Below are 111606 nucleotides of genomic sequence, written 5' to 3'. Positions count from 1 at the left end.
GCCACGGTGCTCGGTTCCGGCATGGCCATGCTCGACGGCACGGTGGTCAACGTCGCCCTGCCGTTCCTGGGTGAGGAGCTCGGCGGCGGCATGGCCGGGCTGCAGTGGACGATCAACTCCTACACGCTCACGCTCGCCGGGCTGATCCTGCTGGGCGGCTCACTCGGCGACCGCTACGGCAGGCGCAGGGTGTTCGTCATCGGCACGGTCTGGTTCGCGCTGGCCTCCGCGCTGTGCGCGCTGTCGCCGAACATCGAGTTCCTCATCGCCGCCCGCGCGTTGCAGGGGATCGGCGGCGCGCTGCTGACGCCGGGCTCGCTGGCGATCATCCAGGCGTCGTTCGTCCGGGGTGACCGGCCGCGGGCGGTCGGCGTCTGGTCCGGGCTGGGCGGGGTGGCCAGCGCCGTGGGCCCGCTGCTCGGCGGCTGGCTGGTGCAGACGGCGGGCTGGCGCTGGGCGTTCCTGATCAACCTGCCGTTCGCGCTGCTCGTGGTGCTGGTCACGGTGCGGCACGTGCCGGAGAGCCGCGACGAGCAGGCCGTCGGCCGTTTCGACGTGCTCGGGTCGGTGCTGGCCGCGCTGGCGCTGGCGGGGATCACCTACGGGCTGATCGAGGGGGGCGCGCCGGTGCCCCTGGTCGCCGGCGTGCTCCTGGGGGCGGCGTTCGTGGCGGTCGAGAGACGGCGGTCGCCCGACGCGCTGGTGCCCGTCGGGATCTTCCGCGACCGGGTCTTCACGGCCGTGAACATCGTCACGCTGATCATGTACGCCGCGATGGGTGTGGTGTTCTTCCTGCTGGTGGTGCAGCTGCAGGTGGTGTCGGGGTTCTCGCCGGTCGCGGCCGGGGCGGCGCTGCTGCCGGCGACCGTGCTGATGCTGCTGCTGTCGCCTCGGGCCGGCGAGGTGGCCAAGCGGCACGGGCCGCGCTGGCCGATGACGGCCGGCATCCTGACGGCGGGGGTCGGCTTCCTGTGGATGAGCACGATCGGCCCCGGCGCGTCCTACCTGCTTCTGGTCATGCCCGCGGTGACCGTGTTCGGCCTGGGCCTGGCGGCGGCGGTGGCGCCGCTGACCGCCACCGTCCTGGCCAGCGCCGACGAGCGCTACGCGGGCACGGCGAGCGGCGTCAACAACGCGGTGGCGCGCACCGGCAGCCTGCTCGCGGTGGCCGCCGTGCCGCCACTGGTCGGCCTGGTGGGTGACGCGTTCAGGCAGCCGCAGGTGTTCGACGCGGGGTTCAAGGCCGCGATGCTGATCAGCGCGGCCATGATGCTCGTCTCCGCGGCGATCACGTTCTTCACGATCCGGGCCAACGTCCTCGCCCCCCAGGACCTGCCTGACCGGCCGCGCGTCGCCGACACGTAGGAGTCAGGTCGCGTGGCGAACAGGTCACGCGTGGCCTTCAGGTCGCGGACGCGTCGTGGTCAGGTCGTGGTCAGAAGGTGAACGCCTGGCTGCGGACGCTGTTGTCGAAGTTGGACAGCAGCAGCTCGGGCTCACCGACCGAGCGGATGCCGGGCAGCCGGGTGAGCAGCTCACGGAACATCGTGCGCATCTCCTGCCTGGCCAGGTTGGCGCCGAGGCAGAAGTGGGGGCCGGGGCCGCCGAAGCCGACGTGGGGCTTGGTGTCGCGGGTGATGTCGAAGCTGTCGGCGTCGGGGAAGACGCTCTCGTCGCGGTTGGCCGAGCCGTAGAAGAGCACCACCTTGTCGCCCTTCTTCAGCTCCAGGCCGCGCAGGGAGTGGTCCTGCGTCACCGTACGGCGAAACTGCATGATGGGCGAGACGTAGCGGACCATCTCCTCGATGGTGTTGTTGATGTGCGCGTCGAAGTCGCTCGTCAGCAGCTCGCGCTGCGCGGGGTTGTCGGTGAGCAGCTTGATGCCGTGGGCCATCGTGTTGCGCGCGGTCTCGTTGCCCGCCACCAGCAGCAGCGCGAAGAACGAGCCGAGCTCCTTGTCGGTGAGCTTCTCGCCATCGGGGTTGGCGGTGACCAGGAGCGAGATCAGGTCGCCCTGGGGGTCGGTGACGCGTTCGTGGCCGAGCTTGATGACCATGCGCTGGAGGGCGAGCAGGGCCAGCATGTTCTGGCCGGCCATCTGGACGCTGCGGGCGAGGCTCGGCCGCACGCCGGTGTAGGCGGTGGAGATGTCGACGTGCTGGTGGACCTTGGCGCGCAGCTCGTCGGGGATGGCCAGCATGTCGCAGATGACGTGGATCGGGAGCCTGGCCGCGACCTGGTCCACGAAGTCGCGCGGCCCGTCGTTCACGACGTCGTCGACGATCTGGGCGCACGCGGTCTCGATGTCGCTCTGCAGACCGGCCAGCATGCGGGGGCTGAACGAGCGGGTGACGATGCGGCGCAGCCTGGCGTGGCGCGGGTCGTCCATGTTGACCATCGACTCGCCGAACACCTGCTTGATCCAGCCCGGAGGTTCGGGGTTGGTCACGGCCGGCTCGCTGGAGAACACCTTGGCGTTGCGGCTGGCCTCGACCACGTCGGCATGGCGTACCAGGGCGTAGAAGCCCTTGCCCGAGCGCAGGAGCGGCACCTTCTTCTCCGGGAAGAACACCGGATGTTCCAGCTGTCTGAGCCGGGCGAACGCCTCGTGTCGCTCTTTAAGTGGTTTGCGCCAGAAATCCAGATCAGCGAGGTCGATGTCCACCCGCCTATCCTGGCACGTTCCCATGGGGTTCAGCCCAGGTTCGAGTAGGCGGTCGAGGTGCGCTCCGGGCCGGACGGGCGCACCGTCCGGATCGGGAGTGTCCGGGGCGGCGGCGGCGTGTGGGTGAGGGCGTTGGTCACCAGGTCGCCCAGCATCTCCCCGAGCCGACGCCCACCCGTTCGACGAGGTAGCCGCAAGGCCCGGCGGACCACGTCACGGGACGGTGGGCCGCCGCGCCTGGTTGCTCAGACGGGCAGTGCCTCGCGCAGGGCCGCCGCCGAGGTGTAGTGGACGCCGGTCATGCCCGCCAGCCGGGCGCCCTCGATGTTCTCGGGGCGGTCGTCGATGAACACGACGTCGGCGGGATCGGTGTCGAGCTCGCGGGCCACCTCGTCGAAGATCTCCCGGTCCGGTTTCACCAGGCCCATCCGGCCGCTGTAGAAGCGCCGCTCGATGGCGGCGATCCACGGCAGCTCGTCCAGGCCGTCGGCGAGGCAGACGGGCGCGTTGGACAGCAGCGCCACGTCGCCTCCTCCGGCCAGCAGCTCGCCGAGCAGGGCGACGCTGCCCTCGTCGGGGTAGGCCCAGCTGGCCACGTCCATCGCGACCAGGCGGGCCAGCTCGCCGTGGGAGACGGGCCTGCCGAGCACCGCCGACCAGTAGCCGGCGGGTGTCAGCGAGCCACGGTCGAACTCCAGCCGGTGCTCCCAGTAGCCGCGGCTGAACGCCGCGGGGTCGACGTCGACGGCCCGGGCCATCGCCTCGGCGTCACGGTCGGACTGGGGCAGGGAAAGGACGCTGCCGTAGTCGAAGATGAACCATGTCATGCCAGGTAGGGTCGCAGATGCGGCGGGATCGCGGGGCAGGCCAGATACTTCTCCACGGTGTGGAAGTCGATCCAGTCCAGGTTGACCAGCTCGGTGAGGTCGACGCCGGTGAAGCTGTCGCACAGATCGGGCGGGATGGCCGCGATGTCGTCCTTGTCGGCGATGTTCACCCAGCGCCTGACCCCGGCGGGGCGTCCGCCGCGGCCGTTGATCGGGGCGGGCAGCAGCCGCTCGAAGACGACGTTGCGCATGCCCAGCGGGCTGCCGAGAGTGAGCAGCAGGTCGATCCGCAGGTCGGGGTTGGCCCAGAGCGCCTCGTAGGTCACGACGCTGCCGAGGGAATGGGCGACCACCACCTTAGGCTGATTTTTCCGGATGACCGCCGCGACGGTCTGGCGCGATCTCTCGCGCTTCACCGGGTCGGTGAGGTAGGCCGCCACCTCCGGCGCGAACAGCGTGGCGAACGCCGCCGACCGGCTGTCGAGCCTGGTCAGCAGCCATCCCGCGAACGTCTTGAGCGCCCCGGTGACGTGCTCGCCCATCCCGAGCTGCCCGGCCCACTCGACGAGGACCTTGTGGGCGGGGGCGTCCATGGCGGCGAGCGCCCGCGGTCCCTCGGCCGGCTTGCGGTCGTGCAGGTGGTGGGCGAAGTAGGCGACCTCGCTGAAGCGGGGGCGGGGCTCTCCCCCGAGCGCCACCCCCAGGTAGCGGTCCCACTTGAGGCGCATGGCCTCCGCCGCCCCGGTCACCGAACCGCCGGCGTCGAGGTAGTACTTGTACTTGCCGATCCCGTGCACGCCGACGATGCCCGCCACAGCGCCTCCCCACTCACCCCGGATTGTCCAGGCGATATTGGCATACGCCGCCCGCGTTCGGCCGTCAACCATTCGAGCCACCTTTAGGCTTGCCTAAAGGTTTAGGTAGAGCTAAAGTAGAGGCATCTGAGCAACCGAGGCTGAGAGCGAGCCGAGATGGCCTTCCGCCGGAGCACGCGGGACGAGGGGGCGGGTCCGGGCGGCCTCGCCCAGGACGTCGTCGACGAGATCACCTGGTATATGCGCGAGCACAAGATAACCCGCGCCGACCTGGCCATGTCGATGGGCGTCTCGCCCGGCCGCGTGAGCCAGATCCTGTCCGGCGACGAGAACCTCACGCTCCGCACGCTCGGCGCCGTGGTCGCCGCGCTCGGCGCCCGGCTCGACCTCACCCTGAGCGACGCCGAGGACTCCGCCGACCTCGGCTCCGGTGCGCGGCTCACGGGTGCGGACTGACCGGCTCGATGACCGTACGCGACCGTGACGGCGGCACGTACCTGGGCAGCGACCGATGGCCGGCCCGGTAGGCCGAGGCGAGCAACCGCAGCAGGTCGTTCTCGGCGTCGTGCCGCAGGATCCCGTGCAACCGGGTCAGATCGTGGAGATAGCGCTCGTACCTGGCCAGCTTCGTGTGCCGCGACCCGCCGAGGGCGGTGACCACCTTGGAACGCGAGGCGCCGTCCTCGATCAGCGCCGCCACGTCCAGCCTGCGCTCGATCGCCTCCAGCCGGGCGTGCACCCGTTCCCTGCGACGCTGCTCAGGCGCGAGCCGGTCGCAGATGCGCTCGTGGTAGCGGATGGCGGCCAGGCTCAGCTCGTAGACGCTCCACGAGTCGTCCACCCGTCTCTCGCACCAGACCCGCTGGTCCTCGGCCATCGCCTGGTCCAGCCGGGCGAGCAGCGACACCAGCCAGAACGTCGCCATCTCCTTGCCCACCGTACGGCGCTCGGGCTCGCCGGCCCGGACCTGGCTGAACCACAGGCCGCTCGGCGCCACCGCGCCCAGCAAGGTGGACAGATACTGGTCGAGCACGATGCCGCCCACCAGCGCGACCGAAGCGGACACCAGCCCTGTCAGCATGACGATCGCCACCGCCAGCCGCCGGCCGGCGGGCCCGAACGGCCGCCCCTTGCCCTGGCAGCGCAGCAGCAGGAATCCGATGGCGGAGACCATGGCCAGCCCGACCGTGAGCCCCACCTGCCCGGGGGTGACCTCCTGCATGGAATCCGCCCTCCGTGCGGGATGTTGGATTCCATAGTCGCAGCGATGATGGGCAATGGAAATGCTGTTGCCTGTCACATATGTCCGCCAGATACGGTGAAACTCACACCACGCGCCTTCCACGACAGGAGCACGCCACCATGCCGGGGCCGCTGATCGTCAACGACTCGGTCGTCGTTCCCGACGCCGAGCTCGTCTGGCGTTTCTCGCGTTCGTCCGGTCCGGGCGGGCAGGGCGTCAACACCACCGACAGCCGGGTGGAGCTCACCTTCGACGTGGCGGCCAGCACCGCCCTGTCTCCGGCCCTGAAGGCCCGCGCGATCGAGCGCCTGGGCGCGCCGGTCATCACGATCGCCGCCTCGGAGCACCGCTCCCAGCTACGCAACCGGGAGGCCGCCGAGCAGCGGCTGGCCCAGCGTCTGCGCGAGGCGATCGCCCCGCCGCCGAAGCGCCGCCGCCCCACCAAGCCGAGCCGGGGCGCCGTCGAGCGCCGCATCGTCGCCAAGAAGCACCGCGCCGACCTGAAGCGCCTGCGCCGCGACCCCTGATCCACACCGTGGGCGCCTCAGGCGAGTGGGGCCGCGCAGGTCACGTCCAGAGGCGCTCCGGGTCACCGGCGTTCAGGAGCTCGGTGACGTCGTCCAGCGGCGGGTAGATGCGTTCTTCCACGATGGTGCGTTTGAGGTCCTTGGCGCGGTCACCGGTGAGCTTGACCGAGCGTTCCCATCCGGTGGTGAGGATGGCGCCGGCCGCCCCCAGGTCGAGACAGGTCACGTAGGGCTGGGGCGCGAACGCCAGGGAGGGACGCCCGAGCAGGTCGGCCGCGGCGTTGTGGCCGGCGTACCTGCCGAGCGGAATCGCGTACTGGCAGCTCTGCAGGGTCGGATGGTCGGGGTCCGCCATCGCGGCCGCGGTGTCTCCGGCGGCGAAAACCTCCGGTGACTCCGGCACCCGCAGGTGCCGATCGACGCGCAACCTGCCCAGGCCGTCATGGCTGCCCTGGATGTGCCGGGTGAGAGCGCTCGCCGCCATGCCGGCCGTCCACACGGCGGTGTGCGCGGAGAGCTCCGTCCCGTCGGTGAGGTGGACGTGGGTGGCGTCGAGCGACGCGACGCTCGAGTCGAGACGGACCTCGATGCCGAGTTCCTCCACCGCGGCGCTGATGACGGGACGCGGCCCCGGGCCGAGCTCCGGCCCGAGCATGGCCGCTCGCTCCACCAGCACGACACGGACCTCGTGGGCGGCCGATCCGGCGAGCGCGCGGAGCCGCCCCACCAGCTCGGTCGCCACCTCCAGGCCGGTGAAGCCGGCCCCGACGACCACGGCGGTGAACCGGCCGGATCCCTCGGGCCGGGCCGGCAGCGCGCGCAGATGGCTGTCGAGGGCGACCGCGCGGGCAAGGGTGTCGACGTCGAACAGATGCTCGCCGCCGGGCAGGTCCGGCCGGCGCAGGGCGCTGCCGCTGGCCAGGATGAGGCGGCGGTAGCCCAGCCGCTCCGTGTGCCCGTCGCCGTGCGTGACGGCGACCGAGCGGTGTTCGCCGTCGATGGCCGTGACGATCCCGGGCAGCCGGTTGACCCCGACAGGGTGCAGAATCCGTTCCAGCGGCACCCGCAGCGCCGCCGGGTCGGCTTCGTACAGGCGGGGGCGGATGACGAGATCGTCGCCCGGGGTGACCATGGTGATCGTCAGGTCGGCACCGTGCTCATCGCGTAACCGGGCGGCGGCCAGAGCGCTCCACACCCCAGCGAATCCGCCACCAATGATCAAAATATCTGACATCTCGCCTTACCTCCGTATACGCAGGATGGAAACGCATGTGGCCCAGGACGGGGGCGTCGAACGGCCCGCCGTGGTCGTCTCCACGTCGCTGACCAGCGCGACAAGGGATGGGTCATTCCGGGGAGTCCTGGCCGAAGGTCTCGGTCACGCCGTGGCGGCGCAGCTCCTCGGTCACGGCGTGACGGGCGTTGCGCCCGGCGGGCTCGGACATGGGCGCCGGCTCGCCGTCGCCGGAGGTGGCCGGTCGCATCCAGATCCAGGCGCCGAACGGTCATCGTGGCCGGGACCTCCTCCGGGCGGAGCGCCTGCGCCCCTCGTTCACCATGTGCTCCGGGTACTTCGTCGGTGGTCCACGAGCGCTGTCCAGCGTGCGGGATGCCACTGTGCCGCCGTGATGGGCGCGCAGCAGGGGCGGCAAGGCCGGACCCATTCCTGATAGACCTCGGTAATCGTATAATGGGATCCTATTCATCCCCTGAGAGGCCAGTCAAGCGGCTGTTTCGACGTTATTGGATACAACTCTGCCGTCCCCCGCGGAGGCGACTGTTCGTCCATCGCCGCACCGCCGTTGACTCTGGCGCCCTTCGTTACGGGAGAGGTCGCCGACGGCGGTCGAGCCAGCCCTTGGTGAGCGAATGTAGGATCCAATTATCCAGAAGTGACCGGGCTGCGGAGAGAACGGAGAGCGATGGCATCCGACGCGCAGGAGTGGCGGACACGGCGTCAGGCAGGCGAGTCGCTGAGCCACTTCGTCACGCGGGCGATCCGGGAGGCGATCGTCAGCGGACTGCTCGCTCCCGGCGAACGCATCCCGCAGGAGCAGATCGCCGGCGTGCTCGACGTGAGCCGCATCCCCGTACGCGAGGCGCTCCGGCAGCTGGAGAGCGAGGGCCTGGTCCACCTGACGCCCAACAGCTTCGCCCGGGTCGCGAAACTCGACATCACCGAGGTCAGCGAGATCTACCTCATGCGCGAACGCCTCGAACCGCTCGCGATCGAGCTCAGCGCGCCCCGACTCGACGAGGCACAGCTCCGGCGGCTCCGCGACCTGCACACCGACATCGAGGCCGGCTGGGACAACCCCGAGACGGTCCTCCAGCTCGACCGCGAGTTCCACCTCGCCTGCTACCAGGGGGCCCCGCCCCGGCTGCGGCGGATCGTCAGCGACTTCTGGAACGCCACACAGCATGTACGCCGGGCGTACGCCGACACGGTCCGACCCGGCGACGACGAGCACGAGGTGATGCGCGCCGAGCACTACCTCATCTACATGGCGCTGAAAGAGGGCGACGGCGACCAGGCCGGGGCGCTGCTGCGCGGCCACATCGCACGCACCCGGACGCGGCTCGAACGTGAGCCGTCCGGCGAGGCCCCTGCCTGAGTCAGGCCGAGAAGGCCGGCTCTCTGCGAGCGGAGTCCCCGAACACCGGCTGGCCGACGGACACCGGGCAGAGCTGGCGGATCACATCGAGCACCTGGTCACGCAGGTAGCACGCGACCAGCCGGCCCTTCTCGTCGAAGTGCGGGCAGACGGGCGAGAGCACCAGCTCACCGCCCATCACCACGGCTCCCGCGGCGGACAGCTCCTTGTACAGCTCGGCCTGCGCCCACATGGCGCCGCAGGCCCGCGCGCTGGCGCTCATCACGGCGGCGTGCTTGCCCGCGAGCGCCCCGAAGGCCGACAGCCAGCCCAGCGTGTGGGTCAGCTCGGCGGGCAGCAGGCTGTGTTCGGGCGCGGTCAGCACCAGCCCGTCGGCCTCGTCCAGCGACCGGAGCAGCCCCGCCACCGGCTCGGGCGGCGGCCCGGGAACGTAGGGCGGCACCTCGGCCAGGTGCCGCCAGCAGCCGAACCGCACCCCGGGCGGCAGCTCGCGGCCCACCGCCGTGAGCAGCCGGTTGACGAAGGACCCTGCGTGGAGGCTGGCGGCAATTCCAATGATTCGCACCCTCTACTCCCGCAGGGTCTCGATGTGTGCCCGATGTCGGAAACCTGCCCGATGTCGGGGATGACCAAGACCAGCCGCTGGTCAAGAGGCGACCGGGTTCATCAGGGCGCCGGCGACGACGCCCTCCGGTCAGCGCAGGGCGGCGCGTGCCTTTCGCTCCTCCCTGCGCGCGACGAACCTGGCGGCCGTGGTCTCGGTCTTGGCCAGGAACGCGGCCAGCTCCTCGCGGGCCCGCTCACCCTCGGCGTCGAGGCCGGTCTTGTCGAAGACGGCCCACTGCCGCAGCACGGGCATCAGCACGTCGTCGAGGTGGAGGCGCAGGTCGTAGATGCCCTCATGGGCGATGATCATGGCCTTGCGGGTGAAGCCCTCGATGCTGGAGCCCGGCATCTGGAAGGTGGTGACGACATCGGTCACGGCCCGCATGGTCTGGTTGGGGTCGAGCTCGAAGGCCGCCTTGAGCAGGTTGCGGTAGAAGAGCATGTGCAGGTTCTCGTCGGCGGCGATGCGGGCCAGCAGCCGCTCGCAGCCCTCGTCGCCCGAGGCCCTGCCGGTGTTGCGGTGCGCGATGCGGGTGGCCAGCTCCTGGAAGGAGACGTAGGCCAACTGCTGGAGCATGGTCCCGTAGTCGGTGATGTAGCCGGCTTCCATGTGGGTCATGCGGGCCCGCTCCAGCGCGACGGGGTCGACCGCGCGCGTCACGGTCAGGTAGTCGCGGATCGCCGTGCCGTGCCGGTCCTCCTCGGCGGTCCAGCGGTGCACCCACGTGCCCCACGCGCCGTCGCGGCCGAACGTCGTGGCGATCTCATGGTGGTAGCTGGGCAGATTGTCCTCGGTCAGGAGATTGACGATGAGCGAGACACGAGCGGCCTCGGGAATCTTGGAGTCGCTCTCCTGCCAGGCCTCGCCCTGGTAGAAGCCGTCGAAGTCACGGCCTTCGCTCCACGGGACGTACTCGTGCGGGAACCACTCCTTGGACATCTTGTGATGACGGTCGATCTCCACCGCCACCACGGGCTCCAGCTCGTGCAGCAGCTCCGTCTGAGACATCGCCATAGAAGATCCTCTCCTTCAGGTTACGGCACCGTAGGTTAGGCTACCCGAGGACGGCCGCCGTCCAATAAAGTGCCCCTATGCGACCGAGTGTCCGCGGTGTCCTGCTCGATCACGACGAGCGTCTGATGATCTTCCGGCGCACCGTGCCCGGCCGCCAGGTCTACTGGTCGGTGCCGGGCGGTCACGTCGAGCCGGAGGACGCCACGCTCGAGGACACCCTGCACAGGGAGCTCCTCGAGGAGCTGGGCGCCACCGTCTCCGGTGTCACCCCGCTGACCACGGTGAGTTACCCCTGGCGGGGCGGGATCAAAACCCAGCACGTGTACGGCTGCCGCCTGGTCGCCCTGGATCCGGCGCTGCGCCACGGCCCGGAGCTGGAGGACCCGGCGCGCGGGCACTACGAGGTGGTCCGGCTGCCGCTGCGCCGCTCGGAGATCACCTCCCGGCACGTCGTGCCGGAGCCGGTCGCCGACTACCTGTCGGCCACCATCACGGCCCTGCCCGGCCTCATCCCTCCCGGCGGTCCTCAATCTCCCACAGGTGGTCGATGACGTGCCAGGCGAGCCTGCGCACGGCGTAGCGGGGCGGCCAGGCGGTGACCGCGGGCGGCTCCCAGGGGCGTGACAGCACCTCGGCGAGCTCGTCGCGCATCGCGTCACGGTCCTGGCGCGAGGTGTACGGCTTGTGCCGCACACCCACCTTGCGGGCGTAGGAGCGCTCGGCGTCGACGACGTGGTGATAGATCTTCGTCAGGTCGCGCCCGCCCCCGCGTGGCCCCTTGCGCAGCTCTTCCGGCGAGACCGCCACGACCTCGTCGAACAGCTCCCACGCGGCCCGCAGCACCGCCACGTCACGCCCGGCCCGCTCGGCGTCGAGCGGCTCGTGGTCTGCCTCGGGCCTGGCCTCCGGCGCGCCGAAGTCGGTGCTCGTTCCGCCCGGCACCCGTTCGACGATCTCCGGCGGGCCCGGCTCGAACGTCAGCCCGGCCCGCTCGGCGATCACGCGGTAGCGCGGCAGGTAGTCCGTGAGCAGGTCGACGGCCGGCTGCTCGCCCTTGGCCACCCGGCACCAGCCGGGCCAGTCCAGCGAGCAGGCGAAAACCTTCTTGGGGCCGAACTCCAGGTAGACGCGATTCATGGGGGCCAGCCTGCCACCCATACCCGTCAGCCGCCGTCAGGTATGGCGGCCAGGCTCAGACCAGGTCGATGAGATCGGCGACCGAGTCGACCACCAGCGAGGGCCGGAAGGGGAAGCGGTCGATCTGGTGCCGCCGCGTGACGCCGGTGAGCACGAGGATGGTGTAGAGCCCGGCCTCCATGCCGCAGACGATGTCGGTGTCCATGCGGTCGCCGATCATGGCGGTGGTCTCGCTGTGACCCTCGATCTTGTTGAGGGCGCCGCGCATCATCCGGGGATTGGGCTTGCCGACGAAGTAGGGTTCGACGCCGGTCGCCTTGGTGATCAGCGCGGCGACGGCGCCGCAGGCGGGAAGGGAGCCCTCGGTGGACGGCCCCACCGGATCCGGATTCGTCGCGATGAATCGCGAGCCGCCCTCGATGAGGCGGATCGCCCGGGTGATCTGGGTGAAGCTGTAGGTCCGGGTCTCGCCCAGCACCACGTAGTCGGGGTCGAGGTCGGTCAGCACGTAGCCGGCGTCGTGCAGGGCCGTGGTCAGCCCGGCCTCACCGATCACATAGGCGGAGCCGCCGGGCCGCTGGTCGTCCAGGAACTCGGCGGTGGCCAGCGCGGAGGTCCAGATCGACGAGGGCGGCACGTGGAGGCCCGCGGCGGCCAGGCGTACCGAAAGGTCGCGCTGGGTGTAGATCGAGTTGTTGGTCAGCACCCTGAACGGCTTGCCCGAGTCGCTCAACCGCTTGATGAACTCGTCGGCGCCCGGGACCGGCCTGCCCTCGTGCACCAGAACGCCGTCCATGTCGGACAACCAGTAGTCGATCTGTTTACGCTCAGTCACCGCACCATCGTAGCGATCGGGGGTTGCCTGATCCGTACCCGGTATATGAACAATGTTCCCATGTCGTTCACCGAATCCGCCCATGACATGCGGGACGAGCTCGTCCGGCTGCGCCACTCGCTGCACACGACGCCCGAGGTCGGCCTCACCCTGCCGCGCACGCAGGAGAAGGTCCTCCAGGCACTCGACGGCCTCCCCCTGGAGATCACCACGGGGACGACGCTCAGCTCGGTCACGGCCGTGCTGCGCGGGGGCGCGGGCGGCGACGGGGAGGCGCCCTCGGTCCTGCTGCGCGGCGACATGGACGCACTGCCCGTCGCCGAGCGCAACGACCTGCCGTTCATCTCGCGGATCGACGGTCAGATGCACGCCTGCGGCCACGACCTGCACACCGCGATGCTGGCGGGCGCGGCGCACCTGCTGAGCGCGCAACGCGAGCGGCTCGCCGGCGACGTGATCTTCATGTTCCAGCCGGGAGAGGAAGGGCACGAGGGCGCCAAGCACATGATCGGCGAGGGCGTGCTCGACGCGGCGGGCGCCCGGCCCGTCGCCGCGTACGGCATGCACGTCGTCTCGGCGATGCTGCCGCCCGGCCTGTTCGCCTCACGGCCGGGGCCGATCATGGCGGCGGCCGACGTGTTCGCCGTGACGGTCAAGGGGCGCGGCGGGCACGGGTCCTCCCCGCACCGCGCGCTCGACCCGATCCAGGCCGGCTGCGAGATGGTGTCGGCGCTGCAGGCGATGGTCACCAGGACGTTCGACGTGTTCGATCCGGTGGTGGTGACCGTGGGCCAGTTCCACGCGGGCACTGTGGACAACGTGATCCCCGACGAGGCGTACTTCGAGGCGACGGTGCGCACGTTCAGCCCCGGCAACCGCAAGCTGGTGAAGCGGCGGCTGGTCGAGGTGGTCGAGGGCATCGCGGCGGCACACGGGCTGGACGTCGAGGCGTCGTTCGGCAGAGGCTACCCGGTGACGGTCAACGACGCGGACGAGGCCGGTTTCGCCGGGCGGACCGCCGACGAGCTGTTCGGTCCCAGCCGCTACTTCGTCTCCCCGCAGCCGGTGATGGGCTCGGAGGACTTCTCGTACGTGCTGGAGCAGGTGCCGGGCGCGTTCGTCTTCCTGGGCGCCTGCCCGCCGGACCTCGACCCGGCCTCCGCCCCCTACAACCACTCGCCGGAGGCGCGGTTCGACGACTCCGTCCTGCCGGACGGCGCGGCGCTGTACGCGTCGCTGGCGATGTCGCGGCTGGCCGTTCCGTAGGCTGGGCTGGTGATCGATCGCGTCGCCGTCGACGGCCGCCCGGGAGACGCCGCCGACCTGGGGCTGGCCATGGCCGCGCGCTACGGCCACTTCACCGCGATGCAGGTGCGGCGGGGCCGGGTGCGCGGCCTCGACCTGCATCTCGACCGCCTGGAGGAAGCCAACGCCGAGCTGTTCGGCGTGCCCCTCGACCGCGAGCTGGTCCTGGCCTCGGTCCGGGCGGCGCTCGGCGGCGAGCCCGACGCGAGCGTGCGGGTCATCGTGGCCGAGCGGGGCGGCGTCCGCGTGATCGCCACGGCGACGCCCCCGGCCGAGGTGGCCAGCACGCCGCGCGCCGTCGTCTCGGCCGCCTACCGGCGGTTCCTGCCGCACCTCAAGCACCTCGGCGGCTTCCCCCAGCTCCACCTGGGCGAGCGGGCCCGGGCGGCGGGCTACGACGAGGCGCTGCTCGTCGGTCCCGACGGCCGCATCTCCGAGGGTGCGATCACCAACCTGGGCTGCTTCGACGGCGAGCGGATCGTCTGGCCGGACGCGCCCATGCTGCGCGGCGTCACGATGCGGCTGCTGGAGCGCGGGCTGCCGAGCGTGCGCCGGCCGCTCACGGTCGCCGAGCTGCCGGCGCACCGGGCGGTGTTCCTGGCCAACTCGATCGGGGTCGTGCCGGTGGGCCGCGTCGACGACCTCGCGCTGAAGGTGGACGAGGACATCATGGCGCGGCTGATCGGAAAGTATGAGGAGACGCCGTGGGATCCGATCTGATGCGGGCGTGGGCAGTGGCCGAGCCGGGGCCGATGGCCACCGGGCCCCTGGTGATGGAGGAGCGGTCGATCCCCGAGCCCGGCCTGGGCGAGGTGCTGGTCAAGGTGGAGGCGTGCGGCGTGTGCCGTACCGACCTGCACCTGGCGGAGGGCGACCTGCCGCCGCGCCGGCCGCGCACCACGCCCGGCCACGAGGTCGTGGGGCGGGTGGTCGGCGGCGAGGGCCTGCCGCTGGGGTCGCGGGCCGGAGTCGCCTGGCTGAGGTCGACGTGCGGCGCGTGCCGCTACTGCCTGCGCGGGTCGGAGAACCTGTGCCCCTTCTCGGCCTACACCGGCTGGGACGCGGACGGCGGCTACGCCGAATACCTCACGGTCCCGGCCGCCTACGCCTACCCGCTGCCCGAGGACGTTCCGGCGGAGCGGCTGGCGCCGTTGCTCTGCGCCGGGATCATCGGCTACCGGGCGCTGCTCCGCTGCGAGCTGCCCGAGGGGGGACGGCTCGGCATCTACGGGTTCGGGGCCTCGGCGCACCTGACCGCCCAGGCCGCCATCGCCCAGGGCGCGACCGTGCACGTGGTGACCCGGGCCCCGGCCGCGCGGGAGCTCGCGCTGGAGCTCGGAGCCGCCTCCGCCGGCGCCACAGAGCCGCCCGAGCCGCTGGACGCGGCGATCCTGTTCGCGCCGGTGGGGACCCTCGTACCAGCTGCGCTCGAAGCACTCGAACGCGGGGGTACTCTGGCAGTCGCGGGGATCCATCTCACCGACATCCCTCAACTGAATTACCAGCGGCATCTGTTCCAAGAGCGGACCCTGCGGAGCGTGACCGCCAACACCCGTGACGACGGCCGGGCCTACCTCGACGTGGCGCTCACCCGTCCCCCACACGTGACGATCACGCCCTACCCGTTCGAATCCGCCGACCGGGCGCTGACCGACCTCGCCGACGACCGGGTCAGCGGTGCCGCCGTCCTGTTCTTTACCTGACCTCCCAGCACCGTGAAGCCGAGCGCCATTGTGCGAGGAGATGAAGGAAAGTTACATTAACCTCACAACGTCTGGAGATTATTGACGCACCCCTGGCGCGACCGTAGGGTCCGGTCAATCCCACAGATCTTTAACAGGTCCGACATCCCCCGGAGCGGCATTATGAAGCGACTAGCAGCGGCAGTGGCGTTGCTGGGCCTCGCCACCGTCACCGCGTGCAGCGGCGGCGGCACCACCAACAAGTCCTCTTCGGGCGGTGGCGGCGGGCTCTTCACCACGATCGACGTGAACAGGCCCGGCCTTGAGCAGTCGGCCCCGGCCAACCCGTACGCGCCCAAGGGCAACTCGTTCGTCGGCTACAACGCGATGAACATCGCCTGGGTCAAGAACCATCTGACGGATCCCAACCAGGCTCTCCCCGGCATCGCGGCGAGCTGGGAGATCGCCCCCGACAACTCCGCCATCACCCTCAAGCTCCAGCCGAACGCCAAGTGGTCCGACGGCAAGCCCGTCACCGCCGAGGACGTCAAGTTCTCCATCGGCGTCGCCTACACGCAGGGCAGCACGGCGTTCTCGATCACCCCCGGCGCGGCGGGAGCCGCCGCCGAGGTCACCGTCGTGGACGACGCGACCCTGAAGATCACGCAGGACATGGCCAACCCCAGCCCCAAGTTCGCCCGGGGCGTGTTCGACACCATCGTGCTGCCCGCGCACGTGTGGTCCAGCGTGCTGCCCGCCGACTTCTGGGACAAGCTCAAGGCCTCCCGAGGCGACGGCGCCGACGCCGAGAAGGCGCGCGAGGAGATCCTGGCCCTCGGCGAGAAGGTGCTCGCCTTCGCGCCGCCCAAGGACGTCTCGGCCGGCCCGTTCGTGCTGGAGCGGGTCAACCCGGGCGAGGCGCTGCTGGTCAAGAACAAGAACTTCTTCAACGCCGCCAACGTCGCCCCCGACCAGGTGAAGTTCCTCAACTACACCGGCAACGAGCAGATCTGGAACTACCTGACCGCCGGCAAGCTCGACCACTCGGCGTTCGTCGCCGCCCCGACCGACGTGATGAACCGGATCAAGGCCGCGCCGGGCAGCGACGTCATCAAGGGCTACTCGCCGGTGGCCGTGGGCCTGGCGTTCAACCAGTCCAAGAAGCCGTACGACAACGTGCACGTGCGCAGGGGCCTGGCCCACCTGATCAACCGCGAGGAGGTCACCAAGGTCGCCTCTCCCGAGGGCGGCACGGCGGCCGTCACGACCACCGGCATCCACCAGAAGGCCGCGCAGGCCTGGATCCCCGACACGCTGGGCGCGCTCGAGCCGTACAAGACCGACGTCGCGAAGGCCGAGAAGGAGTTCGAGGCGGCCGGCCTGACGAAGAAGGACGGCAAGTGGACCCTGGCCGACGGCAAGCCGTGGAAGGTGTCCATGCACGCGCCGGCGGGCTTCTCCGACTGGCTGTCGGCCCAGGAGAACATCAAGAGCCAGCTGATCAAGGTCGGCATCGACGCGGAGGTCGTGACCACCGCCGACTTCCCGCTCTACCTTGAGGAGCTGGACGCGGGCAAGTACGACGCCGGCTTCTGGCTGATGGCGCTCGGCCCCGCGCCGTACGACATCTACCAGCGTCTGTACGGCCGCTCCAACGGCTGGAACAACATCGCGGGCAAGGTCTCGCACTCCCCCGCCGGCAAGAACGGCAACTGGATGGGCGGCCCCGAGGAGATCGAGGTCGACGGCACCAAGGTCAACCCCGGTGAGCTGACCGCCAAGCTCAACTCCTCCACCGAGGAGGAGGCCAAGCCGATCATGGCGCAGCTGGCCAAGGCGGCCAACCAGGACCTGCCGGTCATCCAGCTCTGGGACTACGTCAACAACCAGTTCGTCAACAACAGCCGCTTCACCGGCTGGCCCACGGACGACGAGATCCTCCGCTCCGGCGCCAAGGTGCTCCTGTCCGGCGTGTGGATCCAGACCGGCATGATCAAGTCGAAGTCGTAAACTTATGACGCTTATCGCACGCCGACTCGCGGGCCATCTGGCCCGCGGGTTCGTCATGATTCTCGTGGTCGCCACGATCAGCTTCTTCATCGTCAACAACATCCCCGGCGACCCCATGGCCGCCAGGTTCGAGAAGCTGGTCGAGGGGGGCATGTCGCCCGAGGCCGCGGCGCAGGCCGTCAAGGTGCTGTACGGGTTCCAGCCGGACACCTCGCTCTGGCAGCAGTACCTCGACTACATGGCCGGGCTCCTCCGTCTCGACCTCGGCGAATCCATCACGAGGCCGGGCACCCCCGTCCTGGACGTGCTCGCCGAGAAGACGAAGTGGACCGTTCTACCGGTGCTGGCCGGCACCCTGCTCAGCTTCCTCGTCGGGATCATCCTCGGCGTCTACGCGGCCATCAAGCGCAAGGGCAAACTGGGCGACCTGCTGGCGATCTCCGGCTCGCTGCTGCACGGCATCCCGCAGTACGTGCTGGCGATGCTGCTCGTGGTGATCTTCGCGACCCTGATCCCCATCCTGCCCGCCGACGGGCCGGTGGACATCCTGTTCGAGCCGGGCCTCAACGCCGGCTATCTCGGCTCGCTCGCCGAGCACGCCGTGCTCCCGGTGGTCACCTACGCCCTGTCGGCGTACGGAGGCTGGATCCTGGCGATGAAGTCCAGTGTGGTCACCGTGCTGGGCGACGACTTCATCCTGGCCTCCGAGCTGCGCGGAATGAAGCGGTCGATCGTCTTCCGCTACATCGCGCGCAACGCGATCCTGCCGCTGTTCACGATCCTCGCCCTCTCCCTGGGGCTGTTGCTCGGCGGCGCCGTCTTCATCGAGAAGATCTTCAACTACCCGGGGCTCGGGCTGCTGCTCATCGACAGCGTCAACGAACGCGACTACGCCACGATGAGCGGGGCCTTCCTGCTGATCACGGTCGCGATCATCATCGCGAACATCGTCGCCGACCTGTTCTACACCGTGATCGACCCGCGGGTGCGAAGCGGAGAGGAGGCGGCATGAGCGCCACGCTGATCCCCGAGGCGGCGTCCGCCACCACCACCATGCGCCGTAACTTCTGGAGCGGCGTCTGGCGGGTGATGAAGCGCAAGCCCAGCCGGATGGCCGGTGTGGTCATCCTCGTGGGCTTCGCGTTCATGGGCGCCTTCGGGCCGATGTTCTTCCCCGACCACCTGCCCGGCGACGTCAACGCCCTCACCAAGCCGCCGAGCTGGGAGCACTGGTTCGGCACCGACCCGCAGGGCCGCGACGTGCTCGCGCTGGTCATCACCGGCTCCCGCTACGTGCTGCTCTGTGCCACGGTGACGGCCGTCATCACGGTCGTCCTCGGCACCGCTCTCGGCCTGTTCTCCGGCTTCAAGCGGGGCCGCTGGGACACCGTGCTCATGCGGATCACCGACATGAAGCTCACCATCCCCGGGCTGCCGCTGCTGCTGGTCCTGGCGACCGTGTGGAAGTTCAGCAGCCCGATCCAGATGGGCCTGGTGCTCGGCCTGCTGGGCTGGGGCGGCGTGGCGCGGGCGGTGCGCGCGCAGACGCTCTCGCTGCGCGAGCGCGGCTTCATCGAGGCGGCGCGCGGGCTCGGCCTGTCCACGTCGCACATCGTCGGCAGGGAACTGCTGCCGAGCATGGCCCCCTACATCGCGATGAACATGCTCATCTCGGTCACCGGCGCCGTCTACGCGCAGGTGGGCCTGTTCTTCCTCGGCGTGCTGCCCTACGAGTCGGACAACTGGGGCGTGATGCTCAACCTGGCGGTGTTCCAGGCCGGGGCGATGATCCAGCCGAACGCGCTCGGCTACCTGCTGGCGCCGCTGCTGGCGATCATGCTGCTCACGCTCGGCATCGTGCTCGTGGTCGACGCCATGGACGAGATCTTCAACCCCCGGCTGCGTGAGGAGTAACGGTGGCCCAGGCAACAACAGGGCAGGCGCCTGGCGTGCGCGTCGACGGCCTGACGGTCGTCTACAAGACGCCGGCCGGCGAGCTGCCCGCCGTGCGCGACGTCAGCCTGACGCTGGAGCCCGGCTCGATCACCGGCATCGTCGGCGAGTCCGGCTCCGGCAAGTCCACGCTGGCGCTGTCGCTGCTGAACGCGGTGCAGCCGCCCGGCCGGATCTCCGCGGGCAGCGTGCAGATCGACGGCCTGGGCGACGTCGTGGGCCTCGAGGGCGAACGGCTCCGCAAGGCTAGGGGCGCGCACATCGGGTACGTCTTCCAGGCCGCCCAGAACTCCCTGAACCCGCTCAAGACGGTCGGCAAGCAACTGCTCGACCTGGGCCGTTCGCACGGCGTCGAGGATCGGCGCGGCCTGCTCCGCGAGGCCCAGGAGCTGCTCGGCCGGATGGGCCTCGACGGGGCCCGGGTGCTCGACTCCTACCAGCACGAGCTGTCCGGCGGCATGCGCCAGCGGGTCGGCATCATGCTGGCGCTGGTGCTCAACGCACAGGTGGTCGTCCTCGACGAGCCGACCACCGCGCTGGACATGATCACGCAGGCCAACATCCTGAAGATCGTCCGTGAGGTGCACGCCGAGCGCGGGCTCACCACGCTGGTCATCACGCACGACATCGGCGTGGTCGCCGAGGTGGCCGACCGGCTCGCGGTCATGTACGGCGGGCGGCTGGTCGAGCAGGGCCCCACGCGGCAGGTGCTGGGCGACCCGCGCCACCCCTACACCAAGGGCCTGATCAAGGCGATCCCCCGGCTGGTCGGCGACATCGACCAGGCGCGGGCACTGCCGGGCCGGCCGCCGACGCTGGCGACCGTTCCCAAGGCGGGGTGCGTGTTCAGGGAGCGGTGCGCGCTGCGGATGGACATCTGCGACACCGACGATCCGGCGGCGGTCGCGCACGGGCCGAGGATCGTGGCCTGCCATGCGGTGAAGGTGAAGGAGCACGCGTGATCACGGGCAACGGCATCGTCAAGACCTTCAAGCAGCGGGGCAACATGCTCGGCGCGCGGGAGGTGCGGGCGCTGCGGGGAGTGGACTTCTCGATCCCGAAGGGCGGCGCGGCGTCGTTCATCGGCGAGTCGGGCTGCGGCAAGACGACGCTCGGGCGGATCATCGCCGGGCTGGAGACGTACGACGACGGCGAGATCGTCATCGACGGCGTCCCGATGTCGTCGCTCACGCTCAAGCGGCGCCAGCCGCACTTCCGCAAGATCCAGATGATCCACCAGGACCCCTACTCGGCCCTGAACCCGACCCGCACGGTCCACCAGACCCTGCGCGCCCCGCTGGCGCTGCGGGCGAAGCAGACCGGGCGGTCCAAGGCGTGGATGGACGAGCGCGCGGCCGAGGTGCTGTCGCTGGTCGGCCTCGACCCGGCGACGGTGCTGGCCCGCTACCCGCACCAGCTGTCGGGCGGCATGCGCCAGCGCGTGGTCATCGCCAGGGCGCTGACCGTCGACCCCGAGATGCTCGTCGCCGACGAGGCGGTCTCGATGATCGACGTGTCGCTCCGGCTCGGCATCCTGGCGCTGCTGAAGGACCTGCGCGAGCGGCTCGGGGTCAGCGTGCTGTTCATCACGCACGACGTGGCCACGGCCCGCTACATCGGCGACGACGGCGACCTGTACGTCATCTACCGGGGTCAGGTCGTGGAGCGCGGCCCGGTCGACACGGTGATCGCGGACCCGGTGCACCCCTACACACAGTCGCTGCTGTCGGCCATCCCGGTCCTGCACGGGCTGGAGCTGCCGGGCGAGCAGCCGGTGACGCCACTGGAGGCGCTGAACGCGGGCCAGGACGACCTCGGCTGCCTGTTCGCGCCCCGCTGCCCGTTCCGCGGCGAACGGTGCGACACGGAGCGGCCGCTGCTTCAGCTGACGGAGGGGGTGCCGCAGGAGCACGCGTGCTTCCACCCCGAGCGCCGCAGTGTCATCGCCCGGCCGATGAGCGAGGTTTGACGCCGTGACCCACGCCGACGATGCCATGGAACGTACCCGGCCCCCGGCCGGCGGCCCCGCCGCGGACCGGGCGGCCGCCGGAGCGGTCTCCGCGGACCTGATGGGGACCGGCGCGGCCGCCCCGGCCGCCGATCTGGCCGTCGCGGCCGAGGTGGCGAGGGAGGCGCTCGTGCTCGACTCCGAGGAGGCGCCCGCGCTGGTCGCCCGGCTGGCCGACCCGCCCGCCGACCGCAGGTGGACGGCGCTGGTGTCCGGAGGCGGGGTCGTCATGGCGTCCATGTCCACGCGCGATCCGCTGGTCGGGCACGTCGACCTGCTCGCCGTACATCCTCGGGAGCAGGGGCGCGGGCGCGGCCGGGAGCTGGTGCGCGCGGCCGAGGAGTGGCTGCGGGCGCAGGGGGCCACGCAGGCGCGCTTCGCCGGCAACGCTCCGTGCTACGCCTGGCCGGGCATCGACGTGCGCTACACCGCCGCCGCCTGCCTGGCCGAGAGCCTCGGCTACGAGCGCTACCACGTGGCCTGGAACATGACGGCCGACCTGTCCCCCGGCCCGCCCACCGGCCCACTCACCGGCCAGGCCGCCGACGGCCCCGACTCCGAGCCGTCCGCCGATCGTCTCGCCACGGACGACGACGTGGCGCGGCTGGCGCGTGACGGGGTGAGCGTGCGCGCGGCAGGGGCCGATCGCGAGCGGGTCGTCGCGTTCGTCGACGAGCACTGGAACGACCGCTGGGCCTGGGAGGCGGCCAACGCCGCCGGGCTGCACTACGCCGAGCGCGGGGGCGAGGTGCTGGCGTTCGCCGCCTGGGGCGCGCGACCGGCCTGGTTCGGCCCGATGGGCACCGCGCCCGCGGCGCGCGGGCTGGGCCTGGGCGGCGTGCTGCTGCGCCGCTGCCTGGCCGAGCAGCGCGCCGCCGGGCAGCGCACCGCCCAGATCGGCTGGGTCGGGCCGCTGCGGTTCTACTCGCGCGCCGTGGGCGCGCGAGCCGAACGCGTCTTCTGGCTCTACCGGCGCGATCTTGCGTGAGATGTCAGGAATAGAGCAGGCGGCCTTCGGGATGAGCGGGTTCGGGACACAGGGCCCGCGGGTCCTCCCCCGCGTCCAGGCACCGGGTGAGGGCGCCGGACCCCCAGAGCTGGTCCAGCTGCAGCTCGGGCCCCCGCCAGGCGAAGTCTCCGGCGTAGAGCTCGCGGGCCACGTGCAGCATCGACAGGCCCGTCAGCACCGGCCGGAACGCCACCGGGTCGTGCACGTGCGACTGGACCCCGCGCGCGGGGGCCCCCGCGTGCTTGTGGAACATCGGCGTGAACCATGTCTCACGGAACCGCACACCGGGCAGCCCGAGCGCGTTGAGCGCCGGGGCGAACCTCTCGTCCACGTACGGCGCGCCGACCAGCTCGAACGGCCGGGTGGTGCCGCGCCCCTCGGAGAACGTGGTGCCCTCGAACAGCCCGGTCCCCGGGTAGACGAGCGCGGTGTCGGGGGTCGGCATGTTGACCGACGGCATCACCCAGGGCAGGCCGGTGTCCGCGAAGGTCATCTCGCGCCGCCAGCCCTCCATCCTCACCACGTGCAGGTCCAGGTCGAAGCCGAAGAGCAGGGCCAGCTCCCCCGCCGTCCTGCCGTGCCGCAGCGGCAGCGGGAACCTGCCGACGAAGCTGGCGAACTCCAGGTCGAGCGGCGGTCCCTCCGTCACGGTGCCGCCGAGCGGGTTGGGGCGGTCGAGCACCACGAAGCGCAGCCCGAGCCGGGCGGCCGACGCCATCAGGTCGTACATGGTCCAGACGTAGGTGTAGAAGCGGGCGCCGACGTCGGCGATGTCGAAGACGAGCGTGTCGACGCCGGAGCGGGCCACCATTTCGTCCAGCGCCGCCCCGTCGATGGCGTGGGTGTCGAAGACCGGCAGGCCGGTCCCGGGATCGGTGGTGTCGCCCTCGCCGAAGCCCGCCTGCGCGGTGCCGCGGATGCCGTGCTCGGGGCCGAACAGCGCGGTCAGCGGCACGCCGGCCGCCGTCAGCGCGTCCGGCGTGGGGGTGAGGTCGGGCAGGACGCCGGTGGGGTTCGTGATCAGGCCGAGCCGGTGGCCGGCCGCCAGTGCGGGATCCGCGGCCAGCCGTTCGGCGCCGGTTCTTACGTACGTCATGAACCCATTGTCTGAAAGATATTTACAAGAGAGAAGTAAAGGGTGGAAATTAGCGTCATGATTGATCCACTACCTGAGCTGTCCACCGAGCAGAGCGACCCCCGCTACAGCCAGATCGACCGGCTGCCGACCGAGCGCATCGCCCGTCTGATGAACCAGGCCGACGCCGCGGTGCCCGCCGCCGTCGCGGTGGTCATCCCGGCCATCTCCGCCGCCATCGACGCGATCGCCGCGCGGATGGGCGCGGGCGGGCGGCTGCTGTACGTCGGCGCGGGCACGTCGGGCCGGCTGGCCGTGCTCGACGCCTCCGAGTGCCCGCCCACCTTCGGCACCGACCCCGAGCTGGTGCAGGGGATCATCGCGGGCGGCCCGGAGGCGCTCACGCGGTCGGTCGAGGGCGCGGAGGACGACGACGAGGCGGGCGGCGCCGCGATGGCCGGGCTGGACGTGGGGCCGCTCGACTCGGTGGTGGGCGTCTCGGCCAGCGGGCACGCGCCGTTCGTGCTGGGCGCCCTGGCGGAGGCGGGCCGGCGCGGCGCGCTCACCGTCGGGCTGTCGTGCAACGACCGCGCCCCCTTGTCGGCGGCCGCCGAGCACGCGATCGAGGTCGTCGTGGGCCCCGAGGTGGTGACCGGCTCCACCCGGCTGAAGGCGGGCACCGCCCAGAAGCTGGTGCTCAACATGATCTCGACCATCTCGATGGTTCGGCTGGGCCGTACCTATGGGAACGAGATGATCGAGATGTCGGCGATGAACAGCAAGCTCGCGGGACGGGCGCTGCGCATGGTCAGGGACATCACCGGCGCCGACCACGAGACGGCGGCGCAGGCGCTGGACTCGGCGGGCGGGCAGGCCAAGACCGCGGTGGTGATGATCCAGCACGGGCTCGACGCCGCGGGGGCGCGCGCGCTGCTGGAGTCGCACGGTGAGCGGCTCAGCGACGCGCTGAGCGGCTGATCGCACAGGGGTGACACGGGGACGGGGAGGGGGGACGATGTCCGACCGGTTGGACGCGATCCTGGCGGGCGCAGCGCCGGGGACGTGCTCGGCGGCGGTCGCGCTGATCGCCGTGGACGGAGCGGTCGTGGCGTCCTCGGCCACCGGCGAGCTGGTCCGTCACCTGGACGCGACGGGGACGCTCGCCCCCGACCGGCCGCCGGCGCGCCGCGACTCCATCTTCGACCTGGCCTCGATCAGCAAGCTGTTCACCACGGCCGTCGTGCTCTCACTGGCCGAGGAGGGGCGGCTGGGCCTGGACGAGCCGGTGAGCGCCTGGCTCCCCGGGCGCGATCCGCGGATCACGCCGCGCCGCCTGCTCACCCACACGGCGGGGCTGCGGCCCACCCGCCGCGTCGATCTGGAGTTGCCCGGCGCCGGCCCGGCCGCCCGCCTGGCGGCCATCACGGACACGCCGGTCACCCGGCCCGTCGGCGGGCCCTACCTCTACACCGACGTCGGCATGGTCATGATGGGGCACGTCGCCGAACTGGCCGGCGGCGCGCCGCTGGACGACCTGGTCCGCGCCCGGGTGACCGGCGTGCTGGGACTGGCCGACACCTGCTACCGTCCGGGACCGGAGGCGCTGACGCGCGTCGCCGCCACCGAGTGGAAGGCCGAACGCCCCGGGCCGGGCTGCGTGCGGGGCGAGGTGCACGACGAGACCTCCTACGCGCTCGGCGGCGTGGCGGGGCACGCGGGACTGTTCGCCACGGCCGACGACGTGCTGACCTTCGGCGAGACGCTGCGGCTCGGCGGCGGCGCGATGCTGCGTCCCGTCACCGTGGCCGAGATGCTGCGCGACCAGGGGGCGTCGGGGGCGGAGTTCCGCCACGGGCTGGGCGTGCGGATCGGCGACCCGGCCATCGTCGGGCCGCTGACCGGCGCCTTCGGCCACTCGGGCTTCACCGGCACCTCGCTCGTCTTCGACCCCGTCCGCCGGCTGACCGTCGTGCTGCTGACCAACGCCGTGCACCCGGTGCGCGGGCGCGACGGCATCCGCGCCCTGCGCCACGCCGTCGCCGCCGAGGCCCTCCGCCTCGCCTCCCAGGCCGGCGCGTAGCGCCTCCCGGCTTCACGCGGTGGGACTCAGGGCCTCCAGCGCCTCCTCGGCGCGGCGCATGGCCTCCTTGGCGTCGGCGGAGGCGATCTCCCGATCGAAGTTCAGGTCGTGGAAGACGTCCGTCACGCCCTTGGCCGCCAGGTCCGCCACGTCCGCCCTGATGTCCTCGTAGGAGCCCGTGAGCGGGCGCCGGTCGTCGCCGCCGGGCCGGACCTGGGTGACGCCCCGGCACACGAAGCGCAGCGCCGCCGGGTCGCGCCCGGCCCGCGCCGCCGCCTCCTTGACGGCGGCGACGCGCGGGGCGATGCCCGCCAGGTCCTCGCGGCTGGAGCTCACCCAGCCGTCGGCCAGCCGCCCGGCCCGGCGCAGCGCCACCTCGGCGGTGCCGCCCAGCAGGATCGGCGGCGCCGGCGACGGCTTGGGGTCGAGATGGGAGGGCGGGATCCGGTAGAACTCGCCGTGGTGCTCGACGACGTCGTCGGTCCAGGCCTTGCGCAGCACCTCGACGAACTCCTCGCCCCGGCGCCCGCGACGCTCAAAACCCGTGCCCATGGCCTCGAACTCCTCGGGCAGCCAGCCCAGCCCCAGCCCGGCCGTCAGCCTGCCGCCCGAGACCGTCTGCAACGTGGCGAGCTGCTTGGCCAGCAGCACCGGCGGGACATAGGAGTTGATCACGGCCACTCCCAGCCGCACGGTGCTCGTCACCCCGGCCAGGTAGGAAAGTGTGACCACCGGGTCATGCACGCTGCGGTAGGTCGGCCCCATCGTGTGCCCGACGGGATAGAGCAGCCGCTGGAACGTCCACAGCTCGTGGTAGCCGAGCTCCTCGGCCCGCGTGGCGACGCGCCGCATGTTGTCCGGGGTGGCCCAGGCGCCCGACTGGGGCACGGCGAAACCGATTCTCATGCCCCCTAGTCTGTACGAGTGGATCTCGAGGGGGAACTCGCCCGCGTCGCGGGCGCGTACGGCGGTTCCGGCGACCCCGTGGTCCATCCCACGCGCACCGACGTGGTGGTCGTGCGCCGGGGCGAGGTCGTGGTCAAGGCCCACTCGCTCCGCGACGATCCCGACTCGCTGCGGCCCCGGCTGGCGGCCACGGCCTCGGCCGCGCTGAGCGGCGTGATGCTCGCCCCGCTGGATCCCGAGGTGCTGAAGGTGGGCGACCGGGCGGTCACCGTCTGGCCCGCCGGGCGGCCGGTCTCCCCCGACGATCCCGACGCGGCGCCCTGGGAGGAGGGGGCCAGGCTGCTGGCCAGGCTGCACGCCGTGCCTCTCACGCTGCTGCCGCCGCTGCCGCCGGCGCGCGGCCCGGAGCGGGCCGCGCGGGCGGTCCGCCGCATGCCCGGCGACGGCCCCGTCGAACGACTGTTACGGCTGACGTTCGACCGGCTGCCCCCGCCGGAGCCGCGGCCCGGCCTGCTCACCCACGGCGACTGGCACCTGGGCCAGCTGGTCCGGCGCGACGGCTGGCTGCTCATCGACATCGACGACCTCGGTGTCGGCGACCCGGCCTGGGACCTGGCCAGGCCCGCCGCCTGGTACGCCGCCGGGCTGCTCGACCCGGCCGTCTGGGGCCGGTTCCTGGGCGCCTACCTGGCCTCGGGCGGGCCCGCGCTGGGCGCCGGCGACGACCCGTGGCGCCTGCTCGACCGGCCTGCCAGGGCGCTGACCGTGCAACTGGCCGCGGTGGCCGTGCTCAACGCCGCCCGGGATGGCCGGGAACTCGACGAGGTCGAGCATTCGTTGATCGAGGCGTGCAACAGAATCGTCAGAGCATGACGCCGTTGCGCGCGGTAGGTTTTCCTCACAGATCCCAGGCCAAGGAGACCGACTAGAGATGCAGTGCCCGAAGTGCCGCGGCAACATGCGGACCTATGAGCGCAATGGCGTCCACATCGAACAGTGCGACAACTGCCGGGGGATTTTCCTCGACTACGGCGAGCTCGAGTCGCTGACCCAGATGGAGTCCAGCTGGCACTCCACTCCCCCGCCTCCGGCTCCCGGCGGCCCCGCCTGGGGGGCGCCGCGTCACGGCGGCCCCCACTACGGCGGGCACCACCACCGGAAGAACAGCTGGGTGGGGATGCTGTTCTCGTCCTGACGTCATCCGGCGCCGGCTGTCGGCAGCTGACGCCGCCTGACGTCCTCTGATGGCGAAGGGCCGCACACACGGGGTGCGCGGCCCTTCGACGCGCCCGGGCGCGGGGTCAGCCGGGGAAGTCCTCGGGGTCCACGGCCGAGGTGCGGGCGTTGCCGCCGGAGATGGCGTGCAGCGTGATCCGCCAGTCGTGCCAGAGGATCTGCGTGGCGGTGAACGTCGTCTTGAACGTGACCGGCTTCGAGAAACGCTCGAAGCTGCACTGGCGGGTGAACGACCCGTTTCGGCCGTCCCAGTCGACGCCGTGCGTGAAGTAGATCTTGTACGTGCCGTCGCGGACGCCGCCGACCTTGAACTTCGCCTTCCTGCGCACGTAGACGCTGAACTCCTTGGTCTTGCCGCGCATGACGGTGACGACCGCGTCACGGGTGCCGCCGTTGTGGATCTGTAGCGAGCTGCGGCCGTTCAGGGTGCCCCGGCGGATGTAGCTGCCATTGCCGAGCCGCCGGGTCTTCTTGCTCGCGGCCTTCACCGTGACCACGTCGGCCGGGTAGTCGCCGGCCTTCTGGAGCGCTTCGCCCGCGTCGTCGAGCGCCTTGAGCCGGTCGTCGAGGTCGGTCAGCACGGCCGAGGAGGTGCACAGGTCGCGGCTGCCGACCCTGCCCGCCGTCGAGCCGAGCCCGGTGGCGAACTCACGCAGGCTGGCCACGTACGCCTCGTGCTGCGGCCGTACGTCCTCGGGCGGGGTGAGCGCGGCCAGCGTGTCGGCGCCGCCGGCCAGCGCCTCCTGGGCCCGGCCGACGCGCTGGTCGAGCGTCTTGACCGTGCGCGCGCCGACCATGGACTTGATCGCGCCGGTGACGGTCTTCCGCGTGGCGGCCAGCTCGGTCTTGTACGCCTCGGGGTCGAGCGCGGCGGCGGTGGGAGTGCCCGAGGGGGCGCCCGAGCCGGTGGACGCCGAGGTGTCGGGGACGGAGGTCGGGCCGCCGGCCACGCCGCTGGCCCTGGGCTCGCCGCCGGTCGGCGCCGACGGGGTCGCGGTGCACGCGGCCAGCGTCAGGGTCGCCAGGGCGAGTGCACAGGAGATTGATCGGGTGGCTGCCACCTGCCACACTATCGCCCGATTGATCCCCGGACGTCAATCTCACTCCAGCCAGTCCACCGCTACCACCTGGTGGTTTCGGGGATAGCGGGGGGACACCGGCCGTTCAGCGGGGCGGGGCCGTCCTGGCACGGTGGGCCGCGACGTTGACCCGGTTGGCGCAGGCCGGTGAGCAGAACCTGCGGCGCCCGTTGCGTGAGGTGTCGACGTAGACGGTGACGCAGCCCCGCCGGTCGCAGCGCCCGAGGCGACCGCCGCCGGAGAACGACATGGCCAGGGCCAGCCCGCCCGCGGTGGTGTCCTTGGTCCGGGAGACGATGTCGGCGTCGACGGAGAAGAAGTGCAGGTGCGGCTCACGGCCGTCGTGGGCGCTCACGTACGGCTTGGACGCGGTCTCGTCGAGCAGGTCGTTGATCAGTTTGATCTGGGTGTCCTGGTCGGTCTCCCCGAACACCGGCGCCAGCCGGCCCGCCCACACCCGCAGCAGCCCCGCCTGGGCCGGCGTCAGCTCGGTGCGCAGCATCCCGTGCTCGGCCAGCATCGGCTCCAGCGCCTCCGGGCTGTGGTCGGTGGCGTTGACCAGGTCCGCCGCGAGCGCCGCCCCGTTGCCTCCGTAAGCGTTGAAATGCATAAGGCCATTACATCAGATTGGAATCATGCATGACAGCGCGCACGACCCCGCGACCCTCACCGTCGTCTCCTCGCACCCCACCTCCGAAGGCGTCGTCTCCTACCTCCGCTGCGCCTGCGGCGCCTGGGAGGTGCGCACGTCCGCTCCCCGGGATCTCGTCGCCAGAATTCCCACTGTGCTCGCAACGTGATGATCAGGACATCGACGGACACGGTGCGGTAGTCCTAGAGTCGGCAGCACCACTCCCAGGAGGACAGGCATGTCGAGCATTCCGTCCCTGCTGCGCGACCGGATCGCGGCAACCCCCGATGCCGAGGCCTATCGCACCCCGTCGGCCGACGGCTGGACCTCGCTGTCCTGGCGGGAGGTGGGCGAACGGGTCCGCGCGCTGGCGCTGGGCCTGGCCGGGCTCGGCGCGGGCTCCGGCACCCGGGTCTCCATCCTCAGCTCCACCAGGCTCGAATGGATCCTCGCCGACCTGGCGGTGCTGTCCACCGGCGCGGCCACCACCACGATCTACCCGTCCAACACGGCGGCCGAGTCGGCGTTCGTCATCACCGACTCGGGCAGCACGATCGTCATCGCCGAGGACGACGACCAGGTGGCCAAGCTGAGGTCGGTGCAGAAGGAGCTGCCCGGCGTCACGCACGTCCTGGTGATCGACGGCACGCCCAGCGACGACGGCTGGGTGCTGCGCTTCGACTCGGTGAGCGGCGAGGGCGACTACGACGCGATGGTCGACGCCATCGCTCAGGACGACCTGGCCACGCTCATCTACACCTCCGGCACGACCGGCCGGCCCAAGGGCGTGGAGCTGACCCACGACAACTGGCTCTACGCGGGCGGCGCGGTGCGCGAGCTGGGCCTGCTGTCCGGCGACGACCTGCACTTCCTGTGGCTGCCGTTGTCCCACTCGTTCGGCAAGCTGCTCGAGGTCGTGATGATCGACAGCGGCGTGCCGACCGCGATCGACGGCCGCCTCGACAAGATCGCCGAGAACATGGGCGTGCTCCGGCCCACCTTCATGGCCGCCGCGCCGCGCATCTTCGAGAAGATCCACAACACCGTGGCCGCCACCCAGCAGCGCGAGGGCGGCGCCAAGCTGAAGATCTTCACCTGGGCGCGGGCGACCGGCATCCGGGTGGTGCGGGCCCGCCAGCACGGCAAGGCCATCCCGCTGACCACCCGCCTGGAATACGCCCTGGCCGACCGGCTGGTCTTCAGCAAGCTGCGGGCCCGCTTCGGCGGGCGGATCCGCTTCTTCATCTCGGGGGCGGCGCCGCTGTCCCAGGACATCGCCGAGTTCTTCGACGCCGCCGGCCTGACGATCCTGGAGGGCTACGGGCTCACCGAGTCGTCGGCGGGCAGCTTCCTCAACCGGCCCGACTCGGTGAAGTTCGGCACGGTCGGGCCGCCGCTGCCCGGCACGACGGTGCGCATCGCCGACGACGGAGAGGTGCTGATCGGCGGGCGCGGCGTCATGCGCGGCTATCACGGCCTGCCCGAGGAGACCGCGGAGGCGCTGGAGGACGGCTGGCTGCGCACCGGCGACATCGGCGAGCTCGACGCCGAGGGCCGCCTGACGATCACCGACCGCAAGAAGGAGCTGATCAAGACCTCGGGCGGCAAGTACGTCGCCCCTTCCTATCTGGAGGGCCGGATCAAGGCGGCCTGCCCCTTCCTGTCGCACGTGTTCGTGCACGGCGACCGGCGCAACTACTGCACGGCGCTGGTGACCCTCGACATGGAGGTGGTCAGGCCGTGGGCCGAGGCCGAGGGACTGCCGGCCGACGCCGAGGCGCTGCGTGAGCACCCGCGGATGCTCGCCGAGGTCGAGAAGGCGGTCGCCCAGGTCAACGACGGAGAGGCCAGCTACTCCACGATCAAGAAGTTCGCCATCCTGACCGACGACTTCACGGTCGAGTCGGGCGAGCTCACGCCCAGCCTCAAGATCAAGCGCAAGGCGGTCGAGTCGCGCTACGGCGGCACGCTCGACTCCTTCTACGACACGTCCGCCTGACCTTCCCCCCTCGCGTCGCGGCGGGCGGGACGCTCGAAGGCGGCCAGCAGGCGGTCGGCGGCCAGGGCGGGGGTCAGGGTGCCCGCGAGCACCTCCTCCTCCACCTGCCCGCCGATGGCCCGCACCGCCGGGTCGTCACGCAGCTCCGAGAGCAGCCGGTTGCGCACCAGGGTCCAGGTCCACTGCACCTGCTGACGGCGGCGCCTGGCCGCCAGGTCGAGGCTCTCCTGGTGGGCCAGGATCTGACGCCAGAGCTCGGGCAAACCCGCGCCGGTGAGGCCGCTGCAGGTGAGCACCGGGGGCGGCGTACTGTCCGAGCGGAGCATCCGCAGCGCCCCGGCCAGCTCGCGCGCCGCCTTGCGCGCGGCGGGCTCATGCTCGCCGTCGGCCTTGTTGACCGCGATGACGTCGGCCAGCTCCAGCACGCCCTTCTTGATGCCCTGCAGCTGGTCGCCGGTGCGGGCCAGGGTGAGCAGCAGGAACGTGTCGACCATGTCGGCGACCGAGGTCTCCGACTGGCCGACGCCCACGGTCTCGACCAGTACGACGTCGTAGCCGGCCGCCTCGACCACCACCATCGCCTCCCGGGTGGCCTTGGTGACGCCGCCGAGGGTGCCCGAGGTGGGCGAGGGCCGGATGAAGGCGGCCGGGTCGACCGACAGGCGCGACATGCGGGTCTTGTCGCCGAGGATGCTGCCGCCCGTCCTGGTGGACGAGGGATCGACGGCCAGGACGGCCACCCGGTGCCCCTGCCCGGTCAGCAGGGTGCCGAGCGAGTCGACGAAGGTGGACTTGCCGGCCCCGGGCACGCCCGAGACGCCCACCCGGCGGGCCGCGCCGGACATCGGGGTGAGCTCGACGAGCAGCCGCTGGGCCAGCGCCATGTGGTCGGGCCTGGTCGACTCCACCAGGGTGATCGCGCGGGCGATCCAGGCGCGGGAGCCGTCCTTGACGCCCTGGACGTAGTCTTCGAGCGACCGCACCGGACTAGTGTCCCAGCCGGGCCGTAAGCTCCCGGAGCAGGTCGAGGGCCGCGTCGGCGATCACGGTGCCCGGCGGGAAGATCGCCGAGGCGCCCGCCGCGCGCAGCTCGTCGAAGTCTCCCGGCGGGATGACGCCGCCGACCACGATCATCACGTCCTCGGCGCCCAGCTCGGCCAGGGCCTGCCTCAGCGCGGGCACCAGCGTGAGGTGCCCGGCCGCCAGCGAGGAGACGCCGACGATGTGCACGTCGGCCTCGACGGCCTGGCGCGCGACCTCCTCGGGCGTCTGGAACAACGGGCCGACGTCCACGTCGAAGCCGAGGTCGGCGAAGGCCGTGGCGATCACCTTCTGGCCGCGGTCGTGACCGTCCTGGCCCATCTTGGCCACCAGGATGCGCGGGCGGCGGCCCTCGTCACGTTCGAAGTCGGCGCACGCCCGGCGCGCGCTCTCGATCCCGTCGGCGGGACCCGCCTCGTCGCGGTACACCCCCGAGATCGTACGGACCTGACCGGCGTGCCGGCCGAACACCCGCTCCAGCGCGTCGGAGATCTCGCCCACCGTGGCCTTGGCGCGGGCGGCGTCGACCGCGAGCTTGAGCAGGTTGTGGTCGAGCCCGGGGGTGGGGTTGTCGGCGGCCTTGGTGAGTGCGTCGAGCGCGCGGCCGACGGCGGCGTCGTCGCGTTCGGCGCGCAGCCGGCGCAGCTTGTCGAGCTGCTGGGCGCGGACCGCGCTGTTGTCGACCTTGAGCACGTCGATCGGCTCGTCGGCGTCGGGACGGTACTTGTTGACGCCGATCACCGGCTGCCGCCCGGAGTCGATGCGGGCCTGGGCTCGGGCCGCGGCCTCCTCGATGCGCAGCTTGGGCAGGCCGGCCTCGATGGCCTGGGCCATCCCGCCCGCGGCCTCGACCTCCTCGATGTGGGCCCAGGCGCGTTCGGCCAGGTCGTGGGTGAGGCGCTCGACGTAGTAGGAGCCGCCCCACGGGTCGATCACCTGGGTGGTGCCCGACTCCTGCTGCAGCAGGAGCTGGGTGTTGCGGGCGATGCGCGCGGAGAAGTCGGTGGGCAGCGCCAGCGCCTCGTCCAGGGCGTTGGTGTGCAGCGACTGGGTGTGGCCCTGGGTGGCGGCCATGGCCTCGACGCAGGTGCGGGCGACGTTGTTGAAGACGTCCTGGGCGGTGAGCGACCAGCCGGACGTCTGCGAGTGCGTACGCAGCGACAGCGACTTGGGGTTCTTCGCGCCGAACCCGGAGACCAGCCTGGCCCACAGCAGCCGCGCGGCGCGCAGCTTGGCGACCTCCATGAAGAAGTTCATGCCGATGCACCAGAAGAACGACAGGCGGGGCGCGAACCGGTCGATGTCCATCCCGGCGGCGACGCCCGCCCGGAGGTACTCGACGCCGTCGGCCAGCGTGTAGGCCAGCTCCAGGTCGAGCGTGGCCCCGGCCTCCTGGATGTGGTAGCCGGAGATGCTGATCGAGTTGAACTTCGGCATCTTTTCGCTCGTATAAGCGAAAATGTCCGAAATTATGCGCATCGATGGGGCGGGCGGATAGATGTAGGTGTTGCGGACCATGAACTCCTTGAGGATGTCGTTCTGGATGGTCCCGGCCAGTTGCTCCGGCGCCACCCCCTGCTCCTCGGCCGCCACGATGTAGAGCGCCAGGATCGGCAGCACGGCGCCGTTCATGGTCATCGACACCGACATCCGGTCGAGCGGGATCCCGTCGAACAGCTGCCGCATGTCGTAGATCGAGTCGATCGCCACCCCCGCCATGCCCACGTCGCCGGCGACGCGCGGGTGGTCGGAGTCGTAGCCCCGGTGCGTGGCCAGGTCGAAGGCCACCGAGAGCCCCTTCTGCCCGGCCGCGAGGTTGCGCCGGTAGAAGGCGTTGGAGTCCTCGGCCGTGGAGAAGCCGGCGTACTGGCGGATGGTCCACGGCTGGTTGACGTACATGGTCGGGTAGGGGCCCCGCAGGAACGGGGCGGCACCCGGATAGGTCTCCAGGAAGTCGAGCCCGTCCAGGTCGCCGGCCGTGTAGAGCGGCTTGACCCCGATGCCCTCGGGCGTCTCCCACACCTCACCCTCGGAACCCACGGGACCCTCGGAGCCCTCGGGCGCGTCCCGCGGCCCCGCCGGGGCGCGGCCGTCCAGCGGGATGCCGGTGAAGTCGGGGATCATCGGGCAACCTCCAGGTCGTCGAAGGTCGTGCGGAGCACGTCGAGCACGTCGCAGCCGGCGTGCAGGCGGGCGTCCACACCGTCGTAGTCACCCTTCCCCGCCAGCCAGATCCTGTGCGCGCCCGCCCGTCTCAGCGCGGCCGCGACCGCCTCGGCGTGCTGGGCGTAGAGCTTGTCGCTGGAGCACAGGCAGGCGACCGTGGTGCCGCTGACGGCGAAGGCGGTGGCGATCTGCTCGGGGTCGACCCCGGGCCCGGCGGTCTCGGTGGCCAGGCCGCCCGCCTGGAACAGGTTGGCGGCGAACGAGGCGCGCGCGGTGTGGGCGGCGACCGGGCCGATGGTGGCCAGGAACACCTTGGGCCGCTCGGGCCGCGCGTCGGCGAGGTCGCGCAGCCGCTCGAACTCCTCGGCGTAGGTGATGCGCGGCAGACCGGACGCCGGCCCTCCGGACTCGGCGGGCCCTCCGGACTCGACGGGCGCGGCCGACCCGGCCTGCGCGGAGGTCCCGGCCTGCTCGGAGGTTCCGGCCTGCGCGGTGGGACGGCTGAGCGGCTTCTCCCCGAGGTCGGGGAACTCGCTCACGCCGGTGATCGGGAACCGGCGGTGCGCAATGTCAGCGGCCCGGCGCTCCCTGGTCGCGGCGACCCGCTCGGCCACCAGCGGCCGGGCCGCCTCCATGCCGCCCGCGGCCTCGATCTCCTGGAACCACGCCCAGGCCCGCTCGGCCAGGTCGGCGGTGCGCCGCTCGACGTACCAGGAGCCGCCCGCCGGGTCGATCACCTTGCCGACCCCCGACTCCTCCAGCAGCAGCGCCTGGGTGTTGCGGGCGATCCGGCGGGAGAACGCGTCGGGCAGGCGGAGCCGGGCGTCGAACGGCTGCACGGTCACCGCGTCGGCGCCGCCCACGCCGGCGGCGAAGCAGGCCAGGGTGGTGCGCAGCATGTTCACGTAGGGGTCGCGCGCGGTCATCATGGCCGAGCTGGTCACCGCGTGCTGCAGCTGCTCGCCCTGGCCCCCGCACGCCTCGGCGACCCGTGCCCACAGCTTGCGCGCCGCGCGCAGCTTGGCGATGGTGGCGAACTGGTCGGCGGTGGCGGCGTAGCGGAACTCCAGCTGGCCGAGCGCCTGCCCGATGGTGAGCCCGGCCTCGGTCAGGGCCCGCAGGTGGCCGACGGCCAGCGCGATCGAGCAGCCGAGCTCGTCGGCGTCGCTCCCGCCCGCGTCGTGGTAGGGGGTGGCGTCGACGGTGATGGCCCGCAGCCCCGGGAACTCGGCCACGCACCGCAGGGCCAGCGCGGTCGCCACGTCGGGCCGGGCGGCACCGGCCCCGAGGTTGCCCGAGGGCGGGGTGCCACGCTCGGCGGCCAGTGCGAACAGGATCTCCGCGGCCTCGGCGGTGGCGGCGCCGGCGTCGAGGACGACCGGCGCCAGGTCGAGGTAGACGCCCTCCAGGACCCTGCGCAGCTCGCTCACCGGGATCGCGCCGTCACCGGCCACCAGCCAGAGCGACGTCACGCCGTTGTCCAGGTCGGCCAGCACCGCCTCGGGGTCGGCCACGGCGTGCCGCTGGCGTACGTCCCAGCCCGTGGTGGTCCGCGCGCCTCTCGCGAACGGCGGCGCGCCGGGCAGGTCGGCGGCGTCGTAGAGCGGCGCGAGCGTCACCCCGTCGTAGGTCGGAGTGGACAGCGCGCGCTCCGGCGACTCGGTCTCGACCCCGGACTTGCGCAGGACCCCGAGCGCGAGCGCCCGCCAGTCGTCGCGAGTGGTGGAAGGGAAATCCACGGCCAGATCCATGAAACGGATAGTAAGCGGCGTCTGGCAGCCGCCGGGAACCGGGGGTGGCCCCAGGTCAAGCGCCGGCCAAGATCAGGGCATCGGCGCTTCCCAGGACAGCCGCCAGGTGGTGGGGCCCACGATGCCGTCGGCCTGGACGCGCTGCTGGCGCTGGAACCGGCGGCACACGTCGCGCGAGCCGGGCCCGTAGGCGCCGTCGGCCTCCAGCTCCCAGCCACGCCTGCTCATCTGGGCCTGCCAGGTGCGGACGTCCTCGCCGCGCATGACCGGCGGGTACTTCAGCGGTCTGCCGGGAAAAGGGGGCGTCTCCGGCGGGGTGGTGCCACCGCCGCCGGGCCTCGGCGCGCCCAAGCGCACCCAGGCGTACAGCGCCTCGCCCGGGCAGTCGGTCGCGTAGCCGTCGCGGTGTCCCTTGATCTCCTTGCCGGCGTCACCGCGCTCGCGCACGTGGTCGATCGCGTCGAGGATGCCGTGCAGCAGCCCGTCGGGCGGCTGCACCAGCCCGGCGTTGCCGACCAGCCCGAGCACCGCGTAGTGGCCGGTGTTGAGCCCGGACCCATTGGCCGCCGGTAGGTGGTGTAATCCCCGTCCCACGAAGACCTTCCGATGCGGACAAGCCACGAAGGAGTAGCCGATGTCCACCCAGCCGTTGCCGTCCATGTGACCGCGCTGGATCGACTGCACCAGGGAGACGCAGCCGTTGTGGTCTCCGACGATGCCAGGGTCGACCCTGCCTCCGGTGTAGTGGACTTTGACGCCTCTGGTCGAGTCGAGCTGTGTGTAGTCACCGCGAGGCGCGCGGGCGTTCCAGTCACGCCGGGATACGAGGTCGGCCACCGTATGCTCTCCGGGGGTCGGGATTGTGACGACTGAGCGTAACGCGGCCTGTGCGGAGTGGTCCCGGAATTCAGCTATTTCGTCTACGGTCTGATGACCCGTTTGTCGGTGATGATCGCCGTGATCAGGTCGTGCGGCGTCACGTCGAACGCCGGATTCGCCGCGTCGGTGCCCTCCGGCGTGAGCCGTACGCCTCTGATCGTGACGACCTCGGCGGGGCCTCTGTCCTCGATCTCGATCTGCTCGCCGGTCGGCGTGGCGAAGTCGATCGTCGTCTCGGGCGCGACCACGTAGAACGGCACTCCGGCACGCCGCGCGCCGAGCGCGAGCGAGTAGGAGCCGATCTTGTTGGCGGTGTCGCCGTTGGCGGCGATCCGGTCGGCGCCGATGAGCACCGCGTCGACGCCGCCCCTGGCCAGGAGGTACGGTCCCGCCGAGTCGGCGACGAGCCGGTGCGGCACCCCCATCCTGCCGAGCTCCCAGGTGGTCAGCCTGGCCCCCTGCAGCAGCGGCCGGGTCTCCAGGGCGAGCACCTCGGCCATCCGCCCGCGCTCGTGCAGTGTCTGGACGACGCCGAGCGCGGTGCCCCGCTCGACGGCGGCCAGCCCGCCGGTGTTGCAGAGCGTCATGATCCGCAGCCGGTCACCTTCGAGGAGGTCGGCGCCGCGCTCGCCCATGGCCACGCAGGCGGCGATGTCCTCGTCGCGGATGCGCAGCGCGGTCTCCAGCACCGCCTCGGGGCCCTGGCGCAGCCAGGCAGCGGCCTGGTCGACGCCCCAGGCGAGGTTCACGGCCGTGGGCCTGGCGGCTCGCAACCTGGCGATGGCGTCCTGGTCGTCTCCGGCCAGCACGACGCCGAGCGCGCCCGCGACGCCGAGCGCGGGCGCCCCTCGCACGGCCAGCCGCCGGATCGCGTCGATCAGCTCGTCGACGGTGGAGATCCTGACCGTGACGTACTCGTCGGGCAGCCGCGTCTGGTCGACCAGCTCGATCGCTCCGTCCACCCAGTCAATGGTCCGCACTCGATCAACGCTAATCGATCCGTGCGAAACCGCCACTATCCGTACGAATCTGTCATGGCCTGGTCAGTGCGGCGTTACCGCTGTGTCAGGCGTACCGGGAGGAGACGGGAGCGATCGGGCCTGTCGTCGTACCGGGTGAAGACCGATAACGTGGCGCCATGGTGATCCCCCTGACGCCTGACGATCCGGCGGCACTGGGCGCCTACCGCCTGGCCGGACGCCTCGGCGAGGGCGGTCAGGGCGTCGTCTACCTGGCCCACGGGCCCGACGGCGAGCCGGTCGCGGTCAAGCTGCTGAGCACGGGAGACGCCGAGACCCGGGCCCGGCTCGCGCGCGAGCTCGACGCGCTGGAGAGCGTCGCCTCCTTCTGCACGGCCCGCGTGCTCGACGCCTCGACGGACGGGCCGCGCCCGTACGTGGTGAGCGAGTTCGTCGACGGCCCGTCGCTGGCCGGCCGGGTGAGCGAGCGCGGGCCGCTCCGCGGCGGCGAGCTCGAACGCCTGGTGGTGGGCACCGCGACCGCGCTGGCCGCCATCCACGCCGCCGAGGTCGTGCACCGCGACTTCAAGCCGGCGAACGTGCTGCTCGGCCCCGACGGGCCGCGCGTGGTGGATTTCGGCATCGCCAGAGCCGAAGGCGCGGCGACGCTCACCTCGGGGCTGATCGGCACCCCGGCCTACCTGGCGCCGGAGCAGATCGGCGGCTCGCCCGCCTCGGCGGCCTCCGACGTGTTCGCGTGGGCGTCGACGATGGTGTTCGCCGCCACGGGCCGGTCCCCGTTCGGGGCCGACACGGTGCCCGCGGTGCTGCACCGGGTCCTGCACACCGAGCCCGACCTGTCCTCGCTGCCGCCGCGCCTGCGTGACCCGATCGCGGCGTCCCTTTCCAAGGACCCGTCCCGCCGTCCCTCGGCCCGCGACCTGATGGTCACCCTGGTCCACCCCACTCCCGGCGGAACCGGCGGCACCCCCATCGCGGCCTTTCCGTCCGCTCCCACCGGCCCGCGCCTGGGCGAGAGGCCAGGACTGCCAGGCACCGGGTCCGGCCATCCGGCAGGCACCGGCCGACCGTCAGGGCGGGCGCGTGGCGCGCTGATCGGCCTGCTGGCGGTCGTGGTGGCCCTGGCGGCGGGCGGCGCGATCCTCTGGTTAGGGCGCGGCTCGCTCTTTCCTGCCGCGTGGACGACCGCCGAGCCCTCGACCTCCACCTCGGCCGACCCGGCGGATCGAGGGGCTTCGGCTGCCTCGACGGCTCCGGCGAGCCCGCCGACGACGGGCCCCGGCGACCGAGGCTCCGCCTCGCCCCCGGCTTCGACGGCCGCCGAAGGCGCGGTGCGGATCCCGGCCGCGTTCGCGGGCACCTGGAAGGGCACGGCCGACGGGGACGTCCTCGGCACCGAGTTCGACGACGAACCCGTCACGATCACCCTGCGGCAGGGCGACACCACGGGGGTCTGGGACTCCCCCGGCGAGGATCCCGCCTGCGCGAAGGGCACACTCACGACGAAGGACCTGTCCGGCCCGACCCTGACGTTCGGCCTCTCCGGGCTGGGCGGCACGTGCGCGATCATCGAGTCCGCGGGCGGCATCACGGTGTCGCTGAAGCACAAGAACGACGACAGGGCCGACTACGAGCTGACCATGCCGCTGGGCGGGAGGAGCAAAGGGGAGCTGACCAGAAGCGGCCCGGCTCCCCTGCCCTGAGCCCGGCCCCGGCGGCTCGCAGGAGGGACGGTGCTCTCCTAGCGGTGCCTGGACAGGACGCGGTCGACGCGGTCGGCGAACCGCCGGCAGGCGAGCCGGGCGGTGCTGATCACCGTCGGATCCACCGCTCCCGACTGCGCGATGGCCAGGATGAGCGCCGCGGCATGGTCGACACACTCTCGGGCGGCTCGCGCGCCGTCCTGGCCGGGGCCGGCGCGCAGGTGATCGGCGGCGCGCGTGACGGCCTCCGCGAGCGGGGCGCCGATCGGGATGGTGGTGCCGCCGGACCCGCGGTGGCCGTTGCGGGCGAGCAGAGCCCGCTGACGCATGCCCGCCACCATCCCCTCGGCCGGAGCGCCCCCGCCACCGGCGGTCGATGCCCGGACGCCGTCGAGTGCGTCGAAGACGCCCGCCGTGAAGTCGGGCAGGGTGCGACTGGCCTCCTTCATCCTCGGCGGGCACTCCTCCGAGTCGCCGTCGTCGTCGCAGCAGTCGTCCTTGCAGCCGAAGCCGTCACCGCCGCCCCCGCCGAAACCACCGCCGAAACCACCGCCCGATCCGGACGCGCCGCCGTCACCGCCACCGCCGCCATCGCCGCCGCCTCCTCCAGTGCCGCCGCCGGAGGAGCCGGATCCGGACTCGCTTCCAGGGCTGGGTTCGGGTGCCGGCTGGCCGATCTGCGTGGTGGTCGTGGTCTGCGTGCCGTCGGGGTGGTAGACGGTCGTCGTCTCCGTGCCCACCCCGTTCGCGTCGATCGTCGTGGTGGTGAAGGTCGTCGTGCCGTCGGGGGTGGTGCGTTCGACGGTCTTGCTGTAGTTGCCGTTCGCGTCGACGGCCCAGCCGCTGCGCTCGCTGAAGGTCTGGCCCTGGTCGTCGGTGTAGGTCAGCTCCCAGTATCCGGAGCTCGTGCCGGTGGATTCGTTCGTACTGCTCTGGGTGAGCTCGTGGTACACCACCGCCGACGTGCCGTCGGATGAGATGGCGGTGATCGTGGTCTCGCGACTGCTGGGGATGTCCGGTTCGTACAGGGGGCCGCCGCCGGTCTCGGTGATGGTGGTGATCCTTTGGCTGCCGTCAGGGAACGTTTCGACCCTGATCGTGGTACTGGTGCCATCGGTGTCGACGGTCGTCGACTCCTCCACCGTGCTGCCGACGACGAGATCACCGTTGATCGTGTTCACCTTGCGGAACCCGTCGTCGGTGGCGAACACCACCTGCTTGCCTTCGAGGGACGCGCCGGCGGCGTCGGTGACCCGGACCCTGGTCGTCTTCCCGGCTCCGGCACTCCGCTTCCCCGCCGCTCCCGCACTCCGCTTCCCGGAACCGCCCACGCCCCGTGGGCTTCGCGGCTCGTCGTAGGTGGTCTCGCTGTCCTCGGACCACAGCGTGTTGCCGAGCCGGTCGCTCCGGCGCCGCGTCAGCGTGGTGACGCCCTGCGCGAAACGGCCCTCGGCGTTCAGGAGCCCTCCGTCCGGAGACTTCTCCTCGACGGTCCATCTACGCGTGTCGTCGGAGCCGATCGTGAGGTCGCGGTCCCGCCGGAAACCGGTGGTCGACAGCAGCACCGAACGGGCCGCGACGCCACCGTCCGGGGCCGAGCGCGCGGTGCGTACGGAGAGCAGCCCGTTGGGCGAATGGCGTTCGTGGCCGGTGGTGACGCTCGTCTCGGTCCACTGCCGGTTGTCCAGCGCCACCAGTGACAGGGTGCCTCGGGCGTCGAACTCGGCCCGGAACATGGAGCCGTCGGCGGCGGGAGTGCCCGCGATGAGGAAGGAGCCGTCACTGTCGATCTGGAGCAGTGCCGAGATCTTCTCGTTTCCGTTGACGGGCCGGCGTCGTTGCATAGGAGCCTCTGAAGGAGCGTTGGGACCAGCTTCCTTCCGAGGCTAACGACACCCTTCCACACGGTGCGTGATCGGCCGGATGCCGGGCGTGGCGACGCTCGCCCGCCGACGAAGTGGAACCAAAACGGCAAAACCCTTCGACATACCGGACGGGTGACTGGATCATTGGAGGCATGTCTGTGATCAAGGAGGTGCCGTTCCCCAGTCCGGAGACTCCCGAGCTCCCGATGAACATCTGGATCGACGACGCCGACTCGGCCGTCGACGTCATCGACGCCCTGGCGCTGTCGCCGTTCGCGACGGGGGTGCAGCCCTGGTCCCGCCTGGTCAGCCTGGAGCGCGTACGCACCGAGGCGGCGCTCAGCCCGGCGCAGGGCCGCGTGGTGCGCACGGCCCAGGTGCAAGACGGCCCCGAATCCCGGCTGATCTGCGGTGACGGCTGGACCCTGCGGGTCGTCCGCCACCGCAACCGCACGGCGACGGTCAGCGTGACCGCCGTCAGCGACGAGCTGGCCCGTTCGGTGCTGAAGGAGAGCATCGACGGCGCGGAGGAGCCGGAGCCCGACACCGACCACGTGGAGATGGGCTTCTGGTGGCGCTCCAGCCACGGCGCCACCCGCTCCGAGAAACCCATCACCGCCCAGCCGTGGGCCGAGATCGAAGGCAACTACTCGGCCGAGGCCCGCCAGTCGCTCGACCGCCTGATGGGCGTCACCCCCGCCGACGTCAACGGCCGCCTCATCCTCCTGCACGGCCCGCCCGGCACCGGCAAGACCACGCTGCTGCGCTCGCTGGCCAAGCAGTGGCAGGACTGGTGTCAGGTCGACTGCGTGCTCGACCCCGAGCGCCTCTTCAACGACCCCGGCTACCTGATGGAGGTCGCGGTCGGCTACGACACCGAGGAGGACAAACAGCGCTGGCGGCTGCTCGTGCTGGAGGACTGCGACGAGCTCATCAGCGCGGCGGCCAAGGCGCAGACGGGCCAGGGCCTGTCGCGCCTGCTCAACCTCACCGACGGGCTGCTCGGCCAGGGGCGCGACGTGCTGGTGGCGATCACCACCAACGAGGACCTGACCCGCCTGCACCCGGCCGTGGTGCGGCCCGGCCGCTGCCTGGCGCAGATCGAGGTCGGCCCGCTGGCCCGCGAGGAGGCCGTCCGCTGGCTCGGCACCTCCACGGGCGTCGGCCCGTCGGGCGCCACGCTGGCCGAGTTGTACGCGATCCGCTCGGGCCGCGCCCCGGCCGCCACCGGCGACGAGTCGACCGGCCTCTACCTGTAAAGGCACCCTCGCCGGCTTCCCGTACAGCATCACCACTGACGGATCCGGCTGTTACGTAAACCTTCCGATGTGCGACACCACAGGTCAAACCACAATGTGCCTGGTGCTCACCGTCGACCTGGCCCGCGTCGCCTTCCGCCGCTTCGCCCCGCCCCTCTCCGGGCCCGCGACCGCGTGGACGAGCGACGAGCAGCCGATCGGCTTCGAGGCCACCCAGCTCGTTCCCTCGTGGACGGCGCGCACCCCGCCCGGCGGCTGGATCGAGGTGGAGCTGCGGGCCAGGACCGCGAGCGGCGCGCTCACCAAGTGGTACGTGATGGGCCGCTGGTCCGAGCACGGCGACCCGCGCACGTCCGTGGCGGGTCAGGGTGACGACGACGGCGACGTGGCGGTGGACACGTTCGTGGCGCGCCGGCCGGTGACGGCCTACCAGGTGCGGGTCACCGCGTGCGGGGCGGGCGCGCGGGTGGGGACGCTCGGCGTGATGGCCTCCGCGGTCCCGCAGCGTCCCGCCGTTCCCGCCTTCTCCGGTCCGGCCGCCGCCGTCGACCTGGCGGTGCCCCGGCACTCGCAGCACGAGCACGCCGGGCACCACCCCGAATGGGACGGCGGAGGCGCCAACTGGTGCGGCCCCGCCTGCGTGGCGATGGTCCTCGGCTTCTGGGGGCGCGGCCCCGGCGACGACGAGCTGGCCTGGGTGGGGGCGGGCGACCCGCATCCAGGGGTGGACCACGCCGCCAGGCACACCTACGACTCCAGCTACCAGGGCACCGGCAACTGGCCGTTCAACGTCGCCTACGCCGGCCGCTACGGGCTGACCGGGTTCGTGACCAGGCTCCGCTCGGCGGGGGAGCTGGAGGCGTTCGTCCGGTCAGGCATCCCGGTGATCGCGTCGCTGTCGTTCAAGGCGCACGAGCTGCCCGGGGCCGGCTACTCGACGGCCGGGGCCATCATGGTCGTCGCCGGGTTCACCGCCGAGGGCGACGTGGTGGTCAACGATCCGGCGGCGCCGGACGACGGGCAGGTGCGCAGGGTCTATCCGCGGGCGGCGTTCGAGAACGTGTGGCTCCGGGGCACCGGCAGCGGCGGCATCGTCTACGTCCTGCACCCGCCCGAGGTCCCCCTGCCTCCTTCTGACGGCAATTGGTAACCGACAACTGATGGCATTGGGTGACTTATGAGCATTAGACCGATTGATGTGGCACGCACTGATGGCGGCCCCCAGTGGGTGGAGGCCGTGGCCACGCCCGCCGGGGTGGAGGTGTGGTGGGACGAGCCGCGCCCGCACGAGGGTGGCAGGCGCTGCGTGGTGCGGCGGCTGCCCGACGGCTCACGCGCCGACGCGCTGCCGGCCGGGTGGAACGCGCGCAACCGCCTGGTCGAGTACGGCGGCCGGTCGTGGCGCCCGCTGCCCGGCGGCGGCCTGGTCTTCACCAACTGGGCCGACCAGCGCCTCTACCGCCTCGACGGCGGGGAGCCGGTGGCGCTGACCCCCGAGGGCGCCTCCCGCTACGGCGACCTCTACCTGCCACCGGGACGTGACGAGGTCTGGGCGGTGCGCGAGACCGACGACGTGCGCGACCTGGTGGCGGTGCCGCTCGACGGCGGGCCGGTCCGGGTGATCGTCAAGGCCCAGCACTTCCTGATGAACCCCCGGCTCTCCCCCGGTGGCCGCCAGATCGCCTGGATCGGCTGGGACCACCCCGCCATGCCGTGGGACGGCACCCTGCTGTGCGTCGCGCCGCTCGGCGAGGACGGCGTCGCCGGGCCGTACGAGGTGGTGGCGGGCGGCCCCGAGGAGTCGGTGACCCAGGCCGAGTGGCGCGACGACGACAGCCTCTACGCGGTCGCCGACCCCACCGGCTGGTGGAACGTGCACCTCGTCGGCCGCGACGGCTCGGGCCGGCGCAACCTGACGCCGGTGGAGCTGGAGTTCGGCCACGCGCCGTGGAAGCCGGGCGCCGGCACGTTCGCGGTGGCCGGCGACCGGCTGGTCGTCGTGTACGGCACCGCCGGCCACCGCCGCCTGGGCGTCCTCGACCCCGGCACCGGCGACCTGCGCGAGGTCGGCGGCGACGCGACGTACTGGGCCTCGACCGTGTCGGCCGCGGACGGCGTGGCGGCGGCGGTGTTCGCGACGCCGTACACACCGCTGGAGGTGGCGCTGGTCGACCTCGGCGAAGGGACGCGCGAGACGGTGTCGGCGCCGAAGCCGCTGCCCGACCGGGAGCTGCTGCCCGACCCGGAGGCGGTGACCGTCGAGGGCGTGCACGCGCACCTCTACCCGCCGGCGGGCGTCCAGGGCCCCGCCCCGTACGTGATCTTCGTGCACGGCGGCCCGACCGGCAGCAGCCCGGTCGTGCTCGACCTGGAGATCGCCTACTTCACCAGCAGGGGCCTCGGCGTGGCCGTGGTCAACTACGGCGGCTCGACCGGCTACGGCAGGGCCTACCGCGAACGGCTGCGCCACCAGTGGGGCGTGGTCGACGTGCAGGACTGCGCCCGGGTGGCGCGCGGGCTGGTCGAGACGGGCCGCGCCGACGCCGCCCGGATCGCGGTGCGCGGCGGCAGCGCCGGCGGCTGGACCACGGTCGCGGCGCTGGTGCACAGCGACGTCTTCGCGTGCGGCGTCGCGCACTACGCGATCACCGACCCGGAGGGCTGGGCGGCCGAGACGCACGACTTCGAGTCGCGCTACCTGGACGGCCTGATCGGCCCGCTCCCCGAGACCAGGCAGCGCTACACCGACCGCTCGCCGCTGCTGCACGCGGCCCGGGCGTCCGGCCCCTGCCTCATGCTGCACGGCCTGGACGACGCGATCGTCGACGTCGGCCAGGCCGAACGGTTCGTCGCCGAGCTGGACCGCCACGGCAGGCAGTGGGCGCTGCTCACCTTCCCGGGCGAGCAGCACGGCTGGCGCAAGGAGGAGACCATCGTCGCGGCGCTGGAGGCCGAGCTGGCCTTCTACGGGCAGGTCCTCGGCTTCGAGACGCCCGAGGTGCCGCCGCTCAAGCTGAAGGGACGCGTGTGAAGAGCGTTGCCGAGATCTGCTCGGATCTGATCAGGTACGACACCACGAATCCGGGCTCGGGGGAACGCCCGGCGGCCGAGTACGTGGCCACGCTGCTGGCCGACGCCGGCCTGGACCCGGTGGTGTTCGAGTCGGCGCCGCGCCGCACGACCGTGGTGGCCAGGATCGACGGCGACTCCCCCGACGCGCTGCTCATCCACGGCCACCTCGACGTGGTGCCCGCCGACCCGTCGGAGTGGCGCACGCACCCGTTCTCCGGGGAGATCGCCGACGGCTGCGTCCACGGCAGGGGCGCGGTCGACATGAAGGGCTCGTGCGCGATGACGCTCGCCACCGTGCTCGACCTGACGGCGCGCGGCGTGCGCCCCAGGCGTGACCTGGTGCTGGCGTTCCTCGCGGACGAGGAGGCGACCGGCGACCACGGCTCGCGGCACGCGGTGGCCGAGCACCGGGAGCTGTTCGACGGCGTCACCGAGGCGATCAGCGAGTCGGGCGGGTTCAGCGTCGTCTCCGGCGACCACCGCGTCTACCCGATCGCGGTGGGCGAGCGCGGCACCGCCTGGATGAAGCTGACCGCGCACGGCGTGGCGGGACACGGCTCCCGGCCGCCCGTGGACAACCCGGTCGCGACCCTCGCGCACGCCCTGTCGCGGATCGCCTCCCACCAGTGGCCGGTACGGCTCACGCCGTCGGTCGCGGCGCTCCTGCGGAGCCTGTCGGAGATCACCGGCAGGCCCGTCGACCTCGACCGGCTGGACGAGGAGGCGGCCCGGCTCGGCCCGCTGGGCGGTCTGTTCAGGGGCCAGATCCGCAACTCCGCCAACCCGACCATGCTGAACGCCGGCTACAAGGTGAACGTGGTGCCGGCCACGGCCGAGGCGCACGTCGACGGCCGCTACCTGCCGGGCCTGCGGGAGGAGTTCCTGGCCACGATCGACGAGCTGCTCGGCCCCAAGGTCACCCGGGAGTTCGTCAACCTGGAGGAGGCTCCGGCCGCTCCCTACCCGTCGGCGTTCTTCGACGAGCTGGCGGGCTCGCTCGTGGCGGAGGACCCGATGGCGCGGCCGGTGCCGTACGTGATGAGCGGCGGCACCGACGCCAAGTCGTTCGCCCGGATCGGCATCCAGGGCTACGGCTTCGCGCCGCTGATGCTCCGGCCGGACCTCGACTACTTCGGCATGTTCCACGGCAAGGACGAGCGGGTGCCGGTGGAGGGCCTGGAGTTCGGCACCCGCGTCCTCACCCGGCTGCTGACCTAGCCGCCCGCGCCGCGCAGGACCCGGCGGGCGGCCAGTCCGCCGAACGCGACGGAGGCCGTGACGAGGATCGCGGCCTCCGTCCACTGGAAGCGCCAGAACCGGTCCGCCGGGTGGTGGTAGACGACGAACCGGTATCCCTCACCGAACAGGCACGCGTGCCACGCGTCGGTGTTGCGGCCGCTGCGCCCGACGTCGACCCGGCGCAGGCAGGCCGAGGAGACCGCCTCGGCGACCTCCTCGCCCGACGGCCGTACCCAGGCCGTACGGACGAGCCGGGCGTCGGGGTCGTCGAGCACGACGGAGCCCGTGAGCTCGGCCCGCGCGGGCTCCGCGTAGTGGTCACTGAGCGCGAACAGCGCGAACATGGTCGCCGCCACCCCGGCCACCACCACGGCCATCGCGGGCAGCGTGCGCCGGAACACCGCCCCGGCCAGCGTGCCCAGCGCGAACGCGTACAGCCACCACGCCGCCGGCGCCACCCCGACCATGTTGAACACGCCGATGTTGCCGAAGGCGGAGTCGATCCCGTCGCGGAACACCGGCCGCCACAGGCTGACCATCAGCGACAGGCCCAGCCCGCCGGCCACGACCGCGCCGCCGAGCACGGCCAGCTTGACCGACAGCCATCGCCACACCGGCACCGACTGGGTCCAGGCCAGCCGGTGCGTGCCCCGCTCGTACTCCCGCCCGAGCAGCGGCGCCCCCCAGAAGGCGCCGACCAGCGCGGGCAGCACGAGCGGCATCCAGCCGAAGACCGAGTAGACGGCGTCGTACCGCTCCCCCAGCCCCACCGCCGCCGCGAGATCGCCGCAGGCGGGCGCGGGCCCGGTGCAGCCGGGCGGCGCGTGGCCGGCCAGGTAGAGCCTCGCCTCGACGGCGGAACCGAGCAGCAGCAGCGCCAGCGCGGCCAGGAAGCCCGCGGTGACGAGGATCTGGGGCCGGTGCTGGCGCCAGGTCAGCCAGATCATCCGCCCACCCCCACCGGCCGGGGCAGCGCCGCCGACTCGGGGCTGCGCAGGTAGGCCATGACCAGCTCCTCCAGCCCGGGATGGCGCGCGGTCCAGCGGGGGTCGGCCACCGGCCCGCCCCGCACGAGCAGCGTGGCCCGCCGCCCTGCGCGGCCGGCCGCGACGACGCGCGTCCCGGCCGCCACGCCGTCCGCCAGCTCGACCGGCCCGTTCAGCACCAGGTGCCCGGCCAGCAGGTCGTCGATGTCGCCGCTGATCTGGACCCGCCCGCCGTTGAGCACCACCAGCCAGTCGCAGGTGTCCACCAGGTCGGAGACCACATGGGAGGAGAGCAGCACGGTCAGCTCGCGCCCGGCCACCTCCGCCATGATCGCCCGCATGACGTCGTGCCGGGCGAGCGGGTCGAGGTTCGCGAGCGGCTCGTCCAGGACGAGCAGGTCGGGGTGCCGGGCCAGCGCCAGCGTGAGCGCGACCTGGGCCTGCTGGCCGCCGGACAGCCGCCCCACCTTGTGGCCGGGCGGGATGCCGAGGGCGTCCAGCCTGCTCGCGGCGGCCTCGCCGTCCCAGCCGGGATTCGTGCGGCGGCCGAACGCGAGCATGTCGGCGACGGTGAACCCGTCGTACAGCGGCTTGTCCTGCGCCATGAACGCCACCCGGCCGCGCGCCGTCACCGACCCGGTCGTGGGTCTGAGCAGCCCGACGACCGCGTGCATGAGGGTGGTCTTGCCCGCGCCGTTCGGGCCGACCAGCGCGGCGACCCGGCCTCGCGGGAGCGCCAGCGAGCAGTCGCGCAGCGCCCACGCGCGCCGGTGGCGGACGCCCAGCCCGGTCGTCTCCAGCACCGGGGTCACGCGACGCCCTCGGTGAACGCGTCGGCCGTCACCGCGGCGAACAGCGCCCGCACGTCCTCCTGGTCGAGCCCGGCCTCCCGGGCCTGGCCCACCCACTGCTCCAGGCCGCGTCGCAGCCGGTGGTGCTCGGCGAGCGGCGCGCCGCCGCCGATGGCCCGCCGCACGAACGTGCCCTGCCCCGGCCTGCCCTCGACCAGCCCCTCGCGCTCCAGCTCACGGTACGCCTTGAGCACGGTGTTGGGGTTGATCGCCAGGCTGGCGACGACCTCGCGCGCCGTGGGCAACTGGTCGCCCGGCCGCAGCCCGCCGAGCCGGAGCGCCTGTTTGACCTGGTGCACGAGCTGCAGGTACGTCGCCACGCCCGATGCCCGGTCCAGGTGGAACTCGATCACTTAGGAAAACACCCTTTCACTAATGCAATAGAGAAAGGGTGTTGGACGGATCCCGTCCTTGTCAAGCGGGACAGCGGGTTCGAACCAGCCACGAACAGCCGCCAGCCCACCACTTCTGCGGTACGCTAGGTCTAGACAGACTAGACAGGAGCGCGCCTATGAGCCGCTGGCAGGTGCAGGAGGCGAAACAGCGCTTCAGCGAGGTCGTGCGACGCGCGGTCAGCGAGGGACCTCAGGTGGTCACCCGTCACGGCGAAGAGGTGGCCGTCGTCATTGACATCGCCGAATATCGCCACCTCAGAGGCGACGCTCCCGATTTCAGGCAGTTCCTGCTCGCCGGCCCCGACTGGGACGACGACATCGAGTTCCCACGCGGCCAGGACCTTCCCCGAGAGGTCGATTTCGACTGATGGGCGCCGGCTACCTGCTCGACACGAACGTGGTCTCCGAAGCACGCAAACGCCACGGGAGCGCCGAGGTCAAGGACTGGATCGCCTCGGCTCACGGCCCCGCGCTCTACCTCAGCAGCCTGACCGTCGGCGAGATTCGCTGCGGAGTCGAGCTTCGCAGACGTCGCGACCCCGGCCAGGCGGCGATCCTGGAGCGTTGGCTGCACAGCCTCCAACGGCAGTTCGGCGACCGCGTCATCCCCGTCACCTCGGAGGTCTGCGAGGAGTGGGGGCGGCTGAACGCCATCCGACCGCTCCCCACGACGGACGGCCTGATCGCCGCGACGGCCCGGGTGCACGGCTGGACCCTGGTCAGCCGGAACGTCAAGGACTTCACCGGCACGGGGGTGTCGGTCGTCAACCCGTTCGACGTGCTCGCCTGATCGGCCGAACCCTGATCAGCCGAACTTCGTCTTCGGACGGTCCTGGAGGACGCCGTCGACGTAGATGTCGACCTTCTCGTTGTAGAAGGCGACCAGTCCGGCGATCTTCTCGCTCTCGGGCAGCGGCGTGCGGTAGGACCAGGCGAGGTCCGGGTGCCCGGCGACCGACCAGTATTCGGCCGTGCCCTTGTACGGGCAGTGGGTGACGGTGTCGGTGGGTTCGAGCAGGTCGAAGCGTACGTCCGGCTTGGGCAGGTAGTAGCGGGCCGGCAGGCCCGTCTCGAACAGGATGCGAGGGCTGCGCGAGTCGGCCACCGTCACCCCGTCGACCTCGACGCGCACCTGCCGCGAACTGGGCAGGATGTCCACCCGGGTGTACGGGTCGCGCGCGTGGACATAGACCTCCTCGTCCTCCTCGAACCAGGCGTCCATCGCGTCCCACCGGAAGCGGACGTGACCGCGGATCTCCTCCAGCGGCGAGTCGGGGTAGACCAGGGCGGCGTCGGCCGCCTCCACTCCCCCGGACGTCACCGTGTAGACCACCCCGTCGCCTCTGCTCGGCGAGTGCTCGACGGCCCCTGACGGCTTCAGCATCGACGTCTCGACGTCGGCCTGCGGGAAGTAGTAGGTGGGATAGTACGGGACCTCCCACACCAGGGACGCGTGGCTGGTGTCGGCCACCACCCGCCCTCCCAGATAGACCCTGACACGCTTGGCCGAGGGCTCGACCCGCACCCGGCCACGGCTCGCGGTATCCATACCTTCGGCAACCGGCCCGCCCGCTCCCCTATTCCGCCCGCTATGGGATACGAGCCGATCCAGGGACCCGCTGCCGGCCCGGCCCCCGAACGCTCACGCGCCCGGCATCCCTGATTTACCTGAGAACCCACTGATCGTCATCGAATCTCCTCAAGGCTGGAGACCCCGTCCATGAGGGCGGGGAAGAAAGCCGGAACAATGCCATCAAATCGAACACGTGTCCGAGATTTGGCGGATCTTGAGGTACGGTGTGCGGCGTGGCGCAGATCGTGAAGCGGGCCTACAAGTACCGCTTCCACCCGACCCCCGAGCAGGCAGCGGAGCTTGCCCGGACGTTCGGCTGCGTCCGCCTGGTCTACAACAAGGCGCTGGAGGAGCGCACCCGGGCCTATCGGTTGGAAGGCCGCGGCGTCTCCTATGCGGAGTCTTCGGCGCTGCTGACGGCGTGGAAACGCTCTGCGGAGCTGAGCTTTCTGGGTGAGGTGTCGTGTGTCCCGTTGCAGCAGGCGTTGCGCCACCTGCAGGCGGCGTTCGCCGGCTTTTTCGCCAAGCGGGCCAAGTATCCGGTGTTCAAGTCCCGTAAGAAGTCGCGTCTGAGCGCGGAGTACACCCGTTCGGCGTTTCGCTGGCGTGAGGGCCGGTTGACGTTGGCGAAGATGGGCGCGCCGCTGGAGATCGTGTGGTCGCGGCCCCTGCCGGAAGGTGCTCGACCGTCCACGGTGACCGTGTCGAAGGACGCGGCCGGGCGGTGGTTCGTGTCCATCCTGGTGGAGGAGAAGATCGCCCCGCTGCCCCCGACAGCGGCCCGCGTGGGGGTGGATGCGGGGATCACCGCTCTGGTCACGTTGTCGACCGGGGAGAAGATCTCCAACCCGCGTCATGAGCGGGCCGACCGGCGCAGGCTGGCCCGCGCTCAGCGGGCGCTGGCCCGTAAACAGAAGGGCTCGGCCAATCGGGTCAAGGCCCGGCTGAAGGTGGCCCGCGTGCACGCGCGGATCGCCGACCGCAGACGCGACTTTCTGCACAAGGTCACTACACGGCTTGTTCGCGAAACTCAAGTGATCGCCGTGGAAGACCTGACCGTCCGCAACATGATCGGCAACCGTTCGCTCGCTCGCGCCATCTCGGACGCGTCCTGGCGGGAGCTGCGCGGCATGCTGGAGTACAAGAGCCGCTGGCACGGGCGGCGGCTTGTCGTGGTGGATCGCTGGTTCCCGTCTTCCAGGCTGTGCTCGGCGTGCGGGACACTCCAGCCGTCCATGCCGCTGAACGTCCGGACCTGGGTGTGCGCCTGCGGCGCACACCACGACCGCGACATCAACGCGGCCAGAAACATCCTCGCCGCCGGGCTGGCGGAGAGCTGAAACGCCTGCGGAGCCGGTGTAAGACCTCAAGGGAAGTCCTCCTTCCTGGCGGGCGACCGGCGGTGAAACAGGAAACCTCACGGGCGACCGTGAGAATCCCTCTCGTTCACGAGGGGGAGAAGGTCAAGCAGGATTGTCGGGTTCGGATCAACGCCCCGCCACCGAACCCGAGGAGATCCATGTTCCGGCGACTCGGCCTCGTCCTCACGCCCCTGCTGGCGACGCTGGTGGTGACCGTCCCCGCGTCCGCCACGTCGAGACCCGCCGTCGTCGCCCATCGCGGGGCCTCGGCGGACGCGCCGGAGAACACGCTGTCCGCCCTGGCGCTGGCGAGCCGGTCCGGCGCCGACATGGTCGAGGTCGACGTGCGGGAGACCAGGGACCACGCGCTGGTGCTGATGCACGACACGACGCTGACCCGCACCACCGACGCCGAGAGCGTGTTCCCCCGCAGGGCTCCGTGGCGGGTCGCCGACTTCACGCTCGCGGAGATCCGCCGGCTCGACGCGGGCTCCTGGTTCGGCCGGGCCGGCCGGGGCGAACGGGTGCCCACGCTGCGAGAGGCGCTGCGCGCGATGAGCGGGAGCGGGCTCGGGCTGCTGCTGGAGATCAAGGAGCCGCGCCTCTACCCGGGCATCGAGGCGCGGGTGGCCGGCGAGCTGCGGCGCGCCCCCTCGTGGCCGGCCGCCGGACGGCTGGTCGTGCAGTCGTTCGACTGGGGTTCGATGCGGAGGTTCGCCCGGCTCATGCCCGGCCCCGCCATCGGTCTCCTCGGCACTCCGTCCGCCGCCGACCTCCCCGCGCTGGCGGGCTTCGCCGGCCAGGTCAACCCGCCCTACCAGGACGTCACGCCCGAGTACGTACGGCTGGTCCACCGGCACGGCATGCGCGTCTTCGCCTGGGCGGTGGACGACCCCGGCGACATCCAGCGGATGATCTCCGGCGGCGTCGACGGCGTCATCACCAACCGGCCCGCGGTGGCGCGCTCGGTCCTCCAGGACGACGCGTCCCGCCGGGCCGCCTGACCTGCCCTCTCATCGGGATGGTCAGAGGCCGAAGGCCGCCAGGGTCGCCCAGGTGACCAGGGTGCCCACCGCCGCACCGGCCACCACCTGGGCCCAGGTGTGGTGCGCGAGCCGTACGCGGGCCCAGCACACCAGCGCCACCACGGCGGCCCCCGCGGTCGCGGTCGGCACGGCGGGCAGGACGTGGGCCAGCACGACCACCGTGCCGGAGCAGACGGCGGCGTGGAAGGAGATCTTCCAGCGCGTCGTGATCGGCACGGTCACGGCCAGGGCGGCGAGCATCGCGGTCACCGTGGCGACCAGCAGCGTCGGCGCGCCGAGCGCTACCAGCAGCACGAGCGCGGCGAGGACGGCCGCCACCGCGGCCAGCAGCGGCCCGGTGCGGCGGGCCCGGTCGACGATGTGGTGGGAGTCGAGCCGTCCCGAGCGCACGCCGGCGGCGATCACCGCGGCGGGCACCCCGCCGCACAGCGCGGAGGCCACCAGCCCCCACGCCGCTCCGGCCCAGCCCTGGGCGAGCAGTCCCACGAGGGGCGGCATGGCGATCACCAGCACCTGCGGGGCCAGCAGGTCGGTCACCCTTCTCGCCACCAGATCGGCCGTCACGTCGACCAAGATTACGGGACCACGCCCGCCGCTCCGGTGCGGGCGGGACGGAGTGGGATATAAAGAACCGTGGCCGAGATCACCTTGACCGTTCGCCAGCTTCAGGCGTTCGCCGAGGTCGGCTACCAGGTCGCGGGCGGCGGCGGCGCGCACGGCGCGATGGCGGCGCTGCGCCGGGTGACCGCGATCGACGCCTACGAGTTCGTCGCGTTCGACCCGGCCACCGGCCGGCACCACAGCGTGGTCTCCGACGGCCACCGGCGCATCGACGGCGACGCGGCCGAGGAGTACACCGGGCTCGACGCCTACCGCCGGGCGATGGCCACACGCGCTCCGGTGGGCATGCCCGAGCCGGGCACCCAGCGCTACTTCCGCCGCCATCTCGCCCCCTACGGCTGGCGGGCGGGGCTGACGACGCCCCTGTTCCTGGCCGAGGGCCGCTACACGGGGCTGCTGCACCTGGCGGCCCGGGAGTCCTTCCCGGAGCTGACCGGGGCGCTGGTGTCGGCGGTGTCCCCGATGCTGGCCCACGTCACCGACCTGACCCGGTGCGTGATCGATCCGGTGGGGTTGCCGGGCGGGTTCCACGCGGTGGCCTTCGACCGGCTGGGCGCCCGCCGCGACGTGCCGGGGTTCGAGGCGTCCCCGGTGCTGCGGAAGGAGCCGGCGCTGGCGGGGCTGGCCCGGGCGTTCATCGACTCGCGCGAGCTGAACCGCCACGGCCTGTGGCCCGCCGGCGACGGCCGCTGGCACGAGCTGCGCCTGCTGCGGGCCGGGGTCGGCTTCCAGGGCTCGTTGCAGGGCGCGGTGGTGGCCGAGCGGCCCTGCTCGCTCCCCTACGACCTGACCGGCCGGGAGGTGGACGTGCTGACCAGGGTCGCGGCGGGCGACTCCAACCCGCAGATCGCCGCCGCGCTGGTGCTGAGCGTCCGCACGGTGACGACCCATCTGGAGCACATCTTCGCCAAGCTGGGCTGCGACAGCCGCACCAGGCTCACCACCAAGGCCCTGGCCGAGGGCCTGTGCCGGCTCGACCTTTAGCCCGCCTCGGCCAGACCGCTTCGGCCAGACCGCTTCGGCCAGACCGCTTCGGCCAGACCGCTTCGGCTGAACCTCTTCGGCTAGACCGCTTCGGCGCTCCACATGGCGGGGGCGAGCAGGAGCTCGAACCAGACGGTCGTGGCGCCGTTCTCCCGGCTGAGGCCCCAGCGGTGGCTGATCGCCTCGATCAGCGGCAGTCCGCGCCCGCCGGTCGAGCGCAGTCCGGTACGGCACGCGCACGGCGGCCCGTCCGAGCCCCCGTCCAGCACCCACACCCGCACCAGGGAGCCCGAGACGTGCACCGACACCTGGAAGAAGCCGTCCTCCCCCGACCGGGTGTGCAGGATCGCGTTGGTGGCCAGCTCGCTCAGCAGCAGCACGCAGTCGTCGTAGAGCGGATGGTCGCGGCCGAGGACGCCTGTCACCAGTTCCCTGGCTCTCGCCACCTGCGAGGGGACCCCGGGAAACCGGACCAGGAGGTCCCGGGGGCCGGGCTCCGCTGCCTGTCCGACGCGCTGAAAGTCCGGCGGTGCCACGGCGACCTCCCCGATTCCGGCGACGTTATGAGACGCGCTGACGGGGTGGCGGAGATTATTGCGAAAAGGTAGGAATGCCCTTTCCAATGGTCACCTGTCCGTCCGTACCGGCGAACCGAGTAGTCTGCGATCGACGCATCGACGAGGAGGGTGCCCGCGTGAGCAGCCTGGAGGCCGTCTGGGTGCAGCCGTACGCCCGGCCGGGGGCAGCGGTCGTCACCGGGGTGTTCGACATCCTGCACGTGGGTCACGTGCGCTACCTGGGCGCGGTGGCCGCCCGTGGTCTCCCGCTGGTCATCGGTGTGGAGGACGACCCGAGGGTGCGTGCCTGGAAGGGGCCGAGCCGCCCCCTCAACCCTGCCGGCGAGCGCGCCGAGGTGCTGGCCGCGCTCCGCTTCGTGAGCGGCGTGTTCATCGTCACCGGCCCGCCCGAGGCGCACGGCCCCGAGGACTACATCGACCTGCTCGCCCCGATGGAGCCGGGCGCGCTCGCGCACACCGCGGGCGACCCGCACGCGGGCGGCCGGTGCGCCGCGGCGGCCCTGCTGGGCGCCGAATGCTGGGAGATGCAGGCCATTCCCGGCCGCTCGACCACCCGCATCGTCAACGCGGCCGGCAAGGGCTGAGTGCTACCGTAGATCCATGCAGCGCGCTTCCGTCACGACGACGCCGGACCCGTTCCCGGCGCGCTGATTCCATGCTTCCCGGGCGAACGCCCGGGACAGTTGGTCGTTCGCCCTTCACCGAAGGGTTTCCGATGAACGACCACCCGAGCGGCCGGCTCAACGACCACCGCAGGCTCGGCCGCGAGCTGGCCATCTTCGACACCGACCCACTGGTCGGCTCCGGGCTGCCCTACTGGCTGCCGACCGGCGCGGCGATCCGCAAGACCATCGAGGACTACGTCTACGAGCTCGAACGCCGGAGCGGCTACCAGCACGTCAACTCCCCCGTGCTGGGCAAGCGGGAGCTGTACGAGCGGTCCGGGCACTGGGCGCACTACGCCGAGGACATGTTCCCGCCCATGCGGGTGGGCGGCGAGGAGTTCGTGCTGCGGCCCAGCCTGTGCCCGCACCACGCGCTGATCTATCGCTCGCGCTCGCGCAGCCATCGTGACCTGCCGCTGCGCGTCGCCGAGCTGGGCGGCATGTACCGCTCGGAGCTGTCGGGCGTGCTGGGCGGGCTGACCCGGGTGCGGGCGATCCAGCTCAACGACGGGCACGTGTTCTGCGCGCCGGAGGACGCCGCCGCGGAGGCGTCGGCCGCGCTCGACCTGATCGAGGCCGCGCACGCCCAGCTCGGCATCGAGGCGGCCCGCTACCGGCTCTCGCTGCGCGGCGACGGCGCCAAGTTCGTCGACGATCCGGCCATGTGGGCGCGGTCGGAGGCGATCCTGCGCGACGTGCTGCGCGAGCACGGCCGTGAGTACGACGAGGAACGCGGTGAGGGGGCCTTCTACGGCCCGAAGATCGACGTGCAGATCGCCGATCCGGCGGGACGCGAGTCGACCCTGTCGACCGTCCAGGTCGATCTCTACCAGCCGGAGCGCTTCGACCTCGGCTACGCCGGCGGGCGGCGGCCGGTGATGGTGCACCGCAGCGTGGTGGGCGGCCTGGAGCGGCTGGTGGCCCATCTGATCGAGGTGCACGGCGGCGCGTTCCCCGCGTGGCTCGCGCCGGTGCAGGCGGTCGTGCTGCCCCTCTCCGACGCCGAGCTGCCGACGGGCCGCGACGTGCTGCGCCGCTGCGTCGCCGCCGGGCTGCGGGCCGAACTGGCCGCGCCCGACCGGGGCAGCCTGGGCGCCCGGATCAGGGCGCATCGGCTGGTGCCGTACCAGTTGGTGGTCGGGCCGCGCGAGGCGGTGAGCGGCGCGTTCTCGGTGCGGCTGCGCGGTGGCGAGCAGGCGGGTGAGGTGCCGGTCGAGGAATTGGCCCGCATATCGCGACCGGTTTACTGACCCGGGAAGTCAAAGAAAGATAACAACCCCTTCCGCATCCCGGTAAGCGGCTCGTAAAGTCCCCCCTACGCCGTGTCGGGGAGGTTTTCTTTGACGGAGCTCAGCGATCGCGCCGCAGAACTGGTTTCGGCCCATGAGCAGGAACGCCCCGCCCGGCAGCTGACCGGGCCGCTCCGGCTCGGGGTGTGGATCGTGGGCGGGCTGCTGTCGGCCTACTCGCTGATCGTGGTGTTCCGGCCCGTGGAGGCGCTGGAGCATCGGATGACGTTCCTGGCGGTGGCGCTGCCGCTGGTCTTCGTCTGCTACCGCTCGGGGCTGTCGTCCCTGTTCCACCGGCTGCCCGGGGTGCGCCGTACCGAGGACGAGTCGGGTCCGCCGGCCGGCGATCCCGGCCCGGACGCCGCGCTCGCGATCGACTCGCCAGCCGAGGGCGGAGACGCGGCACTCGACCCGCCCCTGGGCGACGGGGATGCGGCGCTCGCCGTCGCCGAGCGGCCGGCGCCGGGCGGCGCGCAGGTCGGGCCGTCCGCGCCGGGCGGGCGGCGGGGTGACCGGCCGACGGTCGCCGACTGGCTGCTGGCCGCGGCCTCGCTCGCGGTGCTCGTCTACCCGCTGCTCGCCATCGACGCGTTCCGCGACCGGGGCTCGGGGTCGGCGCTGACCGGCCTCGACGTGTTCGCCGGGCTGCTGCTGACCGTGCTGCTGCTGGAGGCGGTACGGCGCACGGTCGGCGCCGCGTTCGCCATCATTTGCGGTATTTTCCTGGTTTATGCGTATTTCGGGGCGTATTTGCCGATCAATTGGACGATCGGCCATCGAGGGTTCGATCTCTCCCAGATCGTCTCGCAGCTTTACACGGGCACCGAGGGATTCTTCGGAGTGCCCCTCCAGGTGGCCGCCAGTTACATCATTCTTTTCACCATCTACGGCGCCGTCCTCGACTATTCGGGCGCCAGCAAGTTCTTCATCGATCTGAGCTTCGCCGCCTTCCGCAAGTCCCGCGCCGCCCCCGGCCGCACGGTCACCACGGCCGGATTCCTGCTCGGCACCGTCTCCGGCTCGGGCGTCGCCACCACCGTCAGCCTGGGCAGCGTCGCGTGGCCGGTGCTGAGGCGGGCCGGCTATCCCAAGGAGCCCGCGGGCGGCATCCTGGCCGCCGGCGGCATCGGCGCCATCCTGTCGCCGCCCACGCTGGGCGCGGCGGCGTTCATCATCGCCGAATATCTCAGAGTGAGCTACCTCGAGGTGCTCATCTACGCCACGATCCCCACGATCCTCTACTACCTGGGCATCTTCCTGGCCATCGAGATCGACTCCCGGCGCTTCAACACCCAAGCCGTGCGGGTCGACTCCCCTCGGGCGGGCAGGCTGCTGCTGCGCTTCGGCTACCACTTCAGCTCGCTCATCCTCATCATCGTGCTGATGGCGCTCGACCGGTCGGCCTTCCAGTCGGTGGTGATCGCCACCTTCATCGCGTTCGCGCTCTCCTTCCTCGACCCGGCCCACCGCATGGGGCCCCGGCGCGTCGGGCAGGCGCTGGCCAAGGGCACGCTGGAGGTGCTGCCGGTGACCGCCGTGTGCGCGGCGGCGGGCATCATCGTCGGCGTCATCACCCAGACCGGGCTCGGGCTCAACCTCAGCGCGATCATCGTGGACGTCGCCGCGGGCAACCTCATCCTGACCACCGTCATGTCGGGCATCGCGGTCATGCTGCTGGGCCTGGCCGTGCCGGTGACCGCGAGCTTCATCATCGCCGCGGTCATCATCGGACCGGCGCTGACCACGCTCGGCGTCGCGCCCGCCGAGGCGTACATGTTCGTGTTCTACTACGCGGTGCTGTCGGAGGTCAGCCCGCCGACCGCGCTGTCGGCGGTGGCGGCGGCCGCCATCACCGGCGGCAACACCTACAAGACGATGATGATGACCTGGCGCTACACGCTGCCCGCCTTCCTGGTGCCGTTCGCGTTCGTGCTCACCCCCAACGGCCAGGCGCTGCTCGGGCAGGGGCCGTTCGGCACCGTGCTGCTGATGACCGCGGTGTCGGCCGTGGCCGTGGCGGCGCTGGCGATGGCCACCGGCGGGCTGAGCGGCTGGCCGGAACGCGTGCTCGCGGCCGTCGCCGCCGTGCTGCTGCTCTTCCTCGAACCTGTCCCCATCGTCGCGGGCCTGGGCGTGCTGGCCGTCGCGGCAGCCGTACACCTCATCAGAAGAAGGAGAGACCCAGCGTGAAGCGGATCATTGCGGTGTTCGCCGCGAGTGTGCTGGCCGCCGGGGCGGCGGGCTGCGGCGGTGGAGCGGGAGGCGGCTCGGGCAACCGGCTGTCGATCGCGACCGGTGGCACGACCGGCGTCTACTACGTCTACGGCGGCGGCCTGGCCAAGCAGCTGACCGCCAATATCGCCAACACCCAGGCCACGGCCTCCGTCACGTCGGCCTCGATCGAGAACATCAAGCTGCTGGCCACCGGCAAGGCCGACATCGGGTTCTCGCAGACCGACACGGCGGCCGACGCTGTCAGCGGCACCGGCTCCTTCACCGCGAAGCAGCCGGTCAAGGCCATCGCCCGGATCTACGACAACTACGCGCACGTGGTCGTCGCGCCCGGCGTCGAGGCGGCCAAGGTGGCCGACCTCAAGGGCAAGAAGGTCTCGCTCGGCCCGCCCAACTCCGGCACCCAGGTCGTGGCCCGGCGCATGCTGGAGGCCGCCGGGCTCAACCCCGACACCGACATCTCCAAGCAGCAGTTGTCCATCAACGAGTCGGTGCAGGCGGTCAAGGACGGCACCATCGACGCGTTCTTCTGGGTCGGCGGCCTGCCCACGGCCGGCGTGGTCGACCTGGCCACGAGCAAGCCCGACATGAAGATGCTCGACACCGCCGACGCCCTCGCCGGCATGCAGGCCAAGTACGGCAAGCAGTACGTCGGGCTCGACGTCGACCTGTCGGTGTACAAACTGTCGGGCACCATCAAGACGGTCGGCGTGGCCAACGTGCTGCTGGTGCCCGACACGATGAGCGACCAGCTCGCCTACGACATCACCAGGACGCTGTTCGAGAAGAAGACCGAGCTGACGGCGGTGCACCCGGAGGCCGCCAAGCTCGACCCGGCGCTCGGCCGGCAGGTCGAGCCGGTCGCGCTGCACCCGGGCGCGGCCCGCTACTTCAAGGAGAAGGGCTGACCAGGCTGCTCCTGGCGCTCGCCGCCCTGCTGGCGTCCGGCTCCGCCTCGGGAGCCGGGCTTCCGGCGGTGCACGGGCTGGTCCTGCCCGAGCCGGGGGTCTTCGCGCTGGCCTACGTGCATTCGGTCTACCGCGCGCCCTCGGCCGAGCTGTTCACGGTCCGGGGGCGCCGCTTCACCATGCGGGCCGTCGTCTCCACCAGCGGCGGCGTGCTCGACTACTACGCGCTGGACGGCGTGCGGAGCCGCCTGCCCGGCGGCGGGTGGATGCTCCGGCTGGCCACGCCCGCCACGTACGACGAGCTGCCGCTGATCGCCACGCCGATCGGGCGCCGGACCCTGGTCGCGGGCGGCCGCTGCCTGCCGCTCCACCCCACCTTGGGCGCCAGGCAGGTGCGGCTGGCGGTCGCGCTCACGACGACCGGCCGGGGCGGGCCGTGCCCGCCGCCCTACAACCAGTCCCTCTTCTTGAACGCCAGGTAGAGCGCGACGGAGCTGACGGCCACCAGGGCGGAGGACAACCAGAAGCCCCACGGCTGGCCCTCGCCCGGGTAGGGCACGTTCATCCCGTAGAAGCCGGTGATGGCGGTCGGCACGGCGATCACCGCCGCCCAGCCGGTGAGACGCTTCATGATCTCGTTGAGCCGGAAGCCCTGCTGAGCCAGCCGGGTCTCGCGCAGGTTGGCCATCAGGTCGCGCAGCGAGTCGATCCACTGGTCGACCCGCAGCGTGTGGTCGTACACGTCGTGGAAGTAGGGCCTCATCTCCGGGGCCACCGGCAGGTCGTGCTCCCGGCGCAGCAGGGTGCCGACCACCTCCCGCATGGGCAGGGCGATCTTGCGGAACATGGCGGCGTTCCTGCGCAGCGTGTAGACGGTGCGCTGGAGCTCGCGGGCGCCGACCCGGCTCGCCTCCTCGAAGAGAGACTCCTCCAGGTCGTCGACCTGGCCGTCGAGGCTCTCGACGTAGTCGAGGTGGCTGTCGACCACGTGGTCGAGCAGGCCGTGCAGCAGGTAGGCCACGCCGTGGCCGGCCAGCCGGCGGGAGGCGTCCCAGCGCCTGACCACCTCGTCGATGTCGAACCCGGCGTTCTCGCGGATCGTGACCAGCGCGTTGGCGGTGACGAAGACGTCGACCTCGACCGGGGCGAGCCGGTCTCCGTCCAGATGGACGCCGAAGACCGTGATGAACAGATGGTTGTCGTAGATGTCCACCTTGGGGCGCTGGCGCTCGGACACCACGTCCTCGACGGCCAGCTCGTGCAGGCCGAGCTCCTCCCCCAGCGCGCCGAGCTCCTCGGGCGTCGGGGAGCACAGGTCGAACCAGACCGTACTGTCCGGATCGCTGACGTAGTCGGAGACCTCCTCGATCGGGAAGCCTTCCTTCTCGAGGACGCCGTGGCGATACAGCCGGGTGTACACCTAGACGAGTCTCGCAAACGTGGAGGCATTGCGCACGGCCGCGCCGCCGGGATCGTTGTTGAAGTAGACGAGGGCGTCCTGCCAACCGGCGTCCTTGACCCGGCCGGCCCACGTCTTCAGCGCCTCGTCGCCGTACGAGGGGTGGGGCTGGGCGCGCCCCTCGTGGAAGCGCAGGTAGCCCCAGGAGGCGGTGCGCCACAGCGGCGCCACCGGACGGCCGAGGCGGTCCGCCCAGCACAGCGCGGCCCCTCGGGCCTGCAGCACGTCACGCACCTCGTCGCTCCACCACGAGTCGTGCCGGCACTCGACGGCCACCCGCACGTCGCCCGGGAAGCAGGCCAGGCACCGGTCGAGCCGCCCGGGGTCGGCCTTGAGCGTGGGCGGCAACTGCAGCAGGATCGGCCCGAGCTTGTCCTTCAGCCGGGAGGCCGCCGCCATCAGGTGCTCCACCGGCTCCTCGGGGTCGGTCAGCCGCTTGATATGGGTGATGTACCTGCTGGCCTTGACCGCGATCACGAACCCGTCGGGGGTCTCGTCGCGCCACTTGGCGAACGTGTGCGGCGTCGGCAGCCGGTAGAAGGCGTTGTCGACCTCCACGGTGGGGAACGTCCCGGCGTAGGTGCGCAGCCACAGCCGCTGCGGGACGCCCTCGGGGTACAGGACGCCGCGCCAGTCCTTGTACTGCCACCCGCAGGTGCCCACCAGCGTCGCCATACCCTGCGACTACCCGTGAGCCCGGCGGCTACCCATGAGGCGGCTACCCATGAGGCGGCTATCCGTGAGGCCGGCGGCCACCCACCTCCGGGTGCACTACTGTCACCCTTCGTGGCACGGAGAAAGGGTCTCAATGGGTGGTGATCACGGGCACGGCGCCGGCCTGCCCGGCTCGCGGCGCGCGGTCGTGGCGACGCTCGCCGTACTGGTGCCGGTGGCGGCCCTGACGCTGGCGATGCTCGTGTGGCTCTGGCCCTCCGGTCAGCCCGCCCGGGAGCCCGCCGCCGGAGTCGAGCGCCTCACCGGGACGATCACGGCCGTGCTTCTCAAACCGTGCCCCGAGCAGTCGGCGGGCGCGCCCCGCTCCGACCCGGCCACCTGCGGCAACGCCACCGTCAAGGTGCATGACGGTCCCGACCTCGGGCGCGAGCTGACGCTGCGGCTGCCGACCGGGCCGGGCGCCCAGCGCTTCGCCGCCGGCGACGACGTGGTGCTCATCAGCGTCCAGGACGGCGAGTCGGGCGAGTCCGGCTACCAGATCTCCGACCACGACCGGTCGACGCCGCTGTGGTTGTGCGGGCTGGCCTTCGCGCTGGCGGTGATCGCCTTCGGCCGCTGGCGCGGGGTCACGGCGCTCGCCGGGCTGGCGATCACGTTCGTGCTGCTGCTCACGTTCGTCATTCCCGGCATCCTCGGCGGCGAGCCGCCCATGCTGGTGGCCATCGTGGGCGCGGCGGCGATCATGCTGACCGTCCTCTACCTGACGCACGGCTTCACGCTGACCACCTCGATGGCCGTGCTCGGCACGCTCGCCAGCCTCACGCTCACCGGACTGCTGTCCTACGCTGCCATCGGGTTCGCCCGGCTCAGCGGCATCACCGACGACAGCTCGTTCACGCTGGACCTCAGCCTGTCCATCGACACCCAGGGGCTGCTGCTGGCCAGCATCATCATCGGCGCGCTGGGCGTGCTGGACGACGTCACGGTCACGCAGGCGGTCACGGTCGGCGAGCTGGCCGCGGCCAACCCCTCCTACCGGTTCCGCCGCCTCTACCGGGCCGGCAGCCGGGTCGGCCGGGCGCACATCGCCTCGGTGATCAACACGATCATCCTGGCGTACGCGGGGGCGTCGCTGCCCCTGCTGCTGCTCTTCAGCGTCGGCGAGCAGCCGCTGGGCGAGGTGCTGACCACTCCGGTCATCGCCCAGGAGATCGTCCGCAGCGTGGTGGGCACGCTGGGCCTGATCTCGGCGGTGCCGATCACCACGGCCCTGGCGGCGCTGGTGGCGACGCGGCGCGACCCGGAGGAGGCGCCCCGCCGGCCCGGCGCCCACGGCGGTCAGCCGGCCTCGGCGCTGCCGCCGACCCGCAGCTTGCGGCGGGCGCGCTCGTAGAACGTGGTGCCGAGCCGCACCACCCGGGCCGCGCCGGGCAGGGCGGCGACCGTGATGCGGTCGCCCGGGCCCAGGTGCCCCAGGACGGCGCCGTCGACCTCGACGGCCAGCCGCCCGCTGCTGGGCAGCAGTTCGAGCTCCACCTGCTCGTCGGCGGGCAGCACCAGGGCCCGGTTGAAGGCCGAGTGGGCGGCGGCCGGGACGACCAGCACGGCCTCCACACGGGGTGAGACGATCGGCCCGCCGGCCGAGAAGCTGTAGGCGGTGGAGCCGGTGGAGGTGGCCACGATCACCGCGTCGGCGGCGTATCTGACGAACGGGTCGCCGCCCGGCGCGACGGAGACGACGGTCAGCCCCTCGCCGGGGATGCGGGCCAGCGCGATGTCGTTGAACGCGATCACCTGGCGGCCCTCGCGGAGCGTGGTGCGCACCGCCATGCGCGGCTCGACGGTGTAGTCGTCGGCGTCGATGGCCGTCAGGGTCGCGGGCAGGTCGCGGACGTCGATCTCGGCCAGGAAGCCGAGCCGCCCGAGGTTGACGCCGAGCACGGGCGTGGGCCGTCCGGCGATCAGCCGCATCGTGCGCAGCATGGTGCCGTCGCCGCCGAGACTCACCACCAGATCGGCCCGCTCGGCGAGCGTGGCGGCGTCGACGCCCACGGCGCTGCAGTCGATGCGGCCCACCTCCTTGGGCAGCCCGAGCACGGTGACGCCTCTCTCGCCGGCCCAGCCCACGATGGTGTCGATCGCCTCCGCCGAGTCGCGCTCCGGGTGGAGCACCAGCCCGACCGTCCCGACCATCCCCATGAGGACCACCCTACGGGGGCTCCTGCCAGGCCCTTCGCCGGAACTCTCCCGTTGCTGGGGTTTTCCGCAGGAAACTACAACAGGACGTGTCGTCCCCCAGCGAAGGAGAGGAATGTCGGGCTTGAAACGGCAACGACACTCGAGGTCCGCGAGCGACACGGATGAGACGCCGGCCGACGGGGAGGCAGCCCCCCGGGGGGTGCGTCACTCGTTCCGCGCCTTCCGGCAGCGGGACTTCACCATCTTCTGGTGTGGCGCCCTGGTCTCCAACACCGGGAGCTGGCTGAGCAACCTGGCAGTGCCGTACGTGCTCTACCAGATCACCGAGAGCGCCCTGTGGGTCGCCCTGGTGAGCGTCGCGCAGTTCCTGCCCGGCATCTTCCTGGCCCCGGCAGGCGGGTCGATCGCCGACCGCCGCAACCGCAAGCGGGTGCTGCTGTTCACGCAGTCCGGGATGGCCCTCTCGGCGCTGCTGCTGTGGGCGTGCTGGACCTCGGGGTGGCACCAGCCGGTCGTCCTGCTCCTGCTGGTCGGCGTCGGCGGCGTCTTCGCGGGCATCAACCTGCCAAGCTGGCAGTCGTTCGTCAGCGACCTGGTCCCTCGCGGTGATCTGCACTCGGCGGTGACGCTCAACTCCCTGCAGTTCAACGCCGCCCGCTCGATCGGCCCGGCGCTCGCCGGGCTGCTGCTCGCCGTGCTGGGCCCGTCGTGGACGTTCCTGCTGAACGCCGTGTCGTTCCTGTTCGTGCTCGGCGCGCTGACGCTGATCCGCACCACGCCGGCGCGGCCCGCGTACCCCGCGTCGGGAGGCGTCATCCGCCGGTTCCTCGCCGCCCTCGGCTACATCCGCCGCCGGCCGGGGCTGGTCATGGCGCTGGTGGTCTCCGTCCTGGTGGGCGTGCTGGGCAACCCGATCTTCCAGTTCACCGTGGTGTTCGCGGAGAGCGTCTTCGCGGTGGGGCCGGTCGGGCTGGGCATTCTCAACGCCGCGTTCGGGCTCGGCGCGGTCATCGCGGCGCCCCTCGTCTCGGGCTGGAACCACCAGGTGAGCCTTGGCCAGGTGGTGCGCTGGGGCCTGCTGATCTATGGCCTGGGCATCGTGGCCTTCGGCGTCGCTCCCGATTACGTGTTCGGCGTGATCGCGCTGGTGGTGGTCGGCGGGTGCTTCCTGGCGGTCGTCTCGGCGGTGAACACCTCGATGCAGGTCATCGTGGCCGACCACATGCGCGGCAGGGTGATCGCCTGCCGGATCATGTGCTACACGGCGTCCTTCCCGATCGGGGGGCTGGTCCAGGGGTTCGTCTCGGACCGGCTCGGCCCGCGCACGGCGGTCTGCTGGGCCGGGGCGCTGATGCTGGTGGCGGCCCTGCTGCTGATGCGCTGGCGGGGCGAGACCCGGCTGGCCCGTCTCGACGACCCGCACGACGACGCCCGTCTCGTCCCGGTGACCTCCTGAGACCTTGGGGCCCGCTGGGACGAGAAGTGCCGGCGGCTCCCTTGAGACGGGCGTTGACGATGGTGGCGCTGGGCCTCGTCCGTCTTCCGCGGCCGGCCCGGCAAACCCGCGGAACCCCGGAATGTACGAATTCCGGGAGGTCGCCGGGGCCTCCTGGGGCATCGAGCGGGCTTTGCCCAGGAAATCGTTCCGCGCGGGCAACGTCGTCACGACCTTGGGGCTCCAGGTGCCCTTTCCCTCCATTTACCGTGTCGCTGGCGCACCATTGATGGCACTCGGGAATCCGCGAGAACTCCCCGGATCGGGAGAACGCATTCCCGGCTCGGCATCAGTCGGCCGTCCTCGGCTCGCAAGGCCGCTGCCACCAGGGATATCCGACAATTCACTTTCAGGTGGAGAGGGGCCGGAAATAAGGCTTTGCCGCTCTCCGGAAGACCGCCGCCAGGCGCCGTGCTTACTCTGAGAAATGTTCAGCGCGCCGCATCGGCGCATCCCGGGAAAACCGATTCCGACGCTCACCCGATCCCATGCATCTGGGACTCGACAACATTCAGGGAGTGATCTCTGGTGCTCAAGCGTCTGCTCATCACCGCCACGATGGCGGGATCCACGATCGTCGCAGGAACCTTCGCGGCCATGCCGTCCAGCGCCTCCAGTTCGACCACCACGTACGCGACCGTCAGCCAGCAGGCCTCGATCACGCCGCAGAGCTCGGCTCGCAGGTGCGAGTGGCGGTGGCGCAATGGCAGAAGGTGCTACTACTGCCGCTCCCACGGTGAGTGGCGGCGCCAGTGGTGCCGCAACGGCGGCGGCGGCAGCGGCAACCGCAACGAGAACATGAACCGGAACGAGAACCTGAACCGGAACGAAAACCTCAACCGGAATCAGAACCTGAACCGGAACGAGAACATCAACCGCAACGAGAACATCAACCGCAACCAGTGATCTCACCGGGCCCTGACGAGGCCCTGCGGTGACGGTCGCCCCGCGAGGCATGCCCTCGCGGGGCGACCGCCCATTCAGGCCCGGACGCCGCCCGAGCCCGTACCTCACCTGGGCCGGCCGGACCCGTCAGCGGTCGTGGCGCAGTCCGTCCACGAGCGGGTTCGTGTGCAGGTAGAGATCACGCAACAGGCAGACCTCGGACAGGTGGTGGATCAGCTCGCGGTGGATGTGCAGCACCAGATCGGCCATGGGCAGCTCAGGAAAGGGCTCCTTGGCGCCGACCGGGACCCGCAGCCCTGTCTCGCCGAGACCGCGCACCCCGGCCAGCCAACCGTCGAGCTGGGCTTCGAGCTGGTCGAGCGCGGTGGCCGCGCTGCCGGCGTACTCCCAGGTCTCGTACGACGCCGCCGGCGCGCCGAAGTGCGCCGCGTTGCGCGCGGCGAGCACGCCGACGATGACGTGACCGAGTCGCCAGGCGATCGTGCTGAAGGCCGTGGGGACCGGCTCGGGGAAGGCGTAGTCCATGGTGAAGTCCCCGGCGCCGACCTGCACGGGCGCCTTCGAACTGCCGCGCGGCCGCACGCTCCAGGCGTCCGGCACCGGCGACCAGAAATACTCGTCGTCGGTGAGGCCGTCCAGCCGGCCTCGGAGCTGATGGTTCCAATGGAACTCCCACTGCTCGCGCAGCGTCCGGTTCCAATCGAGTTCGTCTGCGTTCATGAAGGCACCCTGACACCCCTGGCGGACAGCATCAGTCCGCTATGGGTGGCGACCTGGACGAGGCGAGCGGTGCCGAACGAGGCACGAGCGGGTGCTCACCGTACTCGCGCTGATCGTCACGGAGAAGAGCCGCAGCGCCGACTGGATGCGGCGACAGAGTTGAAGCCATACGGTCCCGGCATGCGCCGGGACCGGCGGTTGTCAGGCGATCGTGTACTGCTGGGTCATCAACAGGGGCGTCTTGCAGTCGTACTGGGTCAACTGCGTGCGGATGGCAGTGCTGCCGTCCTTCATCCTGAAGCACATGATGCTGTGCCGGGGGATCACACGGTAGTACCCGCTGTCCGTGGGCTCGAGCCGGAACTGCTGGTTGGGCGCGGCCACGAGGGTGGACGCGCAGGTCATCTGCCGGACAGGCGCGTTGAGTTCGTCCAGCTTGCCTCCCACGTCGAGGCACTTGCCGCTGGCCTGGTTGAGGATGCGGTAGAAGCCGTCGGTCGCCGGCTGGAACGTGAACCGTTGCGCTCCGGTGTTGTTGCAGGTGTACAGCTGGATCACAGTGCCGTCGCTGGTGGAGGATGACGGCACGTCCAGGCACCTGTCGGTGAACCCGCGAAGCTTGATGGCGCGCGGGCCGGTGGGCGCGGTGACCGTCGCCGGGGCGGTGTAGCCGCGGACCATCGCGATGGTCGGGTCGGAGTCCGGGAGACGGACCTGGTGCATGCACTGTTGCGCGGGATCGGCCGATCGGGCGTTGGGCGAGTAGGTCCAGATCAGCACCCCGGCCGCGCCCGACAGGAAGTCGCCATCGAACTCCCGCTTGAACATCGTGGCCCGGGTGGCCAGGGAGATGGCGCAGCCCGGTCCGGCGACGATCCCGGTTTCCCCGATGATGAACGGCTTGTTGAGCTTGTACACCGGCGTCATCGTGGGCGCGAGGTGCCGGGAGACGATCTGATCGCTGTGGTCCTGGTCGTACTCGTGCAGGCTGCCCACATCGATGTCGGGGCCACTGTGCAGGATCGCGTAGTCGGTGTATTTGTCCGGGTGGGTGTATTCGGCCATGGTGCCGGTCTCCACCAGGTGGTGGGGGTCGATGCGCTTGATGGTGGCGGCGGTGGCGTCGAAGAAGTTCTTCAACGTGGTGACGTCGAGCGCCAGTCCGTTGCCCGGCTCATTGATGAGCTCCCACATGCCGATAGCGGGTGAGTCCTTGAAGCGTGAGACCACCGTGGTCACCCAGGACAGGTAGGCCCCCTGATAGCCGGTCCGATACCAGGCCAGATCCTTGGCGGACTCGCCGCAGTCCTGCCCCTGGTTGGCCAGCGAGAAGATCAGCTTCTGGCCGTGGGCCTCGGCCGATGCGACGATCCGGTCCAGAGCCTCGACGCCGAACCACTCGAAGGCCCAGGTGCGGGTCATGGCCGCCGGTGGGAGCCCGCTGAAGTAGGCGTCGAGCTCGGCCTGGGTCCACGCGGTCCCGGTCGCGCAGCCGGTCATGCCGAAGGCGTTGAAGCCCACGAACCGGTACGGTCGCCCGTCCAGCTTCAGGTCCTTGCCTTCCCGGTGGACGAAGTTCGGGGGCACAGCGCTCGCACGGGCCTCCGCCGGCCCCGCCCAGCCGAGGGCCTGGCCGGCTAATGGACTCGCCGCCGCCATGACCAGCACCGCGAGGAAGGCCATCAGGCGGCGTATGTGCGCGGACATGGTTCTCTCCTGAAGTCCGTCAGTGATCTGACCGTCGATCATGATCACACAGCGGGTGCTTCGCGACAAACGTGTTCGTGCCGAGCCTTTCGACGGACACCAGGGTGGAGGAGGAGGCGGCTTGACCGCCGATCGCCGGGCCGCATACGCTCGGTGATGGATGGAAACGGTGTTTCGCATTCCGGAACACACCAGATGGCGGCGGAAGGAATCACGGTGCGGCCCCATGTCGAGCTGATCCAGGAAGACGACTACGTATGGCATGGCGCCGAGCTCGTGGCCGGTGAGGGGCGGGCGAGCGAGCGCCGGCTGTCCGTCGACGAGGAGGACGGCTCCTCGTCGTTGCGCGTCGACTTCCACACCGACTGGGGTCGTGGGCCGGGCATCCATCACGCCAACACCGAGTACTACGTGCTCGACGGGTCGATGACGTACGGCGGGCGCGAGATCGGCAAGGGCGGCTACGTCTACGCCCCGAAGGGGGTGCCTGCCGACGCGATCACGTTCGCCGAGGGCACCAGGATCCTGCACTACCGCGAGTACGGCGACGCCGGGTTCGACCCGGTCGAGTCGCTGGCGCACCCCCGCAGGCCGGGCGCCCGCGAGGACGTGCTCGTCATCGACAGCGAGGCCATGACCTGGGACGCGGTGCCCAACCCCGGGCCGATGCCCGGCCTGTTCATCAAGTATCTGCACGTCGATCCGGGCACCGGCTTCTACACCCGTCTGGTGCACGCCCAGGAGGGGTGGGCCGACCACCGCCTGGCCCACCACCCGTGCTACGAGGAGGCCTACACCACGCAGGGGCACATGGAGTACAACTTCGGCACCCTGGACCTCGGCACCTATTTCTTCCGCCCGGCCCGGATCAAGCACGGCCACTTCACCACCATGGAGGGCGGCACCACCTGGCTGCTGCGCTCCGACGGCGAGCTGTTCAACTGGTACACGCAGAACGAGTGGGTCCGCTGGGGCGGCGAGGCGCTGAACTACGGGCCGGGCGAGGCACCGCTGCGCTGGTCCATGTCGTCGCACGATCTCGGCTCCGGCGCCGGGCGGCGCACCAAGAAGGACATCGCCGACCTGGTGGCGGCGCTGGAGTACCAGCGCGAGCAGGGCGCGGTGGACGACGACTACACGCAGCACGGTCAGGGCACCGACCCGAGCCTGCTGGCGCTGGCCAAGGCCGTCGACGCCGCCCGGCTGCAGGGCGGTCACGGCCCTGGCCACAGCCACGAGCACGAGCACGACGACCACGGCCATGAGCACGACGTGCCCGCCGTCGACTGGGGGGTGGACCCCGCCGCGCTCGAACACGCCGACGAGCGCACCGACGCGCACGCCCACAACTGGGGTCGCGGCCGGGTCTGGAAGAGCGGCGATCCCATCCCGGCCCCCATCCTGTCGAGCCTCCCCGTCCGCAGCCGCTCGCGCGGCCGATGGGACGCCGACGGCATGTGACCGCTTCCGAGGCCTCGACCGCCCACCCCACCGGCACGAGTGCCAACCGCTCCGGAGGCGACCAGGCGGTCAGCCGTGGACGAGGTCGGCGATCGAGGCCAGGCGGGCCTCGTCGCCGGAGACCAGCATCGTGGTGACGAGCGACGACCGCCAGGCGGCGAGCTCCTCGGCGATCTTCTCGCGGGGTCCCACCAGCGCGACCTTCTCCACCATGGCCAGCGGGATCGCCGCGGCGGCCTCCGCCTTGCGCCCGCCGAGGTAGAGCTCCTGAACGTGGGCGCACTCGGCCTCGAAGCCCATGCGGGCGAACGCCTGGTAGTGGAAGTTGGCCCCCTTGGCGCCCATCCCGCCGACGTAGAGCGCGAGCATCGGCCGGACCCGGTCGGCCGCGGCCTCCACGTCGTCGTCGAGCTCGACGTTCACCCGGCAGGTCACCTCGAACGACTCCGGAGTGACCCCGCGCCGGGCGAACCCCTCCTGGAGCGCGTCACGGTAGTAGGCGTCGTCGTACGGGGAGTAGAACATCGCCAGCCAGCCGTCGGCGATCTCCGCCGCGAGCGCCACGTTCTTCGGCCCCTCTGCGGCGAGCAGGATCGGCAGGTGCGGGCGCAGCGGGTGGATCGTCGACCGCAGCGGCTTGCCGAGCCCGCTGCCGCCGGGGTGCGGCAGCCGGTAGTGCTCGCCGTCGAAGCTCACCTTCTCGCGGGCGAGCACCTGGCGCAGGATCGCGACGTACTCACGGGTGCGGGCGAGCGGCCTCGGGTACGGCTGGCCGTACCAGCCCTCGACGACCTGCGGGCCGGAGGCGCCGAGCCCGAGGACGAACCTGCCACCCGACAGGTGGTCGAGCGTCATCGCGGCCATCGCCGTGGCCACCGGGGTGCGGGCCGCCATCTGCACGATGGACGTGCCGAGCCGCATCCGCCGCGTCCCGGCGCCCAGCCAGGCGAGCGGGGTGAGCGCGTCGGAGCCGTACGCCTCGGCGGCCCACATCGAGTCGTAGCCGAGCCGTTCGGCGGCCGTGACCAGGCCGGCCAGGCCGGGCGGCGGCCCGGCTCCCCAGTAGCCCAGCGCGAGACCCAGCTTGAGGTCGCTCATGACGCGCGCTCAGCCGATCCGCTCGAAGACGGCCGCGATGCCCTGGCCGCCGCCGACGCAGAGCGTGGCCAGGCCGTAGCGCTGCTCGCGGCGGTGCAGCTCCCTGGCCAGGGCACCGACCATGCGCGTGCCGGTGGCGCCGACCGGGTGGCCGAGGGAGATGCCGGATCCGCGCGGGTTGACGCGGTCGAGGTCCTTCTCACCGAAGCCCCACTCGCGGGTCACGGCGAGGGCCTGCGCCGCGAACGCCTCGTTCAGCTCGATGAGGTCGATGTCCGCCAGTTCGACGCCCGCGCGGGCGAGGGCTTTCGCGGTGGCCGGGACCGGGCCGATGCCCATGCGGTGCGGCTCGACGCCCGCGACCGCCGAGGACACCAGCCGCACCAGCGGACGCAGCCCCAGGGCCTCGGCCCGCTCGGACGTCGTGACGACGCACAGGGCGGCGGCGTCGTTCTGGCCGCTGGCGTTGCCGGCGGTCACCGTCGCCTCGGGGTCGGCCGCCGCCCGGATGGGGCGCAGGCGGGCCAGCGCCTCGATCGTGGTGTCGGCGCGCGGGTGCTCGTCGCGGTCGACGACCACGTCGCCGCCCTTGGCGGGCACGGTCACCGGGACGATCTCCTCGGCCGACCTGCCGTCGCGCTGCGCCTCGACGGCCCGCGCGTGGGACAGCACCGCGAGGGCGTCCTGCTCGGCGCGCGGGATCGCGTACTCGCGGCGGAGGTTCTCGGCTGTCTCCAGCATGCCGCCGGGGACGGGGTGGCGGCGCCCGCCCGCGGTGACCCGGCCGCGTTCGAGGCTGTCGTGGAAGACGACTCCGCCTTGGCCGGCGCCCCACCGCACGTCGCGGGAGAAGTGGGCGGCGTTGCTCATGCTCTCGGCGCCGCCGGCGATCACCAACTCGGCGTCCCCGGACGTGACCTGCCGGGCGGCGTACAGGATGGACTGCAGGCCGGAGCCGCAGCGGCGGTCGATGGTGAGGCCGGGCACGGTGATCGGCAGGCCGGCGTCCAGCGCCACGACGCGCCCGAGGGCCGGGGCCTCGCTCGTCGGGTAGCAGTGCCCGAGGACGACGTCGTCGATCACGTCCGGCTCGATGCCCGTGCGGGCGAGCAGGCCGCGCAGCGCCTGCGCGCCGAGCTCGGCCACGGGCACCGCCTTGAGCGATCCGCCGTAACGGCCGATCGGGGTACGCACGGGCTCACAGATCACAGCGTCACGCACAGTGCACTCCTGGTCGATGGGGTACGGCGATCACATCGATCGCCCGCCGGTCACCTCGATGACCGTGCCGGTGAGGTAGCTGGCCAGGTCGGAGGCGAGGAAGAGCACGACCGCCGCGACCTCCTCGGGCTCGCCGGCGCGGCCGAGCGGGATCTCGGCCATCTTGGTGTCCCAGATCCGCTGTGGCATGGCCTCGGTCATCGGGGTGCGGATGAGTCCCGGCTGGACCGCGTTGACGCGCACGCCGCGCGGCGCGAGCTCCTTGGCGGCGGCCTTGGTCATGCCGACGATGCCCGCCTTGGCGGCCGAGTAGTTGGTCTGGCCGATGTTGCCGACCTTGGCCGACAGGGACGACATGTTGACGATCGCCCCGCGCCCCTGCTCGCGCATGATCGGGGCCGCCGCGCGCAGCCCGTGCCAGCAGCCTTTGAGGTGTACGCCGACGACGTCGTCGAACTGCTGCTCGGTCATCTTCCGCAGGGTGGCGTCGCGGGTGATGCCGGCGTTGTTGACCAGCACGTCGAGGGAGCCGAAGGAGTCGACGGCGGTCGCCATCAGCCGGTCGACGTGCTCGCCGTCGCGGACGTCGCAGACCGACGCGGCGGCGACCTCGGCCCCGCCCAGCTCCTCGACGGCTGCGGCGAGCCGGGCCTGGTCGAGGTCGCCGAGGACGACGCGGGCGCCCTGCGCCACGAACGTCCGCGCGATGGCCAGGCCGATGCCCTGGGCGCCGCCCGTGACGACGGCGGTGCGGCCGTCGAGCAGCCTGCCCACATCGTGGCCCGCGCTCAGGCCGCCCGGTGCCGGGCCACCTGGTGTCGGGCTGCCAGCGGTCGGGCCGGTCATCGGCGGGCCGCCGCGGCGCGGAGGAGCTGCCTGGCGATGATGACCTTCTGGACCTCGCTGGTGCCCTCGTAGATGCGGTAGAGGCGGGCGTCGCGGTAGAAGCGCTCGACCGGCACCCCGTGGATGTAGCCGCTGCCGCCGTGGATCTGCACCGCCCGGTCGGCGACGCGGCCGACCATCTCGCTGCAGAAGAGCTTGGCGCTCGACGGCGCGATGCGGCGGTCGCTGCCGTCGTCGTAGGCCTCGGCGGCGGCCAGGACCAGGGCCCTGCCGGCCAGCAGGTCGGTCTGCGACTCCGCGAGCATGGCCTGGACCTGCTGGAACTCGCCGATGACGGTGCCGCCCTGCTTCGCGGTGGCGGCGTACGAGACGCTCTCCTCGACCAGCCGGCCGGCCATGCCGACGCAGCAGGCGGCGATGTGCAGGCGGCCCTTGGCCAGGGAACGCATCGCGGCGGCGAAGCCCTCGCTCTCGACCTCGCCGACGAGGCGGGAGGCGGGCACCCGGACGTCGTCGAAGAAGATCTCGGCGGTGGTGGAGCCGCGCTGGCCCATCTTCTTGTCGCGCGGCCCCACGGTCACGCCGGGCGCGTCGGTGTCGACCACGAAGACGGAGATGCCCTCGGCGCCGGGGCCGCCGGTGCGGGCGAAGACCATGAGGATGTCGGACCAGCCGGCGTTGGTGATGAAGCGCTTCTGGCCGTTGATGACGTAGTCGCCGCCGTCGGCGACGGCGCTCGTGCGCAGGCCGCTGGGATCGGAGCCGGCCTCGGCCTCGGTCAGCGCGAAGGCCGCCACGCACTCGCCGGCGGCCATCCTGGGCAGGAACTCCCGCTTCTGCCGCTCGGTGCCGAAGTTGACCAGCACCTGCCCGGCGATGCCGTTGTTGGTGCCGAACATCGAGCGGAAGGCCGGGGTCGTGTAGCCGAGCTCCATCGCCAGCCGGGCGTCCTGCAGGGCGGTGAAGCCCAGCCCGCCGTACTCCTCCGGCAGCGCGTAGCCGAACAGGCCCATCGCGGCCGCGTCGCGGCGGATCGCCTCGGGGATCTCGTCGGCCTCCTCGATGAGGTCCTCGGCGGGGACGACCACCTCACGCACGAAACTCCGGACTGTGTCGAGCACGGAGGCGAACTCTCCGCTGTCCATCCACGCCCCTTCCCTGAGGCCACCCTGTTAGTTAATAATAGTAATCATAGCATAGATGAGATTTTGAGCCTCGAATCCAGGGAGTGGGGCGGGCATGAACGGCTACCTCGATCCCGAGCTCGCCGAGCTCGCCCGGTCGCTGGTCCCGACCGACATCGGCGACCCGGTGGCGGCGCGCGAGCGGCTGGTTCGGGCCCGCGCCGCCCGCCCCGGGTTCGTGACGCCCCCTGGCCTGGTCCGGGGCGACCTGACCGTGCCCGCCGACGGCTCGCGCCCGGCGGTCCGCTGCCTGACCTTCCGGCCCGGCGCGGGGGCCGATACGCGTCCCGACGCCCGGCCAGAGGCACGCGCCGACGCCCGGCCAGGCGGGCGGGCCGATACGCGGGCCGACGTACGGTCGGGCGCGCGCGCCGACACACCGGAAGACGGGCGGGCCCGCGCACCGGAGGGCCTGCGCGCGGCGATCGTCTATCTGCACGGCGGGGGGTTCGTCATGGGCGACGCCGACGGCGATCCCGTGCTGCCGGCGCGGCTGGCCGAGGCCACCGGCGCTCTCGTGCTGTCGGTCGACTACCGGCTCGCCCCCGAACACCCCTACCCGGCGGCCGTGGAAGACGGGTGGGCCGTGCTGCGCCACCTGACCGAGCACGCCGCCGGCCTCGGCGTCGACCCGGCGCGGGTCGCCGTGGCGGGAGCGAGCGCCGGCGCCTGCCTCGCCGCCGCCCTCGCCCTGAGGGCACGCGACGAGGGTGGCCCGCGGATCGCCGCCCAGCTGCTCGACATCCCCGTGCTGGACGACCGGGCGATCACGCCGTCGTCGCGGCTGACGGACAGCCCGATGTGGAACCGCGCGAACCTGCTCGACAGCTGGCGTCACTACCTTCGCGACCTCCCACCGGACCAGGCGATCTCACCGTACGCCGCGCCCGCCCGGGCCGCCGATCTGTCCGGGCTGCCACCAGCGTACGTCTCGGTGTGCTCGCTGGATCCGCTGCGCGACGAGGGCATCGCCTACGCGCAACGACTCACCGACGCGGGGGTTCCCACCGAGCTGCGGCTCTACCCGGGCACCTTCCACGGCGCGGTCAGCACCTTCCCGGACACCTCCGTCACCCGGCACGCCCGCGCGGACCTCCTCGCGGCGGCCCGCCGCCTGCTGTCCGCGACGTGACCGCCCGCCCAGGCACCAGCCCGTACGAACAGAAGGAGCGACGATGACCACGTCCCGGCCGCCCACCAGCGCCGCCGCCGCCGAACCGGACGGACCTGGCGGGCCGTACGGCGATCCGCTGGACGCGGTGCGGGGGATCGTGCCGCTCGTGGTCGAGCGGGCCGAGCAGGCGGAGCGTGACGTCCGCGTCGACGACGAGGTCATGGAGCGGCTCGTCGCGGCGGGCACGATGATGCTGATGGCGCCGCGCGACTACGGCGGCGCCGAGGCCGAGCCGTCGGTCCTCATCGACGTCGTCCAGGAGCTGTCCCGGGCCGACGGCTCGACGGGCTGGGCGGTGATGGCGAGCATGAGCGGCACCGGCACGATGCTGACCCTGCTGCCCGAGGAGGGCGCCCGCGCGATCGCCGGGAGCCCGAACCCGATGTGCGCCGGCCAGGCTCCCCCGGCGGGCACCGCGCGGCGCGTGCCGGGCGGGTTCGAGGTGCGGGGCCGGTTCTCGTTCGCGAGCGGGTCGGCGCACGCCGGCTGGTTCCTCGGCGGCTACCGCGTCCTCGACGAGTCGGGCGAGCCGGTGCTGGACGCCGACGGCCGGCCGTCGACCGCGATCGGCGTCGTCCCGCGCGCCGGGGTCGAGCTGCTCGGCGGCTGGGACGTCATGGGGCTGGTCGCCACCGGCAGCTACGACTACGAGGTCGTGCCGCAGGTCGTCGAGGAGCACTTCCTGCGGGTCGACGGCATGGACGCGCTGCGCGGCGGCCCCCTCTACACGATGGGCCTGAAGTCGCTGCCGGGAGTGGGCCACGCCGCCTTCGCGCTCGGAGTGGCACAGCGGGCCCTGGAGGAGTTCGCCGTGCTGGCGGCCGTGAAGAAGCGGCCTCCGTCGGGCCCGCTGAACGGGAACGTCGCCGTGCAGCGGGACGTCGCGCAGTGGACAGCGCGCCACCGCGCGGCCCGCGCGTTCACGCACGACGCGTTCACCCGGCTCTACCAGGTCGCGCGCGACGGCGGCGAGCGGACCCCTGAGCTGCAGGCGGACTGCCGGGTGGCCGCCACGCACGCCGTCTACACGGCCGCCGAGATCACCCGCGAGGTCTACCTGGCCTCCGGCAGCGAGGGGCTGCGCGACGGCCACGCCATCCAGCGCTGTTTCCGCGACGCCCACGCCGCCAGCCAGCATCTGTTCACCGCCGAGCACACCTACGTCGACGCCGGCCGGATCTACCTCGGCACCCCGGGGCTGACGCCGCGGCACACCGAGGTCATGACCTACACGTTCGCGCCCCCGCTGCCGGCCTGACCGCGGCCCGCGCCGGGGGTCACCGGCCCATGCAGGCGTCCTTGATCCGTTCCAGGTCGTCGATCTCGCCGACCGGCGAGCTGACCACGACCTTGCCGATGTCGATCACCGTCACGTGGTCGGCGACGTCCACGGCCGCCTCGACGGCCTGCTCGACGAGCAGGATGGCCAGGCCGGAGTCCTTGAGCGCCGAGACGCGCGCCATGACCTCGGCCACGACCGACGGCGCGAGGCCGCCCGACGGCTCGTCCAGCATGAGCAGGCGCGGCTTGGCCATCAGGGCCTGGCCGATGGCCACCATCTGCTGCTGGCCGCCGGACAGCGATCCGGCCGGGTCGTCGCGCTTGTCGTGCAGGATCGGGAAGAGCTCATAGATCCTGTCGAGCTCGTTCTCCAGCGCCCTGCGGCGGAGTTTCAGGCTGTAGCCGCCCAGCAGCAGGTTCTCGCGGACGGTCTGCGTGCGGAAGACGCGCTTGCCCTCCTGGACGTAGCTCACGCCGAGGGCGACCCGGCCGTGGGCGGCGACGCTCTCCAGCGACCGGCCGTCGTAGGTCATCGTGCCGCCGTGCACCGGGTTGAGCCCGGCGACGGCCCGCAGCGAGGTGGTCTTGCCGGAGCCGTTGCGGCCCAGCAGGACGGTGATGCGACCGGGCCAGACCTGGAACGAGACGTCCCAGACGGCGCGCAGGTCTCCGTAGCCGGTCGCCAGGTGCTCGACCGTGAGCAGGGGGTCGGTCATGGGGTCTCCTGTCGGGCCGCGGGCTCGGTCGCCGAGTCGTCCGGTCGCACGTCGGCGTCACTGGCGCCCAGGTACTCGTCACGGACGCGGGGATCGTTCGCGATGTCGGACGGCGTGCCGGAGGCCAGCACCGAGCCGCGTGCCAGGACCACGATCTCGTCGGCCAGTGACAGCACCAGGCCGAAGTTGTGCTCGACCAGGATGATGGTGCAGCCGGCGTCGCGGATCCGGCGGATCACCCCGGCCAGGGTCTCGACCTCGCCCTCGTCCAGGCCGGACGCCGCCTCGTCGAGGAGCAGCACCTTGGGCTCGGCCACCAGCGCGCGGGCGACCTCCAGCATCCGCCGCATGCCGAGCGGCAGCGTGGCCGCCTCGGTGTCGGCCACGTCCTCCAGGCCGACCAGCCTGAGCATCTCGTCGGCCCGCTGCCGGTCGCGCCGCTGGATGGCACGGAACCGGGGGGTGCGCAGGATCGCGCCCGCGAACGACGTGCCCTCGACCGTGTAGCGGCCGGAGGCCACGACGTCGCGGACGGTGATGCCCGGCGGGATCAGCGGGGTCTGGAACGTCCTGGCCACGCCCAGCCGGGCGATGCGGTGGGTCGCCGCCGTCCGGATCGGGGTGCCGTCCAGGGTGATCTCGCCCGCGTCGCGGCGGTAGTAGCCGCAGACGAGGTTGAGCAGGGTCGTCTTGCCGGATCCGTTGGGGCCGATCAGCGCCGTGACGCGTCCGGGTTCGGCGCGCAGCGACACGTCGGTGAGCACCTGGTTGCCGCCGAAGGCCTTGGACACGCCGGTGGCGTCGAGCAGGCCGCCTTCGATGCGGTGGATGGCCTCACCGTCGCCCGCCTTCGACGGCCCGCGACCGGCGAGGCCGGCGGCCCGGTCGAGGCGGGCGACGAAGGTGCGGGCCACTCCGGCGACTCCGCCGCTCATCAGGACGCCGCCGATGAGCAGGAACAGCCCGAAGAAGACCAGCGAGTACTCCTGGAAGCTGTCGGACTGGGAGCTGGCGTACTCCACGACCGCGGCGCCGAGCACGGCGCCGTAGACGCTGACCGATCCGCCCAGGATGGAGGCGGCCAGCGCGCCCGTCGCGACGTGGAAGCCGAACGCCTCCAGGGACACGAACAGGTCGAGGTTCGCGAAGAGCGCGCCGGCCAGACCGGCCGGGATGGCGCCGGTCGCGTAGCCGCTGAGCTTGACCCGGAAGACGGACATGCCCACCGAGGAGGCCAGCACCGGGCTCTGCTTGAGCACCTGGAACGCGATGCCGTGACGGGACGCGATGATGTTGCGGAACGCCGCGAACCACAGGATCGTCACGGTCACGACGGTGAGGTAGAAGTGGGTCGGCGTGAGCTCGAACCCGAGCAGGGTGGCGCCGGGGATCCCCGACAGGCCCAGCTGACCGCCGGTGTGCTCTTCGAAGATCGACACGATGTCGGGCACCAGCAGGACGAGGAAGAACGACGTCATGGCCAGTGACCAGGAGCCCAGGCGCAGGCCGGGGATGCCGGTGACGATCCCGACGACCAGGGCCGCGAGGCCGGCGGCGAGCAGCTGGACCAGGATGTCCGTCACGCCCGCCACCGCGATGATGCCCGCGGTGTAGGCGCCGGCCGCGTACATGGCCACCTGGCCGATCGCGAGCTGGCCGGCGTAGCCGAGGGAGAGGTTGAGCCCGCTGACGATGAGCGCGAGGATGAGCGTCAGCTCCACCTGCCTGGTCACCGAATATCCGGGCTGCAGGGCGGGGAGCACCAGGAGGAACACTCCCAGCGTCGCGGGATAGACCCACGACGGCACCGCCCTGAGCGTCTTCCACCAGTTCACCGTCGTCAAACCGTCCGTTCCTGTGTCTGGCCGAACAAGCCCGTCGGGCGGAGCATCAGCACGAGGATGAGGATCAGGAAGACACTCAGGTTGCTGAACTCCGAGCCGAGATAGCGGGCGGCGTGCTCCTCGACCAGGCCGACCACGAAGCCGCCGACCAGGCCGCCGTAGAAGCTGCCGAACCCGCCGATGGCGAGGGCGACGAAGCCCTTGAGGGCGAGCGCCGACCCGAGCGTGGCCACGGCGAAGGTCTTGGGCCCGATGAAGAAGCCCATCAGCCCGGCGAGCAGGCCGGTGATGGCGAACGCGGCGAACGCGAGCTTGCGCACGTTGATCCCGCGCAGCACCGCCGCCTCGTCGTCCTGTGACATGGCGACGATCGCCAGGCCGCTCATCATCCGGCGGTTGTAGAAGTGGATGACGGCGACGAGCACGACGGACAGCACGATCAGGCCGAGCTCGAAGGAGTAGAGACGGCCGCCGAAGAGGGTCATCGCCTCCTTGGCGCCGAAGAACGGGACGTCCAGCGGCTGCGACCCCCAGATGAGCTGGGCCAGGCCGGTGAGCACGGTGCCGAAGCCGAGCGTCGTGATCAGCTGGGTCTGGTGGTCGGCGACCGGGCGGACGGCGACCCTCTCCAGGATCGCCGCCACGAGCATGACCACGACCATCGCCAGCGCGACGACGACGATCGCGGGCAGTCCGAGGGTCACATGGCCGGTGTACGCGACGAAGGCGCCGATCATCATCAGCTGGGCCTGCGCGAAGTTGAACGAGCGCGACGCCACGAAGACGATGTTGTAGCCGATCGCCACCAGCGCGTACACCGCGCCAAGCGACAGTCCTGCGTAGATGAGCGTCATTTCGCTAATTTCCCGGCGAGCCCAGCTGGCCGTTCACGATGGGACCCGGTGCGGCGAAGGAGTGCGTGTCGATCGGGAGCTTCGGCTCGTGCGAGTCGGCCGAGTACGGGTAGGTCGCGTAGATCGCGGTGCCGGCGCCCTCGGTGACCTTCGAGTCCTCCAGCGCCTTGGCCATGGCCGCCGGGTCGGTGCTGCCGGCGCTCTTGGCCGCGGCCGCGATGAGCAGGATCGCGTCGTAGCTGAGGCAGTTGTTCATCGACCCGTTGATCTTGCCGATCGACGTCATCGCCTTGACGGCCTTGTTGGTGGCCTCGGCCGCCGGGTCGTACACCGTGCTCTTGGTGACCTCGAGCGTGAGGTTCTTCAGGTCCGGCGAGCCGAGCAGGCCCACGGGCGGCTCCTGCGTGATCAGCGGTGTGGAGGACACCGAGGTGTCGCCCAGCAGCGGGACGTCCCAGCCGAGCTTGGTGATGCCCTTGAGGACGTAGCCGGCCGGGGCTCCGTAGGCGTTGAAGACGACCACGTCGGGGGCGGCGTCGCGCAGGGTGGAGATCTGGGCGGTCATGTCGAGCGCGGCCGAGTCGTACTCGACGGCGACGACGTCGTAGCCGGCCTTCTTGAAGGTGGTCTCGGACAGCTCGCCGAACGTCTTGGCGTAGGCGGAGTTGCCGTGCAGGATGCCGATCTTCTTGTAGCCCTTGGCCTCGAACTCCGGCAGGTAGCCGTCGACCACCACCTGGGGCGAGGCGGCCAGGTTGAACGCCAGCGGGTGCTGCTTGGGGTCCGCGGTCGCCGGGATGTTGGCGGCGTTCATGAAGAGGATCTTGTTCTGGTTGAGGATCGGCGCGACGGCGGCGCTGACGTTGGAGCCGGCGCCGACGATGTAGGCGTCGGGCTTCTTCTTCGCGATCTGCGCCCGCAGCGCGCTCAGCGCCTTCGTCGGGTTGGCGTTGTCGGGCGATTCGAGGAGCTGCACCTGGCGTCCGTTGACGCCGCCGGCCTCGTTGACCGTCGCGACTCCCGCCTTCGCCGAGACCAGGGCGGTCAGCAGCTGGTCGGTGACCGGCCCGGCGTCGGCGCCCGCGCTCATCATGATGACGAAGGGTTCGTTCGCCTCCGTCGCTCCCCCGTCGTCCGACGTACCGCATGCGGAGAGCACCAGCGTCGCGGCGGCGAGCAGCGCCGCCCACCGAGCCTGTCGAGCCTTCATCGGATCCTGCCCATCTTTACTATGATTGAATCCTATAAACCATAGGCTGGCATGTGTGAGGCCCCGGTGGCAATGTGTCGGCCGATAATTTCGCGGTCGATCACCAGGTCAACCGGGAGTCAGGCGCGTGGTCTGCTCGGCGACGGCGACCAGCGAGGTCCCTTCCGACCACATGACGACTCTGCCGACGGCGGTGCGCCCGGCGCAGGCCACCAGGCTCACCTCCAGCAGGATCCACTCCGCCACCGGCCCGCCCAGCACCCGCAGCGAGGCGCTGACCGTGGCGACCCGGGTCAGTGCGGGAAAGGCCCGGCGCAGCAGGTAGGGCACGTGGTCGCTGACCACCGCCAGCCGCACCTCACCGGCCAGGTCGCAGCGCACGCGGGCCCACAGCAGCGCCGTCCCGGCGAGGCCCGTTCCGGCCTCCTCGCGGGCGAGGCGCACGTCGAGCAGGCCCGCCGTCGAGGTGCCGGGGCCCGACAGGTACGAGCGCTCGGGGCAGTTCTCAGGGGGCGGGACGCGGGGCGGCCCTCCGGCGTGCGCCACGGGCCCCGTCTCCGGTCCGGCCACCGCCGTACCGGTGAGGACCGTCCGCCCGCCCGCCACGGCGTCGAGCCGGTGGTGCCCCAGCGACCGGCCCGCCGCGAGCAGCTCGCAGGACACCGCCAGCCGGCTGCCCTCGGCGACCGGACGCAGAAAACTCACGGACAGGTCGCTCAGCCGGCCGCCCGCCGACCGCTGGGCGACGTCGGTGAGCAGGCCGAGCCCCCAGCCGCCGAAGAGTACGCCGTGCGCGCAGATCTCGGCGCCCACCGTCACGGCGGCGCCGGGATCGAGGCCGCCAAGAGGCCAGCCGGGGCTGCTCACGGCGTCGCCCGGCCGCCGCCGCGAACCCCGCCCGCGTCTCCGCCCGCGTCTCCGCCCGCGTCTCCGGGCGTGTCTCCGGGCGCGTCTCCGGGCGTGTCTCCGGGCGCGACGGGCGCGACGGGCGCGACGGGCGCGACGGGCGCGCGCAGCTCGCCCTTCAGCACCTTGCCGCTGGCGTTGCGCGGCAGCGTGGCGACGAACTCGACGATCCGCGGCACCTTGAAGTTCGCCATCCGTTCGCGCGCCCAGACGATGATCTCTCCGGCGTCGGCCTCGGCGTCCCTGCGCGGCACGACGTAGGCCTTGGGCACCTCCCCCAGCCGTTCGTCCGGCACGCCGACGACGGCGACCTCGACGATCGCCGGATGGCGGGCGAGGACCTGCTCCACCTCGGCCGGCGACACGTTGAACCCGCCCACGAAGAACAGGTCCTTGAGCCGGTCGGTGATCTTGAGGTTGCCGTCCGCGTCGAGCGTCCCGATGTCGCCGGAGCGCAGCCAGCCGTCGGCGTCGATCGCCTCCTCGGTGGCCGCCGGGTCCTCCCAGTAGCCGGGCGTGACGTTGGCGCCGCGGATCAGCACCTCCCCCGGTTCGCCGGGAGGAAGGTCCCGGCCGCGAGGGTCGACAATCCGGAGCTCGACGCCCGGCAGGGCCCGGCCGTTGCTGCGGGCGATCACGTCCGCCGAGTCGCCCGCGCGGCACATGGTGGCCGTGCCGAAGCACTCCGTCATCCCGTACGCGGTGATGAAGTGCTCGAACGGCAGCTCCGAGCGCGCGCGCTCGACCAGCGCCACCGGCACGACCGCCGCCCCGGTGGCGGCCACCCGCAGCGAGCCGAGATCGTAGGCCTCCCGCTCGGAGCTCTCCAGCAGCGAGTAGTAGATCGTGGGCGAGCCGTTCATGACCGAGACGCCGTGCGCCTCGATGAGCCGCATCGCCTCGACCGGGTCGAAGACCGCCATCGGCACGACGGTCAGGCCGTGCAGGAGGCTGGTGATCATCCCGGCCTTGTTGCCGCCCGTGTGGAAGAACGGCAGTGTGACCAGGTAGCGGTCGCCGGGCCGCAACCCCCAGATCTGGCCGTACGTCCGGTAGAGGTCCAGCGAGGGGCCGTGCGGGATCGTCACCCCCTTGGCCCGCCCGGTGGTGCCCGAGGTGAAGATGATCTCCGCCAGGTCGTCCGGCTGCACCGCCAGCGCCGCCTCCCGGGCCGCGTCGGCGGGCACCCGCTCGCCGCGCGCGAGGAAGGCGTCCCAGCCGAGCAGGCCCGGGTCGCCCGGCACGCCCGCGCCCAGCATGTCCACCACGAGGAGATCGTCCAGGGAGCCGCCGTTCTCCTCTCCCGGCTCGCGGACGACTCCGGCGTAGTCGTAGCCGAGGAAGCCGCCATCGACGAGAACCGCCTTCGCGCGTACCCGGGCCAGGATCTCGCGGGCCTCGGCGCCGCGGTAGCGGGTGTTGACGGGGACGACGGTCGCGCCGGCGCAGTGCAGGCCGAGCGACGCGACGATCCAGCGGTGCGAGTTGGGCGCCCACAGGCTCACCCGGTCGCCGCGTCCGATGCCGAGCGCGATGGCGGCGCGGGCGACCTTCAGGGCCGCGTCCAGCAGCTCGCGGAAGGTCAGCTCGGTCTCGCCGTCGACGACGGCGAGCCGGTCGCCGAAGCGTTCGGCGCTGCCCATCAGCACCCGGGGGATGGTCCGCTCCGCGCTCATCGGCCGGCGAACTTCGGCTCGCGCTTCTCGACGAAGGCGCTGAGCCCCTCGCGGAAGTCCTGGCTGCGTGAGGAGATCTCCAGCGAGTACGCCTCGGCGGGCAACTGCTCGCGCAGGGCGGCGTCGGCGGCCTGGTTGATCAGGGCCTTGGTGAGGCCGAGCGCGACCGTCGGCCCGGCGGCCAGCCGGGCGGCGAGCGCGCCGGCCGCCTCACCCGCCTCGCCCGGTCCGGTGACCTCGTGGACGACGCCCCACTCGTGCGCGGTGGAGGCGTCGAGGCGCTCGCCGAGCATGAGCAGCCGACGGGCCCGCAGCGGCCCGACCGCCCGGGTGGTCAGCCAGGTCGCGCCGCTGTCCGGCGTCATCCCCCGGGTGACGAACGGCTGCCAGAAGGTGGCCGTGGAGTCGGCGACCACGAAGTCGGCGGCGAGCGCGAGCTGGAACCCGATGCCGACCGCGTAGCCCGTCACCGCGCACACGACCGGGATCTGCAGCTCACAGAGCTGCGGGATCAGCCGGTGGGCCTGGGAGGGCAGCCGGCGTTGGATCGCTCCCGGCCGGGGGCGCGTGCCCTGGCCGGCGTTGCGCCCGACGATGTCGAAGCCGCTGCAGAAGTCGCCGCCCGCTCCGGACAGGAGCACGGCGCGCACCCGCTCGTCGTTCTGGGCGAGCTCGAAAGCGTCGACGAGCGCGCGCAACGATCGGTCGTCCAGCGCGTTGCGCCGGCGCGGATCGTTCAGGCGCAGCGTCAGGACGCCGCCGGTCAGGTCGATGTCGACTCCGCCGACGGCCGGGTACTCACTCAGCATGCAAGCATTATAAAGATGGACTCTTGCCGCGCCAGCCTACCCATACGCTTATTGCTATCTTTACAATGATTGAGTTGCAAGAGGCTGATGAGAGGATGGCGATGAGCACGAGCGTTCCCACCGAGGGCGGGCCACCCGTTCCGCCTCCGGCCGAGCGGCACGACCGGTCGCTGGTCGAGCTGCTGGACGATCTCCCCGCGCTCGACGACACCATCGTGGTGCACTCGACGGCCGGCACCCTGAGCCACGCCGGGCTGCGCGCCGCCGTGTCCGCGGTGGCGGACGCGCTGACCAGGGCCGGAGTGGGGCCGGGCCATCCCGTGGGCGCGCTGGTCGGATCGGGCATGACCGGGGTGGTCGCGATGTTCGCGGTCTGGACGGTGGGCGCGGTCTACATGCCGATCAACCGCCGCAGCACCGGCCGCGAGGTGGCCGACCTCCTCGCCGACACTCCCGTCAGCCTGCTCCTCGGCACCGCCCCCGACCTCGCGGAGCTCGCGGAGCCCGCGGAGCCCGATCGCCAGACCGGCTTGCTCGGCGAACTCGGCGAACTCGGACTGGTCGAGCTCGACGAGACGGAGTGGAGCGCGACGGTCCGGCGGCCGGCGAGCGCCCCGGCCGCGGCCTACGACGGCGACATCGCGCTGGTCCTGCGCACCTCGGGCACCACCGGCAAGCCCAAGGCCGTGCTGCTGCGCCATCGCAGCACGATCGACGCCCTGGATTCGAGCCTGCGCAAGCTGCGCCGGCGCGGTCCCGCCCCGCGCGAGAAGCGGCCGACGATCCGGGTCAACCTCATCCCGCTGTCGCTCGCGCTCTGGTCCGGCATCTTCAACACGCTGTTCTCGCTCCGCGCGGGGTTCGGCGTCGTGCTGCTCGACCGGTTCACTCCGCCGGTCTTCGCCGCCGCCGTCCACACGCACCGGCTCAAGTCCACGGTGCTCGCGCCCGCGATGATCACGATGCTCTGCGACAGTGACGAGATCGACACGCTGGAGCCGCTGGAGATCGTCCGGTCCATCACGGCGCCGCTCTCACCGGCCACCGCCCGGCGCTTCCACGAGCGGTTCGGCGTCCTCGTCCTCAACTCCTACGGGCAGACCGAGCTCGGCGGGGAGGTGGTCGGGTGGACGATCGAGGACATCCGGAGCTTCGGCACGGAGAAGCTCGGCGCCGCGGGCCGCCCCTACGACGACGTCGACCTGCGCGTCCTGGACGAGAACGACGAGGACGTCGCCTTGGGCGAACTCGGCCATATCCACATCCGCTCGCCGTTCCGGATGCGCGGCTACGCCGCCGCCGACGGCTCGCCCGAGCCGCCGGACGACGACCGGATCGTGGACGGCTTCCTGCGCACCGGCGACATCGGCCGGATGGACGCCGACGGCTTCCTGTGGATCGAGGGAAGGGTCAGCGATATGATCAACCGCGGCGGTCTCAAGATCTTCCCCGACGAGGTCGAGGAGGTGCTGCGGCGCCACCCCTCCGTGCGCGACGCCGCGGTCGCGGGGGTGCCCGACGGCCGCCTCGGCGAAGTGCCCCACGCCTGGATCGTGCCGCAGTCAGGAGAGATCGACGCCGCGGCACTCGAAGCCTGGTGCCGCGAGCGGCTGGTCGCCTACAAGGTGCCGGTGGCCTTCGCCGTGGTCGAGACGATGCCGCGCTCCGACGTGGGCAAGCTGCTGCGCCGGCAGTTGCGGGCCACCGTTGCTCCACCGGAAGTTACGCTGTAGTCCTAATGATTGTATGATTGACGCCGGGGTTATACGCGACATTGACAGCGCCAGTCCGACGCGGGTCCATGTCGCCGTCTACTAGTACGGGAGGGGTTCTGTGCGACAGCTACGACAGCCGCGTCTGGCAGAGATCGTCGCCGCCAAGTTGCGCGACGACATCCTTGCGGGCCGGTTGACGGAGGGCGACAGCCTCCCCCGTCAGGAGCACCTGTTCACCGAGTTCCGGGTCAGCCTGCCCGCCGTGCGCGAGGCCATGCGGATCCTCGAGACCGAGGGCCTCGTCTCGGTCAGGCGCGGCAACGTCGGCGGCGCCGTCGTCCACCTCCCCACTCCGCAGCGCATCGCCCGCACGATCAGCATGGTGCTGCAGACGCGGCGCACGGACATGGCCGATGTGAGCGGCGCCCTGCTCCACCTCGAGCCCACGTGCGTCGCGCTCTGCGCCGAGCGGCCCGACCGCGCCGAGACGACCGTGCCCGCGCTGCGCCAGGTCATCGAGGAGCAGCACGAGGCCTTCGACGACCCCGAGCAGTTCCCCATCCGGGCCCGGCGCTTCCACGAGAAGCTCGTCGAGACCTGCGGCAACGAGACGATGATCGTCATCATCGGCTCCCTGGAGATCATCTGGACCGCGCACGAGTCCACCGTGTGGTCGGAGGCCTCGCTCAACGAGGAGACCGACCCCGACTCGCCGATGGCCCGCAAGTCCCGCCGGGCGGCGCTTCGCGACCACGAGAAGCTCGTCGACGCGATCGAGGCCGGCGACGGGGCTCGGGCGGTCAAGCTGGCCAGCGCCCACCTGGCGGCGACACGGCGGTCGAGTCTCGGCTCGGCCGACGGCGACATCGTCAACACCGACCTGCTCGACAACCTCGACTACTCCGCCTCCCGCTGAGGCGGGAGGCTCCGAAGACCGACGGCTCCACGAGCGAACGAAGGGCCCTCCCGGACATGTTCCGTCCGGGAGGGCCCTTCGTTTCGTGTCGTCTCGGCGAGACTCCCCGTCAGCCCGTTTGCCGACGTCGGCCCGCTTGCCGAGGTCAGCCCGCCTTGCCGACGGCCTCGGCGCGGATGGCGTCGTCGACCAGCTTGTCGGCCGGGATGATCTCGTCGTAGGTGAGCGTGCCCTTCACCTTCATGAACATCTCCTGCATCTCCGTCAGGGTGCCAGTGTTCACCGTGAGCGTGGGGTCGAAGACGTACAGGCCGCCCTTGCTGATCGTCTCGTCCGGCACCTTCATGAAGGTCGCCAGCGCCGAGACGACCTTGGCGTCCTTGCGCCAGTCGCCCAGCATCTGGTTCGTGGCGCAGGCGGTCGCCCTGATGAACTTCACGCCGGACGCCCGGTCGTCCTTGAGCAGGCGGGGGCCGTACATGATGCCGGAGGTCGTGCTCGTGCCGTAGGCCTTCTTGGAGTCGACGAGCGCGTGGGCGACGTCCTGTTCGAGCGCTTTCTGGGTCTCGGGGGCGATGAGGAGGGCTCCCTCGATGCCACCGTTCTTGAGCGCCGGGACCATGTCGGGCAGCGCGAGCGAGACCAGTTCGACGTCGTCGAAGGTGAGGCCGCCGGCTTCGAGGGACTTGCCGAGCAGGTAGGACGTGGCGGTGCCGACCGTGCCGAGGACGCCCACGCGCTTGCCCTTGAGGTCCTGCACCTTCGCCACGCTCTTGCCGCCGAACAGGCCGCTCGGCGCGGCCTCGCCCTCGGGCGTGTTGACCGAGCCCAGCGAGGCGACCATCTTGAGCTCGGCGCCCTTGGCCACCTGGTTGAACATGCCGGCCGAGGGCGACCCGACGTAGGCGTCGAGCTTGTCGGTGGACAGGAAGGCGATGGCGTCCGCCGGGTTCTTGATCGGTGTGTACTCGACCGTCAGGCCCTCCTTCTGGAAACAGCCGAGGGCGTCGGCGACGAAGGCCGGCGCGAGGGAGGCTCCAGAGATGTAGCCGACCTTGAGGGTGCTGGATCCGGCGGCGGGCGCGTCCTTCTCGTCGTCGCTGCCACAGCCGGCGAGCACGCCGAGGGCAAGAGCCGAGAGGGCGAACGCGGCCACGGCGCGACTCCGCATCGAGAGCCGAGCGGTCACGGGGGGTTCCTTTCGATGGGGCGCACCGACCGGCGGACGACGTCCGCCGGATCCGGTGCGTTCGTACGGTTGGTCAACGGTTCCAGGGGGTGAGCAGCCATTCGAGGCCCCGGAGGAGCATGCTGGCGATGACGCCGATCACCGAGATCGAGACGATGCCCACGTACATGTGCTCCGGGACCCCGAGGTTCCACGAGTTCCACACCAGGAACCCGAGGCCCGCGTCGGCCGCCACGAACTCGGCGCCGACGATGACGATGACGGCGAGACCGGAGGCGATCCGCATCCCGGTGATGGTCTGGGGCAGAGCGGCCGGAAGGGTGATGTGCCGCAGGGTCGCCCAGCGCGAGGCCCCGGACGACCGGCCGACGTCGCCGTAGCGGGGGGACACACCACTGACCGCGTCGATCGTGTTGATGAGCACCACGAAGAAGCAGGTGAGGGCGACGAGCAGGATCTTACTCGTCTCGCCCAGGCCGAAGATCAGCAGGAGCAGCGGGAGGATCGCCAGCTTCGGGACCGTGTAGAGGGCGGCGATCGTCGGCTCCAGCGCCACGCGCAGCAGCCGCACCGAGCCGATGAGGAGCCCGAGCACGACCGCGCTGAGGCTGCCGGCCAGGTAGCCGATCACGATGCGCTGCACGCTGGCGACGACCGACTCCTGGTAGACGCCGCTCTCGATGAGCTCGCCCCAGCTCGCGGCGATGGTCGTCGGAGCCGGGAAGTAGTTGCTCTCCAGCGTCCCGCCGCTCGCCAGGAGCTGCCAGAGGCCGATGAGGACGACGGGCGCCAGGATGGCGAGGCCCCGTTCGACGAGGCCGCGGCGCCTCGCGTATCCACGCGGGTCGAGCTCGGCCGGTCCGGGGGTGATCGACCGCCAGGTGGCGCCGTCGGCGCGCGGCGTGGTCGCGGTGCCGGGGTCGCGGGTCACGGGGGTCATGCGGGCTGAAGTTCCCTTCGCAGTCGGTGCCAGATCTCGTCACGCAGGGCGGCGAAGTCGGGCGAGGCCCGGATCTCGTCGGGGTGACGGGGCCGGGCGAAGGGCACGTCGATCACCGTGGCGATGCGGCCCGGCCGGGCGCTCATCACCGCGATGCGGTCACCGAGCAGCAGGGCCTCGTCGATGGAGTGGGTGACGAACACGACGGTGTTCTGGTGCGCCTGCCAGAGCTCCAGCAGTTTCTCCTGCAGGAGCAGGCGGAGCTGGGCGTCGAGCGCGGCGAGCGGCTCGTCCATGAGGAGCAGCTCGGGCTGGACGGCGAGCGCCCGGGCGATGGCGACGCGCTGTTTCATCCCGCCGGAGACGGTGTCGGGATAGGCGCGTTCGAAGCCGCCGAGGTCGAGCTGGGCGAGCCAGTGGTCGGCGACCCGCCGCGCCTCCGCCTTGCGCATGCCGGTCTGGAGCAGCGGAAAGATCACGTTGTCGCGGATGGTCTTCCACGGGAACACGGAGTAGTCCTGGAACACGACGGCCGAGAGCGGCCGCGACGGATCGTCGTGACGCATCTCGATGACCCCGCTGGAGGGCCGCTCCAGCTGGGCCATGACCCTCAGCAACGTGGTCTTGCCGCATCCAGAGGGGCCCAGCAGGCACAGGAACTCGCCGTCGCGCACCTCCAGCGAGATGTCCGCGAGGGCCTGTACCGAGCCGGTGCCGGCGGGGAACACCTTGCCCACCTTCCGGACCGCGATCTTCACACCGGCTTCGGCGGCGCCGTCTGCGGGGAGTGGTGACATCACGAAGGGCCTCTCTGCGACCACCGTCCGAACGACGGAGTCCTAATGCATCAATGATGTATAAGATACATACCTAACGTGAGACAGACAAGGGTTTGTGAGCGCGGGCGGCGCCGGCCGCGCGCCGCCCGGAGACCCGCCTCGACGGACCGCCGTACCGCGTCGGGCGAGGTCACTCAGTCTCGCGCGGAACGGCGCGAAAGCGCCAGCACCTCCTTCGACACCCGCGACTCGATCTCGTACGCCCCCGCCAGGGTGCCGCGCAGACCCTCGCCGACGGCCCGTTTGACGCCCCGCACCGCGTCGGGGGAGTTCGCGGCCACCCGCTCGGCGAGCTCCAGGGCGCGGCCGAGCGCCGAGCCGTCCGGCACGACCTCGCCGACGAAGCCCCACTCGCGCATCCGGGCCGCGCCGAAGCGCTCGCCGGTGAGCAGCACCTGCATCGCCGCCGGGTAGCCGATCTGACGCGGCAGCCGCGCGACCGACCCGCCGCTCGCGATGAACCCGTGCCGCACCTCGGGCAGGGAGAAGCGCGCCGACTCGGCGGCGACCCGGAGGTCCGTCGCGCCGGCGAGCTCCATGCCGGCGCCGAAGCAGATGCCCTCGATCGCGGCCACCACCGGGATGGGCAGCACGACGTCGCGCAGCAGCGCGTGGTGCACGTCGTCCCACACGGCGGCCGCGGGCTGGCCACGCCCGAGCGCCGCCGCGACGTCGTCGGAGAACGTCGCCAGGTCCGCGCCAGAGGAGAAGTCGGCCCCTCCGGTGACCACGGCGACCCGCGCCCCGCCCGCCGCGACCTCGCGCCAGGCGGCGGCGAGCTCGCGGAAACCGGCCAGGTCGAGCGCGTTGCGGCGGGCGGGCCGGTTCAGCGTGATCTGGGCGACGTACGGGCGGGGTCCGGTCAGCTCGATCATCGGTGCCGCGGCGGGGGTCATGGGACGACGATGGGCTTGGTCACGGAGTTCGTGCCGCCGAAGCAGAACTGGCTGCGGCCGGCCTTGGCCCCCACGACGAAGAACTCGAAGCAGTCGGCGGACGGGTTGACGGTGACCATCGTGTCGGGGGCGTCGAGCAGCCAGCGCAGCTCCGGATGGGAGGTCTCGAAGGCGGGCATCGACTGGTTCAGCATCAGCTGGCGGAACGAGATCTTCGTCCGCCGGTGGATGGCCTCGCGGATGTCGGCCGGGGTCCAGCCGGCGGCGGCGAAGACGGCGGCGTGGTCGGGGGCCATCAGCAGCATGTTGGAGAACGTCCCGTGGAACGGGTAGCCGGCGGACAGCGGCGCGTTCTGCTTGATCAGCCAGGCGCCGGCCGCCGGCGTGCCGACCGCGTGGGAGGTCAGCGTCGACCAGCTCTCGATGAGCAGCTCGGGATCGGAGTTCTGGAAGTCGAAGAACTCCGTCATGCCGTAGGGGACGTTCACCGTGACGGTCGACTGCTCCGGGGAGAAGCCCTGCTGGACCCGCCAGGAGTCCCAGGGGGTGCGCTCCTCGTTCTCGGCGACGCAGGCCGAGAACTTCATCGGGGTGCCGATGGTGTCCATGTCGGTGATGCCGGGGTAGGACAGGCCCACGTTCATCATGATGAGCCGCAGCGCCCTGCCGATGGCGACGTTGACCTCCGAGATCGAGCCGGGGCCGAGCGCGCAGATGCCGCGGTTCATCCCGATCTGGTCGGCGATCGGTCCGGAGACGAGCACCAGCGGCGCCTGCGGGCCGGTCGACATCGCCCAGGTGCGCAGCCCGATGGACGGGTCGAGGACGCAGTCCATGACGGCGAGGATCACCGGCATGGTCTCGGGCCGGCAGCCCGCCATCACCGCGTTCGCCGCGATCTTCTCCACCGTGCCGATGCCGAAGCCCGGAGCGAAGTCGCCCACCACGTGGTCGCCGTCCAGCCCGGACGCCTCCACCATCGCGGCGACCTTGCGCCGGGTCGGCGGCACCAGCGGCATCCCGTCACTCCAGCCGTTGGCCACGAACCGGCGCTGCATCTCGTCGAAGGCGTCGAGCAGGTCGTCGCCGCCGAAGTGCAGCTCGGGCGCGCTCTCCAGCACCATCGAGTCGAACTCGGGCAGCACGTCGTAGACGGCCCGCTCGGTGGTCAGGAGGTGGACGACCTCCTCGAAGGACTCGTCCACCATCTGGTGGATCTCCTGCGTGCTCTTGTTGGAGAAGCAGTCGGGCACGATCACCGGGCAGGCCTCGGGCACGCCGAAGGTCTTGGCGCTGAAGCGGGCGTCCTCGTCGAAGATCGCCGCGGTGTAGCCCACGGCGGGCACGCCGCGGCGCTCGACCTCGCAGAGGTCGCGCATCAGCCAGGAGCAGCAGCTGCCGCAGTCGGCCGTGGTGGCGACCATCACGTCGACCTGGTCCTCGATCAGCGCGAGCTGCTCCTCGGACAGGTAGCGGGTGGTGCCGCCGAGCGCGCCCGTCAGCTCCACGAAGGTGACGTCGCGGAACTTCGCGGCGATGAGCTCCCGGGCGCGGTCCAGCGCGTCGAGGCCGTTCTGCTTGCCGTTCCAGTAGAGCGCCACGGTCGCGCCGTCGAGCGTCGAGGGGCGCGCGGCGGGCGGGAAGCGGTCGCCGTCGGCGTGCGACCTGGGCGTCGCGACCGGGTTGACGATGGTCAGTCGGGCGTTCACGGGAGTACCTCCATCACGAGTTCGCGCCCCGGGGCGCGCCGGCGCAGCGTCTCGGCCATGAGCTGCCGCAGCTCGTGCTGCGGCAGGACGCAGACATCGTCCTTGCAGTCGGGGCCGGCGCTGCCGGGCCGGTAGCCGACGCGGATCAGGTCACCTTCCTCGGCCAGCAGGACGACCTCGCCGCCGTCGCGGCGGACCATCCGCTCGAACTCGGCGACGAGCTGCGCGCCGATCGACGTCACCGCCATGATCGAATCCTCCGTTCGTACGCGTGATGTGCGAATAATCCAGGAACCTAGTCTTTACACAGACGATGGTCAATGGACGAACCGGATCGACAATCAAGGCACCTGGTCAGAGCGGCCTCACTCGACGGCCCTCGCAGCTATGATTTACATCATTACTATGTTAGGGTCGCGCAATGTCCGACGCCAGCCCCACGCACGACCACGTGCTCATCCGGGATCTCATCGGGCGCGCCGCGCACCTCGCCGACGAGGGCACGCCCGACGACTACCGCACCCTCTACACCCCCGACGCCACCTGGACCTTCGGCACGAGCACGCAGGAGGGCGTCGACGAGATCGTCGAGGCGACCCGCCGGCGACGCGCCGAGGGGGTCAGCGGGCCGGGCACGGCGACCCGCCACCTGGTCGTCCCCCTGCACGTCACCGTCGACGGCGACACGGCCACCGCGGTGTCCTACTTCCTCTTCTTCGCCGACACCGCCTCGACGCCCGTGGTCCGCGTCTTCGGCGTCTACACCGACGAGCTGGCCCGCACCGCCGAGGGCTGGCGCATCCACCGGCGCGTGAGCCGCGCCGGATGACCGCCCGAGCCCGACGTTCTCGCCCGGCCGGGCGGGGACGAGCCCGACGTTCCCACCCGGCCGGGCGAGGCGCGGCCGGACAGGGCGGGCGGTCAGGCGGGGTCGCCGAAGGAGTGCACGTCCGACCAGGCCAGCACCTGGGCGATCTGCCGGGGATAACCACGCCTGAGCCGCCGCCCGAACTCGCCCTCCAGCTCGCACATGACCTCGCGGGCGCGTACGGCGTCGCGCGCGGCCACGGCCTCGTGCACGGCCCGCAGCCGGGCCAGGATCTCGACGCGGTACGGTTCGTCTGGCACGAACCCGGCACTGTTGACGATGGCCCGCAGCGCCGGACTGAGAAAGGCGAACAGCTCGTTATGGCTACTTTCGGCGAGGTGCTGCCAGTAGGCCTCGTACGCCGTCGCGAAGGCCCGGATGGAGCCCAGCCCGCGCTCGATCGCGGCGAGGTCGCCCGCCATCCGGGCCACCTCCTCCTCCGTCGCGTTGCGCGCGGCCAGCTCGGCCATGCCGGGCTCGATCACGGTCCTCGCGTCCAGCACCGAGCTGAGCGGCGCCCCCGCGAACTGCAGCAGCAGCGCGATGGTCGAGGCGAGGTTGGGCCAGCCCGGCTGGACGATCTCCGGCCCGCCGTGCGGGCCGGGGCGCATGACGATCAGGCCCTGATGCTCCAGGAAGCGCAGCGCCTCCCGGTAGGTGCCGCGGCCCACGCCGTGGCGGCGCATGGCCTCGGCCTCGGGGAAGTAGCGGTCACCCGGGCCCATGCCGGTGTCGCTCATCGTCTGGACGATCTGCCGGGCCACCTCGAGCGAGAGCTTGGGACGACGGGTGGGCTCGGCGCCGGATTCGGCGTGCACCCCGCGATTCTACGCAGTGCGCGGCGACGCCCCGGACAGCGTGAACACCTCGGACGGCCCGCACCCACCGGACGGCTCGGACGGCCCGGACGGCCCGGACGCTCGGGCGGACGGCGGCCGCGATGAGCGTGCCGGGGATCAGCGGGCTCTGCCACATCGGCTTCGCCGTCCGCGACATCGAGGAGTTCCAGCGCTCCTGGGGCGCCGTGCTGGGCATCGACGACTGGCTCGTCCGCGAGGTGAACCAGCCCGACGGGCTGCTCCAGCTGCACGGCGAGATCCTCGGGCCGGCCTCGTCCCGGGTGGCCTTCGCCCGGCTGGCCGACACCGCGATCGAGCTGGTGGAGCCGCACGACGGCCGCACCCGCACCTCGGCGTGGCTGGACGAGCACGGCCCCGGCATCCACCACCTGGCCTTCTGGGTCGACGACCTCGACCTGGCCGTCGCCGCGCTCGGCGACAGCGCCGAGGTGACCTACTCCCCCGCCGGGCGACGGCCGGGCACCGCGCCGCGGGTCTCCGCCGTGCTGCGCGGGCATGGGACTCCGCCGCACGCTCCCGAGCCCGCCCCTGGCTTCTGGGCCTACACCGAGGCCCGCGCCGCGCGGGTCCCCTGGTGCCTGGAGCTGCTGGACGCGCGCCGCGCGGACGTCGTACGCGCGGCCTTCGGCGACCACCTCGTCTATCCCCCACCGCGCCGCGAGGATCGGGCTTGACCTCCCCCCACGGCTGAACCACGCTCCAGGAGTTTCGATGAGCAGCACCTCACCCCACTCGATCGACGCGCTCCTCGCCGCGGCGGCCAAGGACGCCGCCGAGGTCACCGCCGTGATCTGCGAGGGGCACACCCTCTCGTACGCCGAGCTCGACGCGCGCGTCCGGGCCGGGGTGGCCGCCTGGCAGGGGCACGGCCTGCGCCCCGGCGACCGGGTCGCGGTCTGGGCCGTCAACACGATCGACTGCACGGTCGCCATGCTCGCGGCCATCGTCGCGGGCGGCGTCCTCGTGCCGCTCAACCCTCGCTACACCTCCGCCGAGGTGAGCGAGATCCTGCCCCGGGCCGCCTGCCGTTTCGTGGTCGCGCCCGACCGGCTGCTCTCCCGCCGGCTGGCGGAGGAGGCGCTGCCGATCGCCGGCGACGCCGGAGTGGTGACCCTCGGCGAGGACGTGCCGGCGGGCAGCGCCGGCTGGAACGATCTCGTCGGCCGGTTCGGCGGCGAGCGGGCGGTCCCGGTCCCGGCGGGCGACATCGTCACGATCCAGTTCACCTCCGGCACCACGGGCCGGCCCAAGGGCGCGCTGCTCCGGCAGGAGCCGATGGTGTCGACGGCCCGCACCTGGTCGGAGGTGGTCGGCCTCGGGCGCGGCGACGTCTACCCGGTGACCTACCCGCTGGCCCACATCGGCGGGTTCAAGACGGGCCTGATCTCGCCGTTCCACGCGCGCGCCACGCTCGTGCTGGTGCCCGTCGTGTCGGCGGCGTCGATCGCCGACGTGATCCGCGCCCACCCGGTCGCGGTGCTCAACGCCCCGCCCGCGCTGCAGCAGTACGTCCTCGCGGCCCGCCGCTCCGGTGACCTGCCGGGCGAGCTCGGCATCCGCAAGGCGGTCATCGGCTCGGCGATCGTGCCGCCCGCGCTCGTCCGGGGCCTCATCGACGACCTCGGCATCGAGGACGTGATCATCGGTTACGGGCTCACCGAGGCCACCGGCGTCTGCACCATGACGCGGCCCGGCGACCCGTTCGACCTGGTGTGCGCGTCCATCGGACGGCCGATCGACGGGGTGCGGGCCCGGGTCTGGGCCCCCGACGCGACCGGCGATCCGGTCGTCGGCGAGATCGAGGTCAGCGGCGGCAACGTGATGGCGGGCTACCTCGACGACCCCGCCGCCACGGCCGAGGTGATCCACGACGGCTGGCTGCGCACCGGCGACCTGGGCTGGATCGGCGACGACGGCTACGTGCGCATCGCCGGGCGGGCCCGTGACCTCGTCATCGTGGGCGGGTTCAACGTCTACCCGGCCGAGGTCGAGCACGCGCTCGACGAGCACCCGCTGGTGGCGGAGGTCGCCGTCATCGGGATGCCCGACGAGCGCCTCGGCGAGGTGACGGTCGCCTTCGCGGTGCCCGAGGGCCGGGGCGTCACCGAGGAGGAGTTGCTCGCCTGGTGCCGGGAGCGGCTGGCCAACTTCAAGGTGCCGCGCCACGTCTGGCTCGTCGAGGAGCTTCCGCGCGGCGCGGTCGGCAAGGTCGCCAAGCCGGCCCTTCACGAGCTGGCCGAAACCCTGCTCCGCCCGGCCCGCTGACGACCGGAGACCCGCGACCACGACGCGGGGACGCGCACCGCGGCGCGGAAACGCGCGACTGCGCCACGGGCACGCGCACCGCGGCGCTGGAACCAGCGGTCAGGCGCGGGTGCGGACCCGGTCGCGGAGGCGGCGGACCGCTTCGGTGAAGCTCGGCTGCCGCATCGACCAGTCCTGGGCGGCCTGTTCGAGCTCGGCGGCCATCCGGGGGTCGGTGAGCGAACGGCTGAGGCGCATCGTGGCCTTGGTCCGGCGTACCAGCTCGGGGGAGCGCCCCGCGACGCGCGCGGTGAGTCGGCGGGACACGTCGAGCAGGTCGTCGTCCTCGACGCAGCGCCAGACGAGGCCGCACCGCTCCGCCTCCTCGGCTGTCACGGTGTCGCCGAACAGCACCATCGCGGCGGTGCCCTGACGGCCGGCCCGCTGCTCCATCCGCCACAGGTGACCGCCGCCGGGATGGATCGCGACGTCCAGGAAGCGCGGGTCGAAGGTGGCGCTCCGCGCGGCCACCACCACGTCACAGGCCAGCACGAAGTTGACGCCGGCCCCGATCACGGGCGCGTGCACCGCGGCCAGGACCGGCACGGGGAGGGCGGCCAGCGCCCGGAAGCCCGCGTAGACGGCGGTCGGGTCCTCGGCCGGCACGCCGAGCGCGTCGATGTCGCCACCGGCCGAGAAGACGGGGCCCCGGGCACGGAGCACCACCGCCCGGACGTCGCGGTCGTCGCGCACCTCGGCGCAGGCGGCGGCGAGCTGCCCGACCAGCACGGGGTTCAGGCTGTTGCGCCGCTCGACGTCATCCAGGGTGATCCACGCAACGTGGTCCTCCATGGTCACGGTGACGGCCCGGCGTTCGGTCATCGCACTCTCCTGACGTGGGACGCCGTCCGGACGGCAGGTCCGTTGCCGACGTCGCGAGCAAGCCTCTAGAATGGCTCCATTATTTTAATAATAGACAAGATAGCCTCTCGGAGTGGCATGGAGATCGAGCTCACCGCGGAGCAGCGCGCGTTCCGCGAGTCATGCGGCAAGCTGGCCGCCAACCTCGCGGCCCGATGGCACCGCGGCCGCGGCCCCCACGACATCGACCCGCCCACCCCGGGCGACGACTCGTGGTCGCGCGTCGTCGACAGCGGCTGGCTCGCGATCGGCCTGCGCGAGGAGAACGGCGGCGCGGGCGCGAGCGTCGTCGACCTGACCGTGCTCGCCGAGCGGCTCGGCTACCACGCGGTGCCGGCGCCGGTCCTCGGGGCCGTCATCGCGGCCGAGCAGCTCCAGACCTGGAACGCTCCCCCGGGCCTGCTCCACGACCTCGCGGAGGGCGGGCTACGGCTGGCACCGGCGCTCGACGCCGGCCTGCGCACCCTGGCCGGCGCCGCCGAGAACTCCCTGGCCTGGGACGCCGCCGGAGCGGAGGCGGCCGTGATCCCGGCGACCGGCGTCGCGCACGCCCTCGGCGACGCCCTGCCCTTCGCCGATCCGACCCGCGCGGTCCGGCCCCTGGGCGCCCCGTCCGGCCTCCCGGCGATCACACTCGCCCCTCCCGGCGAGCAGGCGCTCGCCCGGCTCGGCGCGTTCACCCTCAGCCTGCTGACCGCCGACCTGCTGGGCACGATGCAGGCGGCGCTCGACGCCGCGATCGACCACGCCCGCACGCGCGAGCAGTTCGGCGCCCCGATCGGCTCCTTCCAGGCGGTCCAGCAGCTCCTCGCCGACGGCCACGTGCTGGTCGAGGCCACCCGGAGCGCCTCCTACCACGCGGCCTGGGCGGTCGACGCGCTGCCCGGAGCCGAGGCGCTGCGCGCCGCGCGCGTCGCCAAGGCCTTCGCCTCGCGCTCCGCGGTCGAGGTGTGCGAGAGCGCCGTCCAGGTGTTCGGCGGCATCGGCATGACGTGGGAGGCCCCCGCGCACATCTGGCTGCGCCGCGCGCACACCGGCCGCACGGTGTTCGGCGACGAGCACCACCACCAGGGCGTCATCGCCGACGACGATCCGCACAGGAGCTGACATGAACTTCGCCGACGACCCCGCCGAGGCCGGTTTCCGCGCGGGCCTGCGCGCCTGGCTGCGCGACCATCTCGACGAGCACCGCGAGGGCACCGGATACGAGTCCGCCGAGTCGGTCGAGCGGACCCTGCGCTGGCACCGCGCCCTGGCCGAGGCCGGCTACGTGGGCCTCTCGCTGCCCGCCGCCTACGGCGGGCACGGCCTGCCGGACGTCTACGAGGGCATCCTCAACGAGGAGCTCGCCACCGCCGGGGCGCCCGCCTCGCCGCCGATCGGCCACATCGCCCACGCCGTCGCCGACTTCGCGAGCGAGGAGCTCAAGGCCCGGGTGCTGCCCGGCCTGCTCGGCTGCGCCGAGGTGTGGTGCCAGGGCTTCAGCGAGCCCGGAGCGGGCTCGGACCTGGCCGGGCTCACCACCACGGCCACGGCGGACGGCGACCGGTTCGTGGTCAACGGCCAGAAGATCTGGACCAGCGGCGCGATGTGGTCCGACCGGTGCCTGCTGCTCGCCCGGACCGAGCCCGGCCTGGCCCGCCACCGCGGCCTGTCGATGCTGGTGGTCGACATGCGCTCCGCCGGGGTCGACTGCCGCGAGATCGTGCTGGCCAGCGGCAGCAGGGAGTTCGCCGAGGTGTTCTTCGACGACGTGAGCGTCCCGGCGGCCAACCTCGTCGGCGAGCGCGGACAGGGCTGGCGGATCGCGATGCACATGCTGGCGTACGAGCGCGGTCCGGCCGACATGGGCTGGGTGGGACGACTCGGCCGGGTACTGGCCGAGGCCCGCGAGGACGTCCGGACCGGCCGCGTGGCCGCCGACGCGGGGCTGCGCCTGCGGCTGGCGGAGGCCGCCGTGGACGTGGAGGTGCTGCGGTGGCACGTGGCGCGGTCGCTGGCCGGCCGGGGCGACGGCTCCGACGGAGCCGCCGGCTCGGTCGACAAACTGCTGACCACGCGTGTGGAGCAGAACCTCTACCGCGTGGTCAGCGACCTCGCCGGGCCGTCGTTCGTGCTGGGCGCGCCCGGCCCGTTCGCGGACTACCTGTGGTCGCGCGCCCAGTCGATCTACGGCGGCACCCAGCAGATCCAGCGCCAGATCGTCGCGCAGCGGGTGCTCGGGCTGCCCCGAGCCTGACCCGCTCGGCCCCGGGGGCAGGACGCTCGGGTCGCCCGCTCGGCCCAGGGGCAGGGCGGGCGCTCGGGCTGCCCGCTCAGCTCCGGGGCAGTTCCCGCCAGGGCCTGCCCCGGAAGGGGTCGAAGTCCTTGGGCAACCCGAGGACCCGCTCGGCGATCACGTTCTTGTTGACCTCGGTGGTGCCGCCCTCAATGGTGTTGGCCCGGCTGCGCAGCAGCCCCCGGACCTCGCCCGGCATGCCGTCCCAGTATTCGCCGGGCGTCGAGGCCGAGCCCGGCCAGGCCACCGCGTCCTCCCCCAGCAGGTCGGCGGCCATCTCCTGGATCCGCTGGTTGAGCTCGGTGCCGTGCACCTTGCCGATGGAGCTCTCCGGCCCCAGCGGAAGGTTGCCGGCCAGCCGGGCGCGGACCCGCTGGTTGGTCCAGACGCGGGTCTGCTCCTCGCACCACAGCCAGACGATGCGCTCGCGGATCGCCGGGTCGTCCCAGCCTCCCCGCAGCCCGGCCGCCGTCCGCCGGCGGGCCAGGCGGACAAGGTGGGAGGCGCTCACGCCGCCGATCCGGTCGACGCCGCCGCCCGATCCCGAGCCGGACACCATCTGCCGTTCGCCGCTGAGCGTCGCCTGCGCGACCCGCCAGCCGTTGCCGGCCTCGCCGACGCGGTGGCTGTCCGGCACGCGGGCGCCGTCGAAGAACACCTCGAAGAACTCGGTCTCCCCGCCCATGTGGGGAAGCGGCCTGACCTCGACGCCGGGCTGCCGCATCTCGATGAGGAGGTAGCTGATGCCCTGGTGCTTGGGCACGTCGGGGTCGGTGCGGGCGAGCAGCACGCCGAAGTCGGCGCGGTCGGCCCAGGTGGTCCACACCTTCTGGCCGGTCACCACCCAGGTGTCGCCGTCGAGCTCGGCCCTGGTCGACAGCGAGGCCAGGTCGCTGCCGGAGCCGGGTTCGCTGAACAGCTGGCACCAGACCTCCTCCCCCCGCGCGATCGGGCCGAGGAAGCGGTCGCGCTGCTCCGGCCGGCCGTGCGCGTACAGCGCCGGGGCGACCAGGTTGAGCCCGAGCGGGTTGAGCCGGGGCAGATGGTAGGGGCGCAGCAGCGTCTCGACGGCGGAGGCGACGGGGCGCTTCCAGCCCAGTCCGCCGTGCTCGACGTCCCAGGTCGGCGCGATCAGGCCGGAGGCGCCGAAGACGGGATACCAGGAGCGGTACTCCTCCGGCGTGCGGACACCGCGCACCTCGCGCGGGCCGCCCCGCTCGGCCGCCTCGCGCCAGGGGCCGGGCACGTGGGTCTCGACCCAGGCCCGTACCGCCTCCACCGCCTCCTCGGGGCTCACCTCGGGACCGGTCGGCCCGGCGAGCGACGCCCGCTGCTGCTCTGTCATGGCTGTGCCTCTCTGTCGGTCTCCTGGTCCGGCCGCCGCCCCGCCCGCGTGGCCTCCTGGCGGGTGGCCTCCGGAGTCACCGGCGACGTCGGGTGCCGGTCCTCGCGGGCGGCCGTGCGGGCGGCCGTCAGGCCGAGCTCCTCCGACCGCCACAGCGCCCGCTTGATCCGGCGAGCCGCCTCGGGACGGCCCCGGGCGATCGACTCGGCGACCCGCTGCGCCGCGGCCCGCAGGCCGGGACCGTCGACCAACTCGCCGACCAGCCCCAGCCGGTGCGCCCGGGCGGCGTCGAGACGTTCGTGCGTCCCGATGAGCGCGAGCCGGGAGGCGACCGTGGCCGCCATCCGGTGCGTCAGGCCGATGGCCTCCCAGGCGCTGACCTGCCCGACGCTCACGTGAGGGTCGAGGAAGGTGGCGTGCCGGGCGGCGAGGACGACGTCGGCGTCGACCACGAAGTGCAGGCCGCCGCCGGCGCACACGCCGTTGACGGCCACGACGACGGGTGTGCGGACGCCGAGGTGCCAGCCGGTCAGCTCCAGCGCCGCGTCGCGGGTGCGCCTGCTGGACTCGCGCAGGCTCGCCGGATCGCGGGCGAGGGCCGCCATGTCCAGGCCGGTCTGGAAGGCCTTGCCGCGCCCGGTGACGACGACGCAGCGCACGTCGTCGTCGGCGTCGAGCTCGCGCCAGGCGCGCGGCAGCTCGGCCATCATCACGGCGTCCATGGCGTTGCCGGCGTGCGGCCGGTCGAACTCGAGCCAGCCCACCGGGCCATGACGTTCGACGACCAGCGTCTCGTACGCCACGCGCACCCCTCTTTCTCGACAAGCCGAATCTTATAGCTATAAGATAGCAAAGAAAAGGCGAGAGGATTTCCGGACAGACATGGCCCCCACGGATGAGAAGACCCGGCCCCGCATCACCGACGAGGGCGTGGCGGCCCTGCGCGCCCGCATCGGCATCGCCCAGCCCAACCCCGTCCCACCCCACTACCTGCGGCCCGGCACCGACGCGTTCCGCATCGCCGCCCGCTCCTACGGCGACGACAACCCGCTGTGGTGCGACCCCGCCTACGCCGAGCGCTCGTGCTGGGGCCGGCCGATCGCGCCGCCCCCGATCGTCGGTGGCGACAGCATCGTCGGCGAGGACGTGCTGACCGAGGCCGACCTGGCCCGCCAGCACGAGCTCAAGGGCGACCCGCTGCGCGGCGTGCACGCCTTCTACTCGGCGTGCGAGCGCGAGTGGTGGTCGCCGCTCTACGCCGACCGGGCCGTGCTGCGGCGCAACGCCCTGGTGGGCGTGCTCGACAAGCCCAGCGAGTTCAGCGGCCGCGCCGTGCATGAGTGGAACGCCAACGTCTTCGCCGACGCCGACGGCACCCCGCTGGCCGGGCAGTACCGGCTGATGATCCGCACCGAGCGCACCGAGGCCCGCAAGCGCAAGAAGTACGACGACGTCGCGATCGAGCCCTGGACCGAGGAGCGCATCGCCGAGATCGACGCCGCCTACGCCGCCGAGCGGCCGCGCGGCGCCGAGCCGCGCTGGTTCGAGGACGTCGACGAGGGCGACGCGATCACCCCCATCGTCAAGGGCCCGCTCACCGTGACCGACATCGTCTGCTGGCACACCGGCATGGGCATGGGCGTCTACGGCGTCGCCCCGCTGCGCCTCGGGCACCACAACCGCCGGCGCATCCCGCGCTTCTACCACCGCGACGAGCAGGGCGTCTGGGACGCCATGCAGCGCGTGCACTGGGACCCGGAGTTCGCGCGCCGCTCGGGCAACCCCACGACCTTCGACTACGGCCGCATGCGCGAGACCTGGATGATCCACGCCTGCACCGACTGGATGGGCGACGACGCCTGGCTGTGGCGGCTGCGGGTGGAGTTCCGCCAGTTCAACTACATCGGCGACGCCCAGTGGATCACCGGCACCGTCGTGCGCAAGCACCTCGTCGAGGACGGCAACGGCGTCCACGCGGCCGTCGACCTCGAACTGGCCGCGACCAACCAGCGCGGCCAGGTCACCGCGCCGGGCACCGCGACCATCCTGCTGCCCAGTCGCGAGCACGGTCCCGTCACGCTGCCCGAGCCGATCGGCGGCGCGACCACCCTCGACGGCACGCTGCAGGCGTCCATCGCGCACTTCTCCCGCACGTGACCGGACCACTCGACGGCCTGCTCGTGGTGTCGATGGAGCAGGCCGTCTCGGCTCCGTACGCCACCCGGCAGCTCGCCGACCTGGGGGCCCGCGTCATCAAGGTGGAGCGGCCCGACGGCGGCGACTTCGCCCGGCACTTCGACACCCACGCCAACGGCACCGGGGCGCACTTCGCCTGGGCCAACCGCAACAAGGAGTCGCTGACGCTCGACGCGAAGGCGCCGGACGGCCGGCGCGTGCTCGGCGAGCTGCTGGCGCGGGCCGACGTGTTCGTGCACAACCTGGCGCCGGGGGCGGCCCCCCGCCTGGGGCTGGACGGCGCGAGCCTGCGGGCCGCGCACCCGCGGCTGGTCGTCTGCGAGATCTCCGGCTACGGCACCGGCGGACCGTACGACGATCGCAAGGCGTACGACCTGCTCATCCAGGCCGAGGGCGGGCTGGCCACGATCACCGGGAGCCTCGAACACCCGATCAAGCCGGGCATCTCCGTCGCCGACATCGCGGCCGGCATGTTCGGCTTCTCCTCGGTGCTCTCGGCGCTGCTCAACCGGGAGCGCACCGGGCAGGGGTGCATCCTGGAGGTGTCGATGCTCGACGCCCTGGCCGACTGGATGGGGTACCCGCTCGTCGTGCGCAGGCACGGCTCGGCGCCGGACCTGGCTTCGGGGATGAGCCATCCGGCCATCGCGCCGTACGACGCCTACCGGGCGGCCGACGGCCGGCTCGTGACGGTGAGCGTGCAGAACGACCGCGAGTGGGTCAAGCTCGCCAGGTCGGTGCTGGACCGGCCCGACCTGGCCGACGATCCCCGATACGCCACCAACCAGGCGCGCGTCGCCCACCGGGCCGACCTCGACGAGCTGCTCGGCGCGGTCATCGGCCGCCTCGGCAGCGCGGAGGCCGTGGCCGCGCTGCACGCGGCCGGCATCGGCTGCGCCCTGGTCAACGACCTGGCGGAGGTCGCCGACCATCCCCAGCTCGTGAAGCGTGACCGCTGGCTGACCGTGCCCGCCCCGGCCGGCCCGGTGGCCACGCCGCTGTCGCCCCCGGTGAGCTCGGCCTGGCGCACCCCGGCCGGTCCCGTACCGGCTCTGGGTGAGCACACCGACGCGATCCTGCGCGAGCTCGGCTACGACGACGCGTCCATCCACCGACTACACGACGACGGCGTCGTATGACTCGTTCGACCGGCGCCGAACAGATCCAGGAGCAGCGATGACCACCACGTCCGAAGAGGACCTCGAACAGTTCCGCGACAGCGTGCGCGGCGCGCTGGCCGACGTCAGCACCTCCGCCCGGGTCCGGGCGGCGATGATGACCGAACACGGCTGGGACGAGGCCACCTGGCGGCTGCTGGTGCGGCTGGACCTGCCCGGCCTGATGCTGCCCGAGCGCGTGGGCGGCGGCGGGCTCGGGCCGGCCGAGTTCGCGGTCGCCGCCGAGGAGTGCGGGGCCCGGCTCGCCTGCTCGCCGCTGTTCGCCACGTCGGTGCTGGCCGTCCCGCTGCTCCTCGCGCTCGACGACGCCGACGCGCTCGACCGCCACGGCCGCCGGATCGCCCGAGGCGAGCTCACGGCCACCGTGGCCCTCGCCGAGACCGGCGCCCGCTGGGACGTGTCCGAGGTGCGCGCCACCGCGCGCCGCGAGGGTGACGGCTGGCGGCTCGACGGCGTCAAGCACCACGTGGTCGACGGCGCGAGCGCCGACCTGCTGCTCGTGGTGGCGCGCACGCCGGACGGCCTGGCCGTCTTCGCCGTCGAACGCGGCGCCGCCGGCCTGGAGGCGGAGTCTCTCGTCACGCTGGACCACACCCGGAAGATGGCGCGGCTGGAGCTGACCGGCGTGGCGGGCGAGCTGGTCGGGCCGGTGGGCTGCGAGGCCGCCCTGGCCGCCGCCACGGACGTCTCGCGGGCGCTGCTCGCCGCCGAGCAGACCGGGGTCGCCCAGCGCTGTCTCGACATGGTCGTCGACTACGCCAAGACCCGCATCCAGTTCGCGCGGCCGATCGGCTCGTTCCAGGTCATCAAGCAGCGTTTGGCCGACGCGCTGATCCAGGTCGAGTCCGCGCGCTCGGCCGTCCACACCGCCACCCGGTCGGACGGCGCCGGGCTGGCTCGCGACTCCCGGGTGGCCGCGCTCATGGCCGGCAGGGCGTCGACCTGGGTGACCGCGCAGACCATCCAGCTGCACGGCGGCGTCGGCTTCACCTGGGAGCATGACGCGCACCTCTACTTCAAGCGGGCGCGCACCAGCGCCCGGCTGCTCGGGCAGGCCGACGAACATGTCGCCGCGCTGGGCGCGCTGCTCGAACACGAAGTCGCATGACACGAGAGGACATTCCAGGCATGACCACATATAAGACCATCAAAGTCGAGCGCCAGGGTCCCGTCGGCTGGCTGATCAACAACCGGCCCGACGTGCTCAACGCCATGAACAACACCATGCGTGACGAACTGGCCGACGCCTGGCTCGAGCTGGACCGCGACCCCGAGGTGCGGGTCATCGTGCAGACCGGCGAGGGCCGCGCCTTCCAGACCGGGGCCGACCTCACCGAGGTGGCCTCCGACGGCGTGGGCATGGAGCGCTACCAGGACAGCCTGGTCGACTTCGACCTCCACTTCACCTCCTGGCACCAGAACGTCACCAAGCCCGTCATCGCCGCCGTCAACGGCGTGTGCGCGGGCGGCGGGCTGCACTTCGTCGCCGACGCCGACGTCGTCATCGCCGCCTCCGACGCGACGTTCTTCGACCCCCACGTCAGTGTGGGCCAGGTGACCGCGATCGAGGTGATCGCCCTGGCCAAGAAGATCCCGTTCGAGGCGGTCATGCGGATGGCGCTCGTCGGCGCCCACGAGCGGATGACTGCCGCCCGGGCGTACGAGCTGGGGATGGTCAGCCAGATCGTGGACCCGCCCGAGACTCTGCGGGAGGCCGCGCAGGAGCTCGCTGAGAAGATCGCCCGCAACTCCCCCGCCGCGATGGCCGCGACCAAGAAGGCCCTGTGGGCGGCCCTCGAACTCGGCCTCACCGACGCCTGCCGGGTGGGCGCGCAGCACCTGGTCGGCCTCTGGGGCCACCCCGACCAAACCGAGGGCCCCCTAGCCTTCGTCGAGAAGCGGGCTCCCCGCTGGGTCGCCTAGACCCTTTGAGAACGGAGAACTCATGAACCTGCTCGATGGCCGCGCGGCCGTCGTCACCGGCTCGGCCCAGGGGATCGGCCTGGCCATCGCCACCGTCCTGGCCGAGCACGGCGCGGCGGTCGTGATCAGCGACGTCAACGCCGAAGGAGCCGAGCGGGCGGCGGCCGACCTGGTGGCCCAGGGACGCCGGGCCGTCGCCGTGCCGTGCGACGTGACCGACGAGGCCGCCGTCGACTCCCTGGCCGACACCTGCCGGGAGACCTTCGGAAGCCTCGACGTCATGGTCAACAACGCGGGTGTCACCCGCGACTCCACCATGGCGAAGATGACCCTGGAGAACTTCAAGGCCGTCGTGGACGTGCACCTCACGGGCGCCTGGCTCGGCACCCGCGCCGCCGGTCGCGTCATGCGCGCCCAGGGCCGCGGCGGCTCCATCGTGAACATCTCCTCCATCTCCGGCAAGGTCGGCAACTTCGGCCAGACCAACTACAGCGCCGCCAAGGCCGGCATCGTCGGCCTCACCAAGGCCGCCGCCCGCGAGCTGGCCAAGCACGACGTACGGGTCAACGCCATCCAGCCGGGCCTGATCCGCACCGCCATGACGGCCGCCATGCCGCCCGAGGTGCTCGCCCGGATGGTCGCCGACATCCCGCTCGGCCGCATCGGCGAGCCGGAGGACATCGCCAAGGCCGCCCTGTTCCTCGCCTCGGACCTGTCGGCGTTCATCACCGGCACCGTGACCGAGGTCGCCGGCGGGAGGCACATGTGACCCGGGTCTTCGCCGATCTCGGCGCGTTCCGGGCCTGCGTCGGCGAGACGCTGGGCACGAGCGACTGGGTGGCGATCGAGCAGGACCGGATCGACCGGTTCGCCGACGCCACCGGCGACCACCAGTGGATCCACGTCGACCCCGAACGGGCCGCGCACGGACCGTTCGGGGTCCCCATCGCGCACGGCTACCTGTCGCTGTCGCTGCTGCCGGCGCTGGTCGGCCAGATCTACCGGATCGAACGCCTGAGGATGTCGATCAACTACGGGCTCAACCGGGTTCGGTTTCCCAGCCCGGTGCCGGTGGGGTCGCGGGTGCGGGTCACCACGCGGCTCCAGTCGGCCGAGGACGCCAGCGACGGCGTTGCGGCGGTGCTGCTGTCGACCATGGAGATCGACGGCGGCGCCAAGCCCGCTTGCGTCGCCGAGACCGTCAGTCGCTACTACCCGCTCTCTTGACGGGCTGCGGGGCGGCCCGCTGATCCCGTCCGAGGAAGGTTGAGGCGCTTGGGGGCGGTTCTGTTGGTTTCGCGGAGGTGGGCGTTCCGGCCGACCGCGATTGCCTGGGCTCTGGTGTTTTTCGCCTTCGGCCTTACTTCGGGCGCGGGGGTACTTGGCACGGTCTTAAGTCGGCCGGAACGCCCACCCGCCTCCGCTCTACGGCGCCCCGCCGTCCTGTCTGCCCGCCGCAGAACGGGCTGGGCTCCGTCGCCTTCCTGCTCGCCGACGCTGAAGCGCCCGAGCCCGCACGTCGCGGCCGGCCGCCGTAGGCTGAAGCCTTCACTTTCCGACACAGCGCGGGCTGGGCGCCCGGTGATCAGTCGGGGTCGGCCGCCGCGAAGGGCGCGGGTGAGCCGTTGCATCCACTCTTCTCTGCCGCCTGCGATCTGGGGATACTCAGCCTCGAACTCGGTCTAGTCGATCTCGAACGACATGAGCGCGTCTGCGTCGAACTGCGCGGCGCCTTGTTCGTCCGTTAGAGCAGCAGCAGTGTCTTCCCCAGGGCGGTGCGGTTCTCGATCGCGGCGTGTGCGTCGGCGGCGCGTTCCAGCGGGAAGGTTTGCCCGATGACCGGCCGGACGAGCCCGGCGGCGGCCTGGGACATCATCTGCTCCGCCCACCGCACCAGGTTCGGCCCGAAGTCGAAGAGCTGTTCAATGCCGATCACCTCCACACCCTGGAATCGTGCCTCCCCGGGGTCGATGAGGGTGACCTCGCCACTGGACGCGCCATGCACGGAGAACCGGCCTCCGCGGGCCGTCACCTCGAACGCGGCCCGCCCGATCCGCCCGCCGACGCCGTCGAACACCACGTCAGGCCCCGCGCCACCGGTCGCTTCGAGCACCCGATCGGTCCAGCCCGGGTCGGAGTAGTCGACCGCGGCGTCGGCGTCCAATTCCCGGATCAGCTCGAGCTTGCGCGCACCACGGGCAGCCCCGACGACCCGAGCGCCCGCCGCACGGGCGAGCTGCACCAGCAGGCTGCCGACCCCACCGGCCGCTGCTTCGACCAGCACCCAGTCACCAGGGCCGATCTTGGCCTTCTCAACCAGCCCCTGCGCAGTGCTGCCATCGCTGTGGAGGGCGATCGCTTCTGGCAGGTCCAGCCCGTCTGGTATCGGAAACAGTTCCCCGACCTCGGCCACCGCCCGCTCGGCGAAGCCACCGGTCTCCCCGGTACCGGCGATGACCCGCCGCCCAAGCCAACCCGGATCCACCTGTGCCCCGATCGAACTCACCCGTCCGGCCACCAGACCACCCGGCACGTACGGCAACGACGGCCGGGCATGCCACTTATCAACGCCACGCCGGATCTGCGTCTCGACGAACGTCATACCCGCGACCGCCACCTCGACCACGACCTGGCCCACCCCAGCCGCCGGTTCCGGAGCCTCACCCAGCACCAGCACCTCCGGACCACCGAACCGCATCACCCGGACCACCTGCACGGCACTCACTCCTATCGGTTCACCAACGTGCACCCGATCATGCAACCTCCACCCAACTTGAGGTCAACTCGCAGCTCAGCCAGGCGGAAGACGACGGCTCACCATCTCTGCGCATTTGCCCCCAGCCCGGTGCGCGCCGGTCGTCTCGCTCGCCGGGCCGGTGGGCAGCGCCATGCCCAGCGCCATGCCCAGCGCAGAAAGGCCAAGGACCCGGCCGAGCGGGCGTTCGCGCTCACCGCGGCCTTGGACCTGTGGCGTGGGCGCTCTCTACAGGATGTGGCAGAGCTGTCCTGGTTCGGCGAGCAGGCGGCCAGACTTGAGCGGGTACGTCACGGAGCGGAGCGTGAGCTCGTCGAGGGTCAGGCTGACGCTCGGTGGGTGCCGCGCCCACGACCGGAGAAGTTGACGAGTCAAACCCGGCTGTGGCATGCTGAAGGCGGCACCGAGGTTGACGCTCATCATAAGTTTGGACATTCGTTTGTAATTTGCGCTATGCTGCCTCCCTCGCGTCGCCTTCGCACGCCCCGGACTCTTCCGGGGCGTTTGGCGTGCGCGCAGTTCGACTCCATCCGTGTGCTCCGGAAGGACATCTGTTGGCAGCCACGCGCAACGCCTCCGCCATACCCGCCGGTCCCCGTCGCGTCTCTTTCTCACGCATCCAGGAGCCCCTCGAAGTTCCTGACCTTCTCGCCCTGCAGACCGAGTCCTTCGACTGGCTGCTCGGCAACGA

107 protein-coding genes and 2 pseudogenes (1 of these 109 only partly in view) are annotated in these 111606 nt (G+C 71.8%); 55 read left to right on the top strand and 54 right to left on the bottom strand.

The genetic code is table 11. The features are described 5' to 3' along the window. Positions 1–1365, top strand: partial view of an MFS transporter gene (locus AC5L3X_RS25400; protein ID WP_494860120.1) — the 3' portion only. It extends 54 nt beyond the left edge of the window; 1365 of the gene's 1419 nt are visible here — the last part of the coding sequence; its start codon lies beyond the left edge, outside the window; the stop codon is at positions 1363–1365. A 70-nt stretch (positions 1366–1435) separates the two neighbouring features. Here AC5L3X_RS25400 and AC5L3X_RS25395 read toward each other — a convergent pair whose 3' ends face one another. From AC5L3X_RS25395 to AC5L3X_RS25380, 4 genes are all read right to left on the bottom strand, one after another. After that, positions 1436–2665, bottom strand: a complete 1230-nt coding sequence (locus AC5L3X_RS25395; protein ID WP_225262947.1) for a cytochrome P450 — start codon at positions 2663–2665, stop codon at positions 1436–1438. 29 nt (positions 2666–2694) lie between these two features. Then, positions 2695–2820 carry a hypothetical protein gene (locus tag AC5L3X_RS25390; protein WP_494860119.1) on the bottom strand — a complete coding sequence of 42 codons (126 nt, stop codon included), beginning with the start codon at positions 2818–2820 and terminating at the stop codon, positions 2695–2697. 90 nt (positions 2821–2910) lie between these two features. Beyond that, the gene (locus AC5L3X_RS25385; RefSeq protein WP_494860118.1) at positions 2911–3492 is read right to left on the bottom strand and encodes an HAD family hydrolase; all 582 of its coding nucleotides are present in this window, start codon (positions 3490–3492) and stop codon (positions 2911–2913) included. Further along, a complete protein-coding gene (locus tag AC5L3X_RS25380; RefSeq protein WP_494860117.1) occupies positions 3489–4307 on the bottom strand; it encodes a hypothetical protein in 819 nt (272 codons plus the stop codon). The genes AC5L3X_RS25385 and AC5L3X_RS25380 overlap by 4 nt, the downstream gene beginning before the upstream one ends. Positions 4308–4463: 156 nt before the next feature. Between AC5L3X_RS25380 and AC5L3X_RS25375 the strand changes: the two genes are divergently transcribed. Continuing rightward, entirely contained in the window at positions 4464–4763 is a 300-nt protein-coding gene (locus AC5L3X_RS25375; protein ID WP_189125350.1) for a helix-turn-helix domain-containing protein, read from the top strand. Here AC5L3X_RS25375 and AC5L3X_RS25370 read toward each other — a convergent pair. Then, a complete protein-coding gene (locus tag AC5L3X_RS25370) occupies positions 4747–5529 on the bottom strand; it encodes a hypothetical protein (RefSeq protein WP_189125349.1) in 783 nt (260 codons plus the stop codon). The two genes, AC5L3X_RS25375 and AC5L3X_RS25370, sit on opposite strands and share 17 nt — an antisense overlap. Positions 5530–5669: 140 nt before the next feature. Between AC5L3X_RS25370 and arfB the strand changes: the two genes are divergently transcribed. After that, a complete protein-coding gene (arfB, locus tag AC5L3X_RS25365) occupies positions 5670–6077 on the top strand; it encodes an alternative ribosome rescue aminoacyl-tRNA hydrolase ArfB (RefSeq protein WP_189125348.1) in 408 nt (135 codons plus the stop codon). Positions 6078–6117: 40 nt separating this feature from the next. Here the strand turns inward: arfB and AC5L3X_RS25360 are convergent, their stop codons facing one another. Together AC5L3X_RS25360 and AC5L3X_RS25355 are read right to left on the bottom strand one after the other, a co-directional pair. Beyond that, positions 6118–7311: an NAD(P)/FAD-dependent oxidoreductase gene (locus tag AC5L3X_RS25360; protein WP_494860115.1), complete on the bottom strand. Its 1194-nt coding sequence runs from the start codon at positions 7309–7311 to the stop codon at positions 6118–6120. A 112-nt stretch (positions 7312–7423) separates the two neighbouring features. Continuing rightward, positions 7424–7561, bottom strand: coding sequence for a hypothetical protein (locus AC5L3X_RS25355; protein WP_494860113.1), 138 nt, complete (start codon positions 7559–7561; stop codon positions 7424–7426). A gap of 438 nt (positions 7562–7999) precedes the next feature. Here AC5L3X_RS25355 and AC5L3X_RS25350 point away from each other — a divergent pair, with 438 nt between their 5' ends. Beyond that, positions 8000–8692 carry a GntR family transcriptional regulator gene (locus tag AC5L3X_RS25350; RefSeq protein ID WP_494860112.1) on the top strand — a complete coding sequence of 231 codons (693 nt, stop codon included), beginning with the start codon at positions 8000–8002 and terminating at the stop codon, positions 8690–8692. Position 8693: 1 nt separating this feature from the next. Here the strand turns inward: AC5L3X_RS25350 and AC5L3X_RS25345 are convergent, their stop codons facing one another. Both AC5L3X_RS25345 and AC5L3X_RS25340 read right to left on the bottom strand, forming a co-directional pair. After that, positions 8694–9257 (bottom strand): NADPH-dependent FMN reductase, encoded by a 564-nt coding sequence (locus AC5L3X_RS25345; protein WP_189125345.1) that lies wholly within the window; start codon positions 9255–9257, stop codon positions 8694–8696. Positions 9258–9386: 129 nt separating this feature from the next. Further along, the gene (locus tag AC5L3X_RS25340) at positions 9387–10313 is read right to left on the bottom strand and encodes an acyl-ACP desaturase (RefSeq protein ID WP_494860111.1); all 927 of its coding nucleotides are present in this window, start codon (positions 10311–10313) and stop codon (positions 9387–9389) included. A 77-nt stretch (positions 10314–10390) separates the two neighbouring features. Between AC5L3X_RS25340 and AC5L3X_RS25335 the strand changes: the two genes are divergently transcribed. Next, entirely contained in the window at positions 10391–10864 is a 474-nt protein-coding gene (locus tag AC5L3X_RS25335) for an NUDIX domain-containing protein (RefSeq protein WP_494860110.1), read from the top strand. Here AC5L3X_RS25335 and AC5L3X_RS25330 read toward each other — a convergent pair. Together AC5L3X_RS25330 and AC5L3X_RS25325 are read right to left on the bottom strand one after the other, a co-directional pair. Next, positions 10821–11450, bottom strand: coding sequence for a hypothetical protein (locus tag AC5L3X_RS25330; protein WP_494860108.1), 630 nt, complete (start codon positions 11448–11450; stop codon positions 10821–10823). The genes AC5L3X_RS25335 and AC5L3X_RS25330 overlap by 44 nt on opposite strands. 55 nt (positions 11451–11505) lie before the next feature. Further along, positions 11506–12285: an HAD-IIA family hydrolase gene (locus tag AC5L3X_RS25325; protein WP_494860106.1), complete on the bottom strand. Its 780-nt coding sequence runs from the start codon at positions 12283–12285 to the stop codon at positions 11506–11508. A gap of 60 nt (positions 12286–12345) precedes the next feature. Between AC5L3X_RS25325 and AC5L3X_RS25320 the strand changes: the two genes are divergently transcribed. The 9 genes from AC5L3X_RS25320 (at position 12346) to AC5L3X_RS25280 (ending at position 22231) form a co-directional block, all read left to right on the top strand. Then, a complete protein-coding gene (locus AC5L3X_RS25320) occupies positions 12346–13551 on the top strand; it encodes a M20 metallopeptidase family protein (RefSeq protein WP_494860105.1) in 1206 nt (401 codons plus the stop codon). Positions 13552–13560: 9 nt separating this feature from the next. Then, a complete protein-coding gene (locus AC5L3X_RS25315) occupies positions 13561–14310 on the top strand; it encodes an aminotransferase class IV (RefSeq protein WP_494860104.1) in 750 nt (249 codons plus the stop codon). Continuing rightward, on the top strand, positions 14295–15293 hold the full coding sequence (locus AC5L3X_RS25310) for a zinc-binding alcohol dehydrogenase family protein (RefSeq protein WP_494860102.1): 999 nt from the start codon (positions 14295–14297) through the stop codon (positions 15291–15293). The genes AC5L3X_RS25315 and AC5L3X_RS25310 overlap by 16 nt, the downstream gene beginning before the upstream one ends. Before the next feature lie 162 nt (positions 15294–15455). Further along, positions 15456–17282, top strand: coding sequence for an ABC transporter substrate-binding protein (locus tag AC5L3X_RS25305; RefSeq protein WP_494860101.1), 1827 nt, complete (start codon positions 15456–15458; stop codon positions 17280–17282). A gap of 4 nt (positions 17283–17286) precedes the next feature. Next, complete coding sequence (locus tag AC5L3X_RS25300) at positions 17287–18294, top strand: ABC transporter permease (RefSeq protein ID WP_189125338.1); 1008 nt, start codon at positions 17287–17289, stop codon at positions 18292–18294. Continuing rightward, positions 18291–19196 (top strand): ABC transporter permease, encoded by a 906-nt coding sequence (locus AC5L3X_RS25295; RefSeq protein WP_494860098.1) that lies wholly within the window; start codon positions 18291–18293, stop codon positions 19194–19196. Before AC5L3X_RS25300 ends, AC5L3X_RS25295 begins: the two co-directional genes overlap by 4 nt. A 2-nt stretch (positions 19197–19198) precedes the next feature. Then, the gene (locus AC5L3X_RS25290; protein WP_494860097.1) at positions 19199–20197 is read left to right on the top strand and encodes an ABC transporter ATP-binding protein; all 999 of its coding nucleotides are present in this window, start codon (positions 19199–19201) and stop codon (positions 20195–20197) included. Beyond that, positions 20194–21204 carry an ABC transporter ATP-binding protein gene (locus AC5L3X_RS25285; protein ID WP_494860095.1) on the top strand — a complete coding sequence of 337 codons (1011 nt, stop codon included), beginning with the start codon at positions 20194–20196 and terminating at the stop codon, positions 21202–21204. Before AC5L3X_RS25290 ends, AC5L3X_RS25285 begins: the two co-directional genes overlap by 4 nt. Positions 21205–21208: 4 nt before the next feature. Continuing rightward, on the top strand, positions 21209–22231 hold the full coding sequence (locus tag AC5L3X_RS25280) for a GNAT family N-acetyltransferase (RefSeq protein ID WP_494860094.1): 1023 nt from the start codon (positions 21209–21211) through the stop codon (positions 22229–22231). 4 nt (positions 22232–22235) lie between these two features. Here AC5L3X_RS25280 and AC5L3X_RS25275 read toward each other — a convergent pair whose 3' ends face one another. Continuing rightward, positions 22236–23348, bottom strand: a complete 1113-nt coding sequence (locus AC5L3X_RS25275) for an exo-beta-N-acetylmuramidase NamZ family protein (RefSeq protein ID WP_494860092.1) — start codon at positions 23346–23348, stop codon at positions 22236–22238. Positions 23349–23405: 57 nt separating this feature from the next. Between AC5L3X_RS25275 and murQ the strand changes: the two genes are divergently transcribed. Together murQ and AC5L3X_RS25265 are read left to right on the top strand one after the other, a co-directional pair. Further along, positions 23406–24305 carry an N-acetylmuramic acid 6-phosphate etherase gene (murQ, locus tag AC5L3X_RS25270; protein WP_494860090.1) on the top strand — a complete coding sequence of 300 codons (900 nt, stop codon included), beginning with the start codon at positions 23406–23408 and terminating at the stop codon, positions 24303–24305. Positions 24306–24342: 37 nt separating this feature from the next. Then, positions 24343–25407 carry a serine hydrolase domain-containing protein gene (locus AC5L3X_RS25265; RefSeq protein WP_494860089.1) on the top strand — a complete coding sequence of 355 codons (1065 nt, stop codon included), beginning with the start codon at positions 24343–24345 and terminating at the stop codon, positions 25405–25407. 12 nt (positions 25408–25419) lie between these two features. Here the strand turns inward: AC5L3X_RS25265 and AC5L3X_RS25260 are convergent, their stop codons facing one another. Further along, complete coding sequence (locus AC5L3X_RS25260) at positions 25420–26313, bottom strand: TIGR03619 family F420-dependent LLM class oxidoreductase (protein ID WP_494860087.1); 894 nt, start codon at positions 26311–26313, stop codon at positions 25420–25422. 18 nt (positions 26314–26331) lie between these two features. Here AC5L3X_RS25260 and AC5L3X_RS25255 point away from each other — a divergent pair, with 18 nt between their 5' ends. Then, complete coding sequence (locus AC5L3X_RS25255; RefSeq protein WP_494860086.1) at positions 26332–27186, top strand: phosphotransferase family protein; 855 nt, start codon at positions 26332–26334, stop codon at positions 27184–27186. A gap of 58 nt (positions 27187–27244) precedes the next feature. Then, a complete protein-coding gene (locus tag AC5L3X_RS25250) occupies positions 27245–27508 on the top strand; it encodes a TFIIB-type zinc ribbon-containing protein (RefSeq protein ID WP_189125330.1) in 264 nt (87 codons plus the stop codon). 106 nt (positions 27509–27614) lie between these two features. Here the strand turns inward: AC5L3X_RS25250 and AC5L3X_RS25245 are convergent, their stop codons facing one another. Continuing rightward, positions 27615–28610, bottom strand: a complete 996-nt coding sequence (locus AC5L3X_RS25245) for a hypothetical protein (RefSeq protein ID WP_494860084.1) — start codon at positions 28608–28610, stop codon at positions 27615–27617. Between the two features lie 103 nt (positions 28611–28713). Beyond that, positions 28714–29238, bottom strand: coding sequence for a CGNR zinc finger domain-containing protein (locus AC5L3X_RS25240; protein WP_494860082.1), 525 nt, complete (start codon positions 29236–29238; stop codon positions 28714–28716). Between the two features lie 25 nt (positions 29239–29263). Here AC5L3X_RS25240 and AC5L3X_RS25235 point away from each other — a divergent pair, with 25 nt between their 5' ends. Beyond that, the gene (locus tag AC5L3X_RS25235) at positions 29264–29428 is read left to right on the top strand and encodes a hypothetical protein (protein WP_189125327.1); all 165 of its coding nucleotides are present in this window, start codon (positions 29264–29266) and stop codon (positions 29426–29428) included. A gap of 69 nt (positions 29429–29497) precedes the next feature. Beyond that, entirely contained in the window at positions 29498–31258 is a 1761-nt protein-coding gene (locus AC5L3X_RS25230) for an AMP-dependent synthetase/ligase (protein ID WP_494860080.1), read from the top strand. Here AC5L3X_RS25230 and meaB read toward each other — a convergent pair. From meaB to mtnA, 5 genes are all read right to left on the bottom strand, one after another. Continuing rightward, complete coding sequence (gene meaB / locus AC5L3X_RS25225; protein ID WP_494860078.1) at positions 31240–32241, bottom strand: methylmalonyl Co-A mutase-associated GTPase MeaB; 1002 nt, start codon at positions 32239–32241, stop codon at positions 31240–31242. The genes AC5L3X_RS25230 and meaB overlap by 19 nt on opposite strands. 4 nt (positions 32242–32245) lie before the next feature. Further along, positions 32246–34423: a methylmalonyl-CoA mutase gene (scpA, locus tag AC5L3X_RS25220; protein ID WP_494860076.1), complete on the bottom strand. Its 2178-nt coding sequence runs from the start codon at positions 34421–34423 to the stop codon at positions 32246–32248. Further along, complete coding sequence (locus tag AC5L3X_RS25215; RefSeq protein WP_494860075.1) at positions 34420–36216, bottom strand: methylmalonyl-CoA mutase family protein; 1797 nt, start codon at positions 36214–36216, stop codon at positions 34420–34422. Before AC5L3X_RS25215 ends, scpA begins: the two co-directional genes overlap by 4 nt. Before the next feature lie 72 nt (positions 36217–36288). Beyond that, entirely contained in the window at positions 36289–37053 is a 765-nt protein-coding gene (locus tag AC5L3X_RS25210) for a peptidoglycan recognition protein family protein (RefSeq protein ID WP_494860073.1), read from the bottom strand. Between the two features lie 83 nt (positions 37054–37136). Continuing rightward, positions 37137–38075, bottom strand: coding sequence for an S-methyl-5-thioribose-1-phosphate isomerase (gene mtnA, locus AC5L3X_RS25205; protein WP_494860071.1), 939 nt, complete (start codon positions 38073–38075; stop codon positions 37137–37139). Positions 38076–38233: 158 nt separating this feature from the next. Here mtnA and AC5L3X_RS25200 point away from each other — a divergent pair, with 158 nt between their 5' ends. Next, on the top strand, positions 38234–39778 hold the full coding sequence (locus tag AC5L3X_RS25200) for a serine/threonine protein kinase (protein ID WP_494860069.1): 1545 nt from the start codon (positions 38234–38236) through the stop codon (positions 39776–39778). Between the two features lie 38 nt (positions 39779–39816). On the opposite strand, the gene AC5L3X_RS25195 is transcribed toward AC5L3X_RS25200, so the two are convergent. Next, the gene (locus AC5L3X_RS25195) at positions 39817–41622 is read right to left on the bottom strand and encodes a hypothetical protein (RefSeq protein ID WP_494860067.1); all 1806 of its coding nucleotides are present in this window, start codon (positions 41620–41622) and stop codon (positions 39817–39819) included. Between the two features lie 173 nt (positions 41623–41795). Between AC5L3X_RS25195 and AC5L3X_RS25190 the strand changes: the two genes are divergently transcribed. From AC5L3X_RS25190 to AC5L3X_RS25175, 4 genes are all read left to right on the top strand, one after another. Continuing rightward, entirely contained in the window at positions 41796–42902 is a 1107-nt protein-coding gene (locus AC5L3X_RS25190; protein ID WP_494860065.1) for a DUF5925 domain-containing protein, read from the top strand. Positions 42903–42996: 94 nt separating this feature from the next. After that, a complete protein-coding gene (locus AC5L3X_RS25185; protein WP_494860063.1) occupies positions 42997–44052 on the top strand; it encodes a C39 family peptidase in 1056 nt (351 codons plus the stop codon). Positions 44053–44100: 48 nt separating this feature from the next. After that, the gene (locus AC5L3X_RS25180) at positions 44101–45933 is read left to right on the top strand and encodes a S9 family peptidase (protein WP_494860061.1); all 1833 of its coding nucleotides are present in this window, start codon (positions 44101–44103) and stop codon (positions 45931–45933) included. Next, the gene (locus tag AC5L3X_RS25175; RefSeq protein WP_494860059.1) at positions 45930–47192 is read left to right on the top strand and encodes a M20/M25/M40 family metallo-hydrolase; all 1263 of its coding nucleotides are present in this window, start codon (positions 45930–45932) and stop codon (positions 47190–47192) included. The genes AC5L3X_RS25180 and AC5L3X_RS25175 overlap by 4 nt, the downstream gene beginning before the upstream one ends. Here AC5L3X_RS25175 and AC5L3X_RS25170 read toward each other — a convergent pair. The 3 genes from AC5L3X_RS25170 to AC5L3X_RS25160 are packed head-to-tail and all read right to left on the bottom strand — an operon-like array spanning position 47189 to position 49403. Beyond that, the gene (locus tag AC5L3X_RS25170) at positions 47189–48160 is read right to left on the bottom strand and encodes an ABC-2 membrane transporter-related protein (protein WP_494860057.1); all 972 of its coding nucleotides are present in this window, start codon (positions 48158–48160) and stop codon (positions 47189–47191) included. The two genes, AC5L3X_RS25175 and AC5L3X_RS25170, sit on opposite strands and share 4 nt — an antisense overlap. Beyond that, a complete protein-coding gene (locus AC5L3X_RS25165) occupies positions 48157–49011 on the bottom strand; it encodes an ABC transporter ATP-binding protein (RefSeq protein WP_494860056.1) in 855 nt (284 codons plus the stop codon). The genes AC5L3X_RS25170 and AC5L3X_RS25165 overlap by 4 nt, the downstream gene beginning before the upstream one ends. Beyond that, positions 49008–49403 (bottom strand): GntR family transcriptional regulator, encoded by a 396-nt coding sequence (locus AC5L3X_RS25160; protein WP_189125313.1) that lies wholly within the window; start codon positions 49401–49403, stop codon positions 49008–49010. Before AC5L3X_RS25160 ends, AC5L3X_RS25165 begins: the two co-directional genes overlap by 4 nt. Positions 49404–49561: 158 nt before the next feature. Between AC5L3X_RS25160 and AC5L3X_RS25155 the strand changes: the two genes are divergently transcribed. Both AC5L3X_RS25155 and AC5L3X_RS25150 read left to right on the top strand, forming a co-directional pair. After that, positions 49562–49813: a type II toxin-antitoxin system Phd/YefM family antitoxin gene (locus tag AC5L3X_RS25155; RefSeq protein ID WP_494860054.1), complete on the top strand. Its 252-nt coding sequence runs from the start codon at positions 49562–49564 to the stop codon at positions 49811–49813. Next, a complete protein-coding gene (locus tag AC5L3X_RS25150) occupies positions 49813–50235 on the top strand; it encodes a type II toxin-antitoxin system VapC family toxin (protein WP_494860052.1) in 423 nt (140 codons plus the stop codon). Before AC5L3X_RS25155 ends, AC5L3X_RS25150 begins: the two co-directional genes overlap by 1 nt. A gap of 15 nt (positions 50236–50250) precedes the next feature. On the opposite strand, the gene AC5L3X_RS25145 is transcribed toward AC5L3X_RS25150, so the two are convergent. After that, entirely contained in the window at positions 50251–50994 is a 744-nt protein-coding gene (locus AC5L3X_RS25145; protein ID WP_494860050.1) for a DUF427 domain-containing protein, read from the bottom strand. A gap of 257 nt (positions 50995–51251) precedes the next feature. On the opposite strand from AC5L3X_RS25145, the pseudogene AC5L3X_RS25140 reads away from it, so the two are divergent. Both AC5L3X_RS25140 and AC5L3X_RS25135 read left to right on the top strand, forming a co-directional pair. Further along, positions 51252–52447 (top strand): annotated as a pseudogene (locus AC5L3X_RS25140) (RNA-guided endonuclease InsQ/TnpB family protein); the annotation flags it as partial. 90 nt (positions 52448–52537) lie between these two features. Continuing rightward, entirely contained in the window at positions 52538–53383 is an 846-nt protein-coding gene (locus AC5L3X_RS25135; RefSeq protein WP_494860230.1) for a glycerophosphodiester phosphodiesterase, read from the top strand. A gap of 21 nt (positions 53384–53404) precedes the next feature. Here the strand turns inward: AC5L3X_RS25135 and AC5L3X_RS25130 are convergent, their stop codons facing one another. Then, complete coding sequence (locus AC5L3X_RS25130) at positions 53405–53989, bottom strand: hypothetical protein (RefSeq protein WP_494860049.1); 585 nt, start codon at positions 53987–53989, stop codon at positions 53405–53407. Between the two features lie 69 nt (positions 53990–54058). Between AC5L3X_RS25130 and AC5L3X_RS25125 the strand changes: the two genes are divergently transcribed. Continuing rightward, entirely contained in the window at positions 54059–55030 is a 972-nt protein-coding gene (locus AC5L3X_RS25125) for a helix-turn-helix transcriptional regulator (RefSeq protein WP_494860047.1), read from the top strand. Positions 55031–55110: 80 nt separating this feature from the next. Here AC5L3X_RS25125 and AC5L3X_RS25120 read toward each other — a convergent pair whose 3' ends face one another. Then, entirely contained in the window at positions 55111–55506 is a 396-nt protein-coding gene (locus AC5L3X_RS25120; RefSeq protein WP_494860228.1) for an ATP-binding protein, read from the bottom strand. A 218-nt stretch (positions 55507–55724) separates the two neighbouring features. On the opposite strand from AC5L3X_RS25120, the gene AC5L3X_RS25115 reads away from it, so the two are divergent. The 5 genes from AC5L3X_RS25115 (at position 55725) to AC5L3X_RS25095 (ending at position 61184) form a co-directional block, all read left to right on the top strand. Beyond that, on the top strand, positions 55725–56192 hold the full coding sequence (locus tag AC5L3X_RS25115; RefSeq protein WP_494860045.1) for an adenylyltransferase/cytidyltransferase family protein: 468 nt from the start codon (positions 55725–55727) through the stop codon (positions 56190–56192). Between the two features lie 131 nt (positions 56193–56323). Next, positions 56324–57523 carry a threonine--tRNA ligase gene (thrS, locus tag AC5L3X_RS25110; RefSeq protein ID WP_494860043.1) on the top strand — a complete coding sequence of 400 codons (1200 nt, stop codon included), beginning with the start codon at positions 56324–56326 and terminating at the stop codon, positions 57521–57523. A 90-nt stretch (positions 57524–57613) separates the two neighbouring features. Further along, a complete protein-coding gene (locus AC5L3X_RS25105) occupies positions 57614–59752 on the top strand; it encodes a TRAP transporter permease (RefSeq protein ID WP_494860041.1) in 2139 nt (712 codons plus the stop codon). Beyond that, a complete protein-coding gene (locus AC5L3X_RS25100) occupies positions 59749–60702 on the top strand; it encodes a TAXI family TRAP transporter solute-binding subunit (protein ID WP_494860039.1) in 954 nt (317 codons plus the stop codon). Before AC5L3X_RS25105 ends, AC5L3X_RS25100 begins: the two co-directional genes overlap by 4 nt. Before the next feature lie 68 nt (positions 60703–60770). After that, positions 60771–61184 carry a DUF1850 domain-containing protein gene (locus tag AC5L3X_RS25095; RefSeq protein ID WP_494860037.1) on the top strand — a complete coding sequence of 138 codons (414 nt, stop codon included), beginning with the start codon at positions 60771–60773 and terminating at the stop codon, positions 61182–61184. Here the strand turns inward: AC5L3X_RS25095 and AC5L3X_RS25090 are convergent. After that, positions 61151–62122, bottom strand: coding sequence for a magnesium transporter CorA family protein (locus AC5L3X_RS25090; RefSeq protein WP_494860035.1), 972 nt, complete (start codon positions 62120–62122; stop codon positions 61151–61153). The genes AC5L3X_RS25095 and AC5L3X_RS25090 overlap by 34 nt on opposite strands. Further along, complete coding sequence (locus tag AC5L3X_RS25085) at positions 62123–62836, bottom strand: DUF72 domain-containing protein (protein ID WP_494860033.1); 714 nt, start codon at positions 62834–62836, stop codon at positions 62123–62125. 133 nt (positions 62837–62969) lie between these two features. Here AC5L3X_RS25085 and AC5L3X_RS25080 point away from each other — a divergent pair, with 133 nt between their 5' ends. Then, positions 62970–64229 (top strand): YibE/F family protein, encoded by a 1260-nt coding sequence (locus AC5L3X_RS25080; protein ID WP_494860031.1) that lies wholly within the window; start codon positions 62970–62972, stop codon positions 64227–64229. Here the strand turns inward: AC5L3X_RS25080 and AC5L3X_RS25075 are convergent. Then, the gene (locus AC5L3X_RS25075) at positions 64175–65035 is read right to left on the bottom strand and encodes an NAD(+)/NADH kinase (RefSeq protein ID WP_494860030.1); all 861 of its coding nucleotides are present in this window, start codon (positions 65033–65035) and stop codon (positions 64175–64177) included. The two genes, AC5L3X_RS25080 and AC5L3X_RS25075, sit on opposite strands and share 55 nt — an antisense overlap. 199 nt (positions 65036–65234) lie before the next feature. On the opposite strand from AC5L3X_RS25075, the gene AC5L3X_RS25070 reads away from it, so the two are divergent. Together AC5L3X_RS25070 and AC5L3X_RS25065 are read left to right on the top strand one after the other, a co-directional pair. Then, positions 65235–66491 (top strand): MFS transporter, encoded by a 1257-nt coding sequence (locus AC5L3X_RS25070; protein ID WP_494860029.1) that lies wholly within the window; start codon positions 65235–65237, stop codon positions 66489–66491. Positions 66492–67058: 567 nt separating this feature from the next. Beyond that, positions 67059–67436, top strand: coding sequence for a hypothetical protein (locus AC5L3X_RS25065; RefSeq protein ID WP_189125298.1), 378 nt, complete (start codon positions 67059–67061; stop codon positions 67434–67436). A gap of 126 nt (positions 67437–67562) precedes the next feature. On the opposite strand, the gene AC5L3X_RS25060 is transcribed toward AC5L3X_RS25065, so the two are convergent. Together AC5L3X_RS25060 and AC5L3X_RS25055 are read right to left on the bottom strand one after the other, a co-directional pair. Beyond that, a complete protein-coding gene (locus AC5L3X_RS25060) occupies positions 67563–68156 on the bottom strand; it encodes a DinB family protein (RefSeq protein ID WP_494860027.1) in 594 nt (197 codons plus the stop codon). Between the two features lie 201 nt (positions 68157–68357). Next, a complete protein-coding gene (locus tag AC5L3X_RS25055; protein ID WP_494860026.1) occupies positions 68358–69863 on the bottom strand; it encodes an RICIN domain-containing protein in 1506 nt (501 codons plus the stop codon). A 216-nt stretch (positions 69864–70079) separates the two neighbouring features. Between AC5L3X_RS25055 and AC5L3X_RS25050 the strand changes: the two genes are divergently transcribed. Next, a complete protein-coding gene (locus AC5L3X_RS25050; RefSeq protein ID WP_494860025.1) occupies positions 70080–71324 on the top strand; it encodes a DUF4437 domain-containing protein in 1245 nt (414 codons plus the stop codon). Between the two features lie 69 nt (positions 71325–71393). Here the strand turns inward: AC5L3X_RS25050 and AC5L3X_RS25045 are convergent, their stop codons facing one another. From AC5L3X_RS25045 to AC5L3X_RS25030, 4 genes are read right to left on the bottom strand one after another with little or no spacing between them, the layout of a single operon-like run. Further along, positions 71394–72422, bottom strand: a complete 1029-nt coding sequence (locus tag AC5L3X_RS25045; RefSeq protein ID WP_494860024.1) for an LLM class F420-dependent oxidoreductase — start codon at positions 72420–72422, stop codon at positions 71394–71396. 9 nt (positions 72423–72431) lie between these two features. Further along, the gene (locus AC5L3X_RS25040) at positions 72432–73643 is read right to left on the bottom strand and encodes an acetyl-CoA C-acetyltransferase (RefSeq protein WP_189128954.1); all 1212 of its coding nucleotides are present in this window, start codon (positions 73641–73643) and stop codon (positions 72432–72434) included. Positions 73644–73673: 30 nt separating this feature from the next. Beyond that, positions 73674–74489: a 3-oxoacyl-ACP reductase FabG gene (gene fabG, locus AC5L3X_RS25035; RefSeq protein WP_494860022.1), complete on the bottom strand. Its 816-nt coding sequence runs from the start codon at positions 74487–74489 to the stop codon at positions 73674–73676. Then, positions 74486–75634 carry an acyl-CoA dehydrogenase family protein gene (locus AC5L3X_RS25030; protein WP_494860021.1) on the bottom strand — a complete coding sequence of 383 codons (1149 nt, stop codon included), beginning with the start codon at positions 75632–75634 and terminating at the stop codon, positions 74486–74488. Before AC5L3X_RS25030 ends, fabG (AC5L3X_RS25035) begins: the two co-directional genes overlap by 4 nt. Before the next feature lie 94 nt (positions 75635–75728). Here AC5L3X_RS25030 and AC5L3X_RS25025 point away from each other — a divergent pair, with 94 nt between their 5' ends. Together AC5L3X_RS25025 and AC5L3X_RS25020 are read left to right on the top strand one after the other, a co-directional pair. Further along, complete coding sequence (locus AC5L3X_RS25025; protein WP_494860019.1) at positions 75729–76805, top strand: alpha/beta hydrolase; 1077 nt, start codon at positions 75729–75731, stop codon at positions 76803–76805. 43 nt (positions 76806–76848) lie between these two features. Beyond that, positions 76849–78105, top strand: coding sequence for an acyl-CoA dehydrogenase family protein (locus AC5L3X_RS25020; protein WP_494860018.1), 1257 nt, complete (start codon positions 76849–76851; stop codon positions 78103–78105). Positions 78106–78124: 19 nt separating this feature from the next. On the opposite strand, the gene AC5L3X_RS25015 is transcribed toward AC5L3X_RS25020, so the two are convergent. The 7 genes from AC5L3X_RS25015 to AC5L3X_RS24985 all read right to left on the bottom strand — a co-directional run bounded on the left by AC5L3X_RS25015 (position 78125) and on the right by AC5L3X_RS24985 (position 86143). Then, on the bottom strand, positions 78125–78844 hold the full coding sequence (locus AC5L3X_RS25015; RefSeq protein ID WP_189128958.1) for an ABC transporter ATP-binding protein: 720 nt from the start codon (positions 78842–78844) through the stop codon (positions 78125–78127). Further along, positions 78841–80679, bottom strand: coding sequence for a branched-chain amino acid ABC transporter ATP-binding protein/permease (locus AC5L3X_RS25010; RefSeq protein WP_494860016.1), 1839 nt, complete (start codon positions 80677–80679; stop codon positions 78841–78843). Before AC5L3X_RS25010 ends, AC5L3X_RS25015 begins: the two co-directional genes overlap by 4 nt. Positions 80680–80684: 5 nt before the next feature. Then, positions 80685–81542, bottom strand: coding sequence for a branched-chain amino acid ABC transporter permease (locus AC5L3X_RS25005; RefSeq protein ID WP_494860014.1), 858 nt, complete (start codon positions 81540–81542; stop codon positions 80685–80687). Between the two features lie 4 nt (positions 81543–81546). Continuing rightward, a complete protein-coding gene (locus AC5L3X_RS25000; protein WP_494860012.1) occupies positions 81547–82752 on the bottom strand; it encodes an ABC transporter substrate-binding protein in 1206 nt (401 codons plus the stop codon). A gap of 108 nt (positions 82753–82860) precedes the next feature. Then, complete coding sequence (locus tag AC5L3X_RS24995) at positions 82861–83619, bottom strand: acyl-CoA thioesterase domain-containing protein (protein ID WP_494860010.1); 759 nt, start codon at positions 83617–83619, stop codon at positions 82861–82863. Continuing rightward, positions 83616–85334 (bottom strand): FadD3 family acyl-CoA ligase, encoded by a 1719-nt coding sequence (locus AC5L3X_RS24990; RefSeq protein WP_494860008.1) that lies wholly within the window; start codon positions 85332–85334, stop codon positions 83616–83618. The genes AC5L3X_RS24995 and AC5L3X_RS24990 overlap by 4 nt, the downstream gene beginning before the upstream one ends. After that, positions 85331–86143, bottom strand: a complete 813-nt coding sequence (locus AC5L3X_RS24985; RefSeq protein ID WP_189128964.1) for an enoyl-CoA hydratase/isomerase family protein — start codon at positions 86141–86143, stop codon at positions 85331–85333. Before AC5L3X_RS24985 ends, AC5L3X_RS24990 begins: the two co-directional genes overlap by 4 nt. Positions 86144–86244: 101 nt before the next feature. Between AC5L3X_RS24985 and AC5L3X_RS24980 the strand changes: the two genes are divergently transcribed. Together AC5L3X_RS24980 and AC5L3X_RS24975 are read left to right on the top strand one after the other, a co-directional pair. Then, complete coding sequence (locus tag AC5L3X_RS24980) at positions 86245–87876, top strand: class I adenylate-forming enzyme family protein (RefSeq protein ID WP_494860006.1); 1632 nt, start codon at positions 86245–86247, stop codon at positions 87874–87876. Between the two features lie 100 nt (positions 87877–87976). Then, entirely contained in the window at positions 87977–88774 is a 798-nt protein-coding gene (locus AC5L3X_RS24975) for a FadR/GntR family transcriptional regulator (protein ID WP_225262917.1), read from the top strand. A 145-nt stretch (positions 88775–88919) separates the two neighbouring features. On the opposite strand, the gene AC5L3X_RS24970 is transcribed toward AC5L3X_RS24975, so the two are convergent. From AC5L3X_RS24970 to AC5L3X_RS24945, 6 genes are all read right to left on the bottom strand, one after another. Then, a complete protein-coding gene (locus AC5L3X_RS24970; protein WP_494860003.1) occupies positions 88920–89963 on the bottom strand; it encodes an ABC transporter substrate-binding protein in 1044 nt (347 codons plus the stop codon). Between the two features lie 73 nt (positions 89964–90036). Further along, entirely contained in the window at positions 90037–90903 is an 867-nt protein-coding gene (locus AC5L3X_RS24965; protein WP_189128968.1) for an ABC transporter permease, read from the bottom strand. Further along, positions 90900–91700 (bottom strand): ABC transporter ATP-binding protein, encoded by an 801-nt coding sequence (locus tag AC5L3X_RS24960; RefSeq protein WP_189128988.1) that lies wholly within the window; start codon positions 91698–91700, stop codon positions 90900–90902. The genes AC5L3X_RS24965 and AC5L3X_RS24960 overlap by 4 nt, the downstream gene beginning before the upstream one ends. A 176-nt stretch (positions 91701–91876) precedes the next feature. Next, positions 91877–92638: an enoyl-CoA hydratase/isomerase family protein gene (locus AC5L3X_RS24955; RefSeq protein ID WP_494860001.1), complete on the bottom strand. Its 762-nt coding sequence runs from the start codon at positions 92636–92638 to the stop codon at positions 91877–91879. Then, a complete protein-coding gene (locus AC5L3X_RS24950; RefSeq protein WP_494859999.1) occupies positions 92635–94347 on the bottom strand; it encodes a UGSC family (seleno)protein in 1713 nt (570 codons plus the stop codon). Before AC5L3X_RS24950 ends, AC5L3X_RS24955 begins: the two co-directional genes overlap by 4 nt. Continuing rightward, entirely contained in the window at positions 94344–94595 is a 252-nt protein-coding gene (locus AC5L3X_RS24945) for a hypothetical protein (RefSeq protein ID WP_189128971.1), read from the bottom strand. Before AC5L3X_RS24945 ends, AC5L3X_RS24950 begins: the two co-directional genes overlap by 4 nt. A 173-nt stretch (positions 94596–94768) precedes the next feature. Here AC5L3X_RS24945 and AC5L3X_RS24940 point away from each other — a divergent pair, with 173 nt between their 5' ends. After that, positions 94769–95176, top strand: a complete 408-nt coding sequence (locus AC5L3X_RS24940; RefSeq protein WP_189128972.1) for a nuclear transport factor 2 family protein — start codon at positions 94769–94771, stop codon at positions 95174–95176. A gap of 92 nt (positions 95177–95268) precedes the next feature. Here AC5L3X_RS24940 and AC5L3X_RS24935 read toward each other — a convergent pair whose 3' ends face one another. Beyond that, positions 95269–96033 carry a FadR/GntR family transcriptional regulator gene (locus AC5L3X_RS24935; RefSeq protein WP_494859996.1) on the bottom strand — a complete coding sequence of 255 codons (765 nt, stop codon included), beginning with the start codon at positions 96031–96033 and terminating at the stop codon, positions 95269–95271. Positions 96034–96155: 122 nt separating this feature from the next. On the opposite strand from AC5L3X_RS24935, the gene AC5L3X_RS24930 reads away from it, so the two are divergent. Further along, on the top strand, positions 96156–96749 hold the full coding sequence (locus AC5L3X_RS24930; RefSeq protein WP_189128974.1) for a VOC family protein: 594 nt from the start codon (positions 96156–96158) through the stop codon (positions 96747–96749). A 37-nt stretch (positions 96750–96786) separates the two neighbouring features. After that, positions 96787–98340: an AMP-binding protein gene (locus AC5L3X_RS24925; protein ID WP_494859994.1), complete on the top strand. Its 1554-nt coding sequence runs from the start codon at positions 96787–96789 to the stop codon at positions 98338–98340. Between the two features lie 99 nt (positions 98341–98439). Here AC5L3X_RS24925 and AC5L3X_RS24920 read toward each other — a convergent pair whose 3' ends face one another. Then, positions 98440–99201: an enoyl-CoA hydratase-related protein gene (locus tag AC5L3X_RS24920; RefSeq protein WP_494859992.1), complete on the bottom strand. Its 762-nt coding sequence runs from the start codon at positions 99199–99201 to the stop codon at positions 98440–98442. 117 nt (positions 99202–99318) lie between these two features. Here AC5L3X_RS24920 and AC5L3X_RS24915 point away from each other — a divergent pair, with 117 nt between their 5' ends. Further along, a complete protein-coding gene (locus AC5L3X_RS24915) occupies positions 99319–100347 on the top strand; it encodes an acyl-CoA dehydrogenase family protein (protein ID WP_494859990.1) in 1029 nt (342 codons plus the stop codon). Position 100348: 1 nt separating this feature from the next. Then, on the top strand, positions 100349–101479 hold the full coding sequence (locus AC5L3X_RS24910) for an acyl-CoA dehydrogenase family protein (protein WP_494859988.1): 1131 nt from the start codon (positions 100349–100351) through the stop codon (positions 101477–101479). 76 nt (positions 101480–101555) lie between these two features. Here the strand turns inward: AC5L3X_RS24910 and AC5L3X_RS24905 are convergent, their stop codons facing one another. Further along, positions 101556–102863 carry an acyl-CoA dehydrogenase family protein gene (locus AC5L3X_RS24905; protein ID WP_494859986.1) on the bottom strand — a complete coding sequence of 436 codons (1308 nt, stop codon included), beginning with the start codon at positions 102861–102863 and terminating at the stop codon, positions 101556–101558. After that, positions 102860–103666 carry an enoyl-CoA hydratase/isomerase family protein gene (locus tag AC5L3X_RS24900; RefSeq protein ID WP_494859984.1) on the bottom strand — a complete coding sequence of 269 codons (807 nt, stop codon included), beginning with the start codon at positions 103664–103666 and terminating at the stop codon, positions 102860–102862. Before AC5L3X_RS24900 ends, AC5L3X_RS24905 begins: the two co-directional genes overlap by 4 nt. Before the next feature lie 79 nt (positions 103667–103745). Between AC5L3X_RS24900 and AC5L3X_RS24895 the strand changes: the two genes are divergently transcribed. From AC5L3X_RS24895 to AC5L3X_RS24870, 6 genes are read left to right on the top strand one after another with little or no spacing between them, the layout of a single operon-like run. Further along, the gene (locus tag AC5L3X_RS24895; RefSeq protein WP_494859982.1) at positions 103746–105020 is read left to right on the top strand and encodes a hotdog family protein; all 1275 of its coding nucleotides are present in this window, start codon (positions 103746–103748) and stop codon (positions 105018–105020) included. Next, positions 105017–106198: a CaiB/BaiF CoA transferase family protein gene (locus AC5L3X_RS24890; protein ID WP_494859980.1), complete on the top strand. Its 1182-nt coding sequence runs from the start codon at positions 105017–105019 to the stop codon at positions 106196–106198. The genes AC5L3X_RS24895 and AC5L3X_RS24890 overlap by 4 nt, the downstream gene beginning before the upstream one ends. A gap of 37 nt (positions 106199–106235) precedes the next feature. Beyond that, the gene (locus AC5L3X_RS24885; RefSeq protein WP_494859978.1) at positions 106236–107345 is read left to right on the top strand and encodes an acyl-CoA dehydrogenase family protein; all 1110 of its coding nucleotides are present in this window, start codon (positions 106236–106238) and stop codon (positions 107343–107345) included. A 20-nt stretch (positions 107346–107365) separates the two neighbouring features. Next, positions 107366–108160 (top strand): enoyl-CoA hydratase/isomerase family protein, encoded by a 795-nt coding sequence (locus AC5L3X_RS24880; protein ID WP_494859976.1) that lies wholly within the window; start codon positions 107366–107368, stop codon positions 108158–108160. Positions 108161–108182: 22 nt separating this feature from the next. After that, complete coding sequence (gene fabG, locus AC5L3X_RS24875) at positions 108183–108929, top strand: 3-oxoacyl-ACP reductase FabG (protein ID WP_494859974.1); 747 nt, start codon at positions 108183–108185, stop codon at positions 108927–108929. Beyond that, the gene (locus AC5L3X_RS24870) at positions 108926–109387 is read left to right on the top strand and encodes a MaoC family dehydratase (RefSeq protein WP_494859972.1); all 462 of its coding nucleotides are present in this window, start codon (positions 108926–108928) and stop codon (positions 109385–109387) included. The genes fabG (AC5L3X_RS24875) and AC5L3X_RS24870 overlap by 4 nt, the downstream gene beginning before the upstream one ends. 517 nt (positions 109388–109904) lie before the next feature. On the opposite strand, the gene AC5L3X_RS24865 is transcribed toward AC5L3X_RS24870, so the two are convergent. Next, on the bottom strand, positions 109905–110876 hold the full coding sequence (locus AC5L3X_RS24865) for a zinc-binding dehydrogenase (RefSeq protein WP_494859970.1): 972 nt from the start codon (positions 110874–110876) through the stop codon (positions 109905–109907). A 39-nt stretch (positions 110877–110915) separates the two neighbouring features. Here AC5L3X_RS24865 and AC5L3X_RS24860 point away from each other — a divergent pair. Further along, positions 110916–111221 (top strand): annotated as a pseudogene (locus tag AC5L3X_RS24860) (BTAD domain-containing putative transcriptional regulator); the annotation flags it as partial. Positions 111222–111606: the final 385 nt, after the last annotated feature.

Source organism: Nonomuraea sp. CX421, from assembly GCF_059358955.1.
This window is presented reverse-complemented; position numbering and strand designations above follow the sequence as displayed.

What these genes read in the sequence shown, in the direction of transcription:
- AC5L3X_RS25390 (WP_494860119.1), bottom strand. Translation starts at nt 2,820, where the DNA reads ATGCTGGGCGACCTGGTGACCAACGCCCTCACCCACACGCCGCCGCCG.
- AC5L3X_RS25385 (WP_494860118.1), bottom strand. Translation starts at nt 3,492, where the DNA reads ATGACATGGTTCATCTTCGACTACGGCAGCGTCCTTTCCCTGCCCCAG.
- AC5L3X_RS25375 (WP_189125350.1), top strand. Translation starts at nt 4,464, where the DNA reads ATGGCCTTCCGCCGGAGCACGCGGGACGAGGGGGCGGGTCCGGGCGGC.
- AC5L3X_RS25370 (WP_189125349.1), bottom strand. Translation starts at nt 5,529, where the DNA reads ATGCAGGAGGTCACCCCCGGGCAGGTGGGGCTCACGGTCGGGCTGGCC.
- arfB (WP_189125348.1), top strand. Translation starts at nt 5,670, where the DNA reads ATGCCGGGGCCGCTGATCGTCAACGACTCGGTCGTCGTTCCCGACGCC.
- AC5L3X_RS25360 (WP_494860115.1), bottom strand. Translation starts at nt 7,311, where the DNA reads ATGTCAGATATTTTGATCATTGGTGGCGGATTCGCTGGGGTGTGGAGC.
- AC5L3X_RS25355 (WP_494860113.1), bottom strand. Translation starts at nt 7,561, where the DNA reads ATGCGACCGGCCACCTCCGGCGACGGCGAGCCGGCGCCCATGTCCGAG.
- AC5L3X_RS25350 (WP_494860112.1), top strand. Translation starts at nt 8,000, where the DNA reads ATGGCATCCGACGCGCAGGAGTGGCGGACACGGCGTCAGGCAGGCGAG.
- AC5L3X_RS25340 (WP_494860111.1), bottom strand. Translation starts at nt 10,313, where the DNA reads ATGGCGATGTCTCAGACGGAGCTGCTGCACGAGCTGGAGCCCGTGGTG.
- AC5L3X_RS25335 (WP_494860110.1), top strand. Translation starts at nt 10,391, where the DNA reads ATGCGACCGAGTGTCCGCGGTGTCCTGCTCGATCACGACGAGCGTCTG.
- AC5L3X_RS25330 (WP_494860108.1), bottom strand. Translation starts at nt 11,450, where the DNA reads ATGAATCGCGTCTACCTGGAGTTCGGCCCCAAGAAGGTTTTCGCCTGC.
- AC5L3X_RS25320 (WP_494860105.1), top strand. Translation starts at nt 12,346, where the DNA reads ATGTCGTTCACCGAATCCGCCCATGACATGCGGGACGAGCTCGTCCGG.
- AC5L3X_RS25305 (WP_494860101.1), top strand. Translation starts at nt 15,456, where the DNA reads ATGAAGCGACTAGCAGCGGCAGTGGCGTTGCTGGGCCTCGCCACCGTC.
- AC5L3X_RS25300 (WP_189125338.1), top strand. Translation starts at nt 17,287, where the DNA reads ATGACGCTTATCGCACGCCGACTCGCGGGCCATCTGGCCCGCGGGTTC.
- AC5L3X_RS25295 (WP_494860098.1), top strand. Translation starts at nt 18,291, where the DNA reads ATGAGCGCCACGCTGATCCCCGAGGCGGCGTCCGCCACCACCACCATG.
- AC5L3X_RS25275 (WP_494860092.1), bottom strand. Translation starts at nt 23,348, where the DNA reads ATGACGTACGTAAGAACCGGCGCCGAACGGCTGGCCGCGGATCCCGCA.
- murQ (WP_494860090.1), top strand. Translation starts at nt 23,406, where the DNA reads ATGATTGATCCACTACCTGAGCTGTCCACCGAGCAGAGCGACCCCCGC.
- AC5L3X_RS25265 (WP_494860089.1), top strand. Translation starts at nt 24,343, where the DNA reads ATGTCCGACCGGTTGGACGCGATCCTGGCGGGCGCAGCGCCGGGGACG.
- AC5L3X_RS25260 (WP_494860087.1), bottom strand. Translation starts at nt 26,313, where the DNA reads ATGAGAATCGGTTTCGCCGTGCCCCAGTCGGGCGCCTGGGCCACCCCG.
- AC5L3X_RS25250 (WP_189125330.1), top strand. Translation starts at nt 27,245, where the DNA reads ATGCAGTGCCCGAAGTGCCGCGGCAACATGCGGACCTATGAGCGCAAT.
- AC5L3X_RS25240 (WP_494860082.1), bottom strand. Translation starts at nt 29,238, where the DNA reads ATGCATTTCAACGCTTACGGAGGCAACGGGGCGGCGCTCGCGGCGGAC.
- AC5L3X_RS25235 (WP_189125327.1), top strand. Translation starts at nt 29,264, where the DNA reads ATGCATGACAGCGCGCACGACCCCGCGACCCTCACCGTCGTCTCCTCG.
- AC5L3X_RS25230 (WP_494860080.1), top strand. Translation starts at nt 29,498, where the DNA reads ATGTCGAGCATTCCGTCCCTGCTGCGCGACCGGATCGCGGCAACCCCC.
- scpA (WP_494860076.1), bottom strand. Translation starts at nt 34,423, where the DNA reads ATGATCCCCGACTTCACCGGCATCCCGCTGGACGGCCGCGCCCCGGCG.
- AC5L3X_RS25215 (WP_494860075.1), bottom strand. Translation starts at nt 36,216, where the DNA reads ATGGATCTGGCCGTGGATTTCCCTTCCACCACTCGCGACGACTGGCGG.
- AC5L3X_RS25200 (WP_494860069.1), top strand. Translation starts at nt 38,234, where the DNA reads ATGGTGATCCCCCTGACGCCTGACGATCCGGCGGCACTGGGCGCCTAC.
- AC5L3X_RS25195 (WP_494860067.1), bottom strand. Translation starts at nt 41,622, where the DNA reads ATGCAACGACGCCGGCCCGTCAACGGAAACGAGAAGATCTCGGCACTG.
- AC5L3X_RS25190 (WP_494860065.1), top strand. Translation starts at nt 41,796, where the DNA reads ATGTCTGTGATCAAGGAGGTGCCGTTCCCCAGTCCGGAGACTCCCGAG.
- AC5L3X_RS25185 (WP_494860063.1), top strand. Translation starts at nt 42,997, where the DNA reads ATGTGCCTGGTGCTCACCGTCGACCTGGCCCGCGTCGCCTTCCGCCGC.
- AC5L3X_RS25170 (WP_494860057.1), bottom strand. Translation starts at nt 48,160, where the DNA reads ATGATCTGGCTGACCTGGCGCCAGCACCGGCCCCAGATCCTCGTCACC.
- AC5L3X_RS25155 (WP_494860054.1), top strand. Translation starts at nt 49,562, where the DNA reads ATGAGCCGCTGGCAGGTGCAGGAGGCGAAACAGCGCTTCAGCGAGGTC.
- AC5L3X_RS25150 (WP_494860052.1), top strand. Translation starts at nt 49,813, where the DNA reads ATGGGCGCCGGCTACCTGCTCGACACGAACGTGGTCTCCGAAGCACGC.
- AC5L3X_RS25145 (WP_494860050.1), bottom strand. Translation starts at nt 50,994, where the DNA reads ATGGATACCGCGAGCCGTGGCCGGGTGCGGGTCGAGCCCTCGGCCAAG.
- AC5L3X_RS25135 (WP_494860230.1), top strand. Translation starts at nt 52,538, where the DNA reads ATGTTCCGGCGACTCGGCCTCGTCCTCACGCCCCTGCTGGCGACGCTG.
- thrS (WP_494860043.1), top strand. Translation starts at nt 56,324, where the DNA reads ATGAACGACCACCCGAGCGGCCGGCTCAACGACCACCGCAGGCTCGGC.
- AC5L3X_RS25085 (WP_494860033.1), bottom strand. Translation starts at nt 62,836, where the DNA reads ATGGCGACGCTGGTGGGCACCTGCGGGTGGCAGTACAAGGACTGGCGC.
- AC5L3X_RS25080 (WP_494860031.1), top strand. Translation starts at nt 62,970, where the DNA reads ATGGGTGGTGATCACGGGCACGGCGCCGGCCTGCCCGGCTCGCGGCGC.
- AC5L3X_RS25075 (WP_494860030.1), bottom strand. Translation starts at nt 65,035, where the DNA reads ATGGGGATGGTCGGGACGGTCGGGCTGGTGCTCCACCCGGAGCGCGAC.
- AC5L3X_RS25060 (WP_494860027.1), bottom strand. Translation starts at nt 68,156, where the DNA reads ATGAACGCAGACGAACTCGATTGGAACCGGACGCTGCGCGAGCAGTGG.
- AC5L3X_RS25055 (WP_494860026.1), bottom strand. Translation starts at nt 69,863, where the DNA reads ATGTCCGCGCACATACGCCGCCTGATGGCCTTCCTCGCGGTGCTGGTC.
- AC5L3X_RS25045 (WP_494860024.1), bottom strand. Translation starts at nt 72,422, where the DNA reads ATGAGCGACCTCAAGCTGGGTCTCGCGCTGGGCTACTGGGGAGCCGGG.
- fabG (WP_494860022.1), bottom strand. Translation starts at nt 74,489, where the DNA reads ATGACCGGCCCGACCGCTGGCAGCCCGACACCAGGTGGCCCGGCACCG.
- AC5L3X_RS25030 (WP_494860021.1), bottom strand. Translation starts at nt 75,634, where the DNA reads ATGGACAGCGGAGAGTTCGCCTCCGTGCTCGACACAGTCCGGAGTTTC.
- AC5L3X_RS25025 (WP_494860019.1), top strand. Translation starts at nt 75,729, where the DNA reads ATGAACGGCTACCTCGATCCCGAGCTCGCCGAGCTCGCCCGGTCGCTG.
- AC5L3X_RS25020 (WP_494860018.1), top strand. Translation starts at nt 76,849, where the DNA reads ATGACCACGTCCCGGCCGCCCACCAGCGCCGCCGCCGCCGAACCGGAC.
- AC5L3X_RS25015 (WP_189128958.1), bottom strand. Translation starts at nt 78,844, where the DNA reads ATGACCGACCCCCTGCTCACGGTCGAGCACCTGGCGACCGGCTACGGA.
- AC5L3X_RS25005 (WP_494860014.1), bottom strand. Translation starts at nt 81,542, where the DNA reads ATGACGCTCATCTACGCAGGACTGTCGCTTGGCGCGGTGTACGCGCTG.
- AC5L3X_RS25000 (WP_494860012.1), bottom strand. Translation starts at nt 82,752, where the DNA reads ATGAAGGCTCGACAGGCTCGGTGGGCGGCGCTGCTCGCCGCCGCGACG.
- AC5L3X_RS24990 (WP_494860008.1), bottom strand. Translation starts at nt 85,334, where the DNA reads ATGAGCGCGGAGCGGACCATCCCCCGGGTGCTGATGGGCAGCGCCGAA.
- AC5L3X_RS24985 (WP_189128964.1), bottom strand. Translation starts at nt 86,143, where the DNA reads ATGCTGAGTGAGTACCCGGCCGTCGGCGGAGTCGACATCGACCTGACC.
- AC5L3X_RS24980 (WP_494860006.1), top strand. Translation starts at nt 86,245, where the DNA reads ATGAGCACGAGCGTTCCCACCGAGGGCGGGCCACCCGTTCCGCCTCCG.
- AC5L3X_RS24965 (WP_189128968.1), bottom strand. Translation starts at nt 90,903, where the DNA reads ATGACCCCCGTGACCCGCGACCCCGGCACCGCGACCACGCCGCGCGCC.
- AC5L3X_RS24960 (WP_189128988.1), bottom strand. Translation starts at nt 91,700, where the DNA reads ATGTCACCACTCCCCGCAGACGGCGCCGCCGAAGCCGGTGTGAAGATC.
- AC5L3X_RS24955 (WP_494860001.1), bottom strand. Translation starts at nt 92,638, where the DNA reads ATGACCCCCGCCGCGGCACCGATGATCGAGCTGACCGGACCCCGCCCG.
- AC5L3X_RS24945 (WP_189128971.1), bottom strand. Translation starts at nt 94,595, where the DNA reads ATGGCGGTGACGTCGATCGGCGCGCAGCTCGTCGCCGAGTTCGAGCGG.
- AC5L3X_RS24940 (WP_189128972.1), top strand. Translation starts at nt 94,769, where the DNA reads ATGTCCGACGCCAGCCCCACGCACGACCACGTGCTCATCCGGGATCTC.
- AC5L3X_RS24930 (WP_189128974.1), top strand. Translation starts at nt 96,156, where the DNA reads ATGAGCGTGCCGGGGATCAGCGGGCTCTGCCACATCGGCTTCGCCGTC.
- AC5L3X_RS24925 (WP_494859994.1), top strand. Translation starts at nt 96,787, where the DNA reads ATGAGCAGCACCTCACCCCACTCGATCGACGCGCTCCTCGCCGCGGCG.
- AC5L3X_RS24920 (WP_494859992.1), bottom strand. Translation starts at nt 99,201, where the DNA reads ATGACCGAACGCCGGGCCGTCACCGTGACCATGGAGGACCACGTTGCG.
- AC5L3X_RS24915 (WP_494859990.1), top strand. Translation starts at nt 99,319, where the DNA reads ATGGAGATCGAGCTCACCGCGGAGCAGCGCGCGTTCCGCGAGTCATGC.
- AC5L3X_RS24910 (WP_494859988.1), top strand. Translation starts at nt 100,349, where the DNA reads ATGAACTTCGCCGACGACCCCGCCGAGGCCGGTTTCCGCGCGGGCCTG.
- AC5L3X_RS24905 (WP_494859986.1), bottom strand. Translation starts at nt 102,863, where the DNA reads ATGACAGAGCAGCAGCGGGCGTCGCTCGCCGGGCCGACCGGTCCCGAG.
- AC5L3X_RS24895 (WP_494859982.1), top strand. Translation starts at nt 103,746, where the DNA reads ATGGCCCCCACGGATGAGAAGACCCGGCCCCGCATCACCGACGAGGGC.
- AC5L3X_RS24885 (WP_494859978.1), top strand. Translation starts at nt 106,236, where the DNA reads ATGACCACCACGTCCGAAGAGGACCTCGAACAGTTCCGCGACAGCGTG.
- AC5L3X_RS24880 (WP_494859976.1), top strand. Translation starts at nt 107,366, where the DNA reads ATGACCACATATAAGACCATCAAAGTCGAGCGCCAGGGTCCCGTCGGC.
- fabG (WP_494859974.1), top strand. Translation starts at nt 108,183, where the DNA reads ATGAACCTGCTCGATGGCCGCGCGGCCGTCGTCACCGGCTCGGCCCAG.